The 99,777-nt window shown below is 64.1% G+C and carries 88 protein-coding genes and 2 pseudogenes; 42 read left to right on the top strand and 48 right to left on the bottom strand.

Translation table 11 applies throughout. The annotated features are described in order from the left end of the window. Positions 1-933: 933 nt before the first annotated feature. The 14 genes from BHE01S_RS21810 to BHE01S_RS21875 form a co-directional block, all read right to left on the bottom strand. Positions 934-2,064 carry an ABC transporter ATP-binding protein gene (locus tag BHE01S_RS21810; RefSeq protein ID WP_042267580.1) on the bottom strand — a complete coding sequence of 377 codons (1,131 nt, stop codon included), beginning with the start codon at positions 2,062-2,064 and terminating at the stop codon, positions 934-936. 95 nt (positions 2,065-2,159) lie between these two features. Continuing rightward, entirely contained in the window at positions 2,160-3,497 is a 1,338-nt protein-coding gene (locus BHE01S_RS21815; RefSeq protein ID WP_042267582.1) for a GH1 family beta-glucosidase, read from the bottom strand. A gap of 68 nt (positions 3,498-3,565) precedes the next feature. Then, a complete protein-coding gene (locus BHE01S_RS21820) occupies positions 3,566-4,396 on the bottom strand; it encodes a carbohydrate ABC transporter permease (protein ID WP_028204698.1) in 831 nt (276 codons plus the stop codon). After that, a complete protein-coding gene (locus tag BHE01S_RS21825) occupies positions 4,393-5,418 on the bottom strand; it encodes a carbohydrate ABC transporter permease (protein ID WP_042267586.1) in 1,026 nt (341 codons plus the stop codon). The genes BHE01S_RS21820 and BHE01S_RS21825 overlap by 4 nt, the downstream gene beginning before the upstream one ends. Positions 5,419-5,524: 106 nt before the next feature. After that, on the bottom strand, positions 5,525-6,772 hold the full coding sequence (locus BHE01S_RS21830; RefSeq protein ID WP_042267587.1) for an ABC transporter substrate-binding protein: 1,248 nt from the start codon (positions 6,770-6,772) through the stop codon (positions 5,525-5,527). 189 nt (positions 6,773-6,961) lie between these two features. Further along, a complete protein-coding gene (locus tag BHE01S_RS21835) occupies positions 6,962-8,053 on the bottom strand; it encodes a LacI family DNA-binding transcriptional regulator (RefSeq protein ID WP_042267590.1) in 1,092 nt (363 codons plus the stop codon). Between the two features lie 218 nt (positions 8,054-8,271). Next, positions 8,272-9,426: a porin gene (locus BHE01S_RS21840; protein ID WP_042267593.1), complete on the bottom strand. Its 1,155-nt coding sequence runs from the start codon at positions 9,424-9,426 to the stop codon at positions 8,272-8,274. A 563-nt stretch (positions 9,427-9,989) separates the two neighbouring features. Next, a complete protein-coding gene (locus BHE01S_RS21845; protein WP_052406043.1) occupies positions 9,990-11,264 on the bottom strand; it encodes an ABC transporter permease in 1,275 nt (424 codons plus the stop codon). 24 nt (positions 11,265-11,288) lie between these two features. Further along, positions 11,289-12,809, bottom strand: coding sequence for a sugar ABC transporter ATP-binding protein (locus BHE01S_RS21850; protein WP_042267594.1), 1,521 nt, complete (start codon positions 12,807-12,809; stop codon positions 11,289-11,291). Further along, positions 12,810-13,784, bottom strand: coding sequence for a substrate-binding domain-containing protein (locus tag BHE01S_RS21855; RefSeq protein WP_042267595.1), 975 nt, complete (start codon positions 13,782-13,784; stop codon positions 12,810-12,812). Between the two features lie 72 nt (positions 13,785-13,856). Further along, positions 13,857-14,924, bottom strand: coding sequence for a LacI family DNA-binding transcriptional regulator (locus BHE01S_RS21860; RefSeq protein WP_042267597.1), 1,068 nt, complete (start codon positions 14,922-14,924; stop codon positions 13,857-13,859). Positions 14,925-15,050: 126 nt separating this feature from the next. Then, on the bottom strand, positions 15,051-15,287 hold the full coding sequence (locus BHE01S_RS21865; RefSeq protein WP_042267599.1) for a hypothetical protein: 237 nt from the start codon (positions 15,285-15,287) through the stop codon (positions 15,051-15,053). Positions 15,288-15,511: 224 nt separating this feature from the next. Beyond that, the gene (locus BHE01S_RS21870; RefSeq protein WP_407669542.1) at positions 15,512-15,871 is read right to left on the bottom strand and encodes a 2-oxoglutarate dehydrogenase; all 360 of its coding nucleotides are present in this window, start codon (positions 15,869-15,871) and stop codon (positions 15,512-15,514) included. A gap of 122 nt (positions 15,872-15,993) precedes the next feature. Beyond that, the gene (locus BHE01S_RS21875) at positions 15,994-17,817 is read right to left on the bottom strand and encodes a S10 family serine carboxypeptidase-like protein (protein WP_042267602.1); all 1,824 of its coding nucleotides are present in this window, start codon (positions 17,815-17,817) and stop codon (positions 15,994-15,996) included. An 838-nt stretch (positions 17,818-18,655) separates the two neighbouring features. Between BHE01S_RS21875 and BHE01S_RS21880 the strand changes: the two genes are divergently transcribed. The 3 genes from BHE01S_RS21880 to BHE01S_RS21890 all read left to right on the top strand — a co-directional run bounded on the left by BHE01S_RS21880 (position 18,656) and on the right by BHE01S_RS21890 (position 23,368). Further along, positions 18,656-19,846, top strand: coding sequence for a zinc ribbon domain-containing protein (locus BHE01S_RS21880; RefSeq protein WP_042267604.1), 1,191 nt, complete (start codon positions 18,656-18,658; stop codon positions 19,844-19,846). A 60-nt stretch (positions 19,847-19,906) separates the two neighbouring features. Next, a complete protein-coding gene (locus tag BHE01S_RS21885) occupies positions 19,907-21,007 on the top strand; it encodes a TAXI family TRAP transporter solute-binding subunit (RefSeq protein ID WP_042267607.1) in 1,101 nt (366 codons plus the stop codon). Positions 21,008-21,241: 234 nt separating this feature from the next. Beyond that, a complete protein-coding gene (locus BHE01S_RS21890) occupies positions 21,242-23,368 on the top strand; it encodes a D-(-)-3-hydroxybutyrate oligomer hydrolase (protein ID WP_084069092.1) in 2,127 nt (708 codons plus the stop codon). Between the two features lie 28 nt (positions 23,369-23,396). Here the strand turns inward: BHE01S_RS21890 and BHE01S_RS21895 are convergent, their stop codons facing one another. Then, entirely contained in the window at positions 23,397-24,275 is an 879-nt protein-coding gene (locus BHE01S_RS21895) for a LysR family transcriptional regulator (protein ID WP_042267611.1), read from the bottom strand. A gap of 159 nt (positions 24,276-24,434) precedes the next feature. On the opposite strand from BHE01S_RS21895, the gene BHE01S_RS21900 reads away from it, so the two are divergent. The 3 genes from BHE01S_RS21900 to BHE01S_RS21905 all read left to right on the top strand — a co-directional run bounded on the left by BHE01S_RS21900 (position 24,435) and on the right by BHE01S_RS21905 (position 29,204). After that, the gene (locus BHE01S_RS21900; protein ID WP_042267613.1) at positions 24,435-25,901 is read left to right on the top strand and encodes an MFS transporter; all 1,467 of its coding nucleotides are present in this window, start codon (positions 24,435-24,437) and stop codon (positions 25,899-25,901) included. A gap of 642 nt (positions 25,902-26,543) precedes the next feature. After that, positions 26,544-26,699: a hypothetical protein gene (locus BHE01S_RS38490; RefSeq protein ID WP_167337700.1), complete on the top strand. Its 156-nt coding sequence runs from the start codon at positions 26,544-26,546 to the stop codon at positions 26,697-26,699. Positions 26,700-27,305: 606 nt separating this feature from the next. Further along, the gene (locus tag BHE01S_RS21905; RefSeq protein ID WP_042267614.1) at positions 27,306-29,204 is read left to right on the top strand and encodes a potassium transporter Kup; all 1,899 of its coding nucleotides are present in this window, start codon (positions 27,306-27,308) and stop codon (positions 29,202-29,204) included. A gap of 55 nt (positions 29,205-29,259) precedes the next feature. Here BHE01S_RS21905 and BHE01S_RS21910 read toward each other — a convergent pair whose 3' ends face one another. Further along, positions 29,260-30,270 carry an alpha/beta hydrolase family protein gene (locus BHE01S_RS21910; protein ID WP_042267617.1) on the bottom strand — a complete coding sequence of 337 codons (1,011 nt, stop codon included), beginning with the start codon at positions 30,268-30,270 and terminating at the stop codon, positions 29,260-29,262. Between the two features lie 95 nt (positions 30,271-30,365). Between BHE01S_RS21910 and BHE01S_RS21915 the strand changes: the two genes are divergently transcribed. The 4 genes from BHE01S_RS21915 to BHE01S_RS21930 all read left to right on the top strand — a co-directional run bounded on the left by BHE01S_RS21915 (position 30,366) and on the right by BHE01S_RS21930 (position 33,531). Continuing rightward, complete coding sequence (locus tag BHE01S_RS21915; protein ID WP_042267618.1) at positions 30,366-31,286, top strand: LysR substrate-binding domain-containing protein; 921 nt, start codon at positions 30,366-30,368, stop codon at positions 31,284-31,286. A gap of 112 nt (positions 31,287-31,398) precedes the next feature. Next, a complete protein-coding gene (locus tag BHE01S_RS21920; protein ID WP_042267620.1) occupies positions 31,399-32,628 on the top strand; it encodes an MFS transporter in 1,230 nt (409 codons plus the stop codon). After that, positions 32,625-32,765, top strand: a complete 141-nt coding sequence (locus BHE01S_RS37960; RefSeq protein WP_157025560.1) for a hypothetical protein — start codon at positions 32,625-32,627, stop codon at positions 32,763-32,765. The genes BHE01S_RS21920 and BHE01S_RS37960 overlap by 4 nt, the downstream gene beginning before the upstream one ends. Positions 32,766-33,264: 499 nt before the next feature. Next, positions 33,265-33,531, top strand: coding sequence for a hypothetical protein (locus BHE01S_RS21930; RefSeq protein ID WP_042267718.1), 267 nt, complete (start codon positions 33,265-33,267; stop codon positions 33,529-33,531). Between the two features lie 351 nt (positions 33,532-33,882). On the opposite strand, the gene BHE01S_RS39685 is transcribed toward BHE01S_RS21930, so the two are convergent. Both BHE01S_RS39685 and BHE01S_RS39690 read right to left on the bottom strand, forming a co-directional pair. Then, a complete protein-coding gene (locus BHE01S_RS39685) occupies positions 33,883-34,122 on the bottom strand; it encodes an AAA family ATPase (protein WP_321896816.1) in 240 nt (79 codons plus the stop codon). A gap of 3 nt (positions 34,123-34,125) precedes the next feature. Further along, positions 34,126-34,422, bottom strand: a complete 297-nt coding sequence (locus BHE01S_RS39690; protein ID WP_321896814.1) for an ATP-binding cassette domain-containing protein — start codon at positions 34,420-34,422, stop codon at positions 34,126-34,128. A 232-nt stretch (positions 34,423-34,654) separates the two neighbouring features. Here BHE01S_RS39690 and BHE01S_RS21940 point away from each other — a divergent pair, with 232 nt between their 5' ends. From BHE01S_RS21940 to BHE01S_RS21955, 4 genes are all read left to right on the top strand, one after another. Continuing rightward, positions 34,655-36,295 (top strand): phospholipase C, encoded by a 1,641-nt coding sequence (locus tag BHE01S_RS21940; RefSeq protein WP_407669541.1) that lies wholly within the window; start codon positions 34,655-34,657, stop codon positions 36,293-36,295. Positions 36,296-36,632: 337 nt separating this feature from the next. Next, positions 36,633-37,121, top strand: a complete 489-nt coding sequence (locus BHE01S_RS21945; protein ID WP_157025562.1) for a hypothetical protein — start codon at positions 36,633-36,635, stop codon at positions 37,119-37,121. A gap of 75 nt (positions 37,122-37,196) precedes the next feature. Then, a complete protein-coding gene (locus BHE01S_RS21950) occupies positions 37,197-37,640 on the top strand; it encodes a DUF1488 family protein (RefSeq protein WP_042267628.1) in 444 nt (147 codons plus the stop codon). 288 nt (positions 37,641-37,928) lie between these two features. Then, positions 37,929-38,624: a phosphatase PAP2 family protein gene (locus tag BHE01S_RS21955; protein WP_042267629.1), complete on the top strand. Its 696-nt coding sequence runs from the start codon at positions 37,929-37,931 to the stop codon at positions 38,622-38,624. Positions 38,625-38,670: 46 nt separating this feature from the next. Here BHE01S_RS21955 and BHE01S_RS21960 read toward each other — a convergent pair whose 3' ends face one another. Beyond that, entirely contained in the window at positions 38,671-40,755 is a 2,085-nt protein-coding gene (locus BHE01S_RS21960; RefSeq protein WP_042267632.1) for a serine/threonine protein kinase, read from the bottom strand. A 535-nt stretch (positions 40,756-41,290) separates the two neighbouring features. On the opposite strand from BHE01S_RS21960, the gene BHE01S_RS21965 reads away from it, so the two are divergent. The 3 genes from BHE01S_RS21965 to BHE01S_RS21975 all read left to right on the top strand — a co-directional run bounded on the left by BHE01S_RS21965 (position 41,291) and on the right by BHE01S_RS21975 (position 42,272). Further along, a complete protein-coding gene (locus BHE01S_RS21965) occupies positions 41,291-41,563 on the top strand; it encodes a hypothetical protein (RefSeq protein ID WP_042267634.1) in 273 nt (90 codons plus the stop codon). A gap of 96 nt (positions 41,564-41,659) precedes the next feature. Beyond that, complete coding sequence (locus tag BHE01S_RS21970) at positions 41,660-41,932, top strand: hypothetical protein (protein WP_042267637.1); 273 nt, start codon at positions 41,660-41,662, stop codon at positions 41,930-41,932. A 124-nt stretch (positions 41,933-42,056) separates the two neighbouring features. After that, the gene (locus BHE01S_RS21975) at positions 42,057-42,272 is read left to right on the top strand and encodes a hypothetical protein (RefSeq protein WP_042267638.1); all 216 of its coding nucleotides are present in this window, start codon (positions 42,057-42,059) and stop codon (positions 42,270-42,272) included. Between the two features lie 2 nt (positions 42,273-42,274). Here the strand turns inward: BHE01S_RS21975 and BHE01S_RS21980 are convergent, their stop codons facing one another. Together BHE01S_RS21980 and BHE01S_RS21985 are read right to left on the bottom strand one after the other, a co-directional pair. Then, the gene (locus BHE01S_RS21980; protein WP_042267640.1) at positions 42,275-42,517 is read right to left on the bottom strand and encodes a hypothetical protein; all 243 of its coding nucleotides are present in this window, start codon (positions 42,515-42,517) and stop codon (positions 42,275-42,277) included. 56 nt (positions 42,518-42,573) lie between these two features. Further along, on the bottom strand, positions 42,574-43,041 hold the full coding sequence (locus BHE01S_RS21985; protein WP_042267642.1) for a lecithin retinol acyltransferase family protein: 468 nt from the start codon (positions 43,039-43,041) through the stop codon (positions 42,574-42,576). 477 nt (positions 43,042-43,518) lie between these two features. On the opposite strand from BHE01S_RS21985, the gene BHE01S_RS21990 reads away from it, so the two are divergent. Continuing rightward, positions 43,519-43,812, top strand: a complete 294-nt coding sequence (locus BHE01S_RS21990; RefSeq protein ID WP_042267644.1) for a hypothetical protein — start codon at positions 43,519-43,521, stop codon at positions 43,810-43,812. A gap of 29 nt (positions 43,813-43,841) precedes the next feature. Next, on the top strand, positions 43,842-44,600 hold the full coding sequence (locus tag BHE01S_RS21995; protein WP_042267646.1) for a PP2C family protein-serine/threonine phosphatase: 759 nt from the start codon (positions 43,842-43,844) through the stop codon (positions 44,598-44,600). A 113-nt stretch (positions 44,601-44,713) separates the two neighbouring features. Here the strand turns inward: BHE01S_RS21995 and BHE01S_RS22000 are convergent, their stop codons facing one another. The 9 genes from BHE01S_RS22000 to BHE01S_RS22040 form a co-directional block, all read right to left on the bottom strand. Continuing rightward, complete coding sequence (locus BHE01S_RS22000; protein WP_042267648.1) at positions 44,714-46,033, bottom strand: sigma-54 interaction domain-containing protein; 1,320 nt, start codon at positions 46,031-46,033, stop codon at positions 44,714-44,716. Continuing rightward, positions 46,030-49,101, bottom strand: coding sequence for a peptidase domain-containing ABC transporter (locus BHE01S_RS22005; RefSeq protein ID WP_042267649.1), 3,072 nt, complete (start codon positions 49,099-49,101; stop codon positions 46,030-46,032). The genes BHE01S_RS22000 and BHE01S_RS22005 overlap by 4 nt, the downstream gene beginning before the upstream one ends. Positions 49,102-49,119: 18 nt before the next feature. Next, positions 49,120-49,872: a peptidylprolyl isomerase gene (locus tag BHE01S_RS22010; protein WP_042267650.1), complete on the bottom strand. Its 753-nt coding sequence runs from the start codon at positions 49,870-49,872 to the stop codon at positions 49,120-49,122. Between the two features lie 48 nt (positions 49,873-49,920). Further along, complete coding sequence (locus tag BHE01S_RS22015; RefSeq protein WP_042267720.1) at positions 49,921-51,306, bottom strand: HlyD family efflux transporter periplasmic adaptor subunit; 1,386 nt, start codon at positions 51,304-51,306, stop codon at positions 49,921-49,923. A gap of 22 nt (positions 51,307-51,328) precedes the next feature. Further along, on the bottom strand, positions 51,329-53,191 hold the full coding sequence (locus BHE01S_RS22020) for an FHA domain-containing protein (protein WP_042267653.1): 1,863 nt from the start codon (positions 53,189-53,191) through the stop codon (positions 51,329-51,331). A 177-nt stretch (positions 53,192-53,368) separates the two neighbouring features. After that, complete coding sequence (locus BHE01S_RS22025) at positions 53,369-54,757, bottom strand: efflux transporter outer membrane subunit (RefSeq protein WP_052406052.1); 1,389 nt, start codon at positions 54,755-54,757, stop codon at positions 53,369-53,371. A 207-nt stretch (positions 54,758-54,964) separates the two neighbouring features. Next, positions 54,965-55,234 carry a hypothetical protein gene (locus BHE01S_RS22030; protein ID WP_042267654.1) on the bottom strand — a complete coding sequence of 90 codons (270 nt, stop codon included), beginning with the start codon at positions 55,232-55,234 and terminating at the stop codon, positions 54,965-54,967. A gap of 324 nt (positions 55,235-55,558) precedes the next feature. Beyond that, on the bottom strand, positions 55,559-55,984 hold the full coding sequence (locus tag BHE01S_RS22035) for a DUF4399 domain-containing protein (RefSeq protein WP_042267656.1): 426 nt from the start codon (positions 55,982-55,984) through the stop codon (positions 55,559-55,561). 51 nt (positions 55,985-56,035) lie between these two features. Then, a complete protein-coding gene (locus BHE01S_RS22040; protein ID WP_042267658.1) occupies positions 56,036-56,461 on the bottom strand; it encodes a DUF4399 domain-containing protein in 426 nt (141 codons plus the stop codon). A 326-nt stretch (positions 56,462-56,787) separates the two neighbouring features. On the opposite strand from BHE01S_RS22040, the gene BHE01S_RS22045 reads away from it, so the two are divergent. The 5 genes from BHE01S_RS22045 to BHE01S_RS39230 are packed head-to-tail and all read left to right on the top strand — an operon-like array spanning position 56,788 to position 63,228. Beyond that, positions 56,788-58,158, top strand: coding sequence for a formylglycine-generating enzyme family protein (locus BHE01S_RS22045; protein WP_084069096.1), 1,371 nt, complete (start codon positions 56,788-56,790; stop codon positions 58,156-58,158). 37 nt (positions 58,159-58,195) lie between these two features. Next, complete coding sequence (locus tag BHE01S_RS22050; protein WP_042267660.1) at positions 58,196-60,922, top strand: xanthine dehydrogenase family protein molybdopterin-binding subunit; 2,727 nt, start codon at positions 58,196-58,198, stop codon at positions 60,920-60,922. Beyond that, positions 60,919-61,440 carry a (2Fe-2S)-binding protein gene (locus tag BHE01S_RS22055; protein ID WP_042267662.1) on the top strand — a complete coding sequence of 174 codons (522 nt, stop codon included), beginning with the start codon at positions 60,919-60,921 and terminating at the stop codon, positions 61,438-61,440. The genes BHE01S_RS22050 and BHE01S_RS22055 overlap by 4 nt, the downstream gene beginning before the upstream one ends. A 1-nt stretch (position 61,441) precedes the next feature. Continuing rightward, positions 61,442-62,458, top strand: a complete 1,017-nt coding sequence (locus BHE01S_RS22060; RefSeq protein ID WP_042267665.1) for a hypothetical protein — start codon at positions 61,442-61,444, stop codon at positions 62,456-62,458. A 20-nt stretch (positions 62,459-62,478) separates the two neighbouring features. After that, on the top strand, positions 62,479-63,228 hold the full coding sequence (locus BHE01S_RS39230; protein ID WP_063769101.1) for a phospholipase D-like domain-containing protein: 750 nt from the start codon (positions 62,479-62,481) through the stop codon (positions 63,226-63,228). Positions 63,229-63,260: 32 nt separating this feature from the next. Here BHE01S_RS39230 and BHE01S_RS22070 read toward each other — a convergent pair whose 3' ends face one another. Next, positions 63,261-64,202 (bottom strand): flagellar brake domain-containing protein, encoded by a 942-nt coding sequence (locus BHE01S_RS22070; RefSeq protein ID WP_042267667.1) that lies wholly within the window; start codon positions 64,200-64,202, stop codon positions 63,261-63,263. Between the two features lie 176 nt (positions 64,203-64,378). Between BHE01S_RS22070 and BHE01S_RS22075 the strand changes: the two genes are divergently transcribed. The 3 genes from BHE01S_RS22075 (at position 64,379) to BHE01S_RS22085 (ending at position 67,132) form a co-directional block, all read left to right on the top strand. Beyond that, positions 64,379-64,948 (top strand): RNA polymerase sigma factor, encoded by a 570-nt coding sequence (locus tag BHE01S_RS22075; RefSeq protein ID WP_042267670.1) that lies wholly within the window; start codon positions 64,379-64,381, stop codon positions 64,946-64,948. Between the two features lie 17 nt (positions 64,949-64,965). Continuing rightward, positions 64,966-65,268 (top strand): hypothetical protein, encoded by a 303-nt coding sequence (locus BHE01S_RS22080; RefSeq protein WP_042267674.1) that lies wholly within the window; start codon positions 64,966-64,968, stop codon positions 65,266-65,268. Positions 65,269-65,350: 82 nt separating this feature from the next. Continuing rightward, entirely contained in the window at positions 65,351-67,132 is a 1,782-nt protein-coding gene (locus tag BHE01S_RS22085; RefSeq protein WP_042267675.1) for an ABC transporter transmembrane domain-containing protein, read from the top strand. On the opposite strand, the gene BHE01S_RS22090 is transcribed toward BHE01S_RS22085, so the two are convergent. Then, positions 67,125-67,883, bottom strand: coding sequence for a hypothetical protein (locus BHE01S_RS22090; protein WP_052406045.1), 759 nt, complete (start codon positions 67,881-67,883; stop codon positions 67,125-67,127). The two genes, BHE01S_RS22085 and BHE01S_RS22090, sit on opposite strands and share 8 nt — an antisense overlap. 268 nt (positions 67,884-68,151) lie before the next feature. Between BHE01S_RS22090 and BHE01S_RS22095 the strand changes: the two genes are divergently transcribed. Then, positions 68,152-69,522 (top strand): MFS transporter, encoded by a 1,371-nt coding sequence (locus BHE01S_RS22095; RefSeq protein WP_042267676.1) that lies wholly within the window; start codon positions 68,152-68,154, stop codon positions 69,520-69,522. 92 nt (positions 69,523-69,614) lie between these two features. Here BHE01S_RS22095 and BHE01S_RS22100 read toward each other — a convergent pair whose 3' ends face one another. The 8 genes from BHE01S_RS22100 to sufB form a co-directional block, all read right to left on the bottom strand. Next, positions 69,615-69,794, bottom strand: a complete 180-nt coding sequence (locus BHE01S_RS22100; RefSeq protein WP_042267679.1) for a hypothetical protein — start codon at positions 69,792-69,794, stop codon at positions 69,615-69,617. A 177-nt stretch (positions 69,795-69,971) separates the two neighbouring features. Further along, entirely contained in the window at positions 69,972-70,304 is a 333-nt protein-coding gene (locus BHE01S_RS22105; RefSeq protein WP_042267681.1) for a non-heme iron oxygenase ferredoxin subunit, read from the bottom strand. 1 nt (position 70,305) lies between these two features. After that, entirely contained in the window at positions 70,306-70,632 is a 327-nt protein-coding gene (locus BHE01S_RS22110; protein ID WP_245639820.1) for an SUF system Fe-S cluster assembly protein, read from the bottom strand. A 28-nt stretch (positions 70,633-70,660) separates the two neighbouring features. Further along, on the bottom strand, positions 70,661-71,113 hold the full coding sequence (gene sufU, locus BHE01S_RS22115; protein WP_042267683.1) for a Fe-S cluster assembly sulfur transfer protein SufU: 453 nt from the start codon (positions 71,111-71,113) through the stop codon (positions 70,661-70,663). Further along, the gene (locus BHE01S_RS22120; protein ID WP_042267684.1) at positions 71,110-72,363 is read right to left on the bottom strand and encodes a cysteine desulfurase; all 1,254 of its coding nucleotides are present in this window, start codon (positions 72,361-72,363) and stop codon (positions 71,110-71,112) included. The genes sufU and BHE01S_RS22120 overlap by 4 nt, the downstream gene beginning before the upstream one ends. Next, positions 72,360-73,685, bottom strand: a complete 1,326-nt coding sequence (gene sufD, locus BHE01S_RS22125) for a Fe-S cluster assembly protein SufD (protein WP_042267685.1) — start codon at positions 73,683-73,685, stop codon at positions 72,360-72,362. The genes BHE01S_RS22120 and sufD overlap by 4 nt, the downstream gene beginning before the upstream one ends. Further along, positions 73,682-74,494 (bottom strand): Fe-S cluster assembly ATPase SufC, encoded by an 813-nt coding sequence (gene sufC, locus BHE01S_RS22130; protein WP_042267686.1) that lies wholly within the window; start codon positions 74,492-74,494, stop codon positions 73,682-73,684. Before sufC ends, sufD begins: the two co-directional genes overlap by 4 nt. 13 nt (positions 74,495-74,507) lie before the next feature. Further along, the gene (sufB, locus tag BHE01S_RS22135; protein WP_042267689.1) at positions 74,508-75,956 is read right to left on the bottom strand and encodes a Fe-S cluster assembly protein SufB; all 1,449 of its coding nucleotides are present in this window, start codon (positions 75,954-75,956) and stop codon (positions 74,508-74,510) included. A 145-nt stretch (positions 75,957-76,101) separates the two neighbouring features. Between sufB and BHE01S_RS22140 the strand changes: the two genes are divergently transcribed. The 4 genes from BHE01S_RS22140 (at position 76,102) to BHE01S_RS38495 (ending at position 77,811) form a co-directional block, all read left to right on the top strand. Further along, entirely contained in the window at positions 76,102-76,734 is a 633-nt protein-coding gene (locus tag BHE01S_RS22140) for an MFS transporter (RefSeq protein WP_245639821.1), read from the top strand. Between the two features lie 64 nt (positions 76,735-76,798). Beyond that, positions 76,799-77,074 (top strand): hypothetical protein, encoded by a 276-nt coding sequence (locus BHE01S_RS22145; RefSeq protein ID WP_245639822.1) that lies wholly within the window; start codon positions 76,799-76,801, stop codon positions 77,072-77,074. Between the two features lie 87 nt (positions 77,075-77,161). Next, positions 77,162-77,422 (top strand): DUF1488 family protein, encoded by a 261-nt coding sequence (locus tag BHE01S_RS22150; protein ID WP_028204289.1) that lies wholly within the window; start codon positions 77,162-77,164, stop codon positions 77,420-77,422. Positions 77,423-77,658: 236 nt separating this feature from the next. Next, positions 77,659-77,811, top strand: a complete 153-nt coding sequence (locus tag BHE01S_RS38495; RefSeq protein WP_167337702.1) for a hypothetical protein — start codon at positions 77,659-77,661, stop codon at positions 77,809-77,811. Here the strand turns inward: BHE01S_RS38495 and BHE01S_RS36130 are convergent. From BHE01S_RS36130 to hpnJ, 3 genes are all read right to left on the bottom strand, one after another. Then, the gene (locus tag BHE01S_RS36130; protein ID WP_052406049.1) at positions 77,808-78,146 is read right to left on the bottom strand and encodes a response regulator; all 339 of its coding nucleotides are present in this window, start codon (positions 78,144-78,146) and stop codon (positions 77,808-77,810) included. The genes BHE01S_RS38495 and BHE01S_RS36130 overlap by 4 nt on opposite strands. After that, a complete protein-coding gene (locus BHE01S_RS22155) occupies positions 78,143-79,336 on the bottom strand; it encodes a sensor histidine kinase (RefSeq protein WP_052406050.1) in 1,194 nt (397 codons plus the stop codon). The genes BHE01S_RS36130 and BHE01S_RS22155 overlap by 4 nt, the downstream gene beginning before the upstream one ends. A 245-nt stretch (positions 79,337-79,581) precedes the next feature. Continuing rightward, positions 79,582-81,003, bottom strand: coding sequence for a hopanoid biosynthesis associated radical SAM protein HpnJ (gene hpnJ / locus BHE01S_RS22160; RefSeq protein ID WP_042267690.1), 1,422 nt, complete (start codon positions 81,001-81,003; stop codon positions 79,582-79,584). Positions 81,004-81,285: 282 nt separating this feature from the next. On the opposite strand from hpnJ, the gene BHE01S_RS22165 reads away from it, so the two are divergent. Continuing rightward, the gene (locus tag BHE01S_RS22165) at positions 81,286-81,642 is read left to right on the top strand and encodes a hypothetical protein (RefSeq protein ID WP_042267691.1); all 357 of its coding nucleotides are present in this window, start codon (positions 81,286-81,288) and stop codon (positions 81,640-81,642) included. On the opposite strand, the gene BHE01S_RS22170 is transcribed toward BHE01S_RS22165, so the two are convergent. The 3 genes and pseudogenes from BHE01S_RS22170 to BHE01S_RS22180 all read right to left on the bottom strand — a co-directional run bounded on the left by BHE01S_RS22170 (position 81,635) and on the right by BHE01S_RS22180 (position 87,405). Further along, positions 81,635-82,228: a recombinase family protein gene (locus tag BHE01S_RS22170; protein WP_042267692.1), complete on the bottom strand. Its 594-nt coding sequence runs from the start codon at positions 82,226-82,228 to the stop codon at positions 81,635-81,637. The two genes, BHE01S_RS22165 and BHE01S_RS22170, sit on opposite strands and share 8 nt — an antisense overlap. A gap of 33 nt (positions 82,229-82,261) precedes the next feature. Continuing rightward, positions 82,262-86,342 (bottom strand): annotated as a pseudogene (locus tag BHE01S_RS22175) (CheR family methyltransferase). Between the two features lie 73 nt (positions 86,343-86,415). Next, positions 86,416-87,405, bottom strand: a complete 990-nt coding sequence (locus BHE01S_RS22180; protein WP_042267693.1) for a chemotaxis protein CheB — start codon at positions 87,403-87,405, stop codon at positions 86,416-86,418. Between the two features lie 123 nt (positions 87,406-87,528). Here BHE01S_RS22180 and BHE01S_RS22185 point away from each other — a divergent pair, with 123 nt between their 5' ends. From BHE01S_RS22185 to BHE01S_RS22220, 9 genes and pseudogenes are all read left to right on the top strand, one after another. Beyond that, positions 87,529-88,461, top strand: coding sequence for a hypothetical protein (locus tag BHE01S_RS22185; protein ID WP_042267696.1), 933 nt, complete (start codon positions 87,529-87,531; stop codon positions 88,459-88,461). After that, positions 88,458-89,132 carry a gluconate 2-dehydrogenase subunit 3 family protein gene (locus tag BHE01S_RS22190; protein WP_042267697.1) on the top strand — a complete coding sequence of 225 codons (675 nt, stop codon included), beginning with the start codon at positions 88,458-88,460 and terminating at the stop codon, positions 89,130-89,132. The genes BHE01S_RS22185 and BHE01S_RS22190 overlap by 4 nt, the downstream gene beginning before the upstream one ends. After that, positions 89,122-90,783, top strand: coding sequence for a GMC family oxidoreductase (locus BHE01S_RS22195; protein ID WP_042267698.1), 1,662 nt, complete (start codon positions 89,122-89,124; stop codon positions 90,781-90,783). Before BHE01S_RS22190 ends, BHE01S_RS22195 begins: the two co-directional genes overlap by 11 nt. 60 nt (positions 90,784-90,843) lie before the next feature. Next, positions 90,844-90,996, top strand: coding sequence for a DUF6496 domain-containing protein (locus BHE01S_RS38500; RefSeq protein ID WP_167337703.1), 153 nt, complete (start codon positions 90,844-90,846; stop codon positions 90,994-90,996). A 24-nt stretch (positions 90,997-91,020) separates the two neighbouring features. After that, positions 91,021-92,022, top strand: a pseudogene (gene coxB, locus BHE01S_RS22200) (cytochrome c oxidase subunit II); the annotation flags it as partial. Position 92,023: 1 nt separating this feature from the next. After that, positions 92,024-94,666, top strand: a complete 2,643-nt coding sequence (gene ctaD, locus BHE01S_RS22205) for a cytochrome c oxidase subunit I (RefSeq protein ID WP_084069103.1) — start codon at positions 92,024-92,026, stop codon at positions 94,664-94,666. After that, a complete protein-coding gene (locus tag BHE01S_RS38695) occupies positions 94,663-95,112 on the top strand; it encodes a hypothetical protein (RefSeq protein WP_052406051.1) in 450 nt (149 codons plus the stop codon). The genes ctaD and BHE01S_RS38695 overlap by 4 nt, the downstream gene beginning before the upstream one ends. Then, positions 95,109-96,407 carry a c-type cytochrome gene (locus BHE01S_RS22215; RefSeq protein ID WP_042267699.1) on the top strand — a complete coding sequence of 433 codons (1,299 nt, stop codon included), beginning with the start codon at positions 95,109-95,111 and terminating at the stop codon, positions 96,405-96,407. Before BHE01S_RS38695 ends, BHE01S_RS22215 begins: the two co-directional genes overlap by 4 nt. A gap of 105 nt (positions 96,408-96,512) precedes the next feature. Further along, complete coding sequence (locus BHE01S_RS22220; RefSeq protein WP_042267738.1) at positions 96,513-97,232, top strand: MgtC/SapB family protein; 720 nt, start codon at positions 96,513-96,515, stop codon at positions 97,230-97,232. Positions 97,233-97,257: 25 nt separating this feature from the next. On the opposite strand, the gene BHE01S_RS22225 is transcribed toward BHE01S_RS22220, so the two are convergent. Together BHE01S_RS22225 and BHE01S_RS22230 are read right to left on the bottom strand one after the other, a co-directional pair. After that, on the bottom strand, positions 97,258-99,048 hold the full coding sequence (locus BHE01S_RS22225) for a glycoside hydrolase family 15 protein (protein ID WP_042267701.1): 1,791 nt from the start codon (positions 99,046-99,048) through the stop codon (positions 97,258-97,260). Positions 99,049-99,283: 235 nt separating this feature from the next. Continuing rightward, positions 99,284-99,760, bottom strand: a complete 477-nt coding sequence (locus BHE01S_RS22230; RefSeq protein WP_042267703.1) for an alcohol dehydrogenase catalytic domain-containing protein — start codon at positions 99,758-99,760, stop codon at positions 99,284-99,286. Positions 99,761-99,777: the final 17 nt, after the last annotated feature.

Below are 99,777 nucleotides of genomic sequence, written 5' to 3' on the forward strand. Positions count from 1 at the left end.
CACCCATCAAAATTCTATCGGATTTTTATTGCATCGGGTCGTTGCACACACAACCAAATTGTGTATCGCACCCCAATGGCTCTTTATCGGCGTTGCCCAACGGTCTGCTACCTGAATGACGCCCCTGCGCCGGCAGATCCCGCTCGAACGGACCGCGGGTTTTTACCGGTAACGTCTTTCGCCCGAATACGCCCAGCGGCCCTTGCGCTTTCATGTAATCGATCTGTCTGGTGATTGCCCGTCAAGCAGTCCGACTTGTGAACGAGCGACCCGCAAGGCACGGCAACAGGGTGTGTTGCTTGCCGGCGGCCAGGCGCGAGGGCGGTGTACGCTTCGCTTGCCGACACGGACGCTGCCGCAGGAAAGCGGAGCGCGGGGGGAGATGATTGCTCTTGTTGCAGACCATCGATTAAACAGAAACATAATAACGTTACCCTTAACGTTAGATCATGTTAAGTTCCCCGTTTGAACGCCGCCATGCGTGGTTTACCTGGGCTTGGCGAATTCATGCGGAGTCCGCGTAAACCCCGCCGGAGCCCGGTCTGGCAAGGAAAGAGCGCCTGGTAAGCCGGCAACAGCGTACTGCAAAAAAGTACCGTTCCGGCTAACGTTAAATGTGCGGTGAGAAAAGTCGTAACGCCCATTCGCGACACTCGTAATCATCCCTGCCCCCATATCGTCACACTCGCTAATCCGGATCATCCGGGAATGGCGGCTTCGACGAAGGCTCCACGTCGAAATGGACGATGAATGCATGCAGCGGCTCGCGCCGTCTCACCTGGCGGTTGCGTTGCGGCTCGCGTTCACCGCCCGTCAGGTCGCGCGTTTGAGCGGTTATCGCAACCCTCCCGCGCGGCGCATTTGCGGTGGACGCGAAAGCGTCCTTCGACCCTTTGTTCACCATGGCACGCTTCCCCTACGCAAACCGGCACGTCAAACGACGGCTTGAACGTTCTCCCCCACCTGGGGGCGCTCGAACGCCACGGCGGCCCCCTTCGCATCGAACAGCGTGACCGCCGACGAGGCCACCTTGATGCCCACGCGTGCGCCCGGCTCGTATTGCGCGTCCTTTTTGTCGAGCTTGAGTGAGATGGCGTGCGCCATGCCGTCGAGGCACGCATGCAGGATCGAGACATCGCCCAGATGCTCGACCAGTTCCACGCGAGCGGCGATGCCTTCATCCGCGAGTCCGATGCTCAGGTGTTCGGCGCGCACACCCAGGGTCAACTCGCCGTTGAGTGCGCGATCCGGACGGCCTGACAACGCAACGCGGTGGCTCGCACCCGCAAGCGCGAGGACGGTTTGCGTACCGTTTTGCGACACGACCGTGGCGCTGAGCATGTTCATTTGCGGCGAACCGATAAAGCCGCCGACAAAGCGGTTCGCGGGCCGGTCGTACAGATCGAGCGGCGCGCCCGTCTGCTCGATGTTCCCCTTGTTGAACACCACGATCTGCTCGCCGAGCGTCATCGCCTCGACCTGATCGTGCGTGACGTAGATCATCGTCGTGCCGAGTTCGCGGTGCAGCTTCGCCAGTTCGATGCGCATCTGCACGCGCAGCGCGGCATCGAGATTCGACAGCGGCTCGTCGAACAGAAACACGCGCGGCTTGCGCACGATCGCGCGGCCAATCGCAACGCGCTGCCGCTGGCCGCCCGAGAGCGCCTTGGGCTTGCGTTCGAGCAGGTGCGTGATCTGCAGGATTTCGGCGGCGCGGCCCACGATCTCGCGCACTTCGCGCTTCGATTTTCCCGAGAGCTTCAGCGAAAAGCCCATATTCTCAGCAACCGTCATATGCGGGTAGAGCGCATAGCTCTGGAACACCATCGACACGCCGCGATCCACAGGCTGCAGATCGTTCACGCGTATGCCGTCGATCAGAATGTCGCCGCCGCTCACTTCCTCGAGTCCGGCGATCATGCGCAGCATGGTCGACTTCCCGCAACCCGACGGCCCGACGAATACCGTGAACTGTCCGTCGGGAATATGAAGATCGATGCCCTGAATGATCTGCGGACCTTCGCCATACGTCTTCGCGACGTTGCGCAATGCGAGTTCGCCCATTGTTACGTCCTCCTTGTTGCTCTTGCTTGCTGTCCCGCGCGAGACGGTGTGTCTTCCCGCTTCGCGCAGGTTACGGTGCTGTCTGTGTGGCCGCGTTAGCGTGCCGCCTCTTCGGCGGCGTGCTCCGCGATAACCTCGCTATACCAGTGCGCACTGTCCTTCAGCGTGCGCTTCTGGGTCTCGTAGTCGACGTACACCATGCCGAAGCGTTTGTCGTAACCGGACGCCCATTCGAAGTTGTCCAGCATGCTCCACGCGAAATAACCCGCCACGTCCACGCCCAGTCGTGCAGCGTCGGACAGCGCGGCCAGGTGCAGATCGAGGAAGTGGATGCGGTCGGTGTCCTGCACGCGGCCGTTCTCGAGCACGTCTTTCGACGCGCAGCCGTTCTCGGTGATGAAGATCGGCGGCAGCCTGTACTCGGCATTAAGCTTCGTGAGCAGTTCGGTCAGGCCTTCCGGATAGACTTCCCAGTCCATGTCCGTAAAGCCGTGCACGCCAGGCGGACGCTTGTCGCCCGAAGCACTCGCGAAGATACGCGTGTAATAGTTGATGCCGAGAAAGTCGAGCGGCGTGCCGATGATGTCGAAGTCGCCTTCGCGAATCACCTCTTGCGGGCCGTTCGCGCCATACCATTGCAACGCTTCGGCCGGATATTCGCCCTTGAAGATCGGGTCCATGTACCAGCGCACGAACTTCGCATATTCGAGCGAGGCGGCAACGAGGTCCTCAGGCGCGTCGGTCGCGCCATGTGCCGGCGACTGGTTGAGCACGATGCCGAGCGGCGCCTTCACGCCATCGGCGCGCATGGCCTGAACGGCAAGGCCATGCGAAAGCAGCAGGTGATGCGCAACGTGCGCCGCCTTCTTCAGGTCGGCGTTGCCCGGCGCGAAGTAGCCCGTTGCGTTGCCGAGCCACGCGGTGCACCAGGGCTCGTTGTGCGTGGCGATCGAAGCCACGCGGTCGCCCAGCACGCGGCCGATCTTGCGCGCGTAGTCGGCGAAACGATAAGCCGTGTCACGGCTCTCCCAGCCGTTCTGCTGCGTCTGCAACGCTTGCGGCAAGTCCCAGTGATACAGCGTCGCGAACGGCTGGATGCCGCGCTCGAGCAAGCCGTCGACCAGACGCTCGTAGAACGCGAGGCCTTTCTCGTTGTACGCGCCGCGACCATCCGGCTGCACGCGCGGCCATGCGATCGAAAAGCGATAGGCATTGACGCCCATCTGCGCCATCAGATCGAGATCTTCCTCGAAGCGGTGGTAGTGATCGCAGGCCACGTCGCCGCTCTCGCCTTTCACCACCTTGCCGGGTACGCGGCAGAACGTGTCCCAGATCGATTCGCCACGGCCGTCTTCACGGGCCGCGCCTTCGATCTGATACGAACTGGTGGCCACGCCCCAGACGAAATTTTCCTTGAATCGAAACGTCGGCATAACAATAGGTATCCTGATTAGTTGCGTCCGGTTTTTTGTGAGCGGACATGTTACGAATGAAGAGAAACTCAGGCCTTGACCGCGCCGGTCGTTAAACCGTCGATCAAGCGCCGCGAGGTGAAAGCGAACAGCACCAGCAACGGCACCACGGCGACCGCTGAGCCCGCCATCACCGCGCCCCAGTCCGAATTGGTCGGGCTTTGCAGAATGCGCAGCGCGAGGGGCAGCGTGTACATCGACGGCGAACGCAGCACCACCAGCGCGGAGAGAAAGTTGTTCCAGGCCTGAATGAAACTGATGAGCCCGAGCGTGCCCAGTGCCGGCCCGAGCAGCGGCAGCACGATGCTCCAGTAGATACGGAACTCGCCGCAGCCGTCGATGCGCGCCGCCTCGATCAGGTCGGACGGAATGGCCGAGGCAATGTACTGGCGCATGAGGAACACGCCGAGCGCGGCAGCCGCGCCGGGCACATACAGCGCGCGCGGCTGATTGATCCAGCCGAGCAGGTTCATCGTCATGAAGGTCGGAATCATGCTGAGGAACGGCGGCACCAGCATGGCCGTGAGCGCAACGGCAAAGAGCGTTTTCTTGAAGCGGAACTCGTACATCGCAAACGCGTAACCGGCCATCGAGGTGACGAGTAGTGTCAGCACGGTCTGGATCGTCGCCGTGTAGAAGCTCCAGCCCAGATTGCGCCAGAACGGAATGTGGCGCATGAGCGACGCCATGTTGTCGAGAAACGCATTGCCGAACCACAGCGGCGGCGGCATCGAGAAAATCTCGGAACTCGTGTGCGTGGCGAACACGAACATGAACCAGAACGGCGAGAACATCAGCACCGCGCCGGCCAGCACGACGGCATAACCGGTATAACGCGCCTTGTTTTTCGACAGTTTCATCGCTGAGCCTCTTCTTTCATGCCGCTGCGGTGGAAAATGCGCGTGTTGAGCCACATCAGCGCGGAAATCGTGATAAAGAGCAGCCACGCAATCGAACTAGCCGTGCCGAAGTCGCCGTCGTGGAATGCCGTGCGATACATGTAGACGGCCGTCGTCAGGCCGGACTGGCTCGTGCCCATGCCTTCGTTCGGCAGCAGGATGAAAGGCTCTTCGAACAGTTGCAGGCCGCCGATGATCGAAAGCGTGACCGCGAAGAAGATCATCGGCTTGAGAAGCGGTATCGTGATGCGCGTGAACTGTTGCCAGCCATTGGCGCCGTCGATGCGTGCCGCTTCGTAAATGTCCTTCGGAATGGTCTGCAGCGCGGACAGATAAAGCACCGTATTCCAGCCCACGTAACGCCAGAAGACGACGACCGAGACCGCCGGCTTCACATTTGCCGGGTTATACAGCCACTCGACCGGTTTCGAAGGCACGATCCAGTGCAGCCCCGGAATTTTGCCGATTTCGGCGATGGCGAGGTTGATCATGCCGAACTCGGTCGAATACAGCGACGAGAAGATCAGCGCGATCGCCACGCTCGAGGTGATGAAGGGCAGAAAATACAGCCCGACGACGAAATTACGCCAGCGGCGAAATGCAGTTTGCAGAAAGAACGCGAGCGGCAGCGCAATGAGGTGCTGCGGCACGCCGGACATGACCGCCATCGAAGCCGTGTTGTAGAGCGATTTCCAGTACCACGGGTCAGTCAGCGTGAACGTGAAGTTCGACAGGCCCACCCACTTCATGCTCGCCAGTCCCGCCGTCGCGTCCCAGCTCTGGAACGAGAGATACAGCGAAAACAGCAGCGGAAAGGCGAGGAATACGGCGAACAGCAGGAAAAACGGCGCGAGAAACAGGTATGGCGCGATCTTGACCGGATTGAACCGCGGTTTTCCACGAGCGTGGGCGAGCGGCGCAAGCGTATCGCGCACGAGCCCTTCCCGGGAGACCTGTTCAGTTGTGGGCAGAGGAGAGTTCATCGATAGTTCCGTCCATTCGGGCGTGGCCGGCCGGGGCGGCCGGTCACGCTGTTGCAGCGGGCTTCAAGGCGCGGCAACGGGCGCCGCGCCGTTTCATTGGAACCGCTTAGCGGCGGACTCGATGCGTGATCTCAGCCTGTGCTTCCTGCAGCGCCTGGTGGATGTCCTCGTTGCTGTCGACCACCTTGTCGAGCGCCGAGTGGACCGCCTCTTCGGCGACCTGGTCATACTTGCTGCGCTGGATCGCCGGGATATGCTCGGCGGCGTCACGCCAGATCAGGCGAGCCTTCTCGTTGCCGAGGAATGCCACGGGCTGCGCGAAAAAGTCGTCGTGCTGCGCGGAAAGCAGCGCCGGGAAGGCGTCGATCGAGCGGAACGAAGCGAGCTGCTCGTCCGTGCGCGTCGTCAGGAACTTGATGAATTCCCACGACAGCTGCTTTTGCGTGGCCTTCGCCGGAATCGACCAGAACGTGCCGCCGAACGATGCATAAGCGCCGCCGGGCAGATTCGTTGCGCGCCACAGACCCTTCGTATCCGGCGCGATCCACGACGAGAGGTGGCCGCCGAGCCATGCGCCCATCATTTGCGTGGCCACCGTGCCGCGCTTGAAGCTTTCGGCCCATTCGTTCGACCACGGCGTGATCTTCGCGTCGAGACCGAGATCACGCGCCTTCTTCGCCAGCTCGAATGCCTTCACGAAGCGCGGCGAGGTCACGACCGGATTGCCGGCCTTGTCGAAGTACACGCCGTCGCCTTCTTTCAGGTCGGCGCGGATATAGATGTCTTCGATATCGCGCGACGATGCCATCAGGTACGCGCCCGTCGCCTTCTTGATCTTCTGCCCGGCCGCGAGATACGAGTCCCACGACCTGGTCAGATCGGCTTCGGTCACGCCTGCCTTGTCGAGAATGTCCTTGCGATAGAACAGCGTGCCCGGGCCGATATCGCCCGGCATGCCGACAATCTGCCCGTCCTGCGTGGTGGCCTGCGCGAACGTGTAATTGATGAACTGGCTCTTGTACTGACCGGCGTTATAAGGCGGCTTCGCGAGGTCTTCGAGACCGCCACCCGCGGCGAAGCGGCCAATAAAACCGACTTCGACGGCCATCACGTCGGGCAGGTCCGAGCTAGTTGCGAGCGCGGTGGTCATGGCGTTATGGTGATCGCCGATCGCAAGCGACGACACCTTGATGTCGACGTCCGGATGCAGCTTCTTCCACGCCGGAATCGCGTCCTTGATTTCCTGGTCGAGCTTCGGAAACACCGCGACGCTCAGCGTGGTATTGGCATGCGCAGCCATGGTAGCCACGCTCAGCAAGACTGCCGCGGCGGTGCCTGAAAAACGGAATTTCATTACATGTCTCCTGATGAAACGTTTACGAGTGACGTTCAAATGCTCCCCTGCTGCTACGAACTACTTCCCTTGTTGTATTGATTCGCACTGCAATGCAGTGCACTGCACTCCGCTACGCCCTGCCGCGCCCTGTTGCCTGAAAGCGCTTTCACCGCAAAACCAAAAAACGGCCCGATCTGGACGCGGACCTTATGCACCCGTGTTGCCCGGGCTCAGTGGCGGCCCGATACGACGCGTCGTCTCGCGCGTCACCAGCGTGAGCGGAATGGGACTCAGTGCGATGGGCTGCTTGCGGATCATCTGCACGATGCCTTGCGCGGCGAGACGGCCGATTTCATAGGTCGGCTGGCGTACCGTCGTCAGCGGCGGCGTCATGTATGAAGAAGTCGGCAGATCGTCGAAACCGACCAGCGACACATCTTCGGGCACGCGCACGCCGCGGCGAAACATCGCAAGGCGCGCGCCGTACGCCGTCTGGTCGTTCGCGCAGAACACCGCGCTCAACGACGGCCGGCGCACCAACAGCCGCTCCATGGCCGCGAGCCCGCCTGTCTCGAGGTAATCGCCCTGCTCGACCAGATCGGCGTCGAACCCGATATCCGCGTCTTCCAGTGCCATGCGGTAACCGTCGAGACGCTCGAGCGCGTCCTCGTGACTGTCCGGGCCGGCAATGAACGCGATTTCGCGGTGGCCCTGCTCGATCAGATGACGGGTCGCGTCGCGTGCGCCCTGCAGGTTGTCGATCGGCAGGCCCGCCAGCGCCGTGCCGTTTTGCACTGAGCGCCCCAGCACCAGCATGGGCGCGTAGCGCGAGTATTCCGCTAGCGTCGGTTCGTCGAGTTGCGCGTGCAACAGAATGATGCCGTCCACGCGGCGCGCGATGAATTCTTCGAGGCGCGCTTTTTCGTCGACGACATTCCAGCGGCTGCTCACGAAAATCGGCGTGAAGCCCGGCTCAGAAAGCGCCTCTTCGATGCCGCGCAGCCACTCGGCGTAAAACGGGCTCGACACGGCCTGCGTCAGGACGCCGATGGTTTCGGTACGGCCACTCGCCAGGCTGCGCGCCAGCACGTTCGGACGATAGTTGAACCGCGCGATCGCCTCTTCCACCGCGCGCTGCTTTTCAGGGAGAACACGCGCGGTGCCGTTCAGGATGCGCGACACCGTGCTCGGAGACACCCCGGCTGCGCGCGCAATTTCTTCCAGCGTCACGTTGGGACCAGGAGTGGGTCCGCTCTGGACACGGGGCGCGCCGGGCGCTTCGTTAGTGCCATCGGTCATGAGTTCCGCCTGGACATTTTCATGAAAGCGCTTTCAAACACAAAAACGCTTCCAGATACGAATTCGAAATGACTAACAGAAACTACCAAAGGAACCACAGAAAAAGCAGCCGGTGCGACCAGGGTGGAGGAGAGATCGCACCGGCCTCTCTATGTAAGAGAATTAAGCAGTACCTAACACAAAGAGATCACAACAACTACAGGTCAAACGAAGTCAAATCAGAACATGTGCATGATGCCCGCGAACACGCCGGTCTGGCTGTGACCGTAGTTCGGGTTGTCGTTCGACGACGTGCCCGTCGCCGCGTCGAAGTTGTTGTTGCCGTACGGACCATTGCCGAGGTTGATGTTCGACGTCGAGCTGTTGTGGACGTAGCCGGCTTCCGCATACAGGAACGTGCGCTTCGACAGGTTGTACGTCGTGCCGAGCGTGAACAGCGTGGCGTTGCCGTTGCCGTTGTTCGCGTTCGCGTGGAATACGGCAGCCGTAATCGCCGAAGCGTCGTTCACCTGCCAGCCGGCGCCGATCCACTCGTGGTTCACCGAGGTCGGTGCGCTCACGCCAGCCGGCTGCGACGCGTCGGTCACGCCCATGCTTGCGTTGGTGGCGTCCGGTGCGCTCAGATGCTGGTAGCCCGCGTAAATCTTCACCGGACCGAGCACGTAGGTGCCGCCGACGAGCAGCGAGCGCGAAGCCGAATACACATTGTTGAACGAGCCGTTCGCACCGCGGACTTCGTCATAAATCACGCGGAAATCGCCGCTGCCCCACGTGTAGATACCTTCGACCGCGTTCGTGCGGCCCTGCCCCGTCGGCACGCCCTGCGCGTTGACAGGCGCCGAGTTCCAGCTCGTGTTGTTGGTCAGCGAATACTGGCCCTTGAACACGAGACCGCCGAACAGCGTTGGCGAATCATATTCGGCGCCGTTGCTCGTGCTCGCCCAGTTACGGCCGCGCACCAGCGTCGAGATGGCGTAACGCTGCATCAGCTGCGGGTCCGCGCCCCAGCTGTCCTGCGAGAGTTCGCCGGCGCCGAGGTTACCCATCTTGAACAGACCGAAGCGGTCGTTGGAGAAGCCCACCGTGGCATGACGGCCAAACAGGTTGCCCGCCGAAGCGCCGGTCATCGTATTGAGCTGGCCTTCCAGCTGGAACACGGCCTTCGTGCCGCCGCCGAGATCTTCCGAACCCAGCAGGCCGAACCAGGAGCAACCCCAGTCGCCGCTCTGTGCCGAGAACCTGCTACCGCCGGGCAGGCCAGTTTCGTACTGCACGCCGTTGTCGATACGGCCATACAGTGTGACGCTGCTCTGCGCGTGCGCCATCGTCGTCGCAGCTGCCATCACCGACAATGCAATAAGCTTCTTTTTCATTAGATATCCTATATATATTTTGGCGTCTCCAAACCGCGCAGGTCGCGTGCGCTCTACACGTTCCCTACCAGGCTGCCTCACTGAAATGTTCCAGATCACATTTCGAGGCGATTATAGGGACGCCCCTGCGCCGTGTATCGAACCGGCGGGCCAGGGAAAACGCTGTTACCGATAACAGTTGCACAGCGCACGGCCCAGGAGTAGGCCCCTGCTTCGTGACCATTCCGTTATGGTCACGAAGCTCGCAACTCCGTTCGCGGTCGTGAGAGAAAATATGCGCAGCGAAGGAAATGCACCGAACAACCGCGCTACATCGGCCAAATCGCGCTTGACAGCGCTTTCAAACGCGGCGCCCTGATGTTGTGAAGTTGCAACGACAACACGAAAATATTTTGCCCGTTGTGTCTGCAGCGTTGCGGGCTCTACTGACAGCGCTGTCACCAGCAGGCCTGGCAATAGTGAAGGTCATCAAGGTATACCCTGCCGGGCAACGAGTTGAGATTCTCCGGTAAGCACATTCCGCGCGGGACTTTGAATCCGCCCCGCGGGCTTTCCGGCTTTATTTATCGATCGCGCTGCGCAACGACATGTTTGATCCGCTTGATCCAGCCGCCGCGGCCATAGTCGGTCTGCTGCAGAAACACGGCAATCACGATGATCAGGCCTTTGAGGACCAGCTGGGTATTGCTGTCGATATCGTTGAGCAACAGAATGTTGCCGAGGAAACCGAATATAAGCACGCCCGCCACCGTGCCCGATATCCGCCCGACACCGCCGGCCAGACTCGTCCCGCCAATCACGACGGCCGCAATTGCATCGAGTTCCCAGCCGGTCCCGGCATCGGCCTTCCCCTGGCGGTACTGCGCCGCATAGAGCACGCCAACCAGCGCAGCGAGCAGACCGGAAACGGCGTAGGCCATCATTTTGTAGCGGTTGACGTCGAGCCCTGAAACCACGGCGCATTTCTCGTTTCCGCCTATCGCATACAGATATTTTCCGAACACCGTGCGATTCATCACGAAGCTGAATAGGAGTGCGATCACGAGGAAGAAAAGCGCAGGCACGGGGATCAGATTGAACAGCAGTGCCCGCAGATTCTCGATATCGGCGGTCGCGTTCGTGCCGCTGTAAATCGAATAGACGGCGGTATCCTGCCCCGCGATCAGCCGCGCGGCGCCGAGCACGCCGACCATCGCCGCAAGCGTGACGATGAACGGCTGCATGCGCCCGCGCGTGATGATCCAGCCGTTGATGCTGCCCACCGTGAAGCCCGCGAGCGGTACGATCCAGAGCACGCCTGCAAGCGGCATGCGGTGCGCCGCGTGCAACGCGATATACAGGCACGCCAGCGCCGCGCACAGCAGCGCAATGCCGCCGCGCACCGCGCGCGCGGCGCCCGTATGCACACCCTGCAGACGTTGCGGCCTGCGCCATGCACCTGATACGATGAACACGATCGAGAACACGGCAATCGCGTTGAGCACGAGCGAGGCGTAGGTCGCCCGGTTCCAACCCTCCGTGGTGAGCAGCATGGCGGTCAGCACGCTGCCCAGCCCCATGATCGCCCCGACGGAAAGGTCGATGCCCGCGGTGATGATCACGAGCGTCATGCCGATCGACATCACGCCGACGTTGGCGACCTCGCGAAACACGTCGGAAATATTGGCACTGGAAAGAAAGATGTTGCCGCCATCGGTCGAGTGAGGCGAAGTGAACGCGCCCACCACGAGCAGCAGGATCAGCCCCAGGTAGTACTTGAGGTGCGTCATGAGCGTGCTGAGTTGACGCCTGCGCGTTGGCGCGTCCGGCTCGGCGACGTGGTCCTGCACATGCAGCATGGTCAGCCTCCAGTCAGAGTCGATTCAAGGCGAAGCGAGATTGATCAGCAGATCGCCGGAAAAGTCGCTGCGCGGCACGATCTGTTTGGCGCGCCCTTCGCACAGCACGAGAATGCGGTCGCACAGCAAAGTCAACTCGTCGATTTCCGAGCTGGCGATCAGCACCGTCACGCCCGAGCGCGCCGCGTCGAGAATCTGCCGGTATATCTCCGCTTTGGCGGCGACGTCCACGCCGCGCGTCGGTTCGTCGAGCAAAAGGATGCGCGGCCTCGTCATCAGCCATTTGCCGATGATGAGCTTTTGCTGATTGCCACCCGACAGGCTGTTGGCGCTTTGCGCGAGGCTGCGATGCTTGACCCGCGAGGCGCGCGCCTGTTCGGCGGCCCAGCCGCACAGCCTGCGTCGCCGGTAGAACGGAAAGCCGGGCACGCGCGGTAACGACGGCAGCACGAAATTCGCTTCCAGCGACTGGTCGAGCACGAGACCATCCTTCTTGCGGTCTTCGGTCACGAAAGCGAGACCCGCTTGCGCAGCCTCGTTCGGATGCCTGAATGAACGCCGCTGGCCCGCGATCGCAATGCTCCCCTCCTTTCGGTAGGCCGAGATCCCGTAGATCGCTTCGAGCACTTCGGTCTTGCCCGCGCCCAGCAGACCCGAGAGGCCGAACACTTCGCCCTCGCGCACCGCAAACGATACGTCGCGCACCATCGCGCGAGACGGCCCCCACAACGAAAGATTGCGTACCTCCACACTCGTGCTGCGAGCGCGCGGCGCCTCGTCCGCACCGCGCTCCGGCGGGGCGAAGTCCTTGCCGATCATCATCGAGACGATCGCGGTGGACGACTCCACCTGTGCGACCGGCAGCGTCGAGATGCGCCGGCCGTCGCGCAGCACGGTCACGCGGTCGGCCACGGCGAAGACTTCGCCCAACCGGTGGCTGATCAGCACGATGCCCATGCCGCGTTCGCGCAGTTGCCGCGTGAGCGTTAGGAGCGCGTGCGTCTCCGCGTCGGAAAGCGCCGAGGTCGGCTCGTCCATGATCAGCACCCGTGCTTCGGCCACCAGCGACTTGGCAATTTCCACCAGTTGCTTTTCGCCCACCCGCAGCGCGCCGACCAGCGTGTCCGGGCTCGCGCGAAAGCCCAGTTGACCAAGTACGCTGCACGCAGCCGTGCGCATGGCGCGCCGGTCGGGAAAGCCCCAGCGTGTGCGCGGTTCCTTGCCGAGGAATATGTTGTCGACCGCGGAGAGCGTGTCGACAAGGTTCAGCTCCTGATGAATGACCGCGATCCCTGCATCGATTGCGTCGTTGACGCTCGCGAGGCGCGTGGACACGCCTCGCACGCGTATCGTGCCGCTGTCCGGCGTATACAGCCCGCCCAGCATCTTCATCAGGCTCGATTTGCCCGCACCGTTCTCGCCGACGAGCGCATGCACCTCGCCCGCCACGACATCGAAGTCGACGCCCGATAACACGGCACTGCCGTTGAACGAAATCGACAGGCCTGCCGCCTCGATGAGCGGCGCGGTGGCAGTGGCATTCATTCAGGAGTGGCTAGCAATATACGCCTTGGCGTTGTCTGCAAAAATGCCCTGGGTCGGCAACGTGACCTTCTTCGGGATCTTTTCGCCGTGGAGCAGCTTGAGCGCCTGGCGTATGCCTTCGGCGCCGGGCGTGGGGTACATGAATGTGCCGGCAAGCAGGCCTTGCGAGACCCAGGTCGCGCCCTCCTGCGGCAAGCCGTCGATGCCCACGAACTTGATGCTCTTGTCGCGCCCCGCGTCCTTGGCTGCAAGATAGGCGCCATAGGCCATGGGATCGTTGTGCCCGTAGACGACATCGATTTTCGGATTCACGCGCAACACCGTCTTCATATACTCGTATGCCTTGTCCTGCTTCCAGTCGCAGTCCACGCGCTCGCCCACGAGTTTGATGCCCGGCTCCTTGCCGATCACGCTCGCCGCGCCATCGTGGCGGTCGTGCGCCGGCTGCGCGCCGAAGCCGCCCCAAACCTCGACGAGATTGCCCTGTGCATGACCCGGGCCGCCCATCAGCTTGACCATGAATGTGCCCGCTTCGCGGCCGATCTGCACGTTGTCGCCGCCAATGAACTGCGTATAGGACTCGCCGTTCACCTCGCGGTCGAGCACGAACACGGGAATGCCCGCCTTATAGGCTTTTTCCACAACGCCGGTCAGCCCCGCCGACTCCTTGGGCGAAATGAAAATCGCATCCATCTTCTGGGCAATGAAATTCTCCATGTCGGCATTCTGCTTGTCCGTGCGGTCGCCGGCGTCGGCAATGATCAGATCGACCTCGGGATGCTTCGCGGCCTCGGCTTTCATGTCCTTGTTGAACTGCACGCGCCAGGGCTCGACCGTGGTCACCTGCGAGAAGCCGAAGCGGTATTTCTTTTGCTGCCCGAACGCGGGTGCGCTCAGCGTCCCGAGAAGACCCGCTGCACCGGCAAGCGGCACGGCGACCAGACCCGCAATCAGAATGCGTCGTTGACTGTCCATTGCCCTGTCTCCTTTGTTGTCTGAACCGGGCGGCACGTGCGGCCTGCCTCGGGTACCGCAAAAAATAGAACGTTATAGCGGCGGCGCGGCGGCAGCGCGTGCCGCTTCGCCCCATTCGTCATCCCGCACCGGGCCTGTGCTGTCGCGCACGCGCAAGTCGGCACGCATGCGCAGGTGCACGATCTCCGGGTTCTCGCCCAGCAACTGCTTGTGCAGGAGATGCCAGATGCCGCGGGCAATCGCCTCGGCGGGCTGTCGAATCGAACTGATGCCGGGACGCAGCACCGACATCCACGGTGCGTCGTCGAAGGAAAGCAGCGACATGTCGTCCGGCAGTTGCAGGCCCGCGTCGCGGATTGCCCGCAGCGCGCCGAGCGTCGCGACATTCGCGCCGGTGAAGAGCGCCGTGGGGCGCTCGCGCGCGGCGAGCACGCCGAGCGTCGTCGCGTGGCTTTCGGTCTCGCTCATGCCGCACACCACGACGTTGGCGTGCGGCGCCAGTCCGGCGCGCTGCATCGCATCCCGGTAGCCCTGGGCACGCTCGCGGCTGTTCACGAGATCGAGCGCGTTGACGATGAACGTGATACGGCGGTGGCCGAGGGCGATCAGATGCGCGGTGCCGTCCAGCGCCGCGCGATGACTGTCGGTCGTGACCGTGTTGGCGGGAAAACTGTTGTCGACGCGATCGGCCATCACAAGCGGCACGTCGCACTCGCGCAGTTCGCTGATCGCGTGTTCGTAGCCGTGGCATGGAATGATGATCATGCCCGCCACCTGGCGCGAGAGGACGAAGCGGATGCGCTCCGCTTCGCGCTCCGGGTCTTCCTGGGCATGCGCAAGGATGAGCCGGTAACCCGATTCGAGTGCGTGGTCTTCGAGTGCGCAGACCAGTTCGATGAAGAACGAATTGGTCAGGTCCGGCACGACAAAGCCAATCGACGTGGAGCGGCAACTGCGCAATTCGGCGGCCAGACTGTTGCGCCGGTAGCCGAGCTTGCGGGCCGCTTCCCAGACTTGCCGCCGGCGCGCTTCGCTCACATTTGCGGCACCCGCGAGCACCTTCGACGCGGTGCCCAGCGAGACACCCGCCGCATTCGCGACGTCCTTCAGCGTACTGGCACTTTTCTTGCGGTCGTCCATGCTGGTCTGTCCGCCCGAGGTGATGTGCTTGCGGTTATATGCCCGGACTGAAACGTTTCATAGAGTAGGAAAAGGATTTTCAGGCTTCAAGGGAGGGTTTTTCCGGGTCGGGAGAAAGCGCAGGAACTAGCGGTAATTCACAAAGTTGATGATGTCGTTGAGAAACCACGGAAGAATCAGCTGCGTGTCGGGATCGCTAACGCCCACGGTGAGTCTAGGCGGCTTCGAGGTGGCCGAACCGGGCTTCGCGCCATCGGGTGTGTGCAGCATGTAGGTGCTGGTGTCGGCAGCGGGCGGCGGCGGCGGTGAAGCACAAGCGGCAACGAGTAAAGCAAGGAACGCTGCGCAGCACAAACGCTTCATGATCGGCAATCTCCAGCCACGTGGTCTCGATAAGCCCAAGCGTACCATTGGCCCCGCCGTTGCTGTGAAACGGCGTGCATGCACCGGAAATGCCGAATTAAATCGCTGCGGTCGCTTTCGCGCTTATTCAGCGAAAGAGCGAAGCATCGTGTGGATCGAAAGGCCGCGTTGCGCGCCACGAATACGTGCAACGCGGCCCACTGCAGCGCGACAGACTTGCGGCCTCATTGACCCTGTTTCTGCAGATATTGTCGCACGTCGCTCATCGACACCCTGCCTGTATGCGCCGTGTCGATCTGATCGAAATGCTGCGCGATATACCCCAGCCCGCTGCTTTGCGCCTGGGCTTTCGTGATCGAAGCGCCGTTGCTCAATGTGGAATTCGCGCCCAGGCGAGCCTCCACTCGCTGCTGCGCCTGCTGCTGCAACTGTGTACCGGTGGAAGGCGTGAGCGGTGCTGGCCGGCTCGACGGAAAAAATGGGCCATCCACACCGTGGCCGCCCTTCGGAAGCTGAACGGGCGCCACCGCTTGCGTTGCCGCCTGGGCATGGCCAGCCGCGACCGCAGCGACCGCGCCCAACATGAGCGGAGCAACGCACCACAGATTTTTGAACGTAGACATGATCGCTCGCTTTCAATGAGTGAGGAGCGGGCCTCCACCGACTATCGATCAACGACGTTCGACGAGAGCCCCTGCCTGTGACGTTATTGGGCCGCTGCTGCGACTGCCGTGGAAGTCGGCGTACCCGCGGGATTCTCGTCGGGCCACGGCTGCGGAAGCGTCCAGAGCGAAAGCGCCAGTGGTATGGGCTGACCACCATAGTAGCTCACGAGATCAGCCTTCATTTTCGGACGCGCCACGTCGTCCAGATAAATCATGTGTCCGCCCTGGAAGAAGTTGACCTGCAGGTTCGGGCTCAAGCCAGCCACCGTTTGCAGACGCGCAAGCTGCTTCTCCGTATTGAAGAACGGCGTAGCGAGATCGTGATAGCCGTTCTCCGCGAGCACCTTCAGCTGCGGATTGAGCTGAATCGCGCCGAGCAGGTCGGGCAGCGTATCGGGCAGCGGCTGGCCGTCGTGCGAGAAGTCCCAGACCTCGATGATGTTGTCGTTCAGTGGCATGTACGTCGCATTCGGCGCCGTGTAGCCGAGATAATCCGGCATTTGCGTGGCGAGTGCGGTCGTGAACGGCTGCGCGATGAGAATGTCCGATGGGTCGCCGTCGCTCTGCAAACGCGGATCCGAATTCGGCAACGATACGCGCCCGTCGTAACGACCGATCGTCGTGCCCGGGATCAGTTCGTTATTGAACGGATTCACGTTGAAGTAGCCATTGAGCGCCTGCAACGTGAGGCTCGAAGGCCAGCGCCACGACTCCAGCGTTTTCTCGGGTGGAAAGACCGGCTTGCCCAGCGCATCGGGAATGCCGAGTTGACTCAGCACCCACGACTGCGCGTATTTGCGCAAATGCTGATACTGGCCCGTGGCGAAGATCTCCGACTGCAACGCGAAGAGACCTTGATCGATCAATGGCGGCGAAACCAGATTGAAGTAGGCGGCCACCTCGGCGTAGCCTGGATAATAGCCCGCGAGTGTATCGGTATCGAGCAACAGGCCCGCTGTCGAATCCGTGATGGCCGTCGCCTCGATCGCATCGGCAAAGTAGTTCAGGATGGACGACTGAAGCACGATGCCGGTCAATTGCACGCCCGCTGCCTCGAGCGCGAGCGCAAGCATGTCGGTGCGCGGCGTGCCATACGACTCGCCGTAGAGATAAATCGGCGAACTGCTGCGGTTGTTCACGGCCAGGTAACGCTTGATGAAATCGCGCATCACGTTCACGTCGGGATCACAGCCCCAGAACTTCTGGTTCGTGTTCGGCAAAATGGCCTCCGAAAGCCCCGTGCCCGGCGGGTCGATGAACACCATGTCTGTCGTATCGATCAGGCTCTCGGCATTGTTCACGAGCGGAAAGTTCGGCCAGTTGGTGAGCAGCGGATCGGGCGTGGCGACACGCGTCGGCGCAAACGAGCCAAGACGCAACCAGATCGACGACGAACCCGGTCCGCCGTTATAGATGAACGTCACTGGCCGCGGCGAGCCGTTCGTGCCCGGCGCGGTATAGGCAACGTACGACATCGTCGCCTCCGGATTGCCGTTTGCGTCCGATGCGGTCAGGTGTCCGGTTGTCGTCGTGTAGTTGATCGTCGTCTTGCCTGAGGTCCATCGGTAATGCATGATCGCGGCTTTCTCGGCAACCTGCGACGCCGCAAGACCATCGCTGGCGTTCGCCGAATAGGCGATCGGGTCCGTATAGGGCTGGTTGGCGTTTGGCGAGTTCGGCGTTTGCGCGGCGGCTTTCGCGCTCGCCGAAACCTGGTTCAGCGCGCTCGCGCCAGACGAGGACGGGCTACTGTCGCCACCGCCGCAACCCGCAAGCAGCACCACGCCGATAGCGATCGCGCCTGCATGGCACAGTTGGCTGCGGCTGCAGCTCAAGCCCATGCTGGATTGACTGTCCGGATGCATTGTTATACCCCTTCGAATGACGACATCACACTACGCGGGGACCGCATTCACCGGCATTAACGCCTTGAACAAGACGCCGGAATTCAAATGAAATTACCAGCAAAAAACGGCTGACATTTAACTTTCCATTCCTGACAAAAACGATTCATATCGAACGGAAATTTTTTATTATGGTTACCTAAATAATCCATGTCGCATCGAGCAAAACCGTTGAGTTTTACCGACGTGATTCCGTTGGAAATATTTGGTAATGAAAGGATGGCAGAGGAAAAATAGGAGGCGACGCAGTACTTTGTCAAGGGATAGTTTCGGAGCCTATGCACGCTGATTCGTTGCGCGCGCAGCAATTGCGTCGAGGGTGAAACGGTCGTATGCATGCGGGCCGGCGATGCGAGATCTCGTTGCGGCGCGACCGCGAGCTTCTGGTGAATGCAAGCTCGACCATGCCCCACGGATTGTCTGGATGATTGCAATCCGTGGCTCGCGTGCATCCGCCAACGCGCCCAATTAGGGCCACACTTCTCGCCAGATGCGGAACGGCGAAGAAGGACACCATCTCATTTAGCTATTCTGATAAATAAAAAAAGCCCCGCACGGTAATAAATTCCGCAAAGTGCTTTTTACCGGAACGCAGCCATCGCGCATATGTGCGCTGGACAACAACCGAGATTGACGCGCTGTGCGAAATCAACCATATTTTGACCAGACGGCTGTGCTCGGTCCGGCCCCGTCGCTTTCCTGCGCATGCAGATCGTGAGTTCCGCGAGGCCTTGCCCCTCGCTTCAACGACGATTCTGAGCATGCCGAAATGGCATTGCCATAACGGTAGGACGACATCATGTCCGCTCAGATTGGTCGCGACCAGAATTTTCCCGCAGCGTGCAAGCGTTGCGGCGGGCTACTGTACGAGAACTTCGACTTCTGCCCTTACTGCGGCACTGATTGTCCACTCGGCAAGGTCGCGCCGGGTACTCATCCGAAAGCCACGGTGACGCCCCTCGGCGCCACGGCGGCGACGCCGCCCGCCCCCATGGCCGCGAAGCTCGCGCAAGCGGGCCTACCCGCGACCGACGGCCCGTCACTGGACACCGGCGGTCAGCACGCCGCGCAGCACACCCTGGCGCTTGCACACGGGGTGCGGATTGCGCAGATGGGGCAATGGCTCTTTCCCAGAGGCCTGTTCGTATTCGCGCTCATTCTTGCGTTCGCGTACGGCACGTATCTGCTGCTCGGCGCGAACCGGCCGCGCGAGGGCACAGCCGGCGAAGCGACCCTGCACTCTTCGGGCGGTTCGGTTTCGACCAATGCGCCCACGCAGCAGGCGGATGAGACGTCCGCTGCCGATGGCAAGCAGATGAGCGAGCAGCCGCAATCGCCCTCGCGCAATGCGCACCCGGCGCCGCAATTCGCGGACGTGGCCGAGGGCCTGCGTGTCGCGCGGACCAGCCTCGCGGAGAATAACCTGTTCGACGCGAAGGCCGCGGCCAATGCCGTGCTCGCGCGCGACCCGGTCAACGAGGAGGCGCGCGCGCTACAAGGCGATATTGCGGCGCGCGAGCAGCGGCGCGATAGCGCGTTGCAAAACGCAGACCGCTGCGTCGCGCAGCGTGCCTGGGCCTGCGTGCAGCAACAGGCTTCGGAAGCGCTCGCGATCGACTCGGGCAGTCAAGCCGCGCAATCGTTGATGGAGCGCGCCATCGTATCGACGGCCTGGAAGCCGCTAAGCCCAGCCAATGGCGCCCCGTCAACGAACGCGGCAGCGGCATTGCCGCGCGGCGCGAACACCGTGCGGCTGCCTTCATCGCAGGACTGGAATACGGGCGCAGCGCCGCCCCCCCTGCCGGGCGCGATGAACACGGCGAACACCGCAAACACCGCGAACGCGACGAATGTCACGAACGCAGCGAACGCAGCAAACGTCGCGCCGGCATCCAGTCCCGCCGGCGGCGACAACGGCGTCGACGCACAGGAGCGCGCGATCGTGCAAAACGGCTGGAAGCGCGCCGCGCCGCCGGGCGCCACGCATTGAACAGGATTCGAGAACATATCGAAGTCTGCCGTACATCGCAAACAAGGCGGGAGAGAGACCATGCTGAAAAAGACTCTGGCAGGAGTGGCGGCGCTGATCGCCCTGCTTTTTTCCACGGCCGCGCTCGCCGCCGCAGCAGACGCGAACTACAAGATCGTGACCGGCCCGGAGCGCGGCACGTACATTCAGATCGGCCAGGATCTGGCGAAATGGGTGGCGCCGCCGGCGGGCATCGACCTCGAAGTGATCCCGTCGAAGGGCTCGGCGGAAAACGTGCAGCGCATGCGCTTCGAGCCCGGCGTGAAGCTCGCGCTCGTACAGTCCGACGTCTACCAGGCCTACGTCGATATGGCCAATGCCGGCAACGAAGAGGCGGGCACACTGATACGGCCGCTGCGGCTCATCATGCCGCTCTATGACGAAGAGATTTACTTCGTCGTACGTAGCGACTCGCCGATGAAGACGATCAACGAGATCAAGGACAAGGTGATCAGCGTCGGCCTGATCGGCAGCGGCACCGCGCAGTCGGCAACGACGCTGTACCGACTCATGTTCGGCCAGCCGATTCCCGAGCAGAATGCGCAGCACTTGAGCAACGAAGACGCGCTGGCTGCGCTCATCGTCAAGAAGATCGATGTGGCGATCATCGTCGCCGGACAGCCCGCCAAGCTCTTTACCGACATGAACCCCGAACTGCTGCAGCAGATCCGCTTCCTGCGCGTCGATCCGAACGCGCCAGAAACGGCGCGCGCGAAGCAAACCTACTATCCCGCGACGATCCATGTGTCGAGCTACCCGAACTGGCTAAAGGAAGACGTGCCGACGTGGACGGTCAAGGCCTTTCTCGTCACCTACGACTACAACCTGCGCGATACGGTCGGCAACCTGAAGCGCTTTGCCGATTCGCTTTGCGAGAACTTCACCAACCTGCAGGAGCACGGCCATCCGAAGTGGAAGCAGGTAAAGCTCGACCTGCCGGGCCTCGGCAAAGGCTGGCAATACTATCCGCCCGTAGAGCGGCGTCTGAAGGCGTGTTTCGCGCATCGGGCCGCCATGCAGGCCGCCACGGGTTCGACCGCGGCGCAAGGTGCCGCCGCCGCGCAGCGGGCCGATGGGCGGCCATGCACGGATCAGGAGCGTCTGCTCCTGCTCTGCAAATAACCCCGCAGGGAATCCGCCAGGCGAACGCGATCCCCGCCGCGCGTGTACAACAGGCGAGTTCGCCCTTCCAGCGCCAGCACGGCATGGAAGGCGATCTCCTTATGCCCGCATGCATTCTCTCCTGGTATCTGCTTTCGGGATGTCCTAATGTCCATGGGTGCCGCGATGCCGGCACGTCGAAACGGTCTTCCCGATGCAGTGCGTCCTACCCTAACAACAAACAAGGAGACACCCATGAGAGGTACCCCGTTCGCAGTCCGGCTTAAAACGGCACGCCTGTGTGCCGCAATCGCCATCGCAGGCGCGGCGCTCGTGCCCGGCGCACGCGCTGACGAAAGTCACGCCGGCCACCCGGCATGGAACAGACTGCCGTCGTTCGTGGTGGCGAGTAGTCTGCAAACCACCCGTTACGATGGCGTGAGCGACGATCTGTTGACCGCCGGACTCGGTAAAACCGGGCTTGCCGGGCCGCAACCGGCCATCGCGAACCCAGCGGCCCCGACGGCAGCAGAATTGCGCCGGCTCGCGATCTGGGCGAACTATCGCGCGCTGGTCGATATCAGCGCGAACGGCGGTTATGGCCGCTTCTGGGGGCCCAACGTCGATGTCTACGGCAACGACACCCTGGGGGAAGGCAAAATTGCCGGCGCGGAATATCTCGCGTTTGCCGACGACGGCAGCGGCCGCCAGAACGTCAGCCTGCTCGTGCAGGTGCCAACCAGCTTCGATCCGGCCAACCCATGCATCGTGACAGCCACGTCGTCGGGCTCGCGCGGCGTGTACGGCGCGATCTCGGCAGCCGGCGAGTGGGGTCTCAAGCGCGGCTGCGCGGTTGCCTATACCGACAAGGGCACGGGTAACGGTGCGCAGGAACTGATGAGCGGCCTCGTGACGCTGATCGATGGCGTCACGGCCAACGCCGCAACAGCCGGACGCACGAGCCTGTTCACCGCGAACGTGCCGGCGGCTGCGCTCGCCGCCTACAACCAGACGTTTCCGAACCGTTATGCGTTCAAGCACGCGCATTCGCAGTTGAACCCCGAAGCGGACTGGGGCAAGGACACACTCGAAGCGGTCCAGTTCGCGTACTGGGTGCTCAACCAGCAGTTCGCGCCGCGCGTCGACGCATCGAATCGCGGTGTGCGCTACGCGCCCGGCGACATCACGACGATCGCCGCATCCGTGAGCAACGGCGGCGGCGCGTCGCTCGCGGCAGCCGAAGAGGACACGGGCAAGTGGATCACGGCGGTCGTGGTCGGCGAACCGCAGATCAACGTGCGCATGCCCGGTGACGCGCAAGTCAGGGAAGGCGGTCAGCGTATTGCCGCGGCCGGCAAACCGCTGGCCGACTACATGACGCTCGCGAACCTGCTGCAGCCCTGCGCCGCGCTCGCAGACGCCGCCGCCGGCGCGCCCTATCTCACGGCGCTGCCCGTGGCGACCACGACCGCCATTCGCGAGGCGCGCTGCACATCGCTCGCGGCGGCAGGCTACATCCGCGGCGGCGACACGCAGGCGCAGGCAAACGACGCGCTCGCGCGCCTGCATGAGGCCGGCTATGAAGCGGACTCCGATCTGCTGCACGCGCCGATGTGGGATTCACAGGCCGTCCCGGCTGTCGCGGTGACCTATGCCGATGCCTACACGCGCTCGAGCGTGCTCGACAACCTGTGCGGCTTCAGCTTCGGCACGACCAACGCTTCGACAGGCGCTGCGGGCGTTGCGCCCGCCGTCTCGCCGATGCTCACCCTCTTTGGCGTGGGCAACGGCGTGCCGCCGACCAATGGCGTCAATCTCGTCTACAACCTCACGCCGCCAGGCGGCGCCGACCATCGGCTCGCCACGCCCGATGCCAGCTTCGCGGGCGCGGCATGTCTGCGCGCGTTGTGGACGAAGGGAGATCCGCGCATGCGCCAGAGCGTGCAGGCGATCAGTGTGAATGCAAACCTGCACGGCAAGCCCGCGATCATCGTGCAAGGCCGCAGCGACGCGCTCGTGCCGATCAATCATGCTTCGCGCGCGTATCTCGCGGCTAACAGCGAACGGGAAGGTTCGCGCAGCCACTTGTCGCTGTACGAGGTGTTGAACGGTCAGCACTTCGATGCGTTCCTCGCCGTACCGGGCTTCGATACGCGCTTCGTGCCGGTGCACTACTACAACATCGCCGCGCTCAATCTGATGTGGAGTCATCTGAAGAATGGCACGCCGCTGCCGCCCTCCCAGGTCATCCGCACGATCCCGCGCGGCGGCAACCCGGGCGCCGCGCCGCCGCTGGGTCTCGCCAACCTGCCGGCCATCGTTGAGCATCCGGGCAGCAATGCGATTCGCGCGAATGACGGAATCGTGAACGTGCCGCATTGAGGCGCGAAGCACCGGCGCGGCGAGCGCATCACACCAGCAGTTGCCGCGCCAGCACTTCTCTCGCTTGTGTCACGGTGTCTCCTTCGCCGGGATGCGGCGGCATGAGCGAGAACACGGCATCGGGCAAGGCCGGCAGCCGGTGCTTCGGACCGAGCCGCGCGAGGCCCTCCCCGATCGCCGATGCGCACAGGCATCCCACGCCCAGACCGGCCGCGAGCATGGACTGCAGCCCGGCCACGCCCGATGCGCTGTGAACGAGCACGTAGGGAATGCCGTTTTCTTCGAGCGAGCGCACCGCGACCTGGTGCATCATGCAGTCCCCCGGCAGCAGCACGAGCGGCAACGCTTGCGGCAACTGCTCGGCGAGTGTGGGCGACGCGACCCAGTAGAGCGGCTCGCGCAGCAACTCCCAGCGCGCGTCCGCGTCGGTGGCGGCGGCCCGGAACGGGCCGCGCGACAGGTGCATGACCACGCCGAGATCGATCTGCCGCTTCGCATACGCGACCTCGATATCGGCGCTCTTCATCGCGCTCACGTGCAAACTCAGTTGCGGATAACAATCGCGCAGCCGCACGAGCAAACCGGCCACCTCGTTGGTACGGAAGTACTCGGTGATCGCCACGCGCAGCTCTCCCTTGATGGCCTGGCCGCGCACGTCGTCGAAGGCGGCTTCGTTGAGCGCGACGAGACGCCGCGCATGTTCGAGCAAACGCGTGCCCGCGGGCGTGAGCTCCACGCCGCGCTTGCTGCGCACGAAAAGCGGCATGCCCGCGCGCACCTCGAGCTTGCGTACCTGCTCGCTGATCGTGGATTGCGAAAGATGCAGCAGCGGCGCCGCCGCCGAAAGGCTGCCCACGTTCGCTACCGCCGCGAACGTCTTCAACTGGTCGAATTCGAAGCCACGCATGACGTTCCAAATCCATCGAATAACTCGATGGATAGTACCATCAATTCCCGCTTTTCCGTCAGATAGAGGTCGCGCAGAATGCCGACTGGACACTCACGCTGCGCGCGTGCTGGATAGCGCGGCCTGACGAAATCCGGCCCTTTATCAGTGAGCACACACATGTCTGACAATACGTACGCCGCCTGCGCCGTGGCGCCGCGCGCCGCCGCCAGCCACGGCCATCACGGCTGGGCGCTGGTCGTTTTGCTCGTGGGCGCGATTCTGCCGCCACTCGACTACTTCATCGTCAACCTCGCGCTGCCCGCCATTCGCGACGGACTCGGCGCGAACGCGTCCGAACTCCAGCTGGTCGTCTCGGCCTACGCGTGCGCGAATGCCGTCATGCTGATCACGGGCGGCCGCCTCGGCGACCTGTACGGCCGCAAGCGCATCTTCATGGCGGGCATGGCGGGCTTCGTCGTCGCCTCCACGTTCTGCGGCCTGGCCACCAGCGGCACGGCGCTCGTCGCCGGGCGCATCCTGCAGGGCCTGTTCGCCGCGACCCTCGCCCCGCAGGTGCTCGCCACGATCCGCAGCGTATTCACGCCGCACGAGCAGGTACGCGTGATGGGGCTTTATGCCTTCGTGTTCGGCGTTGCCGCCGTGATCGGGCAGCTTGGCGGCGGCGCGCTCATCAGCCTGCACCCGTTCGGTCTGGGCTGGCGCGCGATCTTTCTCGTCAACCTGCCCATTGGCGTACTCGCGCTCATCGGCAGCTGGCGCTTCATCCCGGAAAGCCGGCCGCCGCGCGGCAAGCGCATCGACGTGCCGGGCACCCTGCTGCTGTCGCTGTTTCTGCTGATGCTCGTCTATCCGCTCACGCGCGGACGCGAGTCGGGCTGGCCGCTCTGGATGCTCGTCTGCCTCGCCGGCTCGCTGCCCATGCTCGGCCTGCTGCTGCGCGTGGAGTGGCGCAGCCTCGTCAACGGCAAGGATCCCCTGCTCGACGTGCGCCTCTTCCGCAATCCGGTCATCGCGCTGGGTCTCGTGCTGGGGTTCCTCTTCTATACGATGAGCGCGTTCTTCCTGACCTACGGCATTTATCTGCAAGGCGGCCTGCACTGGACGCCGCTCGCTTCGGGACTCGCGATCCTGCCATTTGGCATCGGCTTTCTTTCCAGCCCGCTGCTGATGCCGCGCCTCGTGCATCGGTTCGGCGGCTATCGCGTGCTGACACTGGGCTATTTGCTGCTCGCGAGCGGGCTTGCGATTGCGGCTGCGCTCGCGGGCGCGGCACAGCCCGGCGCCGGGTTCTACCTGGGACTCGCCGCGATCGGCATAGGCCAGGGGCTCGTTTTGCCCTCTGTCGTGCGCATCGTGCTGGCCGAAGTGGAGCCCGAGCGCGCGGGCATCGCTTCGGGCATGGTCACGGCAACGCTGCAGATCGGCGCCGCCGTCGGCGCGGCGACGTTAGGCGGCCTGTTCTTCTCGACGCTCGGCGCGGCGCCCGGCATGACGGATTACGCGCATGCGTTCAGGACCACGATGTTCGCGCTCGTCGCGATCCTGCTGCCTTGCGCACTGCTTTCCACGGCGCTGGGACCGCTGCAACGGCGCATGCATGCGAACGGTCCCGGCATGCAGTGAAGCACTTTCACTTATATTGGATTGGACGCCTGATTATATTTTCCACCTCACTACGCCTCGTCACCCACGGGAGGAAACACATTCCAGTAACCGTCGTCATGCTGAAAGAAAAACAGCGCGTGAAATCCCGTTGTCCGACGCGTCTCCACGCACACATAGCGCGCTCTGCCCGAAGGGGTATGGCCAAACGCGGTGACGTGCACCGGTGTGGTAGGTGCGAGCCATTTTTCGACCTGATAACGCAGTGACTGCGTTTTTGTGCGCCTCATCTGGTCCTCCCAGAGACCGGTTCGTTTTGCAGGTTCTTCGCCGGAAGCCGCAAAAACACCCTGCGCAAACCGAACGCTCCTGATGCAAAGCGCAAAGCTTGCCGCGCCGCATCAAGTTTTTGAGAAAGCACTTTAACTATAGACAGAAAAGCCTTTCGCAACATCCATTTCAGCAAGATAGCAACAAAATAACCAAAACCGGGAAACGCGCGCCCAGCCGCATCATGCAACCTTGGCTGATGCGCCGCACCAGGCTGCGAAACGAATGAATGGAAACGTATGCGATGTGTGGAGTGCGTGGTCCCGGCGTATGCTGCTTCCATGGCAGCAGGCGACCGGGTTCTTTTGACTGGCGATCGAAATGATGAGAAACGTGTACGTTGCGATTTACGTCTTGTTGTTGATAGCCGTTGTCGTCGGCGTGGATATTATTTTCCTCAAGAATCTGTTCTGGCTAAGGCTGGCCGCGAACATCGGCATTGTCGTGGTGTTTGCCGCCGTCTACTTCGCGTTATTGAAAAATCTGTAAGCCAGGGGTCGCGTTTGAAGGACGCAGACCCTGCACCGCCCCCCAGGCCCCCGCAGCACACACAACCGCACCCACCCATATCACGCGCCATAGAACCCGGGCGCGCGATCGCGACGGTCCTCGAGCGCGCCGGCCTGCGCGGCCGTCACGACGTTGCCGGCGTCGCAGTCGGCCAGCATCGCGAGCAAGCCTGGGCCCCACAGGGCGAGCCGGCGCAGTGCTCGCGAACGGTTTCCTTGAGCGTCGGGAGACGGGTCATGCGTTCTGAAAGGATGCGCCTGTAGTATCTGTCGCGCGATTGCAGCGTGCGAGTCCGGACCCGCTGTCGCTGCGCGCGTTCGACACACTTTGGGGATACGACATGACGACGGCCTGGCTTCTTTTGGGTTGCGGCTTTGGCGGCGGCCTTCTGATCGCAATCTGGGGAATATGGAGTCTCAGGCAACCGGACGCCCATGAAAATCGGGCGGACGTCCCGGACAAGACGCCTGCCTCCCGATCGCAGCCTTCCTGAGGCCGCGTTACCCCCATCAGCCGCGAGACCAGGCCTGACGTCTGTGCTCCACAGCCCGTCCTGAGGGACGCTGATTTTCATTTTCCTGACCTATGGCCTCCCTATCCGCGCGATCATCCAGTCAAGCTACAGACGTCCCTTCCGCCCTGATTCTGGGCGCCATAGGCGTGGTGTTCGGCGACATCGGAACCAGCCCGCTCTACACGTTGCGCGAATGTCTGAAAGCCGCTGGCGGAATTAGCCAGACCAACGTATTCGGGATCGTTTCGCTGATCCTCTGGTCGATCATCATCGTCGTGACGCTCAAGTACGTGAGCTTCGTCATGCGCGCGGACAATGACGGAGAAGGCGGCATACTGGCGCTCACGGCGCTGGCGGCCCGCGTGGCGCCCGTGCGTTTGCGCACCGTGCTTCTCACGCTCGGCGTGTTCGGCGCCGCGATGTTTTATGGCGATTCGATGATTACGCCGGCCATTTCGGTCATCTCGGCGGTGGAAGGCGTCGAACTCGTCAATCCCCATCTGGCCGCGTGGGTCGTGCCTATCGCACTCGTTATCCTGACCGGCCTGTTCAAGCTCCAGAAACACGGCACGGCCACGGTCGGAAAAGTCTTTGGGCCGGTCATGATCGTCTGGTTCCTGACGCTCGCCGTACTCGGCGTCGCTCATATCGCACGCAACCCCGGCATTTTGCGCGGCGCATTGCCGTCTTACGCCTTGAGCTTCGTGGCGCACGCACCCGGTACCGCGTTCGTCGTCCTCGGCTCCGTGTTCCTTGCCCTGACCGGCGGCGAAGCGCTCTATGCGGACATGGGGCACTTCGGCAAGACGCCGATCCGGCTCGCGTGGCTGCTGCTCGTGCTGCCGAGCCTCATCCTCAACTACTTTGGCCAGGCCGCGCTCGTGCTGTCGACGCCTTCGGCGCTCACACAGCCATTCTTCTCCCAGGCGCCCGGCTGGGCACTGCTTCCGTTAGTACTGCTCGCAACGGCGGCGACTATCATCGCTTCGCAAGCCGTCATTTCCGGCGCGTTTTCCATGACGAAGCAGGCTGTCCAGCTTGGGTTGCTGCCTCGCATCCCCGTCGTCCACACCTCGACACACGAAGTCGGTCAGGTCTACGTACCGTTCATCAACATATCGCTCTATGCGGCGGTCGTATTCCTCGTTGTGTTCTTCCGGTCTTCCGATAATCTCGCGGCCGCTTACGGCATCGCAGTCGCCTCGACGATGCTGCTCACGACGCTGCTCATGTACTTCATCACTCACAGCCTGTGGAACTGGAAGCCGCTCGCAACGCTGGCCGTGATCGGGCCGCTCGCCGTCGTGGATGCGATATTCGTCGCGAGCAATGCGAGCAAGGTTCTCGATGGCGGCTGGTTCCCGCTGCTGGCCGGCGGCGTGCTGTTCACCATCATGACGACATGGCACCGCGGTCGGGAAATGGTCGTCGAGCGCGTGAAAAGCGATAACCTGCCGCTTCCGGCATTCATTCATTCCTTGTGCGACGGATCAAACCCGCCTCCCCGCGTGGGCGGAACGGCGGTGTTTCCGGGCGGCGTGCCCGGCATGACGCCGAGCGCGTTCATGCACAATCTCAAGCATAACGGCGTGATGCACGAGACCAATATCTTTCTGGCCGGCACGACCGAGAACATTCCGCACGTGCCCGATAGCGAAAAAGTCTCGGTTAGCGATCTTGGGCACGGTTGCTACGTGGTCGCGGCGCGTCACGGTTTCATGGAAATGCCCAACGTGCCGGCACTGCTTCTGCTCGTGCAGAAACAGATACCGACCTGGCAGTACGAGCCGGCCGCGACTTCGTTCTTTCTGGCCCGCGACACGATCCTTGCAACGGCACAAAGCAAAGGCATGTCCTTATGGCGCGAGAAGCTTTTCGCTTTCATGGCGCGCAACGCGGCGCAGGCGGCCGAGTACTACAGCCTCCCTGCGAACCGGGTGGTCGAGATGGGTGGACAGATCAACCTCTAAGGCGCAATCCCGCGGATCACGGGACTTTCGCCGGTCGCTCCTGCTGCGGGGCCGGTCATCGCAGGGGCATTGCGTGGCTCGGCGAATCACTCTCGGCCTCGGCGCGGCTGGAACTCGGGTGCGTGGCTGCCGGAGGCGTCGCGATGACGCTGCCGTCGGCCAGCCAATGCCGCGCGAGCGGCCACAGACTGCGCTCGAATCGCGAGTGAAAAAACGCGAAGTGCCCGATGCTGCGCTCGCCAATTGAGGCAGGTGCGATGCGTACATGCGTCGACTCGCTGGATGGGAAGTAGCGCAGCGTGCGTTCGATCGCGCGGATGGTGCCGAACGGGTCATCGGGGAAGCTGACAGCAAGAATGGGCGCGTGCATGTTGCCAAAGCGAGCGACGATGTCCGCGCGCTGCGCTGGCGTGCGTGCGAGCGTCCCTTTGCTCAGCGTGTCTTCGAAGCGGGCGCGGCCCCGGCTCCAGATCTTCGCGACGCCGCGCGGCGTGTCCTCCATCCATCCGAACCACGATGCGGGGAAATACCCCATCAGGCCGGTTAGAACCGGCATCACGATATGCCATTTCCAGAGCATGAGCGGCATGCTGCGCGGTGCGTAATCGCGCCAGTATGCGTACTGTGTGCCGACGGTGAAGACGCGGCGAATGAGATGATTCGACGGCGCGAGCCCGACCAGAAAGCCGCCGATGCTATGCCCCACGACGTCGATCGGTTGTCCGGGAAACAGGCTTCGCGCGTAGCGCAGCACCGCTTCGAAATCGCGTTCCCCCCATTCCAGCCAGCTCGCATCGAGCGTTGCGAGTGCAACAGGCTGAGAAGCGCCAATGCCGCGATAGTCGTAGACCAGCACGTCGAAACCCTGCTGGTACAGCCATGCGCCAAAGCGGAAATAATAGTGGCAGCGCACCGACGTGGCCGAATTGACGATGACCACCGCACGCGAGGCGTCCGCGTTCGGCAGCGCGTGTCGACGCCATACATAGGCGCGAAGCGTAAAGCCATCGGCGGCGGTGATGGCGACGGCGAGCGGACGCGCCTCGTCCGGATCGGCTGAATGCATGAACGTGCTCCATGAAGAGACCGGAGCGTCGATTTCACTTGACCTCGGCCGCTGCTTCAATCAATCTTTGCGCAGCTTTCGCATGAGGAAAACGCATGTCGGTGCCGCTCGTAAAACTCCCTTCTCTCGACCTCATTCGCGGGTTCGTCGCGGTGGGCCGGCGCATGAGCATCACGCTCGCCGCCGGCGACCTGTGCGTCACGCAATCCGCCGTGAGCCGCCAGATCGCCGCGCTCGAAGAGACGCTGGGCGTGCGCCTGTTCAACCGCGGCTATCGTTCGATCTCGCTCACCCCGGAAGGCGAGCGCCTGCTGCGCGTAGCGGACAGCGCGGTGCAGCAGATGCAGGAAATCGTCGGCGCACTGGCCGCGCCCCGGATGCGGCAGCCTGTAACGATCACCGCCAGCATCGGCATTGCGGGCCTGTGGCTGCTGCCGCGGATCGGCGAGCTGCAACGCGTGCATCCCGATATCGATCTGCGCCTTGCGACCTCCGAGAAGGTGCTCGATCTGCGCGCCGAAGGCATCGACCTCGCGCTGCGCTATGCACCGGCCGGTATCGCGCGCGAGGCAGCGAACCGATCGGTGCATCTGTACGACGAATACGTGCTGCCGGTCGCGCATCCTTCGTTGAATGTGAAGAAGCTCGACGCGGCCACGCTCGCGCGCCATGTGCTGCTCGAATTCGAAGGCGTGCGCCGCCCGATGCTTCGCTGGGCGGATCATCTGGGCGTGCGCGGCATCGACGGCGCGCCGCTTCGCGGCGTGCTGCGTTTCAACCAGTACGACCAGGTCATTCAGGCCGCCACTGCCGGCCGGGGTATCGCGCTCGGCCGCCTCGCCCTCGTGCAGCCGCTGCTCGCCGACGGCAGACTCGCCGCCATCGGCAATGCGCGCGCCGAGGGCCCGACCGGCTACGCCTACTGGCTGCATCAGGCCGACGAAGCGCCGCGCGACGACGTGCGCGACGTCATCGACTGGATCGTCGAACAAGCTCGCCAAAGCCAGATCACATGATCAGCACGCATGCGAAGCGTGCCAGAAACTCGCTTGAGCCAACTCGCCTTCCCGCGCTCTACTAGGCGCAGCGCGGCGCAACAGCAAGGCGCCCTTCGCGAGGAGGCGAACGATGACCGGTATGGACGATGCATGGCGCCGCCGCTGGCTGCTCGTGATCGCAGGTGGCGTGGTGATGGGCGCGGCACTCGGCGTGCGCAACGTGCAAGGGCTTTTTCTGTTGCCCGTCACGCTCGATCGCGGCTGGTCGCGCGAGACGTTCGGCCTCGCGCTCGCGCTGCAAAACCTGCTATGGGGCATTGCACAGCCGCTCACGGGCATGATCTCCGACCGCTTCGGCTCCGCACGCGTGATCTTCGCGGGCGCGCTGCTCTACGCGCTTGGACTCGCGATGATGGCACTGAGCGCTACGCCTGGCATCTACACATTTGGCGTGGGCGTGGTGCTCGGCGTTGCATTGTCCGCAACGGCGTTCGGCGCCGTCTATGGCGCCCTCTCGCGGCTCTTTGCAGCCGATCAGCGCAGTTGGGCACTGAGTGTGGCGGGCATGTTCGGCGGCCTGGGCCAGTTCTGCGTCGTGCCGCTCACGCAGGGGATGATCGGCAAGTTCGGCTGGGTCACCGCCATTCTCGTGCTCGCCGCCATGATGCTCGCCAGCGCGCCGCTCGCGGCATGGCTGCGCGATCTTCCGGTGGCGCGCAGCGGCGCGATCGATACGCACGACACCCTGCGCCGTGCGATCGGAAAGGCGTTCGCGCATCGCGGCTTCTGGCTGCTCAATCTGGGCTTTTTGTCGTGTGGCTTCCAGCTTGCGTTCATCGGCGCGCACCTGCCGGCGTATTTGCTCGACAAAGGCATGAGCGCGCGCGAAGCCAGTCTGGCGCTCGCGCTGATCGCGCTGGCCAACACGGCGGGCACGTTTCTATGCGGTTACGCGGGGGGATTTCTGCGCCGCAAGTATCTGCTCTCGGCTATCTACTTCGCACGGGCGGGCGTGATGGCGCTGTTCCTCGCGTTGCCGCTCTCGGCCCTCACGCTTTATGTGTTCGCGTTCGCGATGGGGTTCATGTGGCTCGGCACCGTGCCGCTGACGAGCGGGATCGTTTCGCAGATGTTCGGAGTGCGCTATATCTCGACGCTCTTCGGCTTCGTTTTTCTCGGGCATCAGATCGGGGGCTTCTTCGGCGTCTGGCTGGGCGGCGTCGTGTTCGACGCGACGCATAGCTACGGCCTGCTCTGGCAGGGTTCGATTGCGCTCGGCATCATTGCAGGCCTGATGCACTTGCCGATCGACGACGAGCAGGTCGTACAGCGTGCCATGATCGCTGGCCAGCCTTCGTGAGCGAGGTGTTGGCCGTGCGCATCATGCAGGTCATGCTGGCCATTTCATTCGGATCGCTTATTGTCTGGACGTTCGTCGAATATCTCGCGCCTTCGACGATGCTTGCCTTGCTCACCGGCGCCGCGTTTTGTGGATGATCGTGCCGCTGGCGGCCGCTTACTTGATCAACTGCAGTACGTCGCGGAATCGCGGGTACCGACTCGAGCGCAGCCATTCGAACGCGACTATCTCGACCGTCGCCACTTCGGCGCCCGCGTTGTTCGTTCGCAAAACGGCCACCTCCTTGAATGGTGCTTTGCAACAGCGATCGAGCACCAGTCCTTTATTTCCCTCGCGTTCTCGCCAGGTTCGTCGGGATTCTGTTCTGTCCCGATGACCGGAACATCGAGACCCCGAGCAATCCGCCCGAGCCGAACGCCTTGAGGGGCAATGGATTCGCCGTCGTGAATCGCAGGCAGCAGTCTCGTTTGCAAGTCGATCAGAACTACGATCGATTCGGAAAGGCTATGCAGCATCACGCATCTGTTTCGGAGATTGCAGTGCGCAAAATGGCAGCTGTCAGGGATAGTACTAAGTATGCGACAAATGGTCGCCGTGCGACTCTACGTTCCAATGCCATTCCCTATGGAGCCAGGCATGCAAGCAGAGACGCTAAAGAAAGCCAGGGCCGCCACTTTTCTCACCCGGTCGGCGTTGTGTCTGATGCTGTTGCCAGTTGCCTGTCTTGTCTGGGCACTCCAGGCGTATCCGCCACAGGAAGCCATTTGGATTTGCTTCTCGCTGGCCATCTATATCTGGCCTTTCGCCGGAGTCCTCTTTGTGATTTCCGCGGGATTCCACGTCGGCACCCACAGCCGTCGGCTCGAAAAGGACGCCGGATTCCGCGAGGCGCACGGGCACTGACTAGCCCGCGCGCCGTCCTGCCAAACGGTCCGCTGTCGTTACTCGCATGCAAGCCTGCTGGAAGCAGCAGGCTCCTGAGGCGCGGCTTGCCGCTTGTCAGGATTGGCGGCATGACTGGTTAGCAAACCTTATCGTCCAGACAGGGCTCCGCCTGCTGCGCGGGGTACAGCAACGCACGCAGCGATGGCGCGAGTGACGCGCGTCTTGCGCGTGCGTTCAGCTACCGCATGTGCATTCCGCATAAATCCATCCGTTCGATATCCTTAGTACATGCGTCCATTTGTCGGCGCCGGCCGCTCCGCGTGCCTGGCGCCACGGCGCGCGAAGGGGCTGGCGCCAGCGGACTGCGCCTCAGCCAGCCACCCCAAGCTCCGCGAAACTCGTGACTTTTGCCTCACAAGCTCGCGCGAGTTGCATATCGTGACTCAAAAAAGAGACCGCGCTGTCTTCGGCCAGATTCTCGAACAGTTCGATGAGAGCAGCGCGCGCGGCGGCGTCGAGTCCGTTTCCCGGCTCGTCCGCAACGACGATGGCGGGCTCGCCCAGCATCGTCGCCGTCAGGAATATTTTCTTGCGCGTGCCGAGCGACATCTGCTAGAAGCGCTTGTCGAGGTGCGGTGCGAGGCCGAAGCGGTGCGCAAGATCGAGCGGGCGGGCGTCGACGGAGGTCTTCTTTGCAGACGCCACGAGTTCGAGAAACGCCCGGCCCATTTGGAACGGATACGCCATGCAGTCGTCGGGCACGTAGGCCAGCGCGGATTTTGCCTTGAGCGCATCGGAACGCAGCGAATGACCGGCGAGCCAGACCTCGCCGTCATCGGCATCGACCGCGCCGGAGAGGATGCCTGACAGCGTGGACTTGCCACTGCCGTTTTCATCGCATAGTGCCATGCATCCAGCGCCGCTCGCGTAGTGCGATCCCTGAAAGATAACGCGCTCGTCAAGGCGTTTGCTGAGGTTTTCGAATCCGTGCGCGTATTGCCACCCGGCGAAGGCGCGCATGGACTGCCGTTCGCTTGCCTGAGCCACGGCAACGCCAGCCGGGAACTCCCATTGCGCCACGAAGGACCGCAACTTACAGGAGCCCGACATGCATTGGCGTCATCTAGCGCCTGGTTCGCTCATGGCCATAGCCTTCTCATTGCCGATTGCATGGGGTGCGAGCGGCTACCCGCCGATGAATCGGCCGGACGCCCCCCATACTGCCACCCCGATCAAGCACCTGGTCGTGATCTATAGTGAGAACGTCTCGTTCGATCACTACTTCGCGACCTATCCGCACGCGGCGAATCCCTCAGACGAACCGGCGTTCAACGCACTGCCCGGTACGCCCGGCGTGAATGGTCTCTCGGGGTCCCTGCTCGCCAGAAATCCAAATGCGACGAATCTGGCCAACGGCGCGGGCGCAGCGAACCCTTTCCGCATTGACCGAACGCAGGCCGCCACCGCCGACCAGGACCACGCCTATGCGGCGGAACAACAAGCCTACGACAACGGCGCGGTCGACCTGTTCCCGAAATACACGGGCAAAGGTACGGGAGACGGCGCCGGTGAGTCCGGAAACACCGGCGAAGTGATGGGCTATTACGACGGCAACACAGTCACCGCGCTGTGGAACTACGCGCAGCGCTTCGCGATGAGCGACAACGCCTGGTCGTCGACCTATGGGCCCTCGACGCCGGGCGCCCTGGAGGTAGTCTCGGGTCAAACCAACGGCGTGATGCCCGTGCTCACGACAAAAAAGCCTTCGGCGCCTGGCTCCTATTACGTGAACGACGGACAAGGCGGCTTCACGTTGATCGACGACGTCGATCCGGCCTTCGACACATGCTCGAGCCAGCGCGACACCGTCATGATGACGGGCAGGAATATCGGCGACCTCTTGAACGCACGCGATATTTCGTGGGGCGGCTTCATGGGCGGCTTCAATCTCGAGACCGTGAACAGCAATGGCACGACCGCATGCAGGCGCAGCACGCTATCGGCAGTCGTCGGCGCGGCCACTGCCGACTACGTGCCGCATCACAACTGGTTTCAGTATTACGCGTCGACGTCGAATCCGAAGCATCGGCGTCCGAGCTCTATCGAGGCGATCGGACACACCCTGGAAAGAGATGGCCGGACCCCGGACCCCGCCAATCATCAGTACGATTCCGACGACTTCTTTAGAGCGGTAAGCGCCGGCAACTTTCCGGCCGTGAACTTCCTCAAGGCCCCCGCATTCCAGGATGGCCACGCCGGCTATTCCGATCCGCTTGACGAGCAGGCTTTCGTCGCGAAGGTCGTCAACTTCCTGCAGCGCCAGCCGGACTGGACCAGCACCGCCATCGTCGTGACGTGGGACGACTCGGATGGCTGGTACGACCACGCTTACGCATTGCCAACGAGCGCGTCATACGATTCGTTCGCCGACCGTCTCAATGGCCAGGGAAAATGCGGCACTGGCTCCGCGCAGGACGGCGTAAAAGGAAAACCCGTGAACGGCCGCTGCGGCCCGGGTCCACGCATTCCGTTTCTCGTCATTTCGCCCTGGGCGAAGGAGAATTACGTCGACCATACGTTGATCGACCAGTCATCGGTCGTCCGCTTCATCGAGGACAACTGGCTCGACGGACAACGTATCGGCGGTGGATCGTTCGACAGCAAGGGAGGCAGCATCATGGGCATGTTCGACTTCGGCCGTCGTGGCGAAGACCTCGCGCAGCGCAAGCTGTTTCTGGATCCGTCGTCGGGCCTGCCGGTCAACAAGCCTCCGAAGGTCTAGATTCGGGAGATCGAGATTCAGTTCTGATTTCGATTCAAGGTAAAGACAAACGTCGTAGCGGCCTTTTTCTACAATGACCGCTTGTAGATATGTCAACGCGTCGGTGCTTTCGACGCCCTTATATTACAGCCTCCTTATTGTTCATATCGTTGATTTGGAACCCAGATTCCTTACCGGGACCCGGCAAATTTTTCTGTCGATCGAGGGGGTACGGCGCTTGCGCTCCAAGCGAGGGCGTTGTCGTGAACGCTGATTGTCAGATGACCCACAAAGACCCAGACGGCTTTCAGAACGACGCAACGCGATGCCAGACATTTGCATGAGCGGGGGCTCTTCTATGTCGAACCGACACGAGACCTCTCCTGCCGAGACAGGGGAAGTCCTGGTACTGGTGGGCGCCGCCTTCGCTGTGCTTGGCGGTTGGCTCGTCGCAATGGGTTCCACGCCCTACTACGTCGTCACCGGCCTCGCGCTGATCGGCTCGGGTACCCTCATGGTGCGAAGCCGATCGGCGGGCCTCTGGAGCGTCTTTTTCACGCTCGTCGCGGCGCTCGTCTGGTCCATCTCCGAAGTCGGGCGCGACGGGTGGAAACCCATGCCGCGCCTGCTGTTGCTCGCTTTACTCGGCATCTGGTTCTACCTCAACATCGCCGTCGGCAATTCGATGATCGCCCGTCCCGTTCGCGTGGTGGCCGGCGTCGCGGCGATCGTCTATGCGCTCACGATCGTCGGCATGTTCTCGCCCAAGGTGCCCATGTCGGTGGCGCAACACCTGCGCTACGGACCGCTATCTGCGCCCCACACCAGCAGCGCGTCATCCAATTAAGCGAACTCGCCCCCGACATGGTTGCCATGAACGATTTGGGAATTGATTTCGATTCAATCGGCAAACCCATGATGCGTGCTTTCAGACTTCTTCAGACGAGCGAGGAACACCGGTTGCTGGAAGGCAGGTGCAGAAGTCACAGAGGTCGCCATCGTGCTCATACAATTTCCAGATGAAGATGCGTTCTACTACGCGTATGGCACGATCCGGTATCGCGCCATCGTCGACGGCACATGGGTCATGTGCGAAATATCTCCGGAGGCCCTCGAAGACTATTTTCGTGCGCACGCGGGCCGCGCTGGCCTGTTGGCAGCATTCGCGGAACATAGGAAGGAGATCGAATCAATTACAAGACAAATTCTTCCCCACCGGATCTCTGCTGGACGCTGCCAGATTTTCTTGCGAGACTGCTTGTACAAGCCTGGAAAGAACGAAGCCGACATCAGGCACGACAGGGAAAATGTCGAAGCTACCCGAAGCGACGAAATGACAATCGCGAGCGCATGCCTTCTGACATGAACGCTCCCGAGGCGTGAAGTGCGTTGACGTGAAGGCGCGCCCAGCGATGTCATTCCCTTGAATGCGAATGCCGCCAGGTCTTTGACGCACTGCAGTGAGATCGGAGGCACGCAATATGCGCACGTTCGGGATTGCATCGCAGCAGGCTTGCCGCTGCGAACTGCTTTCACCGTGTGCGCCAGCTTGACAAAAAGATGAAGAATGCCCTGCGCATGTGGCACGGAGGCGGTTGAGGATTCTGTTCGAGACCGCCCTTCTCACGAATTCATCAGCGGGATGGCCACAATAATGAACAGCTTCGATATCGTCATTCTGGGAGCCCTCACCCAACTCCAGCTTCCTCCCCAGGTCAATTACGCCATTGGCGTAATTGCCGACTTCTATACGTTCAAGGGTTATCTGTTGATCCCGCTATTGTGGTGGATCTGGTTCCAGCCACACGAGCGGCGCGGCTGGCGCCGCGAGATCGTACTCGCCACGCTGGCGAGCGGCCTGATTGCACTGGCGGTAGGGCGCCTCCTTGCGCGCATGCTGCCCTACAGGGAACGGCCGTTGTTCACACCGGGGCTGAATCTGCATTTCGCCTCGTCGCCCGTGCAGCTCGCCGGGCTGATGCACTGGAGTTCCTTTCCAAGCGATCACGCGATGCTATGGACGGCGGTGGCAATGGGGATCTTCCTCGTCTGGCGAGGCATCGGCATACTTGCGTTCCTGTCTGTCGCGGCATTCGTCTGCTTTCCGCGCGCGTACCTGGGTTATCACTACCCGACGGATCTGCTCGCCGGCGCCCTCATCGGCATCGTGATTACCTGGATCATGACGCGCAGAGCCGTGAGAAGGCACACGGTCAAGCCCTTCATGCGCTACGTCATGCGCTACCCCGGGCCGGTCGCCGCGATCGGTTTTCTGCTCTGTTTCGAGCTGGTCACGCAGTTTGACGATCTTCTGCGCCTCGCCCATTCGGTACTGCACACGGCGACATGACGGATGCCGACGCCGGCGGATGGAATGTGACGACCCTTGCCGTGCACTACTGCGATTCACCGCGCGCGTGCGTCGTGATCTGCACGAAATCGGCAACGATGTGCGCTGTGCCGTAGTGCGCTTGCATCTGCTTCAACTGCTGTTCCACCGCCGCCAGATAGGCCGCGCGAGACTCCGAAGCCGGACGCAGCCCATCGAACAACGGCGCCGGCGTAATCAGCAGAACGATCATCTCCGTGCCGAACGGTTTGTCCACGAGCCAGTATCCCGATCCTCCAACCGTCGCCGAGAACCCGGGCGGCGCCTGGTTGTCGCGCTCGACATTGCTGGGAACAAGATGGACGACACTCCCGTCGAGTGCGAAATAATCCACGTTGACGTATGAATCGTAATGCGGCGTGGTGATATCGACGATGAGCGGCATGCCCTGCGTCAGGCGCGCGTCGAGGGGCCGGGTATGGATCGCCGCACCGCCGCCCGCCAGATGGTTGGCGCGCCAATACGGCGCGAATGCGCTCACGACTTCGCAGTTGTGGTTCTCCACCGCAGTCACGTCGAGTTTCGCGGCTTGCCCGCCGGGCGTTTGCGCGAGCGCGTCGCGAATGTGCGCCATGTTCTCGCCCGTATTGGCAAAGCCACGCACCTGGACCACGTGCCCGGGTAGCGACGCGGCAAGCGCCGAGCACGGAATACGCGCGAGCGTCGCGTTCAGCGCAGCGATCGACGCCGCGTCGGCCACCGGCGCGCTCGATGCGGGAACCGCTACAGGCACGCTCGCGACGACCGCTGCTGGCGCCACAGCGAGCGCCGGCGAGGCCGGCGTCTCCGAAACTGCCTTCGGCGCACTGGCGGACACCATGGCGACCGTCGAGGGTCTTGCGCCCGTTTGCCCATGTCCGGAAAGCACTCGATACCCGACCCATAGCCCGGCAGCGACGACGGCTGCCCCCACGCCAATGGCGCCAACCCGGGCGCCCGGGAAAGCAGGTGCATGCGTGAGCACGCCCATGCCCTCGAGAAACTGATTGACGCTCGCCGTGCGCGAGGCACGGTCAAACGAAAGCGCCGCGCTCAAGGTGCGCCATTGACCGCGATCGAGGCCCGGCGGCCGCTCGGCGCGCATCTTGTCGCTGCGAGCCTGGGTGGCCGATTTGCGGTTGAACGGATGCTTGCCCGTCAACAGTTCGTAGGTCACACAGGCAAGTGCATAGACATCGTCGCGCGGATCCGGCTCGCGATGCTCGAACATCTCCGGGCTTGCATAGGCGGGCGTAATGCCACCGAGCGTCGCGGGATCGAACACGGTGACGTCGGGATCTTCTTCGGGCCGCTGGAACACGCGCGCAATACCGAAGTCGATCACCTTCACATCGCCGCCATCAGTGAGGAATACGTTGGCCGGCTTGAAGTCGCAATGCACGAAGCCGCGCTCATGCGCATAGGCCAGCGCCTGCCCCATCCCGGCAATGATGGGCCGGGCCTTTTCGAATGGCATACCGGCAAAGCCCGGCGCACGCAGCAGCTTGCTGAGCGGCTTGCCCGACAGATATTCCATCGTGAGGTAGACAAGCGGCCCGTCGCGGTCGAAGTCGTACACTGTGACGATATTGCGGTGCGCGAGCGTCTGCGCCTTGCGAGCCTCGCGCTGCAGTGCGATCAGCGACGTCGGCTGGCCGCGGAACTGCACGTTCAACACCTTGATCGCGATATAAGGTTTGCGGTCCGAAGCTTCCAGCTTGCGCAAATCGAGTGCCTTGTAGACGGTGCCCATGCCGCCCACACCCAGACATTCCTCGAGCACGAAGCGGCCGTTGAGCGTGTCGCCGATCCCCTTCACGTGTTCCGCGTCGTCGCTCGTGGTGGCGGAACGCGCGGCGGCAAGGGCTTCGTGAATGCGAGTGGAGTCGTCCACCGCCTCCGCGTTGTCCTGGCGATGTTCGATGCGGCGCAGGACCTCTGCATACACGGCATCAGGCAGCGGATGGACGGTTTGCGTCGCGTCCACCGCTTCGCGCAAACGAGCGCAATTGGCCGCGTCGACCGCGAGCACGTGGTCGATCTCGGCGAAGAACGCCTCGCGTGAGAGCGCCCCGCTCTGGAATGTCTGGATCAGCTGCGCAAGGCTCATCATTCGTATGCCTTCAACTCAGCTTCAGGATGGCCGAGGCGCTTTGCGTCACACGTTCCCGGCGCACGATCGCGCCCGCGTGTGGCGGCTGCCGCGATCCCCGTCGAGTCCGCTGCAGCGCGGTCTCGTCATCTTTAAAGCATACAGAGTCGCCGCCGGATCTGCGCGCACCGTGATCTCAGCCGGCGCACGCGCTTGCAACCATGCAACATGGTCTGATGAAAGATTAATCTGCGGCAACGCGCAGTGCAATCGGTGCCTGAACCAGGCATTCCCTGGCTCGTACGTGTTGCGGCGGATCCAACGGCCTCGCCGCGTGCTGTTGGGCTCGCGCCATCAGCGTTTTCGCGCGCGAGCGCTGCAACGTCTCCTGCACATACCCGGCGGCTTGCCGCAAAGCCCCGTCGCACAAGGCGTCGAGCGGTTCGTGTGGTAAGCGCCCAGCCGCTGGCACACCCTGTGCATTAAGAGGTGCGAGCCCGCAAGATACTGCAGCTCAATTGCCAACTACCCTGTACTGCCCTTCTGGAGAACTGTCATGAGCAAGCTGATGATCGCCGACCTGAGCGTCGCGCAAGAACTCGACCACCAGGCAATGAGCGCCGTGCGCGGCGGCGGCGGCCTGAGCCTCTGGCCCGGCTACTTCCCGGCGCCGTCGTTCAAGTACGACACGACGAACTTCAACGCCCAGCAGTTGATCGGCCAGACGAACACCATCGAGAACAACGTGGGCAACGACGTCGCCTTCGCGCAGAACATCCACGCGACGGTCAACCCGGTGCAGACGGCACACAACACGATCAACTTCTGATCGTCCCGCCGGCGGCGCGGCCGCGCCCTGCGTTCACTCGCGTGCCGCGCCTGCCCCGGTTCGTCCGCCCTGTTCATCAGCAACTGGAGGCTCATCATGAGTTCCCTCGTTATCCGCGAACTGGCTCCCGGAACGGCATTAGACCGCCGCGCCATGACAGCCGTACGCGGCGGCAACGGCAGTTCCTACGGTGGCTACGGCTCGATTGCCAACATCACCGTCTCGCCGAACATCGTGCAGAACATCTCGCAGGTCCAGGTGGTCGACGTCGCCGCGCTCAACAACATCGGTTATATCGGCGCTGGTTTCGGGCCGCTGAATCTCAAGGTCAATCCTTCGCAATACGCGAACACCGGCGTGACGTTCTAGCCGCCGCAATAAGAGAATGCAGACGGCGCCGCGAGGCGCCGTCCGCTTGTTTGCGTGCGCCGCGCGCTACCGCCTATACTCAAACGACACCCCACAAGCCAGATTCGCTCTCGTGGAGCAAACCATGAGCATCATCGTCATCAAGGACCTTCCGGAAAGCGTGGAACTGGACAGGCAGGCTATGGCCGCGATCGTGGGCGGCGCCCGCGTCGCCTCGCGGCGCACGCTACTCGTGCCGCGGCCGTTCATCGGCGTACGTGTGGAGATCGAAGGCTCGCCCGCCCAGCGAGGGCCGGCAACCGTCCCCACGGCGCGGCCCCGTCCGACGCTGCTGCGTTGAATTCAAGCAGCGCGCGCAGTCATGGCGGCACGCGTGCTGGCAGGCGGAAATACGCACCACGTGCCATCGTCGTGACGGAAGAAGAAGATTGCAATCGTGCGCGCGGGATGCACTGCCTCTACGCAAACATAGCGCAGCCGTTGCTCCTGCGTGCGGCTGAAGCGCACCACGCGGGCCGGCACGCGCGCGTTGGGTGCGAGCCACTTGTCGACGAGGTTGCGCAACGAAGTTTCAGCGGAATTCATGATGGTCTCCGATACGAGTGGCGATGCGTTTCCTGGGTCTCGACTGGAAATGGCGTTCACGCCGCCTGAACGGCGTACGCGTCGCGGCTGGCCTGCATGCGCCGCGCGTGAACCAGCGCGCGCACCACGCGCAAGCCGGCCAGCGGGTGGGCAATGCACGTGCGGACCTGGTCGCTGCGGCCCTTGCCGTCCACGCACCAGGTGCAGAAGTGTTCGCAGTTGTTGCTGAGCAGGCGGTAGCGGTCTTCGCCGAGACGCGAGCGCGCACGCGCCACGGCTTCGCGGCCCACGAAGACCGCGCACGGATGCGCGACGACAGTGACTTCGTAGCCGGCCGCGAAACGTTCGAGCGTGACCTCTTCGATCGGACCGCGATGCAGCGACACGCACAAGCCGGCGTAGTGGACGACGCGCCCACCGCCTGCGTAGATACCGTGATGGCTGTAGCCCGCGCGACGCGATACGAGATGCGCGCCGAGCGGCGGTTCGTCTGCTTGCATCGTCGGTTGGTGGTCGAGGCTCATGGCTGCATCCGTCTGGCTGGTTGCCGGCTTCCCATGCTGCTCAACGGTTTGCCGGTTGCCAACTACCCTGCATCAGACATGCCAGGCGGCCGATCACGGTTGAATAAGGCCTGGCGGGAGAATTTGCGTGACGGAGCAGCCCGTGTGTCGGCGGGGCACCAACTCGAATGCTTCGATTGTGTCGGTACCGAACCGTCGGTTCGCTGCCAACCCGGCTCACGAAGCGGCATTGCGTATGTGTTGGAGTCCTGATGACGACGGGCAACCAACGTGTTGGCGAGCGCGCGACCATTGCGCCGCGGCCGCACGAGACGTGGGCACTCGCGCAAGGCGCTGCGCGAGTGCGGCGCCATGTGGGACAAGCCTCACGGGGATATGGCGCGCGAGCGCCGCGACGCGCCGAAAAATGGCATGCTGCTTGCGAGATACGGTCGGAACGCCGCGCGCCTGCGGCCATCATCTTGACGGAGACCTGTCATGACCTCGCTCGCCATCACCGACCTTCACCTGCAATGCGATCTCGACCGCAAGGCCATGTCGTTCATCCGGGGCGCGGGCGCGCCGTGGGTATTCGGCTGGATACAGCCTTACGAGCCCGCGCAGCCTTCGCCGCTCGGCCCCGTCATCAACCTTTACCAGACCAACAACACGTTCTACGCGAATCAGGTCGTCAATCAGTACCAGACGCTTGACGTGACCAATTCGGCGTCGAACTCGAACGTGACGGTGAGCGTGGGCCAGAACGGCAGGAATAACGGACTCGTCGCGTAGCCTATGGGGGCTCGATCGTGACAGGCGGAATGTTATGGAGCTCGGCATCGCGTACGGACGTAGGCCGTGTGCGGGCGCTCAACGAAGATGCGTGTCTCGATCTGCCCCAGAAGGGCCTGTGGGCAGTGGCCGACGGCATGGGCGGGCACACGGCGGGCGATCTCGCCAGTGGCATGATCGTGCGCGCGCTCGGGGGCTTTGCCGTGCCCAACACGCTCACCAGCTTTACGGCCACCGCGCGCGGCACGCTGCAGACGGTGAATCACCAGTTGCGCGAAGAAGCGGCGCGGCGCGGGGTTCGCATGATCGGCAGCACCGTTGCCGTGCTGATGGCGAAGGGACGCGAATTCGGCTGGATTTGGGCGGGCGACAGCCGCATCTATCTGTATCGCGATGCGCAGCTAGAACCGCTCACGACCGACCATAGTTACGTGGCGGAATTGCAGGCGCAGGGGCATTTGAGCGCTGAGGCAGCGCGCCACCATCCATCGCAGCATTTGATAACACGGGCCGTCGGTGCGGCGGACTGGCTCGATCTTGACGAAGGCCGCATCGTCGTGCGCGACGGAGACCTCTTTTTGCTGTGCAGCGACGGCCTGAGCAATGAAGTGCAGGCGCCTGAGATAGTGCGCGCGCTCGACGGTGGCGACTGTCGGCAGGCTACCGATACTCTCGTTGAGATGGCCTTGCAGGCAGGGGGGCGCGATAACATCACTGCCGTGGTCGTGAGGGTGGATGATCCGGGGGCGTCGGATCGCACGCTCGTTAATCCTGCTGTTGGGCGGTAGGTTTTGATTTTTTGTGCTTTTGGCCTTTCCTTGTGTTCGTGTCGGGACGCGAATTCAAGAAAAGCCCAAACCGCGGAGGAACCGCAAAAAACACCCAAACGAAGACCAGCTCTTCAAGATTGCTTCTCGTGATTCACCTTCTCGGCATGCCGAAAATCCTTCGAGTGAATCCCATGCTTCTTGAGCAGCATCTGCAAATGCGACCGATTCATATCACAGCGCCTCGCAAGCTCCGCCACCGTCCCTCCCGTTTCCTGCAACCCACGCTCGAGAAACGCCCGCTCGGCTTCATCGCTCGCAGCGCGCTTGGCATCGCTAAGCGACAGCGGCGCGCCGGCCGCCTCAGCCTCCACCACCCGCAACGCCAGCGCAGCAGGCTTAGGCCGAATATCGTCGGGCAGATGTTCGATATCGGCCGTCTCACCCGCAAGGCACGAAAGCCGATAAACCAGATTGCGCAGCTCGCGAATATTCCCCGGATAAGCATACGTCAGCAGGAAATCACGCAGCTTGGGCGTGAGCTTCACAGGCCGGCGTTTAAGCTGCCCGGCAGCCTCATCGCCGAAATAGGCAATGAGCAGCGGAATTTCGTCGTTGCGCTCACGCAGCGCAGGCAGCGTGACATGAATCACGCTTAGCCGGTAAAAAAGATCCTCGCGAAATTGCCCCTGCGCCGCGAGTTCGCGCAGGTTTCGATTCGTCGCGGCAACAATGCGCGTGTCGACCCCAATAGGTTCGTCTGAGCCCACGCGCTGAATCTCGTGCGATTCGAGCACACGCAGCAGCTTCACCTGCCCCTGCAGCGGCAACTCGCCGATCTCGTCCAGAAAGATCGTCCCCGTATGCGCGCTTTCGAACTTCCCTTTGCGATCGCTCGACGCCCCTGTGAACGCCCCTCTGCGATGCCCAAACAGCTCCGACTCGAGCAGGTTCTCAGGGATCGCGCCACAATTCACCGAGATGTATGGTCGGTCGGCGCGTACGCCGTTGGCGTGAATCACCTTTGCCATCAATTCCTTGCCCGTCCCGCTTTCGCCGTCGATCAGCACAGGCAAGTCGGTGGGCGCCGCCTTCTCCGCGATCTCCAGCGCGGCGAGCAGCTTCGGGTTGTCGCCGAATATGCCTTCGAATATGAAGCTGCGCTCCATCAACGCCTCGCGCCGCCGGTGTGCGCTGGCCGTGAGGGCGTCCGGCCTTGCCAAGGCATCGAGCGTTTCGGGCGCCTCGGCCGCCGCTTCGACGAAGCGCTCCTTGCGCGAGAGTTGCATGACCTCGTCGCGCAGTGCGTTCGACTGGCTCAAGAGCTTTTCGATGTCGGTGCGCTCGAGCCGCGGTGCCCAGCGCAGCGTAGAACGCAGGATCTCGATCTTCTCGAGCAGTCCGGCATACGACACAACCGAGCTGCCGAATCCGTGCGGGTCGAAGAGTTTCATGATGCTCCCAGCTGCTTCTGGACTAGCTGGTAATACATGCCCTTGCGCTCGACGAGTTCTTCGTGCCGCCCCTGCTCCACGATCGCCCCTTCGTAGAGCACAAGGATCTTGTCCGCCCGCATGATAGTGCTCAGCCGGTGCGCGATGATGAGCGCAGTTCGGCCCTGCAGTATGTCGTGCATGTTCGAGAGGATGTTGCTTTCCGACTGCGTGTCGAGCGACGAGGTGGCTTCGTCGAACACGAGCAGGCGCGGATCGTGATACAGCGCGCGCGCAATGCAAAGGCGCTGGATCTGCCCACCCGAAAGGCCCATGCCGCGCTCGCCCACCACCTGCTCGTAGCCGAGCGGCATCTTGCTGATGAACGCGTGCGCATCGGCCATGCGCGCCACCTCCTCCATGCGCCGCCAGTCCGGCGTCGCATCGCCGCACGCGATGTTCTCGGCGATGGTGCCGGAGAACACGAGGTTCGTCTGCATCACATAGCCCACCTGGGCGCGAAAGTACGCGTGATCGATCGCGCCCATGTCGTAGCCGTCCACGTTGATCTTGCCTTCGGTAGGCGCATAGAAGCCCACCAGCAGCTTCGCGAGCGTCGTCTTGCCGGAGCCGCTGCGTCCCACGATCGCCACCATCTGGCCGCGCCCCACCGAAAAGCTGATGTTTTCCAGCACGTATGGCGTTTCGCTGCCGCCATAGCGGAAATACACGCCGTCGAATTCAATGTCGCCCTGCAGGTCGGGCAGCAGCACGCGCGCACCGAGGTCGGCCGGCTTCTGCTCGGGCTCGATGTCGAGCACGTCGCCTAGCCGCTCCATCGCAACCGCCGCGTCGTTCATGAGGCTCCAGAGCCCGACGAGACCCATCAGAGGCGCGAGCACGCTGCCCATGAACGCGTTGAACGCAATGAGCTGGCCGATGCTCAGCTCCTGATCGAGCACGAGCGTGGCGCCCGCCCACAGAATCACGATCGTGGTCGCAGCGTTGAGCAGCTGGCTGCCCAGACCAACGAGAATATTGAACGCCTGCGCGCGATACTGCACTTCGAGCGACTTCGCGTACTTGCGCTCCCACTTCAGGCGCACCGCTCTTTCTATCCCCATGCCCTTCACGGTTTCGATGCCGCCAAGCGTCTCCATCAACATCGAGCGCGCGTCGGTGGACACGGCAAAGACCTCGCGCGCGTAGCGCTTGATGCGAGGCGTGGCCAGCGCGGTGAGCGCCATGATAGGGATCACGAACGCGATCAGCAGCAGTGTCAGCTTCACGTTGTAGAGGAACATGATCGTGAAGTAGATGAAGATCATCAGCAGGTTGAGCGCCGTGGTCACGGTCGATTCGGTCAGAAACGCGCGTATCGTCTGGTTTTCCTGGAAACGCGCGAAGATATCGCCCGTTTTACGTCGCGCGAAAAACGAGAACGGCAGCGACATGGTGTGCTTGAAGAACTGCGACATCATCGCGAAGTCGAGACTGCGCACCATGAAATTCGATAGATGCGCGCGTATCGTCGTCATGAGCTGCGTAAACACGTGTGAAATAATGAGCCCCACGATCAGGAGATGCAGCAGGCTCACGTTCTGGTGAACAATCACGCTGTCGAGAATGTTCTGGATGATGAGCGGCGGCACCACGCCCAGCAGCTGGATGACGAAGGTCGCGAGAAACAGGTAGGCGAGTATTTTCCGGTAAGGCAGCAGGTATCCGATGAAGCGCACCCACGGCGAGCGCGTCGCCGCCTGCGCGCCCGTGGTCTCGCCCGCGGTAAACAGCAGGCACGTGCCGCTCCAGCCGCGCTCGAACGCTTCGACGCTCAGTTTGCGGAAGCCGAGCGCCGGATCGGCCACCCTCACCCACTGTTTCGACACGCCGTACACGACGATATAGTGGTAGCCCTCCCAGTGCGCGATGAAGGGCAGCTCGAAGCCTTGCAGGGCTTCGTACGTGCATTGCACCCCGCGCGTGGTGAAGCCGAGCGCCTCGCCGGTGCGCGCGAGACTGTCCAGCGTCGCGCCCTGCGTCGTGACGTTCGCGAGGTCGCGCAGCTTGCCGAGCGTCATGGGAATACCGTAATGCCGGCAGATCATGGCGAGGCATGCCGCGCCGCAGTCCATCTCCTCTGCCTGCTCGACCAGCACGAAGCGTTTGATCACGCGCTCGCTGAAGGTCGCGTCCGCCCCGCTGTCCACGGCAACGGGCCGGCTGCGGCGCTCGGCGAGCTTCTTCTGCCGCTGCAATTCGCGCTCATTGAAGCGCACGCGCTCTTCCAGCACCTCGCGCAGCTTTGGGTTGCGCTCCAGCATGAAATGCACGGTCTTCTCGGGAATCACCAGGAGGCGCACATCGGTGAGCGCCGTCACGGTCGCGGGCTGATCCTGCCGAAGCAGGCACGCGCGTTCGCCGAAGATCTCCCCCGCGCCGAGCTTTGCGATCTGGTACACGCTGCCTTCTTCCTCGCGCGCAATACTGACCTCGCCCTGACGCACGACATACAGGCGCATGTCGCCACCGGCGCCTTGATGGATGATCTCCTTGCCCGCGCTCACGCGCTTGACGCCCACGCTCGACACATACTCTTCGAGTTCGGCGCGGGAAAGCTTGCCGCGCAGGTCGAAAAGCCGCGTGACGAAGCCGCCTGCGGAGCTGATCGCCACATAGCTCGTCACGAACGACTGCGCGGCCGGATTCGCGGCCAGCAGCGGTTCGAGCGCCGCGCGCGGGATGCAAAGCACCTCCGTCTTCGCGGAAGCGCGCACCGACACCTCGTGCCAGTAATCGCGCAGCATGGCGATTTCGCCGAACACCTCACGTTCCTTGCGCACGCCGAGGCTCATTTCCTTGCCGCGTTCTTCGGCGATGAGCCGCACGGACCCCGAGCGGATCACATAGAGTCCGGCTGCGGGCTCGCCGCGCTTGCAAAGCGTGTCGCCGAATGCGTAGCTGTACGTTTGCACCTGTGCGGCCAGACGGTCGAGTTCCTCGCGCGAAAAGAGCGAGAGCGGTTCGACCGATGCGAGAAAATCCGCTAGCGACGGCGCGCTAGCCGGTGCGGGCGCCTGGGTGTCCATCTGCGTGGCTCGGCGCGTTCAGTGCGCGTCGATGATATGTTCTTGCGCGCGCTCCGCGAGCCACTCTTCGCGCAATAGCCGCCGCACCTCGGAAGACACGTCCGCTTCGAGCGACGCCGGATGCTTTGCCGTCACGCAGAAGATTTCGAAGAACGAGCCGTCCGGCGCGGGAAACGGACCGAGCAGGTCGCCGACCTGCGCGTTGAACACCTTCGCCTCGATATCGGTCTTCAACGACCCGCGCAGCACCTTGCCGATCACGCCGCCGCGCTCGCTCGTGTCCGCGATCGAATGCTCGCGCGCCATCTCGCCGAACGCCTGCGGCTCGTCCTCCAGAATCGACATGACTTCGCGTGCCTTGCCTTCCGATTCCACCACGATATGGCTCACTTCGATGCTGTCGAATTTCGGCGAATTGAGCTTGAAATAGATTTCGACCGCCTCGTCGTTGCAGATCAGGTTGAAGGTCTTCTCCTGATAGAGCGTGTCGGTAATGAAGCGCTCGAATTCATCGAGGCTGATAGCGAACACGTCCAGGTAGCGATTCATGTCTGCCGCGCGGTGCAGCCCACGCACGCGGCGAAACTGGTCGGCGCGCTGCTGGATTTCGTCGGGCTCCACCTTCACGCCCATTTTCTTCGCGGCGATAACTGTCAGCCGGTCGCGCACCTGCTGTTCGACCAGGCTCTCGAACTGCCCCGTGAGTTTCAGCACGCGGATGAAATCATCCGTGCCGATCGCTTCATCGTCGATCCGTACGATTGTCGTCATTGCGTTCCCCTGAGTTCTGATTCCCGAATACTGGACTGGCTGGTGTCTTCATCCGGCGACCTGCCGGAACGGGTCCAGCGCGAAATCGATCAGGCGCCGCTCGCGCACCACGATCTCGGCGGTTGCCGTCATGCCGTAGCGCAGCGGATACGTCGCGCCCCCAATCGAAAAATGATCGCGCGCGAGACGCACGCGCCCCTCGTAAACCGGCTCCTTCGTCTGCGCCTGCGGCTTCGTGGTCGGCGAAATATATTCGAGCGTGCCGTCCACCACGCCATAGCGCTGGTACGGAAACGCGTTGAATTTCAGCTTGACGGGCAAGCCTTCGTGCAGGAACGCGCGGTCCTGCTCCGCGATCGCCACCTTCACGACCGGACGCGCGTTGGCCGGCGCAATGCCCCCCAGCGGCGTGTTCGCCTGGATCTTGTCGCCGGGCTGCGTCGTCGTCACGTCCGTAATCACGCCCGAGACCGGCGCGAGCACGAGCAGGAAGTTGTCCTTGTCGATGTTCTCGAAGCGGATGCGCGCCGCGGCGTCGGCGGCCAGCCGGGCGGTTTGCACCTGCAGGCGCAGCTTGTCTTCGGTATTGGCGATTTCGCGCTCCGTCGCGTCGTATTCGATGCGCAGCGACGTGAGCTGCCCGGCGCTGCCTTCGAGCTGGGCCTTCGCCTGGGCGAATTCGTGACTCGTTTGCGCTTGCAATTCGCTAAGCCGCGCCTGCGCGATCCGGTAGTTGTTATCGGCCTGCAAGAACGCGCTGCGCTTTTCCTCGACCTGGCTTTGCGACACCCCACCGCCGCCGGGCAGCGCGAACAGGCGCTCGTACTTGTCCTGATCTTCTTTCGCGAGATCGCGCACGTGGCGCGCGTTGTCGATATTGCCGCGCGCTTCGTCGAGCTGGGCGTTTTCGGCCTGCTGGAGCTTGCTGGTGCCTTCCGCTACGCGCGTTTCGTGCAGATGCGCCTCCACGTCCATCTGCGCCTTGAGCGCCTCGGCCTTGCGCTCCATGAGCGCCTTTTTCTCGGGGAACTCCTTCCAGTCGCGCTCGGCGTCGTCGAGCTTCAGGCGCGCGTCGAGCGCGTTGGTCGCCGCCTGGATCGCGCCGCGCGCGTTGATGCGGCCAATGACGTCGTCCTTCTCCACGGGCTGACCTTCGGCGATATAGATATCCACGAGTTCCCCATCCACCGGCGCGTAAATGCGGCGCACTTCGGATTCCGGAGCAAGCGCCCCCTGCGCGCTCACGATGACATCGGCGCGGCCGACGAACGACCACAGGAGGCCGCACACCACGAGCGCGACCATCGTGATGATCGTGGCTTCGATGAGGCGCCACGGGCGCGCGGTGAGGATCGCCACGCCTTCCTCGCTGTGGTCGCCCAGCGCTTCGCCAAGCGGCCGCGGCGGCTCGGGCACGGCATGCCCCCCATGCATGCCGAGCGCCTGGCGCACGCGCTCAATGAGCCGGCGCGGATTCACCATGCCCTCCCGCCAGCGCCAGCTTTTCGAGCGCGCCCGCATGCGCCGCGAACGGCGGCGTGGTGAAGTGAGCCGCGGCCAGGCGGTCGTGCACGGCCTGCACATGGCCCGCGTGCGCCTCGCTGTCGATCTGCTGATACTGCTCGACGTCGGCGCGCACGGCATCGAGCCCGGCAAGGCGCGGGTAGCGCTGCGCATAGTCGCTCAGCATCGCCGTGAGCGCGTCGAAGCGGTCGCTCGCGAGCGCGCTGTCGATTGCCTGCTGGATGCGATCGAGGGCGGCCACATACACCGAGTCGTCGCTCTGCAGCTTGCGCAAGTGGCTGAGCGAATCCGCATACACCGCGGCAAACGCCGGCACATAGGCCGCGATCCGGTCGAAGGCACGTTGATGCTCGCCGGGGTCGTCATTCCAGCGGCTCGTCAGCGCATGGATCGGCGCTTCGTCGCGATAGATGCGAATCGGCGCCTGCGGGCCGCCCCGTCCCTCTACGAACGATTGCAGCGCGCCGATCCAGCCGATGTTTTCCACGAGCGGCGCGGCGTCCGGATTGTGACGCGCGAGCGTACGCATGTCTTCCACGATGGCACGCGCACGGTCGAATGCGCCCGCGTTGATTGCGGCGACCCAGTCGGGCACGTTCGCCTTGATGAGCGCTTCCGTCCCCATTGCGCGCCACGTGCTGTCGTTCGGGTGCTGCGTGAGATATTGATCGGCCATGCGCGCCGCGCTTTCGAACTGTCCGCTCGTGAGCAACGCCTGCATGTCGCGTTGCGGCGCGCCCTGAAAATACGTAAGCGCAACGAGCGCGAGGATCATGGCAATCCCGCCGCCGCCCCAGCGCGCAAACGCGCCCATGTTGATCTTCCCGCTGCCGCCCAGCGCTTCGCTCAACTCGCTCAGGAAAACCTCGATCCTGCCGCGCCGGCGTCGCGCGTCGCGGCCCGGCTCAGGCGCGGGTTGCGGCGCATCGGGGTTGATTTCGTCGTCCTGCGCGGGTGTGGGAGGCGTGCAGAAAATGTCGAGAAACGAGTGCGCGCTGCCAATGAAGGTCGTGCGGTCGGCGTCTTCGGCGAGCGCCGCTGCGCGGCGTTCGCGCGTCGCCGTTACGGTGGCATCGCTTCCACTCGTGCTTTCGAGACCGACCCGGTAGACGAAGTGCTCGCCGCCAAATGCGATCCGCTGGCCGTCTTCGAGCTTGACCGCGTGATCGTCGAGCCGCTGTCCGTCGAGGAACGTGCCGTTGGTGCTGCCCAGATCTTCGACATACATCGCGTCGTCTTCGGCGTAGATGTGCGCATGACGCCGCGACAGATAATTCACCTGATGCGGATAGGCGTCGTGGTACTGCGAGAACGTCTCGTCGGCCTTGCTGACCAGAAACGGAAAACTCGTGACCACGATCTGCTGCAGCCCGAGATCGGTACGCTCCGGCGTCAGCGTCACGACGGTCGCCCGCCCGGGCGCGCGCACCGCACGCGGCGCGAAGCTCACGCGAAACGCGAGCGCGCCGGCAAAGCTGAGTTCGTCGCCGTCGTTGAGCACGTGGGGCTTCTGGGTGACTTCGACACCATTGACCGCGGTGCCGTTCTTGCTGCCCAGGTCGGCCACGTAGGCCGCCGCGCCCTCGCAGAAGATGCGCGCGTGACGGCGCGAGACATCGACCACGACCTCGGGCCGCGCCGCGGCAAAAGGCGGCTGTGTCCGCCCGACTGCGAAAAGGTCCTTGTCGATGCGGATTTCGCCCAGCTCCGCATGCGATATCGGCCGCAGCACGATATCGAACGTCCGGTCGAGCGAAGTCTGGCTCTCGGCAATGGAAGCGGCGTCAGGCACCATGATTCCGCCAGCGATCAGCAGTTGTCAGCCAGGCCGCGCGTGGCGCAAGCGCCGCGTGCGCACTGACTCTCCGTGTGAAGCCGTGCGCCTTGCACATGGCGATCGGGGTGTGAGAAAAGTGTAGGCGACTGTTGGCTGGAGTCAAACAACTGACGCGGCCCGTTGCAACGGACGCGCTCACTTGACGGGCGCTGCCGGCACAGCGGAACTCGACGCCACGTTGGCGACATCGACGTCGGGCCAGCCGCCGCCGATCGCCTTGTAGAGGGTGACGGTGTCGCTCAGGATCAGCTCGTGGTTGGCGAGAAGCGACTGTTCCGCGTTAGCGAGCGAACGTTCGGACTCCAATACTTCGAGCTGCGACATGAGCCCCTCCTTCAACTGCGCCTCGACCTGCGCCGCGACGGTGCGCAGGCGTTCGTTCTGCTGCAGCAATTCGATGCGCTGTTTTTTATGCGCGTCGAGGTTCACGAGCGCGTTCTCGACCTCTTCGAACGCCGTAAACACCACCTGGCGATACTGCTCTTCGGCAACCTTGCTCTGGGCCTCCGTCGTCTTGATATGGGCATGCACGCTGGGGTCGAACATCGGGAAGTCGATGCTCGGCATGAAGCTCAGCGTGAACACCTTGAACAGATCGGAGAGCGAGAACGCGGCTGTGCCGGCGCGGCCCGTGAGACTGATGGTCGGCAGTTGCGCGAGCCGCGCAGAGCCGACTTCGTCATACGATTCGAGAATGCGGTACTGCGCAGCCACCACGTCGGGGCGGCGCCCCAGCAGCTGCGCGGGCAGGCCCATGGGCACGTCCGGCAGCTTCACGCGCTCGCGCAACTGGCCTGACGGCATCCTGAATTCGCCTGCGGGCACGCCGACCAGCGTGGCAAGCGCGTTTTCGGCCGTATCGCGCTCACGGTGCAGTTCCAGCAGTTCGTTCGTCACGCCGTTGACTTCCGCGCTCTGGCGCAGCACCTCGGTTTTGGGCGCGACACCGTTTGCGTACATCTGCTGGTAAATCGTGAGAATCTGCTTGTTCCTTTTGAGCGTGTCTTCCTCGTCGCGGATCTGATCGTCGAACTGGAGTATCTGGAAATAAGTGCTCGCCACATTCGCGACGAGCGTCAAATAGCCTGCACGCCAATCCGCTTCGCTAGCGTGATACTCGGCCTTTTGGGCCTGCACGCTTTTTTCGACTTTGCCCCAGATATCGATGTCCCAGTTCACCTGAGTGGCGACGTTATAGGTCTTCGAGAGCGCCAGCCCCGTGCTCTTCTCATAGTCGATGCCCGCGCCTGCGTCGACCGTGGGAAGCGCACCGGCCTGCACTTCCCCGATCTGCGCGCCGGCCACGCCAATGCGCGCAGCCAGCACCCGGATATCGATATTGCCCGCAATCGCCTTTTCTATGAGTGTATTCAGGTAGGGATCGTCGAATGCTTTCCACCACTGCGGATTGACCGTATCGGCCGCGGAAAACGTGCGGCTCGTATGCGCCCAGGCGCCCTTCTCAGGCATGTCCGGGCGCCGGTACGCAGGCGTACTCAGATCCGTGCAGCCGCACAGCGCCATGGCACACAACCCGGCCGTTCCGACGACGCGGATCAGCCAGCGCGACGCGCCGCGGCCTGCATGTGCGGCGGACGACGGGAGCGGTGTGTTCACGATCGGCTCCTCAAGGAAAAGGCGGCGAAGGTCGCGGCGAAGAAGCGGTGTGCAACGGAGGCGGTGGAAGGCGGCGCCGTGGAGGCGGGTAAGCCTCCACGGCTGGCAGCACGATCAGAAGTTGATCGTGTTGTGAGCCGTTTGCACGGGGTTGGTCGAAGCGTGGAGGTTGTTCACGAACGCCACGTCGTTGCCCGTGTTGGACAGGATGGTGTTCGTCTGGCCGATCAACTGCGATGCGGTGAAGTTGGTGGAGTCGACCTTCACGCTCGGCATCGTCGGGTAGTAGACGGGCCACAGGCCCAGGCCGCCGCGCACGGCGCTCATTTCACGGCGGTCGAGTTCCTGTGCGACGCTCAGGTCGGCGATCATCAGCTTGCTCATGGCAGTTCTCCAGAAATGGATGCAACAGTGTTGGGGTTTTGAGCTGCAAGGTTGCGGGCTCGCGTCCAACAAGGCATGAGGCGTGCCAGGTACGCGAGCGCGCGGGCGAACGTCGGCGCAACGCCCGTTGCATAAGGACTGTTCTGGAATGCCGGGAGTCTCAGGCGTGGCGCGTGGCGCGCGCGCGTCGTGCGTTGTGATGGGCGTGCGCCAACTCGTCGGTCGACTTATGTTGGTGCGCTGCGAACACCGGTTCGCGGGATGACATGAAAGCGTCGCAAACGTTCGAGTAGCGCTGCGGGGCGCGCGAGCGGATCGTATGGATCACTTAACGTAGATGGTGATTTTCTTCGAGTACACAGGCGGGTTGTGCGGTACGTGGTGCGCGTCGCCCATCAGCAGCTGCAGCGTATGTTTGCCCGGCGGCAACTGCAGCATGGTTTCGGTCTGGCCGGCGCCGAAGTGCAGGTGGTTGCGATCGGATGGAATGGGCTGATCCATCGGCGGCAGGTCCGTATCGACGAGCAGATGGTGGTGGCCCGTGTTGGGAAACTCGACTTCCGCAGGCGCCACACCCATGTTGCGCAGGCCGAACCAGACGCGAAATGGGCGCCCGGCCGGCAACACCTGGCCGTCGTTGGGCCAGCCGATATAAACGTGCGCGTTCGGGTCGGCCGGCGTCGTGCCTGCATGCGCCGCACCGCCCGCGAGCAGCACGAGGCTGGCAGCAAAAACGAGGAACCTGTTCATGGCGTGCACTCCCGCTTCTTTTGCGCTGCGGCTAAAGACGGATGTCCTGCGCTACTTGACCGTGACCGTGATCTTCTTCGAGTACACCGGTGGATCGTGCGGCACGTGGTTGTAGTCGCCCATCAGCAACTGCAGCGTGTGCTTGCCCGGCGGAAGTTCGACCCGGGCTTCCGTCTCGCCCGCGCCGAAATGCAAATGATTGCGATCCGACGGGATCGGCTGATCGAGCGGCGGCAGGTCCGTGTCGATGAGCAAGTGATGATGGCCCGTGTTCGCCTTGTTGATCCCCTTGGGGCAGACGCCCATGTTGCGCAGGCCCATGCGCACCCAGAACTTGCCGGTGGGAATCGTCGCGCCGTCCGGCGGCCAGATGATGTAGACCTCCGCGCCGGGCGGCGACGGGGTGCGCTCGGCAAACGCGAGGCGCGGCATCAGAACGGTCGCTGCCAGGGCCAACAGGGTTGTTCTTCGTTGCATCTTCGTGCTCCTTGTTCGGCAGACTGTTCGGCGGACAGCAGGCGGCTTTGGAGTTCGGTGCGTGTTCTACAGCTTAGGACGGATTCAAGCCGACGGGGATAAATCGGCGCAGCGCGTGTGGGTGGCACCCAGCTACTGCATCGCGCGGCGTGCGTGCTATTTTGTAGTTGTGCGCAGGCAGTGCCTGTGCCGGCGGCGCGCCCGCGTTTCACGCTAGCGCGGCTGGCGACTGCTGCGGGGTAGCGCACCGTCGGCATTGAAAGGCGTGACACCTGGGTTGGCACCTCGGTCGGCACCCGGGTTGGCACCTGATAGGGAGAACGAACATGTGGCGGCTAGTGTTGCCTGTGTGCCTCTTGATCTCGCTAGGCCTGACCTCGACGCCACGCCCGGCCGCGCCGGCGGTGCATGGCCGTTCGGCTTCGGCACACGAGCAGCCGTCTTTCGGGCGGCACGACCGTGGCCGGTACGCAACCGCCTACGCCGCGCATGAGCGCACCGCCGCAGCCGGCGCAGCCCGGCAACGCTATGGCGTCGCGATCGTGCGAGTCGGCCTGATGCCGAAAGACACTTCCCAGGAATACGAAATCACGTTCTGGAATTCGATCAAGGACAGTCAATACGCGAGCGACTACGAGGCGTATCTCAAGGCCTATCCGAACGGACGCTTCGCGCCGCTCGCGCAAGCCCGCCTGACGCGTTTGCGTGCGGAGGCATCGAAACCCGCTGCGGCGTCCGCTACGCCCGCTACGTCCGCTACGCCCGCCCTGCACCCGGCCAGCACTCCCGCTGCCGCAGCGCCCCCACCCGCTCCCGCGCCGGCGCCTCAGGCGAAGACGCCGCCCGCCCCCGCGGCCCTGCCACCCACGCCGCCAGCCGCGCAGACCAAGGCAGCGCCCGCGTCCGCACCGCCGGCCGCCGCAGCGGCTGCGGCTGCGGCTGTCGCCGCGAAGGGCAACCCTGCCATTTCGAAGCCGGGTCCGCACGACATTCAGGACTGCCCATCTTGTCCGGTGCTGGTCGCGGTGACGCCCGGCAACTTCACCATGGGCATCGACACCGACGACGCCTCGGAGCGGCCCGCGCACCGCGTGACGATCAGCCATAGCTACGCGCTCGCGAAATATGCGGTGACGGTGGCGCAGTGGAACGCGTGCGTGGCCGCCGGCGCCTGCCCGCGCCTGTCGAGTGAGAACAACGCCTCGCCGAACGCCCCCGTGCGCGACGTGAGCTGGGACGACGCGCAGCAATACGTGAAATGGCTTTCGAAGGTCAGCGGCAAGCCCTACCGCTTGCCGACCGAGGCCGAATGGGAATATGCCGCGCGCGCCGGCACCGAAACGCGCTACTGGTGGGGCAACGACATGCGCAAGGGAACGGCGAACTGCAAGGACTGTGGCCCGCCGTGGCACGTCGAGGCGCCCGACGACGTCGGCTCTTTTCCGGCCAATGCGTTCGGCTTCTACGACATGGCCGGCGGCGTGTGGGAATGGGTCAGCGACTGCTGGCACAACTCGTACAAGAACGCGCCGAACGACGGCCATTCGTGGGACGAGCCCAACTGCCAGACGCGCGTGATCCGCGGCGGATCGTGGCGCGACGGCGCGGGCTATATGCTCGCCGCCACGCGCTTCAAATACGACAGCAGCGTACGCTACGAAGCCAATGGATTCCGCGTAGCGCGCGACATGAAATAACGCAGATTACGCTGCGGGTCTCGCCTGGAGAGGCAACATGGCTTGCGATGTGCCGATCACTCGCCGGACATTCCTCAAGGCCATGGGGAGCGGCGCGTTCACGATGTCAGTCAGCTCCATTACCGCTTTCGCGGCTGGCCCAGCCGCGAAAGCGGCGACGGGCGCACACGCCGCACCACCGGCACCGAATGGCCCACCCGACTGGGCGCCGGAGCCTGGCAAGGCGCGCTGGCGCATCGAGGGCGTGAGCAAGGTCACGGGCGCGAAGCTCTACGCGCGCGATTACAAGGCGCGCGACTTCGACGGCTGGCCAAAAGAAGAAAACTGGCTTTACGCTCTCAGATGCAATTGCGTGGACAAGAATTTCGAAGACTTCGACCTGAGCGTATTGCCGCATGATCTTCGGCCGATCGCCGTGGTATCGAACCAGACGTTGAACGACAATCGCATCTATCTCGCTGCCGGGAAAGATCCGCTAGCCAACGAAGATATCTATCTTTTCGCGCAGAAGGGCAAACCCGCCAATTGCTACGGTCAGCCCGTCGCCTTATTGATCTTCGAAGACTTCGATACGTATCGCCGCGCAAAGAAACGGCTCGATTTCAACGAGTCGGTGATCCGCTACGGAGCAACGGTGCCAAAAAGCACCACGACGACCTTGTATGCGTCCGCGTCCAAGCTTTATGTGCGCGACGACGCCAGGTCGTTTTCGAATCTCCAGAGCAGCGGCCACGCCGACAAGACATTCGCCGCCCAATGCAACGACGTTGGTAAAGGCATTCTCAATCTGGCCGGCGCCAGAGTCGACAGCAGGGCCTGGCACCAGTTCGATGGCGCCTTCAAAACGCCCGCAATCGATCCCGTTTTCATGGAACCGGAGTCGGGACTGGCGTGGTTTCAGGCGGATTCCGGTTGTCTGAATCTCGTGCTCGGCACACAGTCCCCGCGCGCCGACTGCACATCCGCAGGCAAGGTGTTCAAGGACAGCAATATCAACGTCAAGCACGTTCACGTGATCAGCTGCTACCCAGGCGGCGGATTCGGCGGCCGTGACGAATCGAATTTTCCCGTTTATCTTGCGCTCGCCGCGCCTTTCGCGAAGGGGGCGTTGCGCTGGCAGCAGTCGCGCCATGAACAGTTTCAGGTCGGGTTGAAACGAGCAGAAACGGATTTCACGGAGTCCATCTGGCTCGACGGTAGCGGCAAGCTCCAGGCGCTTGTCAGCTCCTTCAGCTTCAATGGCGGCGGCAAGGAAAATCTCACGGGCGCCGTTGGCGACCTTGCCGCCATGAGCGCCATGAGTTGCTACGACATTCCGCGCGCCATTGCCCAAAGCTCCGTGAGTTATACGCCAGCGTTGTTCGGCGGCTCGCAGCGCGGCTTCGGCGGTCCTCAGGCTTACCTCGCCATCGAAACGCTCATGGACGAGGCCGCCCAGGCGCTGCACAAAAGTCCATTCGACATCCGGCGCAATAACCTGCTGCGCAGGAAGCACGGCAAAACGCTCACTGGCGCCCCCATTCTGTTCGACCTGCAACTCGCCGACCTGCTGAACCGGCTCGAGGCGCACGAGTTATGGCGCAACCGGGAAAACGCGCGCGCGCAACGAAGCACGCTCGGGTTGCGATATGGCGTTGGGCTCGCCATGGCGAATCAGGCATACGGCACCGGCAAGGACGCCGTATTTGCCATGGTGCAGATTCAGCCGGACGCGGGCCTGCATGTACTCACGCACTACACGGACATGGGCAATGGCGCGGCGACTACGCTAGCCCTCGCGCCTGCCGCTTGCCTCGGGCAGAACGCGCAAAAAATCACCATGAACGAAGTCGACGCGTTTCAGATACCCGGTTTCGATTACTCAAAGCTGGGCATCCTCGGCGATCGCCGCAGCAAACCGATCTCGGGCCCCTTTAATTCTTCGAGCGCCTGCCTTGGTGCGTTCCATCACTTTCAGGCAGTGGACCGCGCCGCGATGGCGTTGATGCTGCAAAGCGTGCTGCCTGCGGCGCGCGCACTATGGCGCAACCCGCACGTCGAGCGGCAAGACCTCAAGTGGACGAGCGGCAAGCTGACCGCCGTCGGTCACCCGGCAATCAGCTGGCCCGCGTTGCTCGACGAGATCAACCGCCAGCAGTTGCCTACCGTGGCCGCCGCCCATGTCACCTATGCCGGCGGGTTCTGGAGAAGCCAGTACACGTTCGCGTCGGGCGTCTTCGAGATGGACTGCGACTTCATAGCCGTCGGCCCCGACACGCACAATCTCAAGAGCTTGCCTCAAGGCGAGCTGCTTCCGCCACACGATACGTTCAATTACGGGCGCACGAACTATGCGCCTTCGGCAGCGCTCGTCGCGGTGTCCGTGAATCCCGAAAGCGGGCACGTAAAGGTCGAACATGTCGTCACGACGCTGAGCGCCGGCCGCCTGATCTGTCCTGAGATCGTGCAAGGCCAGTCGCAAGGTGCGGTAGCCATGGCGATGAGCAATGTGCTGAGCGAAGCGTGTCCGCTCGGCGAGCACGGTCCCGGCAACGGCACATGGAATCTCGACCGCTACCTCATCACGCGCATGACCGACGTCCCGCAGCAGGAACTGATCGCGCTGCCGCCGCCGGATGGGGACCGTCACAGCGCGCGCGGCATCGGCGAGGCCGTGATGTGTCCCATCGCGCCGGCGCTGGTGAACGCGCTGGCCATGGCAACCGGGCATCGCTTCAGGGAAACCCCCATCACGCCCGACAAGATACGCGAGGCCCTGAAGTGAGCGAAGCCGACGTCAAGATTCACGTGAACGGGCGCGCCGTCACGGTACCGGCAGCCGATACCGACATGAGTCTCGCCGAATATCTTCACGAGCGGATGGACCTGACGGGGACCAAGGTGTGCTGCGGCATTGGCGCCTGCCGCGCGTGCACCGTAGGCCTGCGCAGCAGCCGCGACGCGCTGATGGAAAAGACCCTGGCGTGCGTCACGCCCGTGAGCGCGGTCGCGAATCAACATATCTATACCGTGGAGAGCCTCGCGGACGGCAACCGGCTTTCTCCGCTGCAGCAGACGTTCCTCGAGTCTTTCGCGTTTCAGTGCGGCTACTGCACGCCCGGCTTTCTGATGGCGGCGAGCGCCATGCTCGAGCACGTGAAGGCGTACCGTATCGGCGCGGACCAGCTCGAAGCGGAAATCGACACCTGGGTGGGGGGAAACCTGTGCCGCTGCACAGGCTATGTGAAGTATCGCGAAGCGATTCGCAAAGTCGCGCTAGTGCAGATGAAAAGCGGAGGATGACATGTTTGTCCGCGCCCGGCTGTTCGCTCTGTGCTTCCTCTTCGCCGCGCCGCTTGCTGCTTTTGCACACGAGCAGACCTTGCTCGAATACGCCGATCAATGCGTGAGGGAAATAGGCGCAATCCCGCCATTCGACTGCAATGACGGGACCGATATTCCCATTACGATCGATGGGAAACCGCCGGGGCCGAATGACTCCCCTACGCGATGCGACAAACCCTCACTGCTGAGCCCGGCTTCAGAAGCAAAAGGTCAATGCATACCGTTTTCGAAAATTCTGAATCTATCGCGCGGCAACACGCAAATTTCCGCGTACTGCCGTCGCGACGTGCTGCGCCCCGACAAGGACCCGCGCTATGACGGCGTTGTCGTCGTCATGCATCACTCGGGTAACGGCAAAACCTGCTGGTTCGCGTCGAAGCCCCCGCCATTGCCGAAATCGCAAGCTGACGCGCCGACGAGCAGTGGGTTCGTTGCGACACGTGTGCCGCCGCCAAACGAGAGAAAGCCGCCTTCCGGACAACCGTCCGCAGTCGAATTCTGGACAACACCCGCCGTGGTCGCCTCCAAACAGCCCACCTGCCTCAAATGCCACGACGCGGGACCGTTCATCTTCAGCCCGTATATCGGGCAAGTGTGGGACAAGGTACCCACGGACCCATGGGGGAAGTATTCGAGCATCGGACAGGCTTTCTTGCCCTATCACCTCATGACGATGAGCACACCGGGCAACACCTGCATCGGCTGCCACCGCATTGGCAGCGAGCAGAGCTGTACGGTTTATCTCGGGCTTTCGGTCGGCAAGCTGAAAGCGCCGGGAAACGACTCGCTCGCCAACCGTTATCCCCTGAACCACTGGATGCCGACCGACAACGCGATGAGCCATGAGCAGTGGGACAAGGCAAACGTCGCGTCGGTCGCTGCCTTGCTGGCCTGCTGCAAAGATCCCGCTCACAAAGACCCGGATTGCACGTTCACGCCCATGCCTTCGGGTTCGAATACCCGGCCGTTGCACTGACCCAAACGAGGAAACCTGAAATGGCTGAGAACGTGAGTGCGAGCAACGTCATATCCGACGTCACGCAAACCCTGCAGACCTTCGATCTGCTCGAACTGCAGCAATACACCCGCGAGAAAAGCTACTCGAGCACGGCGAGCAAGGACTTCCATCTCTTCTACGTGGGGCGCGACGACGTTCACGACATCCTGAAGTATGTCCTTTCCCGCGCCAGCATTTCGCTTTACATGAACATGTTCGGATTCGACGACGAAGAGCTCAACGACATCCTCATGCAGCAGGCACTCGACCCGACCATCGCCATGATGATCACGCTCGACAAAAGCCAGGCAGGCGGCGTGCATGAAAAGAAACTACTCGAGTCCGATATCGCTCGGGACCCGGCCAGATTCAACACGTTCTTTACGATAGGCGAATCGGCGACCCATCAAATCAGTCATACGAAGGGATTCGTGGCCGACGGAAAGGTGGGCGGCGAGGGATCGGTGAACTGGTCCGCGGCCGGCGAGGGCACGTTCGTCATCAAGGGTATACCGGGAGGCCCGGGCTACCTGGCGCAAAACAACACGCAGACCATCTTTACGGACCCCGACACGATCAACCGGTTTCAGACCGAATTGATCGCCGAACACATGACAGCGAAAGCACAGGGCGCCACACTCGCCGCCGCGCCCGCTGTGTCGACCGACAAGGCCGCCGCGAAAACCGCGGCCGCTGCGGCGGCCGCAAAGAAAAGCGCAGTGGCGGCAAAGCGCAGTCAGCGGAATTAACCGCAATCAGGCGCCACACGCGCGGAACGTCTTCAGGTCGGCATGCCAGCCCAGTAAGACACGGCGTCCTGCCGATCGAACACGAACGTCTTGAGGGCGACCTGGCTCTCGGGGGAAAGCGGGTCGAATTCCAGTCCGTGCAAGGTGAGTCCTGCCTGAGGAGTATCGGCGCGCAGATTGCGAATCACGGCGACGGCCTGGAACGTCGCCCCCACGTTGCCCGCTTCGATGGGAAACACCACGCAAATGCGCTCGCCGACCTCGCCGATCTTGCGGCCGGCGGCGAGCGACATCCCCAGCACGCTGATATCGCAGCCAATGCCGAGCCGGTCCAGTTGCGACCCCGTCAAGTCCACACCATAGCGCACCGCGAGTTGCGTGCGCACGCGCACGGCCCGGCGTTCGCGCAGCCGGCGAATCGTGCCCGGTTCGGAGAGCACGAGATAGCGGAACGGATGGGTGCAGACCGCCTCGACGGTGCAGACTAGCCAGAACACCGCTTGTGTTGCGATCGCAACGATCTCGACCTGCTCGCCCTGGAACGGCTCCCACGCGGGCGTGCCCGCAGCGGGTGGCGTGACGAACATCGCGCCGCCCGGCCGGAAACCGATCAGCCGGCACGGCAGCATTTCGCGCCCCGTACCGGCCTGGCTGCGTATGCCCAGCAGCGCGCCAATGGCGAGATGCATGTCGTCCAGCTTCAACGGCGCTTTGCCCCGCTCGCCACGATCGGCGAGGCCGTCTTGCGTGTCCGCGAGGCTCGCCTCCTCTGGCGTGTTGCGATAAGGCTGGAAGTGCGCGAAGAGGAACTCGCGCTGCTCGCTGTTCAGCACCCCGCCTTGCGGCAGCAGCATCGTTCCGTCATGGTGAAACACCGCCAATGGCAGCGGCGTTTCGAGGGGCAGCTGCCCGGGGTCCGCGAGGCGTTCCAGAGTTTTCGACGCAGTACCGCTGCCAGGCTCGTGAAGGTGCATGACCGATAGCGTGTGAATGGTTTGGTCTTGTTCGATGCTGCATTGTGACCGAAATATAGTGACTGATGTCAATAAATATGGGGCTGTCTCCGTCCTTGATTAGCGGATTATTCATGCCACATAAAATCGGAGACGGCGCGTCACAATATTTCTCTTTCCGGATCGTCTACACGGGTATGGAACCGCCGCCCACCCCCAGCCCGCCGAGTACGCAGGACCGCGAGATCGCCGACACGGTCGCGCGCGAGCGCCCGAGGCTGCGCAATTTCATCCGCCGCCGCGTGATCGACCACGACGAAGCCGAGGACATTCTGCAGGACGTATTCGAGGAACTGGTTCAGGCGTGGCGGCTGCCGGAGCCCATCGAACAGGTCGGCGCGTGGCTCTTTCGCGTGGCGCGAAACCGCATCGTCGACCGGTTTCGCAAGCGCAGGGAAGTGCCGCTCGTGGAGCCGCAGGAGGACGAAAGCGCGTACCGCCTCGACCTCGCGCTGCCCTCGCCCGACGCAGGCCCCGAGGCCGCTTACGAGCGCGCAGCAATGCTCGGCGCACTGCGCGCCGCACTCGACGAATTGCCCGCCAGCCAGCGCGAGGTGTTCATCGCACACGAGCTGGAGGGGCGCGGTTTCAAGGAGCTGGCAGCCGCGACCGGGGTTGGCGTGAATACGCTGCTGGCGCGCAAACGCTATGCGGTGCTGCATCTGCGCGAACGTTTGCGTGCGTCATGGGAAGACCTCGAAATTTGAACCGAAGGAGAAATGGTATGAAGCTTCGCCGCAAGATATTCGTCAAGGCGCTGTTGATGGCGGCGGTCATCGCTCTGCTGGGCGGGATCGTCATGGGCCTGTGGAACTGGATCGCACCGGCAATCGTGGCCAACGCGCATGCCATCGACTATCCACGCGCGATCGGCCTGCTGGTGCTCTGCCGGATCCTGTTCGGCGGATTCCGCGGGCATGGCGGCTGCCGCCGGCGCATGCACTGGCACCAGTGGCAACAGTGGCAGCACATGACGCCGGAAGAGCGCGAGCAACTGCGCAATGGAGCCGCGCCGGGCACGCAGTAAGCCAGCCCACAGCCAGCCTCGCCCTGCCTCCTCCTGCCACGGCTGGCACAATCCCTTCATTGTCGATCCGCCAGGAAGCTCCATGCCAGATATCGCCGGCCGCCGCCCTTCGCGCGTCGCGCCCCTCTTCGCGCTTTTGCCCTTCCTGCGCCCCTATGCGGGGCGCTGGGCGCTCGCCTTCCTCGCGCTCCTGACCTCGGCGGGTGCGACGCTGGCTCTCCCGGTGGCGTTCAAGTACCTGATCGACCGTGGCTTCGCCAGCGGGGATCGCACCCATATCGACCGCTATTTCATCGCGCTCTTCGTGGTTTCGCTGATCCTCGCCGCGGCGACGGCGCTGCGCTTCTATTGGGTCTCGTGGCTGGGCGAGCGGGTCACGGCCGACTTGCGGCGCGCCGTGTACGACCACGTGATACGCATGAGCCCGCAGTTCTTCGAGACCACGCAAACGGGCGAAGTGCTCTCGCGTCTCACCACCGACACGACCCTGATCCAGGCCGTGGTGGGCACCAGCCTCTCGCTGGGCCTGCGCAACGTGCTCCTCACGGTCGGCGGCGTGACGATGCTTGTCGCGACGAGCCCCGTGCTGTCCGGCTACATCATCGCGACACTGGTCGTTGTGGTCGCACCTATCGTCATCTTCGGGCGGCGCGTGCGGCGGCTTTCGCGCGCGAGCCAGGACAAGGTCGCGAGTGCAAGCGCCCTGGCGGGCGAGGTGCTCAACGCCATGCCCACCGTACAGTCGTATGCCCAGGAATCGTTCGAGTCGAAGCGCTTTGGCGGCGCCGTGGAGATGGCCTTTGAAACGGCGCTCAAACGCATTCGGGCGCGCGCCGGGTTGACGGCCGTGGTGATCGTGTTCGTGTTCGCCGCCGTCGTGTTCGTGCTCTGGCTCGGCGCGCAGGCGGTACTGGCCCGCCAGATGAGCGCCGGCCAGCTCTCCCAGTTCATTCTCTACGCGGTGTTCACGGCCGGCGCCGTGGGCGCCGTTGCCGAAGTATGGGGCGATCTGCAACGCGCCGCGGGCGCCACCGAACGGCTGCTGCAACTGCTCGCCGCTCGCTCGCCCGTAGCGCAGGCGGCGGCCACCGTGCCGCTGCCCGCTCATGGCGCGGGCATCCGCTTCGACAACGTTGGCTTCTCCTACCCTTCGCGCCCCGGCATTGCCGCGCTCGACGCCTTCTCGCTCGACGTGCGCCCGGGCGAACATGTCGCGCTGGTCGGTCCGTCGGGTGCGGGCAAGACCACGCTTTTTCAACTGCTCCTGCGCTTCTACGATCCGCAATCGGGCGGCCTCAGCATCAACGGCGTCCCGACGCAACAGGTGTCGCTCGCGGCGTTGCGTCAGGCGATCGGCGTCGTGCTGCAGGAGTCGGTGATCTTTTCGGGCAGCGTGCTCGACAACATCCGCTACGGCTCGCCCGATGCCACGCTCGAAGCCGTCCAGCGCGCCGCCGCCATGGCGGCGGCAGCCGGCTTTATCGAGGAACTGCCGCAAGGCTACGACACCTTCCTCGGCGAGCGCGGCGTGCGCCTTTCAGGCGGGCAGCGGCAGCGCATCGCCATCGCGCGCGCGATTCTCAAGAACCCGCCCATTCTGCTGCTCGACGAAGCCACCAGTGCGCTCGACGCCGCCAGCGAACGCCTCGTGCAAACGGCGCTGGACAACGCTGCGCAGAACCGCACGACGCTCGTCATCGCGCATCGTCTCGCGACCGTGCAGCAAGCCGACCGCATTATCGTCATGGAGCAGGGCCGCATCGTGGCGCAAGGCCGGCATGCGGACCTGTTGCAAAGTTCGCCGCTTTATGCGCAGCTTGCGGCGCTGCAGTTCGGCGCGCAGCACGCGAATCCCGTCACGTAACTGCCTGGAGGCTCTGGGGGAGGGCCAGGCGCGCGACGCTGCGCGCCTGGCGCGGCAGCACGATATACATGCCCCAGGCCACGAGCAGTATCGCGCGCAATGCGTTCGCGAGTGGATGCGCGGAGGAAACGTCCACATTGGCAATGGCGAGGCTGCCCGGCAAGGTCCACGCATAGGTCATCAAGCCGAGCAGCGTTGCGCGCCAGAAGCCGAAACGCCTGGGCACGGGCATGGCGTGCGCGGCCAGGCCGCGTCGCACCATGTACCCCACGAGCGGCAGGCTAAGCAGAACATAAGCGAGCATGGGCACGATGAAAGGCATGCCCGCAACCACAAGCGAAATGGCCGGCGACGATTGCGCGAGGTCGTGCGGAACCCGGTTCGCGGCAAACGCCATGAGCGGCCTTGCAATCTTTCCGGGCGATAAACGCAACACGGAGAACGCCACCACGAAGAGCAGCGCGCTCGCAAGCCACTGACGCCAGGCGCATGACCACCAGAGATAAAGACGCCGGCCGAACGACACCCCGGGAATCAGCGTAAAGAGCGCCCATCTGTCGCGGCGCGCACCGATGCATGCGAGCACAACGAACCAAACGGCCGCAACGGCGAATACGCTCTCATTCCACACGAACCAGTGCGGATGCTGATCCACGATCGCCGACGCCGGCGCGGACGAAGCGAAATTCTGCAGATGCCGCGCAATATACTCCGAAGGGCTGAGCGCCTGCGAGGATAGCTGTAGAGTCATTGCATCTTCCGTGTTGCGTGATGCACTGCCGCATGGCGGTTGCATTTAAAATGCGCGCACTGCATCACAGCGTGACATATCATCGACTTGTATGACGACGCCTCAACCCACGCCGATCAGGATGAAGCGATAGCGAGGGACGTAACACTTCCAACCGATCCGGCGAAGCCATCATCCCGGCAGCTGGCGGCACGTTTCTTGCGCAGCACCGGGAGCCCTGGCCATGCGTTTTGCATTGGCCATATCGCCCTTGCCTTGGGAGTGCGAAATGAATGCCGATCAACCGGGAGCCTCGCTCCTTTCGGAGGAAGACGCCCATCGCCAGTTGCGCCGCGCCGTGATTGCCAGCACCATCGGCACGACGATCGAATGGTACGACTTTTTCCTCTACAGTATTGTCACCGGGCTTATCTTCGCGAAACTGTACTTCCCTGAATCCGACCCGCTCGTCGGCACCCTGCAAGCCTTTCTCATCTATGCCGTGGGCTTCGTCGCCCGGCCAGTCGGCGCGGCCATATTCGGCCACTACGGCGACCGTGTCGGCCGCAAAGCCACGCTGATCGTCACGCTGCTGCTCATGGGGCTCGCCACCTTTGCCGTGGCCTTTGTTCCGACCTACGCATCGATCGGCATCTGGGGCGCCGTTCTGCTCACGGTGCTGCGCTTCATTCAGGGCGTGGGCGTGGGCGGAGAATGGGGCGGCTCTGTCCTCATGTCGATGGAATGGGCGCGCACCAGCTCACACCGCGGCTTCGTCGCTTCCTGGCCGCAATTTGGCGTGCCGGCGGGCCTCTTTATCGCCAATCTCGTGGTGCTCGCCGTGAGCCAGTTCTCCGGAAACAGCTTCATGACATGGGGATGGCGGGTGCCGTTCCTGCTCAGTATCGTGCTCGTCGCGATCGGCCTCTATATCCGCCTGAGCATTCTTGAAACGCCGATCTTCGCGAAGCTCCTCGCCGAGAACAGGATCGAGAAAACGCCCATGCTCGAAGTCATCCGCCGCCAGCCCAAGGACATTCTCCTCTCGGCGTTGGCGCGCATGGCCGAACAGGCGCCGTTCTACATCTACACGGCCTTCGTCTTCACGTATGGCGTGAAGACGCTGCACGTTTCGCGCGACCTCATGCTCAGCGCGGTTCTGGCCGCCGCCGTGCTGCAGTTCGTGACCATTCCGTTCTTCGGGCACGTGTCCGACCTGATTGGACGCAAGCGCATGTACATGATCGGCGCCGTAGCCGTGGGCGTGTTCGGTTTTATCTACTTCGGGATGGTAGACACGGGAAACCCGGCGTGGATTTTCGCGGCCGTGGTGCTTTCACTCGTGCCGCACGCCATGCTCTATGGTCCGCAGGCGGCGTTCATCGCCGAGTCGTTCACGGGGCGGCTGCGTTACAGCGGCGCCTCACTCGGTTATCAGCTGGCTTCCGTGATTGCGGGCGGCCCGGCGCCGTTGATCGCAACGGCGCTCTTTGCGTATTACCGCACAGGTTATGCCATTGCGATTTATATCGCGGTGTGCGCGGTGATCAGTCTGCTCGCCGCCTGGCGCATGGGTGATTACACGAACAAGGACATTTCGCGCGAATACGACGACGCGCGCGGAACGGGCGATCACGGGCACGCTTCCCACCCCGCGTGATCGACCGCTGAAAACACTGCGCCCTGCCAGTTGTCTTCGATGAGGCGCACCACGGAGGACGGGTCGATCAGCGCAGGGTCGACAATGGGCCGCTACGCGGCGGCCCAAAATTGAAAAACGGCCTGGATGAAACCTGCGCCGCCGTTGACGGCAATGGTTTGCCCCGTGACAAAGCCATTGCCGACCGCCATCCACACGGCCTGCGCAGCTTCATCCGCTTCACCGATGCGGCCGACGAGAGATTCCCCTTTTGCGATTCGTTTGCACTTCACTGCCGCCCTTGCGCAAGACGCTCGCCTCGACGCGCTCACGGCGCGGTGCCAATGCCGCCGCCCGGGCCTGCCCGTTCGCCGTCTACGCCGGGCTCCGCCGCATGGCCGCGAGCGTTCACACGGCCGCGGCGGCGCGAAAATGGCGGAGTGCGCAGCCTCGCGCGGCGAGCGCCGCGTTCAGGAAAAGCCTTCGTCCCAGCGCGTGTCGCGCACCTGCACCATGCCCGCTTCCACGCGCACAGCGAACACCGCGACATCCTCATACGCGGGCGGCGCGAGGACCTTCCCCGTCTTGATGCAAAACCGGGCGCCATGGCGCGGGCAAATCACCTCGTCGCCCTCCACGTCGCCACCCGTGAGCACGCCGCCGTCATGCGGACAGGTGTCCTCGATGGCATAACAGGTTCCGTCCAGATTGAACACGGCAACCGGCGTGCCGTCCACGTCGACGCTGCGTACGGAACCCGGTTGAAATCCGGCGTATGGCGCCACATCCACCCAATCGGCCATGTCAGAGCATCCCCAGTTGCAGCAGCGCGGCCTCGGACATGCGCGCTCTCGTCCACGGCGGGTCCCAGACCAGCTCCACGTGCGTCGCGCTCACGCCATCTACCTCGTTCACGTATTCCTCGACCGTGCCGGGGAAGGTTTGCGCGACCGGGCAGCCCGGCGCGGTCAGCGTCATGCGGATCGTCACGCGCCCCGTTTCGGCGTCCACGTCCAGTTGATACACGAGCCCCAAATCGTAGATGTTCACCGGGATCTCCGGATCGAACACCGAGCGCAGCGCGTCGATCACGCGTTCGCGCAGGTCGTGGCTCGCCGTTTGCGTATTCATCGTCATTCGCCTCCAGGCACGCGCAGCATCATTCCGTCGAAACGGTCCCGCGCTCGTCGCGCAACGCGGCGTGCAGCGTGTGCCACGCAAGCGTCGCGCATTTGATGCGCGCCGGAAATTCCCGCACGCCCGCGAGCACCGCGAGCTTGCCGAGCCCCTCGGCAGAGGCCGGGCGATCCGAGGGCGCCGTTGCCATGGCGTGAAAGCGCTCGAATAGCGCCTCGACTTCCGCTTGCGTGCGGCCCTTGAGCGCTTCGGTCATCAACGAGGCCGAAGCCGTTGCGATCGCGCACCCCGCGCCCTCGAAGCCGGCGTCCTTGACCACGCCGTCCTCGATACGCAGATACAACGTGACGCGATCGCCGCACAACGGGTTGTAGCCTTCGGCGGTATGCGTCGCACCGGGCACGGTGTGACAGTTCCGCGGCCGCCGGTAGTGGTCGAAGATCGTTTCCTGGTACAGGTCGCGCAAGTCGCTCATGGCGCAAACATCTCCTCTACGCGCGCGAGGCCGTCCAGCAGCGCGTCGACTTCGGCACGCGTGTTGTACAGTGCAAACGAGGCGCGCACCGTAGCTGGCACGCCATAGCGCGCCATCACCGGCATCGCGCAGTGATGGCCCGTGCGCACCGCCACGCCGCACTGGTCCAGTATCGTGCCGACGTCGTGGGCATGCGCGTTATCCATGACGAACGAGAGGATTCCCAGTTTTTCCTTCGCCGTTCCAATCATCCTCACATTCGGCATCGCGCGCAACGCTGCGCCGGCATACGCAAGCAGGTCGGCCTCGTGCCTTTGCGCCACTTCGAGGCCGATCGCGCTGACGTAGTCCAGCGCGGCGCCAAGGCCGATCGCGCCGGCAATATTCGGCGTGCCCGCTTCGAACCGCCACGGAATCACGTTGTACTCGGTTTTCTCGAACGTCACGGAACGGATCATGTCGCCGCCGCCCTGCCATGGCGGCATGGCGTCGAGCAGTACGGCCTTTGCGTACAACGCGCCAATACCGGTGGGACCGTAGATCTTGTGGCCCGAGAACGCGTAGAAGTCGCAATCGAGCGCGGCCACGTCCACGGGAAGATGCGCAATCGCCTGCGCGCCGTCGACCAGAACCGGCACGCCGCGAGCATGCGCAAGCTCGATCATTTGCGCAAGCGGATTGACCGTGCCGAGCGCGTTCGACGCATGCGCCACCGCCGCCATGCGCGTGCGCGGGCCAAGCAGGCGCTCATAGGCGTCGAGGTCGAGCGCGCCGTCGTCGTCGATCGGCGCGACCTTCAGTATCGCGCCCGTCTGCGCGCAGACGAGCTGCCACGGCACGATATTCGAGTGATGCTCCATCGCGGTGATGAGCACTTCGTCGCCGGGCTGAAGGCGGGGCCGCGCGTAACTTTGCGCCACCAGGTTGATCGCTTCCGTGGTGCCGCGCGTGTACACGATCTCCTTGTCGTTCGTTGCGTGGATGAAACGCGCAATGCGCGTGCGGGCGCCCTCGTATGCGTCGGTCGCGCGCTGCGACAGCAGATGCACGCCGCGATGCACGTTCGCATTGTCGTGCTCGTAATAGGCCTGCTCGGCGGTGATCACGCTCGCGGGCTTCTGCGTGGTCGCCGCGTTGTCCAGGTACACGAGCGGCTTGCCGTGCACGCTTTGCCGCAGAATCGGAAAATCGCGGCGCCAGACCATTACCGCTTCGGTGTCCGGAATCCCCACCGGCTCGAGCAGATTCATGATAGTCCCCGCAGATATTCGCCACCGGGCAGGCGCGCGAGCAATTGTTGCGTGAGCCGGCGGCGCAGCGCGGCGCTTTCCACGCGATCCACGCTCACGCGCGCGAACGACCATACGAGGAGCGCGCGCGCCATGCGCTCGTCTATGCCGCGCGAGCGCAGATAAAAGAGCGGGTTCTCGTCGAGCTGGCCGACGGTCGCGCCGTGCGTGCACTTCACGTCGTCGGCGTGAATTTCCAGTTGCGGCTTCGTGTCGATTTCGGCGTTGCGCGAGAGCAGCAGATTGTCGTTGCCCTGATGCGCGTTCGTCTGCTGCGCGTCCTGGTGCACGATCACGCGGCCATCGAACACCGCATGCGAAGCGCCGTCGAGTACACCGCGATAGTATTCCCGGCTCGTGCCGCGCGGCATCTCATGATCGATGCGCGTGTGGTGATCCACGTGTTGCCGCGCGCTCACGAAATACAGGCCGTTCAGGTCGGCTTGCGCGTCTTGCGCGTCGAGGCGCGTGTCGATCTGCGTGCGCGACAGGGCCCCGCCGAATGCGAAAGAGTGCGAAGTGAAGTGGCTCGCGCGCCGCTGCGAAACGCCTACGTGCGCGATATGAAACGCGCTGCGCGCCTCCTGCTGGATGCGGCAATGCTGAACGTCCGCCTCTTCGTCCGCGACGATTTCCGTAGCGGCGTTGACGAAATAGGCTTCGTCGGTAATGCCCGCGAACTGCTCGACGATCGAGCATCGCGCACCCCGCTGCGCCACCACTGCGTTGAACGGATGCATGGCGAGCGCAGCCTCGCTGCTGAAGAACAGCACGTTCAGCGGCCAGTCCAGCGCGCAACCGGGCGGCAGTACGACCACGTAGCCGTCGCTGCGAAATGCGCCGTTGAGCGCCGCAAATCCGTCCTCGGGCGCGCGCCGCGCCATGATCGATTCGATCCGGTCAGGAATCTTTCTCATCGCCTGGGCGAGCGTGCCGACGAACGCGCCTTCCGGCAAAGGCGGCAAGGACGAGAGCTTCGGCACGTGGCGCCCGTTCACAAACACCATACGACCGCCGGCATCGGCGGGTACGAGGTCGTCGATCAGGCGGACATAGTCGGTTTGCGCGCCGTCCGCAGGCATGAAATGCCAATGCGGCTTCGCAATCGGCATCACATTGGTGTATTTCCACGCTTCGAGTTGCGTGCCGGGAAAGCCCAACGCCTCGAATCGGTCGAACGCGTGCCGTCTCGCCTTGCGCAACCACGGCAGCTCGACGCCCGCCAGCGTCCCCGCCATCGTGCGGAAGGCGTCACGGTAATGCTCGCGCGTTGATTCGCTCATCGTTGCTCCCTGGCGGATGACGTGTGTTGCGTGCCGGCGGCCTGCCCCGCTGCCGGTGCGTCGCTTTCCTGCCCGCCGAGCCAGCCGTAACCCTTTTGTTCCAGCTCGAGCGCAAGCTCATGCGAACCCGAGCGCACGATGCGCCCCTGTGAAAGCACATGCACCTGGTCCGGCACGATGTAGTCGAGCAGGCGCTGGTAGTGCGTCACGAGCACGATGGCCCGGTCCGCGCTGCGCATCTGGTTCACGCCACGGGCGACGAGTTGCAACGCGTCGATATCGAGTCCGGAGTCGGTCTCGTCGAGAATGGCGAGGCGCGGCTCCAGCACCGTCATTTGCAGCACCTCGTTGCGCTTTTTCTCGCCGCCCGAAAACCCTTCGTTCACGCCCCGGTACAGAAGGTCTTCCTTCATTTCCATGGCCGCCACTTTCTCCTTCACCAGTGCGAGAAAGTCCATGGCGTCGAGTTCCGTCTCGCCACGATGCTTGCGCTGCGCATTGAGCGCGGCCTTGAGCAGATAGATATTGCTCACGCCCGGTATTTCCACCGGATACTGAAACGCGAGAAAGAGCCCGCGGCGCGCGCGCTCGTCGGGCGCGAGCGCGAGCAGGTCGCAGCCGTCGTACTGCACGCTGCCCCCCGTGACCACGTATTGCTCGCGCCCCGCCAGCACATGGGCGAGTGTGCTTTTGCCGGAGCCGTTCGGCCCCATGATCGCGTGAACCTCGCCCGCATTCACGCGCAAATCCACACCGCGCAGAATCGGCTTGCTTTGCACTTCGACACTCAGATTGCGGATTTCCAGCATCCTTCCCTCCCTTTCAACCTACGCTGCCTTCCAGGCTCACGCCCAGCAGCTTCTGCGCTTCCACGGCGAATTCCATCGGCAATTCCTTGAGCACGTCCTTGCAGAAGCCGTTGACGATCATCGACACCGCGTCTTCCTCGCTAAGCCCGCGCTGCCGGCAATAGAACAGCTGGTCTTCGCCGATCCGCGACGTGGAAGCTTCGTGCTCGACCTTCCCGCTCGGGTTCTTCACCTCGATATAGGGAAACGTGAAGGCGCTGCAGCGGTCGCCGAGCAGCAGCGAATCGCACTGTGTGTAATTGCGCGCGTTCTCCGCCGAGCGCGCCATTTTCACGAGGCCGCGATAGGCATTCTTGCCGCGGCCGGCCGATATGCCCTTCGAGAGAATCGTGCTGCGCGTATTGCGCCCGATATGCACCATCTTCGTACCGGTATCGGCCTGCTGATAGTGGTTGGTGAGCGCCGCCGAATAGAACTCGCCAATCGAGTTGTCGCCCTGCAGGATCACGCTCGGATACTTCCACGTAATGGCGGAGCCGGTCTCGACTTGCGTCCACGAAATCCGGGCGTTGGCCTCGCGGCAGTCGCCGCGCTTCGTCACGAAGTTATAGATGCCGCCGCGCCCTTGCGCGTCGCCCGGATACCAGTTCTGCACCGTCGAATAGCGGATTTGCGCGCCCTCCAGTGCAACGAGCTCCACCACGGCGGCATGCAACTGGTTTTCGTCGCGCATCGGCGCGGTGCAGCCTTCCAGGTAGCTCACGTAGGCGCCCTTGTCGGCTACGATGAGCGTGCGCTCGAACTGGCCCGTGTTGCGCGCGTTGATGCGGAAGTACGTGGACAACTCCATTGGGCAGCGCACGCCCGGCGGGATATAGCAAAACGAGCCGTCGCTGAACACCGCCGAGTTGAGCGTGGCAAAGAAGTTGTCGGTATAAGGCACGACCGAGCCGAGATACTGGCGCACGAGGTCCGGATGGTCGCGCACCGCTTCGGAAAACGAACAGAAGACGATGCCAAGCTCGCCCAGCTGCCGCCGGAACGTCGTGGCGACGGACACGCTGTCGAATACTGCGTCCACGGCCACACCCGCCAGCATCTCGCGCTCCTGCAGCGGCACGCCGAGCTTTTCATACGTGCGCAGGAGTTCCGGATCCACCTCGGCAAGGCTCTGCGGACGATTCGCCTGCGTATGCGGGGCCGAATAGTAGGCGATGTCCTGGAAGTCGATGGGCGGGTGCTCGATGCTCGCCCAGTGCGGCTCGGTCATCGTGAGCCAATGCCGGTAGGCGGCCAGCCGCCATTCGAGCATGAAGTCCGGCTCCTGCTTGCGCTCCGAGATGAGACGAATCACGTCCTCGGATAAACCGCGCGGCAACGTGTCCGACTGCACGTCCGAGACGAACCCGTGCCGATATTCCCGCCGCAGCAATGCCTCGAATGTTTTCGCTTGTGTATCCATGACGTTATTACGGTCTCCTTTACACTCACGACCTCATTCTAGAACCCTTGGCAAAACCCTGGCATGGCCGGGGTTTAACCGCATCGCATGGGGGCGCGAACCATGCCGGCAACATCGTCGCCGCGGCGTTGTCAGGCGCGCTGGGGTGGTGGTTCGGCATTGCCTACGTGTTCTGTTCGTGCTCGGCGCGGCATTCGGTCTCGCGTGTATAGCCTCTGTCCTGCTCATTCCCGCGCGCGTCGCGGCGGCTCATCACGGCTACGCCAACCAGATCACCGCCGCCAACATCATCATCTCGCAGGTCGTGATGCTCACGGCCGCTGTCTTCGCAAGCCGCATCATTCGCCGCTGGGGCTTCTGGCGGGTCATTCTCGCGACGATCTTCACGCTGCCGCTGCGCGGCGTGTTCGCGACGTGGCTGGCGTCGCCGTGGGGGATCCTGCCCGTGCAGGTCTTCGACGGGCTCGACTCCGGTTTGCAGAGCGCCGCCATACCCGCGTGGGTAGTGCATTTGCTGCATGGCAGCGGCCGCGCGAATCCCGGTCAAGGCGCCGTGCTCGCGGTGCAGACTGCCGGCGGCTGTCTGAGCCCCCTGCTGGGAGGATGGCTCGCCAATCGCTTCGGCTATCCGGCGGCGTTCCTTGGGCTCGGCAGCCTCGCCGTCGTCGCGCTGGCTATCTGGATCACGCAGGGGGCGATCATCCGCCACTCGTGCGACACGCGCCGCGACGAACTGGAACGATTCGCCGACGTCGACACGTCGGCGCTGTTTCACTGACGACGATGGCCGCAAGTACACGCTTGCGGGCATGCGATTCGCGACACCTCGCAGGAACATGACGATGAAAACCCACGGAGAAGCCATGAAGCCACCGCATGTTCCCGTCTGGGGCGCGATCGCCGCTCTGGTGCTCGCCGGCGCCTCGCTGTCCGCTCGCGCCCAGACCCAAACGCCTGCTCATCCCCCTGCGCCGCCGATGGTGAAGCCGCCGGCAGCCGTGCCAGGCGCGGCAAGCGAATCCAACCCCGACAACATGCCTGTCAAGAAACCCAGGGGGCCTGCCACCCACGACAAGATGATGCGCAGCGACCCCGCCAGCGATGCTCAGGCGAAATAGCGCGAAAGGAAGCAGAAGCGCAAAAAGAGCTCACCATTGACTGCGCCAGGCTCTACCCTTTAACGATAGAACTCATGGAGGACCAGGATGAGAATCGAATTCACGAGTCGCCGTCACGCCGTGGCTGCCGCGCGCGTAGCGTTCGAAGCCAACGTGGACAACCGCCCGGTGTGGTGCAGCGTGTCACTCGACGCGCTGAACGACCGCTTCGGCAACACCGGCACATCGGCGCATGCGCTATTGAGCGCCTTCGAGGCGAACCGCCCGAGCATCGAACTGGCCGCGCGGCACGCGCTGGAAAAAAACGGGGGCCAGTCCGTGGAGCTTGAAACGCGTGATCTGGAGTAATCGCCGGTCTGGCGAGCCGATTTGTCCACAATGGCCGACATCCGTACACCCCGGCGCGATTCAATTGCATATCGCAATCGGCTAATATTTTCTTGCGTCCGCGACCAGCGCCACCCTTTCGTGTGCGTCCCGTTGTTTCTCCCCGGCGCTTGCCGCGGAACGCAACCTGCCAGCCACACTACGCTTGAACCCCGTTCGCCTCGACGCGACGGCCCCGACGTGACAAGGAGGCAGAGATGGACGCATTACAGTGGGGAACCGCGATCGGCTTGATGGTATTGGTCGTCGCGGCCACGGCCGTGATCGCGCACTATCGCCGCGAACGGCGCCGCGCAAACCTGTTGCGCAACCTCCACCACAACGGCATCCGCTCTTCGCACTTGCGCTAGCCAGCCCGCACCTGTGCTGGCCAGCCGTCTTGCGCGCACGTCACGAGCATCGCACGCAGCCGTCCGATATCGACGAGCGCGAGATGCGGTTTCCATTGCCTCAGCACACTCAGTGCGCTCGTATCGTCGCCCGCTGTTCTGACTTCATGCCCTTCCAGTTCGAGCAACGCGCCGAGTGCAAAACGCGCGTCGGCATTGTCGTCGACGATGAGCACGCGCGCCGGGCCGTTGCCCGCGAGCACGGCGGCGTGCGGCTTGACGGTTTCCGCGCTGCCGGTTCGCACGGGAATCGAGAGACGCGCCAGCGCGCCACGTCCGATTCCCTCGCTCGTCACGAGAATCTCGCCGCCATGCAGCTGCGCGATGGGAAGCCCAATGCCGAGTCCCCCTTCCAGCCGCGCGCACTCCTACCGGCGAATTGCGCAAACGGCTCGAAAATGCGCGAGAGCACAGCGGGATCGATCCCGATGCCGGTGTCGCGAATCGAGATCTCGACGCAGCGCGCGTCGCCCATGCCCTTCTGTTCGACGACTAGCGCGATCTCACCGCCGTCAGGCGTATAGCGCACGGCATTGGAAAGCAGGTTCACGATTACCTGAGTGAGCCGCGTCGGGTCGGCGAAAAGCCGCAGGTCGTCGGCAAGCGAAAGCAGGCGCAGCGTATGCCCGCGCGCCTCGGCACGGTCGCGGATGGAGGCGAGCGCGTCGGCAAGGATTTCGCTCAATGACGCATCGGTGGGATCGACGTTCAGCTTGTCATGATCCAGACGCGACGCATCCTGCAGTTCGTCCATCAGACGTTTGAGCTGCGCGATCTGGCGCTGCGCCACCGCAAAGTATTCGCGTTGCGGCGCGCGGTCTTCGCAGATCATCTGGAGTGCCTGGAACGCGTTTTCGAGCGGTGCGAGCGGGTTGCGGAACTCGTGCGCGAGCACCGCGATCACTTCCGAATAGCGCTGCGTCTGCATGCGGCTATGGTCGCGCGCCTCGACCAGATTGAGCGCCGAGCCGGCCACGGCGGCGAATTCGCTGAGCACCCGCTGGTCTTCGCGGCAGAAGCGCGATCGGTGTTCGAGCGAGGCGGCCCAGATCGCACCCAGTTGCCGACCTTTCGAAACGATGGGCACGATGAGCGCCTCCTGCACGACGGCACACGCGGGGGTGAGCACCGGGAAGTCGTCGCTCAACGCGGTGAAAAGCAGCGGCTTGCCGGCTTCGAGCACGACGGCGCACGGACAGTCGCTCCAGTGGGTTCGGGTTCCGCACAGATTCGCGAACCTGCCGGCCACGCTGTGCCAGCGGAAGTAGCGCTCTTCGCCTTCGTGCTCCAGCAAACTGATGCCGGCCGATTGCGCGCGGCACAGACGCATTGCAAAGTCCGCGATCCTCTGCAACAGCACTTCGCGCGAGTCCAGTTGCGTGGTGACCAGGGCGAGAAGCGCCTGATTTTCGCGCGCATGGTCGGGCGCGCGAGACGGTCGCGCATCGATATCGGCGACGGCGGGCGACCTGCTTTTCGGTGCCATTACGGTCTCCTCCGGTGGCCCGACGAAGCTATGAGTTATGGCGTATGTGATAAGGCTGAGTCATTCCAGGCACCGCCGGTAAAAATGGTAAGCGCCGCACGGTGTTCGTAACGGCAGCATTTCGGACAGGCCTGCGGGACGACGCCGGAGCACAACTACCGCATACGTGAACAACGGGGACGGTGACAAACAAGTGACAAAAAACGCCTGGCGTGCCGGGCGTCTTCTCTGGAAGGAATGCGGCTTCAGACTTTACGCGCCCGGAGATATTTAAAGAACTCTGCGCCCTCTTGCAGGCGCCGCTTCATCATTTCCCAGCTCACCAGCATCTCGCGCACGATTTCCCAGATCTTCGACGGCCGGAAATAAAAGCGCTTGTAGAACTCCTCGACGCCGAGGTAGATCTCTTCGCGCGACAGGTGCGGATAGCCGATCGTCGAGGCCTGCGTGCCGGCCGAATTGATGAGCGTGATGACTCTGGTGTCGTTCAGCCAGCCATTTTCGACCGCCTGCTTGTGAAGCACCGTGCCGGGATAAGGCGCGGCGAGCGAGACCTGAATCGTATGGGGATTGATCTCTTTCGCATACTGAATGGTCTTCTGGATCGTTTCGTGCGTCTCGCCCGGCAGGCCGAGGATAAAAGTCCCGTGAATCTTGATGCCCAGCTTGCGGCAATCCTCGCTGAACTGGCGCGCGAAGTCCGTGCGCACGCCCTTTTTGACGTTCACGAGAATCTGGTCGTCGCCGGATTCGTAGCCCACGAGCAGAAGCCGCAAGCCGTTATCCTTCATCACCTTGAGCGTCGAGTACGGTACGTTCGCCTTGGCGTTGCACGACCACGTCACGCCCAGCCTGCCAAGCCCGCGCGCGATCTCCTCGGCGCGGGGCCTGAGATCCGTAAACGTGTCGTCGTCGAACATGATCTCCTTGATTTCGGGCATGTTGTCCCGAATCCATTTCACTTCTTCCAGCACGTGCTCGACCGAGCGCGTGCGATAGCGATGGCCCCCCACCGTATGCGGCCAGAGACAGAACGTGCAGCGGGACTTGCAGCCGCGCCCCGTGTAGAGCGAGAGATAAGGATGCTTGAGATAGCCGCTGAAGTAATGCTCGGGCGTGAGATCGCGCTTGTAGATCGGCGAGACGAACGGAAGCCGATCCATGTCTTCGAGTATTGGCCGGGCGTCGTTGTGCATGATGCCGCCGTCGGGCAGCCGATAGCTCAGGCCAAGAATCGATTCGAACGGCAAACCCTGGGAGATCTCGAGACACGTGAAGTCAAATTCTTCCCGGCACACGAAATCGAGCGCCTCGCTCGCGGCCAGCGAACCATGAGGATCGACGGCCACCTTCGCGCCGATCATGCCGACGAGGATCGTGCTCCTGCGCCGCTTCAAATGCTCGCAGAACTGAATGTCGCTCTGGAACGAAGGCGAACTCGTGTGAATGATAACCAGTTCGTATTGCTGAGCGATATCGAGGGTCGCTTCGAGCGTCAGGTCGTCTGCGGGGGCATCCACCACGCGGCTGCCTTCGACCAGCGCGGCGGGCTGAACGAGCCACGTGGGATACCAGAACGAGCGGATTTCGCGCTTCGTTTGAAAGCGCGAACCCGCGCCGCCATCGAAGCCTTCATAGGAAGGTGCCTGCAGAAACAGCGTTTTCATGAATTGCCCTCGGAGAAAAATCGTGCATTTGTCTCGAAGCCTGGAAAAACATGACACTTTTGCTGGATGGCTGCTTTGCCCGGGTCAAGAATACTACGACTTGCTATCGTGGCACGTCGAAAAAATGTCTGTATGTGCTTATCGAAATCCCCAGCTTAACGGGGCCGCCGCCGGTCGAAAGCTGTACAACGGCGCATTCGCCGGCACGCGCGATGCTTTCTGTACTATATTTTTCTGGCATCCGCAGCAGCATTCGCAGCGCTTCAAATCGGGAGGCGATGTATGTCGCGATATCACGACATGCCGGAAGGCGTGCCGGTGGGTAACGGCCACCGTATCAGCCCGGCGGATTTTCTGTTGATGGCAGGCTTTCTTGCCTACCGTGCCCCGCTCGCGTCGGTCGATGCCCGCGCGGCGGCCCGGCGTATTCTCGATGCGGTTCTCGGTGCCGCGGCCGCGCACGGCTTCGCGGAGTCGGCGACGCTCGAATCCATGATGGCGAGCGCCGACAAACCAGCAGATGTGCGCAGTCTCGCGGAACAGGCCAGCGCCGCCGTGGGCGACACGTTCGCTTACATGCAGGTGATTCGCGGCGCGGGCGTGGCGCTGGAAGCGGACCCCTATACGCTCGTCACTTGAGATCCGGCATTCCCGCGGCGGCGCGTATGCGCAGGACCGTCTGCCGCGAAGTGCCGAAGCGGCGCGCCACTTCGCTCACCGAGAGCCCGCTGCCGAGCGAACTCATCACGCGCGCGCGGTCGTGCGCCGAAAGCGAGGCGGGCCTGCCCGTGGGGCGCCCGCTGCGCTGCGCGGCCTGCAGGCCGTTGCGGCTGCGTTCGCTGCGCGTCGCCGCCTCCATGCGCACCACCGCGCGCAGCATCTTGACCGCTTGCGGCTCGGGGCGCCCCGTCAGATCGACGCCGCCCAGTTCGACACAGCGAACGCCAATCCTTCCCTTGCGGCAGCTGAGCAGTGTGGCGAGCACGTCGCGCGCGTTGCAGCCCAGGGCGGAAAGCTGCAGAACCACGAGTTCGTCCTCGGGATCGATGCGACCGAGCAGTCTCGTCAACGCCGGGCGGTCGGCGGCGGCCACATACGGCGCCACCGCGTCCATGGCCACCCGGCCGAGCGCCACGGCGTAGCCCGCCTTGTCGAGCTGGATGAGTTCCCGTTCGGGAAACTCGCCCTCGCCTGCACCGTTGATGTAAAAAAACGTCCGTTGCACACGTGGCTCCCATGCTCGCCGGAGGCTCGCGAACTAGCGTCGCAAGCGCGCGAAAGTCGCCAGCAGGTCTTCGAGCAGCACCGGCTTCTTGAGGTGCGCGTCGAAACCCGCCTGCTCGGACTGCTCCACATCGGCCTCCTGGCCAAAGCCGCTCAGCGCAATGCAGATCACCGATTCGAGCGCGGGCTGCGCACGCAGCCTGCCGATGAACTCATACCCGTCCATGCCCGGCATGCCGAGATCGGAGAGCACGAGATCCGGCGCCCGGCCGTTGAGCAGCGTCAGCGCTTCCTCGCCGCTCGTGGCCGTCTGCACATTCGCGCCTTCGCTCTCCAGCAGCAGCTTGAACGTCTCGACCGTGGCGGCGTCGTCGTCGACCATCAGGATACGGAGCCCCTGCAGCGACGCCATGGCCGCGCCAGCGCGGCTGTCCGCATGCGCGAACGAACGCTGCATCGGCAGCGTCACCGTGAACGCCGCGCCGCGCCCCAAGCCTTGCGACTCCGCGCGCACGCTGCCGCCGTGGATCGTCACGAGTTCGCGCACGAGCGCGAGACCAATGCCGAGACCCGAGCGCCGCGCGGCGGACTGGCGGCTTTGCTTGTACATGTCGAAGATGTACGGCAGGAGCGCCGGCTCGATGCCGGTGCCGGTGTCTTCCACGCGCAGCACGGCTTCGTCTTCCGCGACCTCCAGCGAGACGTTCACCGAACCGCGATGGGTGAACTTCATCGCATTGCTGATGAGGTTCCAGACAATCTGCTCGATGCGCGTGAAATCGGCATGCAGGATCACCGGCGTTTGCGTGATCGAGAGGTTCAGCGCAATGCCGCGCTGCTGCGCCTCGAACTGCACGGCGTGGCAAACGCGCTGCACGATCTCGCGCAAGTCCACCGCCGAGCGCATGACCGAGAGCTTGCCGGTGCGCACGCGCGAAATATCCAGCAGGTCGTCGATAATCTGCGCCTGTCCGACCACGGTGCGCCGGATCGTGTCCGCGGCGCGCGTGAGGTTCAGGCTCTGGCGCGTTTCCGGCGCCCGCGCAATGAGTTCCGCGCTCGCGGAGATCAGATTGAGCGGATGTTTGAGTTCGTGGGAGACCACGGCGAGAAACTCGTCCTGGCGACGCTGCCCGTCGCGCTCGCCGGCGTCGCGCACCTGTTCGAGCGCGGTGTCTCGCACGTCCGTGTCCGCGGACACGAGTTCGCCCAGGTCGCGTGCGATCTTGGCAAAGCCGCTCACGCCCGCTTCATCGAGGCGCGAAAGCACGCCGCTCGCGAAAAAGCGCGTGCCGTCCTTGCGCGTGTGCCAGCGTTCCTCGTCGGTGCGGCCATGCTGGCGCGCCAGCGCGAACTCGCGGTCGGCGACCTTGTTCACGCGGTCTTCGTCGGTCGAGAGCATGTCGGCGGACTGGCCGATCATTTCGGCCTCCGTATAACCGAAAATGCGCTCCGCGCCCGCGTTCCAGCTCGTCACGAAGCCTTCGTCGTCGAACGTGATGATCGCGTAGTCCTTCGTGCCCTCGGCAACGATGCGCATGCGCCGCTCGCCTTCGCGCAACTTGTCTTCGGCCTGGCGGCGCCCCGTGATGTCGATGAACGAGAGCACCGCGCCGTCGATACGGTCTTCGGTCGTGCGGTACGGCACGAAGCGCGCGAGATACCAGCGCCCGTCGTTGCTCTTCAGCTCGCGCTCGATCAGGCGCAGCGAGTCGAAGGCCTCGGCGGCGTCGTCGGCGAGCTTGTCGTATTCGAGCCGGTGCGTGATGTCGAGCAGCGAGCGGCCGATATCCGAGGGAATGATGCTGAACACGTCGGTCGCGCGCGGCGTGTAGCGCTTGATGCAGATGTTGCGGTCCACAAAGATCGTGCCGATGTCGTTCGCCGCGATCAGGTTCTGCAAGTCGTCGTTGATCTTGCCGGTCTCTTCGACCTTCGACTTGAGCTCCGCGTTGACCGTGGTGAGTTCCTCGTTGATCGACTGCAGCTCTTCCTTGCTGGTTTCGAGCTCCTCCGTCGCCGAGCGCAGCTCCTCGTTGATCGCCTGCAGTTCCTCGTTGGACGCCTTCAGTTCTTCCGTCGAGGTTTCCGACTGCTCGATGGTCGACTGCAGCTGCTCCTTCGTGCGCTGCAGCTCGCGCTCGAGCTGCGTGATGATCGGGTCCTTCTGCACGTCCACGGAAGCCGTTTCCACCCCGCTCATGCTGTCTTCGACTTCGTCGAAGAGCACCAGCACGAAGTCGGCGTTGGCCTCGGGGTCGTGCACCGGGCGCGCGGTCATGTTGACGAAATACGAGCGGCCGTCGCGCTCCAGACGCACGCGCCGCGCCTCGTCGCTGCGGTTGGTGTGCAGCGCCTGGTAGATCGCGGTGCGCAGTTCGAGCCGCAATTCCGGGCGCACGGCCGCGACGATGTTGTGCGAGGGCTCGCCGCCCGAATACTGGAGGAAGCGGCCCGCGCGGTCCGAAAGATGCACGATTTCCGAATCGCGGCTCACCAGCACGCTAGGCGGCGCGTACTGCTCGACGAGTCGCTGGTGCAGGTCGCCGAACGAAAAGCGGCGGCGTCCCGGCGGCTGCACGGTCGAGAGCACGGGCCGCGCGTTCATCGTGCCCGAAATCGCCACGGGCATGGGCGTGTCGCCGCGCACCGCCATGTTCGCCCGGTAAATGCGATTGCGCTTGTCCACCACGGTGAACATCGAACTCACGCTGTCCGCCGACTCGGAACTGCCGAGGAACAGCACGCCGCCCGGGCGCAGCGCGAAGTGGAACATCTTGAGGATTTCGATCTGCGCTTCGCGATCGAGATAGATCAGCAGGTTGCGGCAGCAGATCAGGTCGAGGCGCGAGAACGGCGGATCGCTCAGCACGTTGTGATGCGCGAACAGCATGTGCTCGCGCAGCTCTTTCTTCACACGATAATGCGCGGCGTCCTTGGAGAAGAACTGGCGCACGCGTGCCGGCGTGACGTCGGCGAGGATCGAGTCGGGAAAGAGGCCCGTGCGCGCGAACGAAATCGCGCGTTCGTCGATGTCGGTTGCAAAGACCTGGAACGAGGTGCCCTCGGGCGACTTGAGCGAACGTTCCTGGAGCAGCATCGCGAGCGAATAGGCCTCTTCGCCCGTGGCGCAGCCCACCGACCACACGCGGATGCGGTCCTGGTCGCCGCGCCCTTCGAACAGCTGCGGCAGGACTTCGCGCTCGAGGCACGTCGAACGCTTCCTTGTCGCGGAAGAAGTTGGTGACGCTGATGAGCATGTCCTGCAGCAGCGCCTGCGTTTCCTCGGGATGCAGATGCAGATGGTCGCGATACGCCTGCAGGTCGGTAATGCCGTTGACCTGCAGGCGCCGCTCGATACGGCGCAGGACCGTGGCGCGCTTGTAGTGGCGGAAATCGTGCGCCGTGCGCGTGCGCAGGATGATCATGATCTCGCGCAGCGCCCGCTCGGCCGCCTCGTTGACATGCTCTTCGCGCCGCTCCTCGCTGTCCGCGACGGGCAGTTGAATTTCCTTCGCCGTCGACCAGAGGTCCATCAGCCGCTGCGGCATCTCCGCCACGGTGGTGACGAAGTCGACCATGCCGGTGGCGATGGCGCTGCGCGGCATGCTGTCGTATTCCGCCTCCGCGGGATCCTGGGCAAACGTGATCCCGCCCATTTCCTTGACGCGCGAGAGGCCGACTGAGCCGTCCGAGCCCGCGCCCGAGAGCACGATGCCGATGGCGCGCTCGCGGTGCGTTTCGGCCAGCGTGCGGAAGAACACGTCGATCGCCGCGCGGCGGCCCTCCTGGGGCTGACTGGGTGAAACGCGCAGATAGTCGTCCACCATCGCAAGATCGAGCGACGGCGTGATGACGTACACATGGTCAGGCTCGATGGGCGTCGGGCTCGTCACCTCCACCACCGGCATGGCGGTCGCCTTGCGCAGCAGCGCGGCCAGATTGCTTTCGTGGTCGGGCGCGAGATGCACGACCACCACGAACGCCATCGAGGTGTGGGCGGGCAGGGATTCGAAGAAGGCCAGCAGCGCGCTAAGGCCGCCTGCCGATGCGCCGATGCCGACGATCGGATATTGGGTCTGGCTGCGGGGCATGTGGCCACGTCGTTTCGGCATGGTTGCCAGGTCCTGAAGAGGGAATGAATGGCGTTCGCAGTCGCGCCCTTAAGCCGCGCGTGCTGCGACGACATTATCCCTCCAGGAGCATTGACTGCAATAGTCCTGCCGCATCGCCCGCCCGCCGCGCGCTTTCCTCTTCCCGCTGCTGTGCATCGGCGTCGCCGCACCGCCTGTAATGCTCGCTCTGGGCCCGGCTCATCGATTCGCGCTCGCGCAGCGCGCGCAGGGCGTCGCGCAGCGCCCGCTCCACGTCGCGGCTGCGGCCCCGGTCGAGCGAGGCGGCCGTGTAGGCGTGGCCCGTGTGGCAGCGGTAGCGCAGCAGGCGCGAATCATCGAGACGCCAAAGCGTGCCATTACACTCCGGGCACGTGAACGTGGAGGGAGAAGCGATGCGGCTCAGGTCGCCCGCAAGTCCGTTGCCTTCGCGCCAGGCGCGCTGCTCGGCGCTTACGCGCTCCGTTGCGCGGCGCCGCGCGATCCTTTCGGCCGCCGTTGCCGAGGGCACGCGGCCCGTCAACTCCACGAGCCGATGGGCCATGCCCGCAAGCGGCAAGATGTAGTCGGCGAAGGGCGCGGCGTTGAGCGGCATCTCGCTCGCGTAAGCGTCGGACGGGTCCTGGACGATCCCGGTGCCGCCGCAGGCCTGGATGGCTTCCAGCCCGGCCGCGCCGTCGTCGAGCAGACCCGTGAGGATCACGCCGATCCCGCGCGGACCCAGTTGCGCGGCCACGCTGCGAAAGAGCGGATCGATCGCGGGGCGGGCAAAGTTCTCCTTCGCGCCATGCACGAGACGCAGGCGCGAGCCCTCCACGATCATGTGCTGGTCGGGCGGCGCCACGTAAATCGTGCCGGGCGACCAGGTTTCGCCGTCCTCGGCATGCACCGCACGCAGCGGGCCGGCGGTGCTGAGCAGCGACGGCAGATGGCTGAAATGGCTGCCCACGTGGAGCACGATGGCGATCGTCGCCTGCAGGTCGGACGGAAGCCCGGACACCAGACTTCGAAGCGCATCGACGCCACCCGACGATGTGCCTATGGCAATGAAGTCTCGGTAGATCAATTTGTGTCCAGGTTGGCCCGGGTGAATCCGATGTGTGCCGCAATTGGCATGCCCGGGATCGCCTGTGCATCGCGGCATCTGCCTTGCTGCTTCGCTTGCGGCAAACGAACCGGAGACAGCCCGATGACACAAACCGCGCGCACGGCTGCGGCCATCGCAAGCGTCGCGGCAGGCGCCGCCCTCGCGCTCTGGTCCACGCGCGACCTGCGCGAGTCGGCGCATGCTCGCGCGACCGGCAAGCACGTGGCCGCGGCGCGCAGCTTCAATCATGGATCGGCGCTGCTCGCGCTCTGCGTGCTCGCCGACAGCGCGATGGAGCACTATCGCGGCTCGTTCGAGAACCGCGCGATGTACCTGCCGCCCGCCGTGGCGCTCTGCGCGCTCGGCGCGGCGCTGCACGGCGGCGCGGACCGCCGCGCCGCCTCGCACCGGCTGCGTCATGCGATGCAGCTCACCAGCGCGGCCACCGGCGCGACCGGCACGGCGTTCCATCTTTACAACGTGACCAAACGGCCAGGCGGGCTGAGCTGGCATAACTTCTTTTATGGCGCGCCCGCCGGCGCCCCCTTCGCACTCGTGCTCTCCGGCGTGCTTGGCGCGATTGCCGAGCAGTTGCGCGACGAGCCCGAGCACGACCCGCAACTCTTCGGCATGCCCGCGGGCAAGGCACTCGCGCTCGTGGCGGGCGCGGGACTGCTCGGCACGGCAGCCGAAGCGGCGTTGCTGCATTTTCGCGGCGCATTTCAACATCCGGCGATGTATGCGCCCGTCACCGTCGTGCCGGTGAGCAGCGCATTGCTCGCGCATGCGGCGCTCGCCGCGCCCTCGCGCGCGGCCCGCGCGAGCGGGTTCGCGCGCTTCTGGCTGCGGCTCACGGCGGCGCTGGGCTTTGCGGGCTTCGGCTTTCACGCGAACGGCGTGGCGCGCGCGCAGGGCGGCTGGCGAAATGGGTCGCAGAACCTGTTCGCGGGGCCGCCCTTGCCCGCGCCGCCCGCGTTCAGCGCGCTCGCGCTCGCCGGGCTCGCCGCGTTGCGCATGCGGGAGACCGAACGATGACGCAAACGCCGAAGTATCCCGGCTACGACGTGCTTGCGAAACGCGACACGCCTTCGTGGGACGGGCCCACGCGCGCGGTGATCGAGGCACGCGTGACCACGCCCGACCGGGCGCGCTATCTCGCGCCGTCGCAATGGCAGACGCTGGTCGCGCTGTGCGACACGATCGTGCCGCAACCCGGGCGCAGTGAAGACGCGCATGACGCCTCGCGCGTGCCCGTTGCCGCGCTGGTGGAAGGCAAGCTGCTCGACGACCGGCGCGACGGCTTTCGCGATGCGCGTCTGCCGCCGTTGCGCGCCGCCTGGGAGACGGGGCTCGCCGCGCTCGACGCGGAAAGCGTGAAGGCCTATCGCGAGCCCTTCGCGCGGTTGCCCGACGAACGGCGGCGCGCGCTCGTCACGCGCATGCAGGGCGGCGAACTACGCAACAAGGCCTGGCACGACATGCCGTGCGACCTGTTCTTCACGAAGCGAGTGCTGCACGACGTGTGCGCCGCGTACTGGTCGCATCCGCTTGCGTGGAATGCGATGGGCTTTGGCGGCCCGGCGAATCCGCGCGGCTACGTGCGCCTTTACACGAACCGGCGCGATCCGTGGGAAGCCGTCGAGGCCGGCGACGATAGCGACGCAGCGCAACAGGCGGCGCGCGCGGAGAACGAGCGTGTGCGCTGATCCCGCGCAACCCGGCGCGGCAAACGAAGCGCCGCGCGGCAAGCATGGCCGCGCGCCGGACGTGTTCCGCCGCGGCGGCTGGATGCCCATGCGCGAGTACGCGCTCGACGACCCCGTGGATTTCGCCATCGTCGGCACGGGCGCGGGCGGCGCGACGCTCGCCTGCCGGCTCGCCGAGGCGGGCTTTCGCGTGGTCGCGTTCGACGCGGGCGCGTGGTGGCGGCCGCTCGAAGAGTTCGCCTCCGACGAAACCCACCAGGCCAAGCTCTACTGGACCGACGAGCGCATCTGCGACGGCGACAACCCCTTGCAGCTCGGCAGCAACAACAGCGGCAAAGCCGTGGGCGGCAGCACCGTGCACTTCGCGATGGTCTCGCTGCGCTTTCGGCCCGAATGGTTCCAGTCGCGCACGAAGCTCGGCTACGGGGTGGACTGGCCGCTCGACTGGCACGAAATGTGGCGCTACTACACCGAGGTCGAGCGCTCACTCGGCATCTCGGGGCCGGTAAACTATCCGTGGGGGCCCCGGCGGCCGCGCTACCCGTATCGCGCGCACGAAATCAACGGCGCGGGCCTTGTCCTCGCGCGCGGCTGCGAGGCGCTCGGCATTCCCTGGGCGCCCACGCCGCTCGCCACGCTCTCCGCGCCGCGCGGCGACGCGCACCCGTGCGTCTATCGCGGCTTCTGCGTGACGGGCTGCTCGACCAACGCCAAGCAGAGCGCGCTCGTCACCTGGATTCCGCGCGCCGTGCGTGCGGGTGCGGAAGTCCGCGATCTCGCGATGGTCGGCCGCATCGAAACCGACGCATTGGGGCGCGCCGCCGGTGTGCATTTTCATCGCGAAGGACGCTGGCACTTCCAGCGTGCGCGCAACGTGGTCGTGGCGGGCTACGCGATTGAAACGCCGCGCCTCTTGCTGCTCTCCGCGAACGGACGCTTTCCCGAAGGCCTCGCGAACCGCTCGGGACTCGTCGGCAAGCATCTCATGGTGCAGACGAACCAGGCCGCGTGGGGCGCATTCGACGACGAGATCCGCTGGTACAAGGGGCCGCCTTCGCTGGCGCTCACCGAACACTGGAACTACCAGGACGAAGGCAAGGACTTTCACGGCGGCTATTGCTACATGAGCCAGGGCCCGCTGCCGCTCGTCTGGGCGGCGACGCAAACGAGCCGCGGCCTGTGGGGCGAGGCGCTCATGCGCGAGATGACGAAATACAACCATCAGGCGGGCCTCAAGATGGTGGGCGAGACGCTGCCGCAGGAACGCAACCGCGTGACCCTCGCCGACGAGAAAGACGCGCTCGGCCTGCCCGTGGCGCGCGTCACATGGTCGATGTGCGAGAACGACCGCCGGCTCGTGAACCATGCGCTCGGCTTCATGAGCCGCGCACTCGCCGCGGCGGGCGCACGCGACATCTGGACCCAGGACGACGATACCTGCCACCTGAACGGCACCGCGCGCATGGGCAGCGACGCGCAAACGAGCGTCGTCGATGCGGACTGCCGTTCATGGGACATCCCGAATCTGTGGATCTGCGACGGCTCCGTGTTTCCGACCGTGGGCGGCGTGAATCCGTCGCTCACCATCCAGGCTGTTGCGTGCCGCACCGCCGACCGCATCAAGGCGCTGGCGGCGCGAGGCGAGCTTTGACGACGAGGGTCCGGGCACGCGTCGTGCGTGGATGCGAAGGCTTTTTAAAAGGAGGCCGCCATGCCGCTCAGCAAGGGAAAGACACGCGAAGCGATTTCGAAGAACATCAAGACGGAAGTCAAGCAAGGCAAGTCACAGAAACAGGCCGTTGCCATTGCGCTGAACCAGGCACGCAAGTCCGGCGCGAAGATTCCGAAGAAGCACCATAAATGATCCGGCGCGCCGCGCACGCGAAAACATTCTGGAGCCTACGCTGCTGCGCCGGCCATGACGCCGCTCGCCTACTTCCTGCATAGTGCGGGCCCCGCGGCGGGTCCGGTGCAGGCGCTCGGCTGGGGCCTCGCCGTCCTGTGCGTGGGGGTGTGCGTCGTCGTCGCGTGGCTGCTCTATCGGGCGATGCGGCGCAAGCGTCACGGCCGTGCGGCGCAAGACGAAGCGCTGTCGCAAACGGACGTCGCCGACGCGCAAGGCGAGCGCACGGCGAACCGCATCGTGGCCGTCGGCACGGCGATTTCCTCGGTACTGCTGCTGGGCGCGCTCGTGGCCATGCTGCGCGTACTGGCCGCCGTGGCCGAGCCGCCGCGCGCGCCTTCGCTCACTGTGGCGGTCACCGCTTACGACTGGTGGTGGAAAGTGACCTATCAAACGCCTGCGGGCACGAGCTTCGTAACCGCCAACGAAATCCATATCCCCACGGGCGAGCCCGTGCGCGTCGATCTGCAGAGCGCCGACGTCGTGCACGCGTTCTGGGTGCCGGCGCTCGCGGGCAAGACGCAAGCCATACCCGGCCAGGTCAATCACCAGTGGATCGAAGCCGACCATCCGGGCGTATGGCGCGGGCAGTGCACGCAGTTCTGCGGCGCCCAGCATGCGCACATGGCCATGGAAGTGGTGGCGCAAACCCCCGCCGATTTCTCGCGCTGGCTCGCTGCGCAACAGCGGCCCGCAGCGGCCCCGCAAGGCGGTGCGGCGCTGCGCGGCGAGCAGCTTTTCGCCGCGCGCTGCGGCGGCTGCCACGCCGTTCGCGGCACGCAGTCGGGCGGCGCGCAGGCGCCCGACCTCACGCATCTCGCCTCGCGACGCCTGATCGCCGCGGGCACGCTCGCCAACACGTCCGTCAACCGGCTCGACTGGGTCGCGCATGCGCAGCAGCGCAAGCCCGAATCACTCATGCCCGACATTGCCCTCACCCCCGCCGAGGCGGGCGACCTCGGCGCGTGGCTCGACACGCTTCAGTGACATGAACGATATCCCGGCCTCCCCCGCGGCTTCCGAGCGCCCCGCCAGCGCAACCGTGCCGCGCCGACCGCGCGCGGGGCGCCTCTCGCGCGTGCCGGAAACGGGCACGGCGCCGCTCGACGAAGCCACGCTGCGGCGCCTCGAAGAAACCTGGGAAACGCGGCCCGGCTGGCGCGGCTGGCTCTCCACGGTGGATCACAAGACCATCGGCATCCGCTACCTCGTCACGGCTTTCGTGTTCCTCGTGCTGGGCGGCGTGGAGGCGCTCATCATGCGCGTGCAGCTCGCCCGCCCCAACGAAACGCTCCTCACGCCTGAGCAATACGACCAGCTCTTCACGATGCACGGCGTGACGATGATCTTTCTCTACGCGTTGCCCGTGCTGAGCGGCTTTTCGAACTATTTGTGGCCGCTCGTGCTCGGCTCGCGCGACATGGCGTTCCCGCGCCTGAACGCACTCTCGTACTGGGTCTTTCTCGGCGCGGGCATTCTGCTCTACGCGAGCTTTCCCGCGGGACAGGGCGCCAATGCGGGCTGGTTCAACTACGTGCCGCTTTCCACGGCCGCCTACGACCCCGGGCCGAACATCGACGTCTACGCGCTCGGCATGGTGCTGCTCGGCATTTCCACCACGGTGGGCGCGGCGAACTTCGTCATCACGTTCCTGCGCATGCGCGCAAGCGGCATGTCGGTCGCACGGCTGCCCATTCTCGTCTGGGGCACGCTCACGGCTGCGGCCGCCAATCTGCTCGCCGTGCCCTCCGTGAGCCTCGCATTCTTCATGCTCTGGCTCGACCGCAACGCGGGTTCGCACTTCTTCGACACCACCGCCGACGGGCGCCCCCTGTTGTGGCAACACCTCTTCTGGATCTTCGCGCACCCGTGGGTCTACGTGGTCGTGCTGCCCGCCATGGGCATCGTCTCCGACGCGCTGCCCACGTTCTGCCGCCGCCCGATCGTCGCCTACGCGGCCGTTGCGCTTTCAACGGTCGCGACCATGCTCGTGGGCTTCGAAGTGTGGCTCCATCATATGTTCGCCACGGGCCTGCCGCCGCTCGCGCTGGCCTTCTTCGGCGCGGCCAGCATGGTGATTTCCGTGCCGAGCGCGATTGCCGTGTTCGCGTGGATCGCCACGATCTGGACCGGCAAGCCCGTGTTCAAGACGCCGTTCTACTACTTCGCAGGCTTCGTGCTGATGTTCACGGTGGGCGGCGTGTCGGGCGTGATGACCGCCGCCGTGCCGCTCGACTGGCAACTCACCGACACCTATTTCGTCGTGGCCCACCTCCACTACGTGCTGCTCGGCATCAACGTGTTTCCGGTGCTCGGCGGCCTCACGTACTGGTTCCCCAAGTTCACCGGACGGCTCATGAACGAGCGCTTCGGCAAGTGGACCTTCTGGGTCGCGTTCGTCGGCTTCAATCTGGGCTTCTTTCCGATGCACATTTCCGGGCTCCTCGGCATGCCGCGGCGCATCTATACCTACCCGGAAGGCATGGGCTGGGACACGGCCAACCTGCTCACGAGCATCGGCGCGTTCGTGTTCGCCATCGGCATCGCCATGTTCATCGGCAATGTGCTCGTGAGCGCGCGGCGCGGCGCACGCGCGGGCGCGAACCCGTGGAATGCGGCGGGCCTCGAGTGGGCGACTTCGTCGCCGCCGCCCCCGTACAACTTCGCCATCCTGCCGAGCGTGCGCTCGCGCGACCCGCTCTGGCAGCCCGATGCGAACGTGCCGCGTCCCGGCTACCTGCTCCATCGCGGACGCGAGGCGCTGGGCGTCACGCCGCTCGCGGGCGAACCCGACGTCATCCTCAAGATGCCTGAAGACAGCTATGCGCCCTTTGTGCTCGGCGTGGCCGCGACGTTCGTGTTCGTCGGGCTGCTGTTCCATTCGACATCATTTACTGCGCTCGCCGGGCTCGCGTGCGGACTCGCGCTGCTTTCGTGGTTGTGGCCGCGCCGCTCGCTCGGCCAGCGCGAGCCGTTTGCGCCGCAAGGCGCCACGCCCGCGGGCAAGGCCGCCGGGACAATGGCGATCCGCAGCGAAGATGAAACCCTCGCCCTGCCCGTAGGCAGCGCCGGCGAACATGCGGGCGGCTGGTGGGGCGTGCTCACGCTCGTCGTGACGGAATCCGCGCTGTTCGGCTATCTGATCTTTTCGTATCTCTATCTCGCTTCGCAGAGCGCGCAGCCCTGGCCGCCCGAAGGCCTGCTGAAACTCGGCGTGAGCGGGCTGAACACGGCGCTGCTGCTCACGAGCAGCGTGTTCGTATGGCTCGCGGGCGCGTTCGTGCGGCGCGCGCGATCGACGCCCGCGTTCTGGTCGATGATCGCCGGCATTGCGCTCGGCATCGCGTTCGTCACGATCCAGTGCTTCGAGTGGCGCGACCGGCCCTATGGGCTCGCGACGAATCTGTATGGCTCGCTCTACTTCACGATCACGGGCTTTCACATGGCGCACGTGATAGCGGGCCTGCTGATGCTCGCCGCGCTCGCGTTCTGGATCGCGCGCGGCTATTTCGACGGCAGGCGCGATGCGGCGCTCACCATCGGCGGCCTGTACTGGCACTTCGTCGATGTCGTGTGGCTCTTCATCTTCTCCGTGCTCTATCTGTCGCCCTACTGGATGCGAGGACGATGATGCCACCCGCCGCGCCCGCGCCCCCGGCCCCGCCAGCGCCCGTTCCCACGCGCACGCGGCCCACGCTGCGGCAACATGTTGCTGTGTGGTACGGCATTGTCGGTGTGCCGGCCGTCTGGGCGGCACACGTACTCTTTTGCCAGACGCTCGCGGCCACCGCATGCGCGGGTGGCGTCCCGCAACGCAATGGCGAGCCCTGGCCGGTCGTGCACTGGACGCTTGCGCTCGCCTGCGCCGCCGCGTTCGCGCTGGCGCTCGCCGGCGCGCTGCTGGCGTGGCGCACGTGGCGCGAAAGCGCCGCCGTCAACACGCCGCAGCGCGACACCTTCCGCTTTCTCGCGTGGAGCAGCGCCGCCGTTGCCATCGCGTTCACGATCGCGCTCGTGTTCACGACAACCGTGCTGTTCGCGCTGCCGCTCGAACGACTCTGCGGGGCGCTGCGATGAATGCGCGCGCGTGTTCGAGCGCGCTGCTCGCCGCCCTCGCGCTGCTCGCCGGATGCCGCCGCGACGAGCCGTTCGCGACGACGAAACCACCGCCCGATGCGGCCCAGATCGCGCTCGGCGAAAAGCTCGCGAAAGCGGGAGATTGCGCCTCGTGCCACGATTCCGCCAAACGCGAGCCCTTCGCCGGCGGTCTCGCCGTGAATTCGCCGTTCGGTCCGATCTACGCGAGCAACATCACGCCCGACCCCGTTCACGGCATCGGCGAGTACACGCCGGCGCAGTTCGCCGCGGCCTTACAGCGCGGCGTGGCGCGCGACGGCAAGCGGCTCTATCCGGCGATGCCTTATCCGTCGTTCGCGGCGCTCCACGCAAGCGACGTGAACGCGCTCTACCAGTACTTCATGTACGGCGTGAAGCCCGTGCCGAACGCCGCGCCGCCCACCCGTCTGCCGTTCCCCTTCAACCAGCGCTGGGTGATGCTGTTCTGGCGTCTCGCGTTCGCCCGACATGGCCGCTTCGAACCGGACCCCGCGCACTCCGCGCAGTGGAACCGCGGCGCCTGGCTCGTGCAGGGACTCGGCCACTGCGGCGCGTGCCACACGCCGCGCGGGCCCGCCTACAACGAAATGGGCTACACGCAAAGCAGCCCGCTCTATCTGACGGGCGGCGTGACCGACCACTGGTACGCGCCGAATCTCACGGGCGACCCCGGCGGCGGTCTGGGCCGCTGGAGCGCCGACGACATTGCCGCGTTCCTGCGCGACGGCCACAACGATCGCGCCTATGCGTTCGGCGCCATGGCGCCTGTGGTGGGCGCGAGCACGCAATACCTGAGTGACGGCGATCTGCTCGCCATCGCCGCCTATCTGAAGTCGCTGCCCGCACGCGAGGCGAGCGGCCAGTATGCCGATTCCGCCGCCGCGCGCGCCTCGACCATGGCGGCGCTGCACGGCGGCACGCCGGAGCGGCCTGGCGCGGGCCTCTATCTTTCGTACTGCGCGAAATGCCACGGCGCGGACGGCGCCGGCAAACCGGACAAGGCGCCGCCGCTTGCGGGCAGTTCGCTCGCGCTCTCGTCCGACGCGACGAGCGTGCTGCGCCTCATCGTCGAAGGCAGCCAGAGTCCGCAAACCGGCAACGGCGGCACGCCGCGCAAGATGCCCGCGTTCCGCACGCAGTTCACGGACAGCGAGGTCGCCGAAGTGGCGAGCTTCGTACGCGGCGCGTGGGGCAACAACGCCGCGCCGATCGCGCCCGCCGAGGTCACGCGGCTGCGCGAGGCGATCCACCGCTGACTGCGCCTTTATAAAGTCGTGGCGCGCCGCCGCGCAGTGGCATACGGCTTGCGCTGACCTTTGCGTCACCACGGCCCCTGGCCCGCAATGAACCCCGCCGCCCTCATGAATCCGATGCCGCTCGTCGTCACCTGGCCCGATTTCGCGGCACGGCTCATCGTCGCAATCGCGGCCGGCGCGCTGATCGGCCTGAATCGCGGCGAGTCGGGCAACGCGGCCGGGTTGCGCACGACCTTGCTCGTCTGCCTTGCCGCCTGCCTCGCCATGCTTCAGGTGAACGTGCTGCTCGTACTGCATGGAAAACCTCAGGATTCCTTTGTGATGCTCGACCTGATGCGGCTGCCGCTCGGCATACTCTCGGGCATGGGCTTCATCGGCGCGGGGTCGATCCTGAGAAAGGACGGACTCGTGCAGGGCGTCACCACCGCGGCGACCATGTGGTACGTCACGGTGATCGGGCTTTGCGCGGGCGGCGGCCAGTACGTGCTCGCCATTGCGGGCACCTTGCTCGGCCTCGTCGTGCTGCATACGCTGGAGCACGTCGAACATCGCCTGCCGCGCGGCAGACGCGCCTATATCACGCTGGGCCACGATGCCGGCAACGATGCCCGCAAGCTGATCGACGAAGCGTTGCGCGGAAGCCGGGCGCGCGTGGTGCTGCTCGGTGTCACGCATCACACAGCGGAAACGGCGTCGCACCAGCGACTCGACGCTTCGTTCGAAGTGCGCTGGCAGGCTCTCCCCGGTGACGACGCGGTCGAAACCGCACTCACTTCGCTCGTGGCGCGGGTGCACGAAGAAGCGTCGTGGTCGATCGAGCGTTGAGCCTGGGCGTTGTGCTCGCGCCGGCTCACCTGGCGCGGCGATGGCCTTGCGCCGATCCGCTCAGCAGCATCGCCGTCTTGACCACGGCCAGATGACTGAGCGCCTGCGGAAAATTTCCCGCCAGCCGCCCGTTGCGCACGTCATATTCTTCGGCGAGCAAACCGACGTCGTTGGCCACGGCGAGCACGCGCTCGAACTGCGCGATGGCCTCGTCCTCGTCGCCGCGCAGGTAGAGACAGTCGGCCATCCAGCACGAGCACGCGAGGAAGGCGCCTTCTTCGGGCGCTTCGTCGCCGCCGCGGCGCCAACGCCGAATCTGCCCGCCTTCGCCAAGCTCCGCGCGAATCGCGTCGATGGTGGCCGACATGCGCGGCTCCTCGGCGCGCATGAAGCCCACCAGCGGCATGAGGAGCACGCTCGCATCGAGCGCCTCTTCGCCGTAACTGCGCACGAAGGCGCCGCGCCGGGCGTTCCAGCCATGTTCGCAGACCTCGTCATGCAGCGCCTTGCGCATCTGCAGCGCGCGCTGCACCAGCGGGTCGCCCATGCCCGGACCGTCCTCACACCAATGTTTGATGAAGCGGTCGAGCGCGACCCACGCCATGACGCGCGAGAGCGTGTAGTGGCGCGCGCGGCCCCGCGTCTCCCAGATTCCCGAGCCCGGCTTGCCGCCATGATCGAGCAGCCAGCCGATCAGGCGCGCTTCGAGTTCGGCTTCCTCCTGCGCCGCAACGATTCCCGCGCGGCGCGTGAGATAGAGGCAATCGAACGCCTCGCCGAACACATCCGGCTGATACTGCGTGCACGCCGCATTGCCGAAGCGCACGGGCCGCGCGCCCTGCCAGCCCGCGAAGCGCCCGGCCTCGCGCTCGTTCGGCACGTGGCAGCCATCGACGCAATACATGACGTGAATGCGTCCGCGCGCGTGGCCGATCGTGCGCAGCAGCCAGTCGCGCCAGGCGCGCGCTTCGTCGTGAAAGCCCGCTTCGAGCAGTGATTCCAGCGCGAAGCTCGCGTCGCGCAGCCAGCAATAGCGATAGTCCCAGTTCAGTTCGCCGCCCGGCGCCTCGGGCAAAGACGTGGTGGGCGCAGCGACCATCGCGCCCGTCGGGCGGTAGACGAGGGCATAAAGCGTAAGCAGCGAACGCCGCACCGCTTGCGGCCAGAGCGTGCGCGCGTTGTCGAAGTGGCCGATCCAGCGGCGCCAGTGACGCTGCGTGTCGTGCAGTGCCGTGACGGCGGACGCCGGATCGACGCCTGCGCCCTCGCCCTGGCATAGCGTGAAGACGACGCGCTCGTCTGGGCGCACGGTGAACGCGGCTTCGAGCGCCTGCGCGTGAACGCGCAACGGCACATCCGCGCGCAGCGTCAGCGGGCCACCTGCGGCGTGCAGTGTCGCCGCGCCGTTTGCATCTATCGCGGCGGCGCGCACAGCAGGTCCATCGGCGCGGCGCGGCTGCATGATCATGTGCATATCCACACTGCCGCGCGTGCCTTCGACCATGCGCACGATGCACGCCTCGGTGCTATCGGCCGCCATGAAGTCGATCACGCGCGCGCTGCCGTGCTCGCCCTCCCAGGCGGTTTCGATCACGAGCGTATCGCGCTGGTAACCGCGGCTCGCGCGGCACGCCGGATCCGCCGGCGCAAGCCGCCAGTGGCCCTCTTCGTCACCGCCGAGCAACGCGGCAAAGCACGGTTCGCTGTCGAAACGCGGCCAGCAAAGCCAGTCGATCGAGCCTTCGCGAGCGAGCAGCGCCGCGCTGCGGCCATCGGCAAGCAATGCGTAATCTTCGATGAGAGGTGTCTGGGTCATGGACGATGGCGCCACCCGCGCACGAATGGGCGCGATCAAGACCTGCGCAAGCACTTCGGATTCCCGAAAGGTTGGCACATACAAAGAGGGCGCGTCCCTTTGCAGCGGCTTCGCAGCTTTTTTTGGGCGGCCGTCGGCCGCCCGCCGGCTTGCATCAATTACGCGTAAGGCTTGAAACGCGTGCGGCGCGCTCTGCTTGCCGCTCCGTATCCCCGCAGCGCGGGCACATCAAGGATCAAAGCGCGTCGTGCCACTGACGCATCACCACGAGCTTGCCGTGCGGATGCGCCTCGACGAGCCGCTCGAAGCCTCTGGGGGTATCGTCGAAGGCGAAGCGCTCGACCACTTCGGCCTTCACCGCCCCCTTCTCGACGAGATCGACGATACGGGCGGGTTGCGTGCCGTCCGGGCGGGCGGTGTAACGCGTCGCGCGCGCGCCTTGCGGCCAGGCCCGTGCGCCTTCGCCCCGGCTCACCACCACGCCCGCCACGTCGCGGCCGAGCGTGTAGGGCAAGTCGCCCTGCGTAACAAGCGGATAGCGGCCTTGCAGCGTCTTGAGATCGACCGGATTGAGCGCGGCGGCCTGTACTTCGATCAGCACCTTTCCATGCGCGGGCTCGGGCACGTTCACGCTCTCCTGGCGCAGCGACTCGACGCCGCCAAATTGCAGCACGCGCCACGCGAGCATCGTCTCGGGAATATCAGCGTCCATGAATGGCTCCTTGTACT

It is taken from the genome of Paraburkholderia heleia NBRC 101817, from assembly GCF_000739775.1.
In the GTDB taxonomy this organism is placed as follows: Bacteria; Pseudomonadota; Gammaproteobacteria; order Burkholderiales; family Burkholderiaceae; genus Paraburkholderia; species Paraburkholderia heleia.

Coding starts and splice junctions, on each gene's coding strand:
- BHE01S_RS21915 (WP_042267618.1), top strand. CDS start 30,366: ATGTCGGTGCCGCTCGTAAAACTCCCTTCTCTCGACCTCATTCGCGGG.
- BHE01S_RS22150 (WP_028204289.1), top strand. CDS start 77,162: ATGAGAATCGAATTCACGAGTCGCCGTCACGCCGTGGCTGCCGCGCGC.
- BHE01S_RS22020 (WP_042267653.1), bottom strand. CDS start 53,191: ATGGTGCCTGACGCCGCTTCCATTGCCGAGAGCCAGACTTCGCTCGAC.
- BHE01S_RS22090 (WP_052406045.1), bottom strand. CDS start 67,883: ATGACTCTACAGCTATCCTCGCAGGCGCTCAGCCCTTCGGAGTATATT.
- BHE01S_RS21900 (WP_042267613.1), top strand. CDS start 24,435: ATGTCTGACAATACGTACGCCGCCTGCGCCGTGGCGCCGCGCGCCGCC.
- BHE01S_RS21825 (WP_042267586.1), bottom strand. CDS start 5,418: ATGAACTCTCCTCTGCCCACAACTGAACAGGTCTCCCGGGAAGGGCTC.
- BHE01S_RS22045 (WP_084069096.1), top strand. CDS start 56,788: ATGTGGCGGCTAGTGTTGCCTGTGTGCCTCTTGATCTCGCTAGGCCTG.
- BHE01S_RS22000 (WP_042267648.1), bottom strand. CDS start 46,033: ATGAAACTCTTCGACCCGCACGGATTCGGCAGCTCGGTTGTGTCGTAT.
- BHE01S_RS22030 (WP_042267654.1), bottom strand. CDS start 55,234: ATGAGCAAGCTGATGATCGCCGACCTGAGCGTCGCACAGGAACTCGAC.
- BHE01S_RS21870 (WP_407669542.1), bottom strand. CDS start 15,871: ATGTTGGGCGCGGTCGCTGCGGTCGCGGCTGGCCATGCCCAGGCGGCA.
- BHE01S_RS22165 (WP_042267691.1), top strand. CDS start 81,286: ATGTCGCGATATCACGACATGCCGGAAGGCGTGCCGGTGGGTAACGGC.
- BHE01S_RS39685 (WP_321896816.1), bottom strand. CDS start 34,122: ATGTCGCTCGGCACGCGCAAGAAAATATTCCTGACGGCGACGATGCTG.
- BHE01S_RS22005 (WP_042267649.1), bottom strand. CDS start 49,101: ATGGACACCCAGGCGCCCGCACCGGCTAGCGCGCCGTCGCTAGCGGAT.
- BHE01S_RS21860 (WP_042267597.1), bottom strand. CDS start 14,924: ATGGACGACCGCAAGAAAAGTGCCAGTACGCTGAAGGACGTCGCGAAT.
- BHE01S_RS21960 (WP_042267632.1), bottom strand. CDS start 40,755: ATGATGAGCCTTGCGCAGCTGATCCAGACATTCCAGAGCGGGGCGCTC.
- BHE01S_RS21855 (WP_042267595.1), bottom strand. CDS start 13,784: ATGGACAGTCAACGACGCATTCTGATTGCGGGTCTGGTCGCCGTGCCG.
- BHE01S_RS21895 (WP_042267611.1), bottom strand. CDS start 24,275: ATGCGTGGCTTCGAATTCGACCAGTTGAAGACGTTCGCGGCGGTAGCG.
- BHE01S_RS22145 (WP_245639822.1), top strand. CDS start 76,799: ATGAAAACCCACGGAGAAGCCATGAAGCCACCGCATGTTCCCGTCTGG.
- BHE01S_RS21975 (WP_042267638.1), top strand. CDS start 42,057: ATGAGCATCATCGTCATCAAGGACCTTCCGGAAAGCGTGGAACTGGAC.
- BHE01S_RS21840 (WP_042267593.1), bottom strand. CDS start 9,426: ATGAAAAAGAAGCTTATTGCATTGTCGGTGATGGCAGCTGCGACGACG.
- BHE01S_RS21955 (WP_042267629.1), top strand. CDS start 37,929: ATGAACAGCTTCGATATCGTCATTCTGGGAGCCCTCACCCAACTCCAG.
- BHE01S_RS21905 (WP_042267614.1), top strand. CDS start 27,306: ATGGCCTCCCTATCCGCGCGATCATCCAGTCAAGCTACAGACGTCCCT.
- BHE01S_RS21835 (WP_042267590.1), bottom strand. CDS start 8,053: ATGACCGATGGCACTAACGAAGCGCCCGGCGCGCCCCGTGTCCAGAGC.
- BHE01S_RS21980 (WP_042267640.1), bottom strand. CDS start 42,517: ATGAATTCCGCTGAAACTTCGTTGCGCAACCTCGTCGACAAGTGGCTC.
- BHE01S_RS22010 (WP_042267650.1), bottom strand. CDS start 49,872: ATGACGACAATCGTACGGATCGACGATGAAGCGATCGGCACGGATGAT.
- BHE01S_RS22190 (WP_042267697.1), top strand. CDS start 88,458: ATGACGCAAACGCCGAAGTATCCCGGCTACGACGTGCTTGCGAAACGC.
- hpnJ (WP_042267690.1), bottom strand. CDS start 81,003: ATGAAAACGCTGTTTCTGCAGGCACCTTCCTATGAAGGCTTCGATGGC.
- sufC (WP_042267686.1), bottom strand. CDS start 74,494: ATGCTGGAAATCCGCAATCTGAGTGTCGAAGTGCAAAGCAAGCCGATT.
- BHE01S_RS21845 (WP_052406043.1), bottom strand. CDS start 11,264: ATGCTGCATGTGCAGGACCACGTCGCCGAGCCGGACGCGCCAACGCGC.
- ctaD (WP_084069103.1), top strand. CDS start 92,024: ATGAACGATATCCCGGCCTCCCCCGCGGCTTCCGAGCGCCCCGCCAGC.
- BHE01S_RS21875 (WP_042267602.1), bottom strand. CDS start 17,817: ATGCATCCGGACAGTCAATCCAGCATGGGCTTGAGCTGCAGCCGCAGC.
- BHE01S_RS38495 (WP_167337702.1), top strand. CDS start 77,659: ATGGACGCATTACAGTGGGGAACCGCGATCGGCTTGATGGTATTGGTC.
- BHE01S_RS21830 (WP_042267587.1), bottom strand. CDS start 6,772: ATGAAATTCCGTTTTTCAGGCACCGCCGCGGCAGTCTTGCTGAGCGTG.
- BHE01S_RS22155 (WP_052406050.1), bottom strand. CDS start 79,336: ATGGCACCGAAAAGCAGGTCGCCCGCCGTCGCCGATATCGATGCGCGA.
- sufU (WP_042267683.1), bottom strand. CDS start 71,113: ATGAGCGACTTGCGCGACCTGTACCAGGAAACGATCTTCGACCACTAC.
- BHE01S_RS21990 (WP_042267644.1), top strand. CDS start 43,519: ATGACCTCGCTCGCCATCACCGACCTTCACCTGCAATGCGATCTCGAC.
- BHE01S_RS39230 (WP_063769101.1), top strand. CDS start 62,479: ATGGCTGAGAACGTGAGTGCGAGCAACGTCATATCCGACGTCACGCAA.
- BHE01S_RS21810 (WP_042267580.1), bottom strand. CDS start 2,064: ATGGGCGAACTCGCATTGCGCAACGTCGCGAAGACGTATGGCGAAGGT.
- BHE01S_RS21885 (WP_042267607.1), top strand. CDS start 19,907: ATGCTGAAAAAGACTCTGGCAGGAGTGGCGGCGCTGATCGCCCTGCTT.
- BHE01S_RS22085 (WP_042267675.1), top strand. CDS start 65,351: ATGCCAGATATCGCCGGCCGCCGCCCTTCGCGCGTCGCGCCCCTCTTC.
- BHE01S_RS22110 (WP_245639820.1), bottom strand. CDS start 70,632: ATGAATACGCAAACGGCGAGCCACGACCTGCGCGAACGCGTGATCGAC.
- BHE01S_RS22215 (WP_042267699.1), top strand. CDS start 95,109: ATGAATGCGCGCGCGTGTTCGAGCGCGCTGCTCGCCGCCCTCGCGCTG.
- BHE01S_RS39690 (WP_321896814.1), bottom strand. CDS start 34,422: ATGGCACTATGCGATGAAAACGGCAGTGGCAAGTCCACGCTGTCAGGC.
- BHE01S_RS22060 (WP_042267665.1), top strand. CDS start 61,442: ATGTTTGTCCGCGCCCGGCTGTTCGCTCTGTGCTTCCTCTTCGCCGCG.
- BHE01S_RS22220 (WP_042267738.1), top strand. CDS start 96,513: ATGAATCCGATGCCGCTCGTCGTCACCTGGCCCGATTTCGCGGCACGG.
- BHE01S_RS22120 (WP_042267684.1), bottom strand. CDS start 72,363: ATGAATCTGCTCGAGCCGGTGGGGATTCCGGACACCGAAGCGGTAATG.
- BHE01S_RS22075 (WP_042267670.1), top strand. CDS start 64,379: ATGGAACCGCCGCCCACCCCCAGCCCGCCGAGTACGCAGGACCGCGAG.
- BHE01S_RS21880 (WP_042267604.1), top strand. CDS start 18,656: ATGTCCGCTCAGATTGGTCGCGACCAGAATTTTCCCGCAGCGTGCAAG.
- BHE01S_RS22095 (WP_042267676.1), top strand. CDS start 68,152: ATGAATGCCGATCAACCGGGAGCCTCGCTCCTTTCGGAGGAAGACGCC.
- BHE01S_RS21965 (WP_042267634.1), top strand. CDS start 41,291: ATGAGCAAGCTGATGATCGCCGACCTGAGCGTCGCGCAAGAACTCGAC.
- BHE01S_RS22025 (WP_052406052.1), bottom strand. CDS start 54,757: ATGGCGCTGTGCGGCTGCACGGATCTGAGTACGCCTGCGTACCGGCGC.
- BHE01S_RS21930 (WP_042267718.1), top strand. CDS start 33,265: ATGCAAGCAGAGACGCTAAAGAAAGCCAGGGCCGCCACTTTTCTCACC.
- BHE01S_RS22015 (WP_042267720.1), bottom strand. CDS start 51,306: ATGCATGGGGGGCATGCCGTGCCCGAGCCGCCGCGGCCGCTTGGCGAA.
- BHE01S_RS21850 (WP_042267594.1), bottom strand. CDS start 12,809: ATGAATGCCACTGCCACCGCGCCGCTCATCGAGGCGGCAGGCCTGTCG.
- BHE01S_RS22105 (WP_042267681.1), bottom strand. CDS start 70,304: ATGGCCGATTGGGTGGATGTGGCGCCATACGCCGGATTTCAACCGGGT.
- BHE01S_RS22230 (WP_042267703.1), bottom strand. CDS start 99,760: ATGGACGCTGATATTCCCGAGACGATGCTCGCGTGGCGCGTGCTGCAA.
- BHE01S_RS38695 (WP_052406051.1), top strand. CDS start 94,663: ATGATGCCACCCGCCGCGCCCGCGCCCCCGGCCCCGCCAGCGCCCGTT.
- BHE01S_RS21890 (WP_084069092.1), top strand. CDS start 21,242: ATGAGAGGTACCCCGTTCGCAGTCCGGCTTAAAACGGCACGCCTGTGT.
- BHE01S_RS22035 (WP_042267656.1), bottom strand. CDS start 55,984: ATGAACAGGTTCCTCGTTTTTGCTGCCAGCCTCGTGCTGCTCGCGGGC.
- BHE01S_RS21920 (WP_042267620.1), top strand. CDS start 31,399: ATGACCGGTATGGACGATGCATGGCGCCGCCGCTGGCTGCTCGTGATC.
- BHE01S_RS22050 (WP_042267660.1), top strand. CDS start 58,196: ATGGCTTGCGATGTGCCGATCACTCGCCGGACATTCCTCAAGGCCATG.
- BHE01S_RS21970 (WP_042267637.1), top strand. CDS start 41,660: ATGAGTTCCCTCGTTATCCGCGAACTGGCTCCCGGAACGGCATTAGAC.
- BHE01S_RS21940 (WP_407669541.1), top strand. CDS start 34,655: ATGGCCATAGCCTTCTCATTGCCGATTGCATGGGGTGCGAGCGGCTAC.
- BHE01S_RS22070 (WP_042267667.1), bottom strand. CDS start 64,202: ATGCACCTTCACGAGCCTGGCAGCGGTACTGCGTCGAAAACTCTGGAA.
- BHE01S_RS22185 (WP_042267696.1), top strand. CDS start 87,529: ATGACACAAACCGCGCGCACGGCTGCGGCCATCGCAAGCGTCGCGGCA.
- BHE01S_RS21820 (WP_028204698.1), bottom strand. CDS start 4,396: ATGAAACTGTCGAAAAACAAGGCGCGTTATACCGGTTATGCCGTCGTG.
- BHE01S_RS21815 (WP_042267582.1), bottom strand. CDS start 3,497: ATGCCGACGTTTCGATTCAAGGAAAATTTCGTCTGGGGCGTGGCCACC.
- BHE01S_RS22080 (WP_042267674.1), top strand. CDS start 64,966: ATGAAGCTTCGCCGCAAGATATTCGTCAAGGCGCTGTTGATGGCGGCG.
- BHE01S_RS22225 (WP_042267701.1), bottom strand. CDS start 99,048: ATGACCCAGACACCTCTCATCGAAGATTACGCATTGCTTGCCGATGGC.
- BHE01S_RS21910 (WP_042267617.1), bottom strand. CDS start 30,270: ATGCATTCAGCCGATCCGGACGAGGCGCGTCCGCTCGCCGTCGCCATC.
- BHE01S_RS21985 (WP_042267642.1), bottom strand. CDS start 43,041: ATGAGCCTCGACCACCAACCGACGATGCAAGCAGACGAACCGCCGCTC.
- BHE01S_RS21995 (WP_042267646.1), top strand. CDS start 43,842: ATGTTATGGAGCTCGGCATCGCGTACGGACGTAGGCCGTGTGCGGGCG.
- sufB (WP_042267689.1), bottom strand. CDS start 75,956: ATGGATACACAAGCGAAAACATTCGAGGCATTGCTGCGGCGGGAATAT.
- BHE01S_RS38500 (WP_167337703.1), top strand. CDS start 90,844: ATGCCGCTCAGCAAGGGAAAGACACGCGAAGCGATTTCGAAGAACATC.
- BHE01S_RS21865 (WP_042267599.1), bottom strand. CDS start 15,287: ATGAAGCGTTTGTGCTGCGCAGCGTTCCTTGCTTTACTCGTTGCCGCT.
- sufD (WP_042267685.1), bottom strand. CDS start 73,685: ATGAGCGAATCAACGCGCGAGCATTACCGTGACGCCTTCCGCACGATG.
- BHE01S_RS22040 (WP_042267658.1), bottom strand. CDS start 56,461: ATGCAACGAAGAACAACCCTGTTGGCCCTGGCAGCGACCGTTCTGATG.
- BHE01S_RS21945 (WP_157025562.1), top strand. CDS start 36,633: ATGTCGAACCGACACGAGACCTCTCCTGCCGAGACAGGGGAAGTCCTG.